This window comes from Mesorhizobium sp. B2-3-5 (genome assembly GCF_006442395.1).
Classification (GTDB): domain Bacteria; phylum Pseudomonadota; class Alphaproteobacteria; order Rhizobiales; family Rhizobiaceae; genus Mesorhizobium.
Genome location: NZ_VFVX01000018.1, coordinates 1 through 110,950, shown reverse-complemented (window position 1 = coordinate 110,950; position 110,950 = coordinate 1). Strand labels below are relative to the sequence as shown.

At 63.3% G+C, this 110,950-nt stretch carries 116 protein-coding genes (1 of these 116 cut by a window edge); 56 read left to right on the top strand and 60 right to left on the bottom strand.

The window, feature by feature from the left end:
* Both FJ958_RS20370 and FJ958_RS20365 read right to left on the bottom strand, forming a co-directional pair.
* Positions 1–84, bottom strand: partial view of a phosphoenolpyruvate hydrolase family protein gene (locus FJ958_RS20370; protein ID WP_140744972.1) — the start only. Its footprint begins 780 nt before the window's first position; 84 of the gene's 864 nt are visible here — the first part of the coding sequence; it begins with the start codon at positions 82–84; its stop codon lies beyond the left edge, outside the window.
* A 6-nt stretch (positions 85–90) separates the two neighbouring features.
* Positions 91–1,287: a Tm-1-like ATP-binding domain-containing protein gene (locus FJ958_RS20365; RefSeq protein ID WP_140744971.1), complete on the bottom strand. Its 1,197-nt coding sequence runs from the start codon at positions 1,285–1,287 to the stop codon at positions 91–93.
* A gap of 126 nt (positions 1,288–1,413) precedes the next feature.
* Here FJ958_RS20365 and FJ958_RS20360 point away from each other — a divergent pair, with 126 nt between their 5' ends.
* The 7 genes from FJ958_RS20360 (at position 1,414) to FJ958_RS20330 (ending at position 8,124) form a co-directional block, all read left to right on the top strand.
* Complete coding sequence (locus FJ958_RS20360; RefSeq protein WP_140744970.1) at positions 1,414–2,097, top strand: TetR/AcrR family transcriptional regulator; 684 nt, start codon at positions 1,414–1,416, stop codon at positions 2,095–2,097.
* Between the two features lie 359 nt (positions 2,098–2,456).
* On the top strand, positions 2,457–3,773 hold the full coding sequence (locus FJ958_RS20355) for an extracellular solute-binding protein (RefSeq protein WP_140744969.1): 1,317 nt from the start codon (positions 2,457–2,459) through the stop codon (positions 3,771–3,773).
* Between the two features lie 64 nt (positions 3,774–3,837).
* Positions 3,838–4,743, top strand: a complete 906-nt coding sequence (locus tag FJ958_RS20350) for a sugar ABC transporter permease (protein WP_140744968.1) — start codon at positions 3,838–3,840, stop codon at positions 4,741–4,743.
* A 3-nt stretch (positions 4,744–4,746) separates the two neighbouring features.
* The gene (locus tag FJ958_RS20345; RefSeq protein WP_140609328.1) at positions 4,747–5,703 is read left to right on the top strand and encodes a carbohydrate ABC transporter permease; all 957 of its coding nucleotides are present in this window, start codon (positions 4,747–4,749) and stop codon (positions 5,701–5,703) included.
* Positions 5,700–5,918, top strand: coding sequence for a hypothetical protein (locus FJ958_RS20340; protein ID WP_140744967.1), 219 nt, complete (start codon positions 5,700–5,702; stop codon positions 5,916–5,918). The genes FJ958_RS20345 and FJ958_RS20340 overlap by 4 nt, the downstream gene beginning before the upstream one ends.
* On the top strand, positions 5,918–7,021 hold the full coding sequence (locus FJ958_RS20335; RefSeq protein ID WP_140744966.1) for an ABC transporter ATP-binding protein: 1,104 nt from the start codon (positions 5,918–5,920) through the stop codon (positions 7,019–7,021). Before FJ958_RS20340 ends, FJ958_RS20335 begins: the two co-directional genes overlap by 1 nt.
* The gene (locus FJ958_RS20330) at positions 7,021–8,124 is read left to right on the top strand and encodes an ABC transporter ATP-binding protein (RefSeq protein ID WP_140744965.1); all 1,104 of its coding nucleotides are present in this window, start codon (positions 7,021–7,023) and stop codon (positions 8,122–8,124) included. Before FJ958_RS20335 ends, FJ958_RS20330 begins: the two co-directional genes overlap by 1 nt.
* 36 nt (positions 8,125–8,160) lie before the next feature.
* Here the strand turns inward: FJ958_RS20330 and FJ958_RS20325 are convergent, their stop codons facing one another.
* On the bottom strand, positions 8,161–9,147 hold the full coding sequence (locus FJ958_RS20325) for an AraC family transcriptional regulator (RefSeq protein ID WP_140744964.1): 987 nt from the start codon (positions 9,145–9,147) through the stop codon (positions 8,161–8,163).
* A 182-nt stretch (positions 9,148–9,329) separates the two neighbouring features.
* On the opposite strand from FJ958_RS20325, the gene FJ958_RS20320 reads away from it, so the two are divergent.
* Complete coding sequence (locus FJ958_RS20320) at positions 9,330–10,544, top strand: MFS transporter (RefSeq protein ID WP_140744963.1); 1,215 nt, start codon at positions 9,330–9,332, stop codon at positions 10,542–10,544.
* A gap of 127 nt (positions 10,545–10,671) precedes the next feature.
* Here the strand turns inward: FJ958_RS20320 and FJ958_RS20315 are convergent, their stop codons facing one another.
* Complete coding sequence (locus tag FJ958_RS20315) at positions 10,672–11,019, bottom strand: GFA family protein (protein WP_140744962.1); 348 nt, start codon at positions 11,017–11,019, stop codon at positions 10,672–10,674.
* 120 nt (positions 11,020–11,139) lie between these two features.
* Here FJ958_RS20315 and FJ958_RS20310 point away from each other — a divergent pair, with 120 nt between their 5' ends.
* Positions 11,140–12,435 carry an amidase gene (locus FJ958_RS20310; RefSeq protein WP_140744961.1) on the top strand — a complete coding sequence of 432 codons (1,296 nt, stop codon included), beginning with the start codon at positions 11,140–11,142 and terminating at the stop codon, positions 12,433–12,435.
* A 24-nt stretch (positions 12,436–12,459) separates the two neighbouring features.
* Here FJ958_RS20310 and FJ958_RS20305 read toward each other — a convergent pair whose 3' ends face one another.
* From FJ958_RS20305 to FJ958_RS20290, 4 genes are read right to left on the bottom strand one after another with little or no spacing between them, the layout of a single operon-like run.
* Positions 12,460–13,452 (bottom strand): hydroxyacid dehydrogenase, encoded by a 993-nt coding sequence (locus FJ958_RS20305; protein ID WP_246679671.1) that lies wholly within the window; start codon positions 13,450–13,452, stop codon positions 12,460–12,462.
* Between the two features lie 2 nt (positions 13,453–13,454).
* Positions 13,455–14,174 (bottom strand): FadR/GntR family transcriptional regulator, encoded by a 720-nt coding sequence (locus FJ958_RS20300; RefSeq protein WP_140744960.1) that lies wholly within the window; start codon positions 14,172–14,174, stop codon positions 13,455–13,457.
* A 2-nt stretch (positions 14,175–14,176) separates the two neighbouring features.
* A complete protein-coding gene (locus tag FJ958_RS20295) occupies positions 14,177–15,346 on the bottom strand; it encodes a mandelate racemase/muconate lactonizing enzyme family protein (protein WP_140744959.1) in 1,170 nt (389 codons plus the stop codon).
* A 60-nt stretch (positions 15,347–15,406) separates the two neighbouring features.
* Positions 15,407–16,294, bottom strand: a complete 888-nt coding sequence (locus FJ958_RS20290; protein WP_027054376.1) for a sugar phosphate isomerase/epimerase — start codon at positions 16,292–16,294, stop codon at positions 15,407–15,409.
* A 399-nt stretch (positions 16,295–16,693) separates the two neighbouring features.
* Between FJ958_RS20290 and FJ958_RS20285 the strand changes: the two genes are divergently transcribed.
* The 3 genes from FJ958_RS20285 (at position 16,694) to FJ958_RS20275 (ending at position 20,116) form a co-directional block, all read left to right on the top strand.
* Positions 16,694–17,749 (top strand): sugar phosphate isomerase/epimerase, encoded by a 1,056-nt coding sequence (locus FJ958_RS20285; protein ID WP_140744958.1) that lies wholly within the window; start codon positions 16,694–16,696, stop codon positions 17,747–17,749.
* A gap of 111 nt (positions 17,750–17,860) precedes the next feature.
* Positions 17,861–19,048, top strand: a complete 1,188-nt coding sequence (locus tag FJ958_RS20280) for a Gfo/Idh/MocA family oxidoreductase (RefSeq protein WP_140744957.1) — start codon at positions 17,861–17,863, stop codon at positions 19,046–19,048.
* A 216-nt stretch (positions 19,049–19,264) separates the two neighbouring features.
* A complete protein-coding gene (locus FJ958_RS20275; protein WP_140744956.1) occupies positions 19,265–20,116 on the top strand; it encodes a sugar phosphate isomerase/epimerase in 852 nt (283 codons plus the stop codon).
* Positions 20,117–20,355: 239 nt separating this feature from the next.
* On the opposite strand, the gene phnE (FJ958_RS20270) is transcribed toward FJ958_RS20275, so the two are convergent.
* The 13 genes from phnE (FJ958_RS20270) to phnG form a co-directional block, all read right to left on the bottom strand.
* Positions 20,356–21,720 (bottom strand): phosphonate ABC transporter, permease protein PhnE, encoded by a 1,365-nt coding sequence (gene phnE, locus FJ958_RS20270; RefSeq protein ID WP_140744955.1) that lies wholly within the window; start codon positions 21,718–21,720, stop codon positions 20,356–20,358.
* A gap of 42 nt (positions 21,721–21,762) precedes the next feature.
* On the bottom strand, positions 21,763–22,719 hold the full coding sequence (gene phnE / locus FJ958_RS20265; protein ID WP_140744954.1) for a phosphonate ABC transporter, permease protein PhnE: 957 nt from the start codon (positions 22,717–22,719) through the stop codon (positions 21,763–21,765).
* A 55-nt stretch (positions 22,720–22,774) separates the two neighbouring features.
* A complete protein-coding gene (gene phnD / locus FJ958_RS20260; protein ID WP_140744953.1) occupies positions 22,775–23,683 on the bottom strand; it encodes a phosphonate ABC transporter substrate-binding protein in 909 nt (302 codons plus the stop codon).
* A 146-nt stretch (positions 23,684–23,829) separates the two neighbouring features.
* The gene (phnC, locus tag FJ958_RS20255; RefSeq protein WP_140744952.1) at positions 23,830–24,687 is read right to left on the bottom strand and encodes a phosphonate ABC transporter ATP-binding protein; all 858 of its coding nucleotides are present in this window, start codon (positions 24,685–24,687) and stop codon (positions 23,830–23,832) included.
* 137 nt (positions 24,688–24,824) lie between these two features.
* Positions 24,825–25,535, bottom strand: a complete 711-nt coding sequence (locus FJ958_RS20250; protein WP_140744951.1) for a DUF1868 domain-containing protein — start codon at positions 25,533–25,535, stop codon at positions 24,825–24,827.
* A gap of 87 nt (positions 25,536–25,622) precedes the next feature.
* Positions 25,623–26,240, bottom strand: coding sequence for a DapH/DapD/GlmU-related protein (locus FJ958_RS20245; protein WP_140744950.1), 618 nt, complete (start codon positions 26,238–26,240; stop codon positions 25,623–25,625).
* On the bottom strand, positions 26,237–26,944 hold the full coding sequence (phnL, locus tag FJ958_RS20240) for a phosphonate C-P lyase system protein PhnL (protein ID WP_140744949.1): 708 nt from the start codon (positions 26,942–26,944) through the stop codon (positions 26,237–26,239). Before phnL ends, FJ958_RS20245 begins: the two co-directional genes overlap by 4 nt.
* 2 nt (positions 26,945–26,946) lie before the next feature.
* Positions 26,947–27,723, bottom strand: a complete 777-nt coding sequence (phnK, locus tag FJ958_RS20235) for a phosphonate C-P lyase system protein PhnK (protein ID WP_015315654.1) — start codon at positions 27,721–27,723, stop codon at positions 26,947–26,949.
* The gene (locus tag FJ958_RS20230; RefSeq protein ID WP_140744948.1) at positions 27,720–28,619 is read right to left on the bottom strand and encodes an alpha-D-ribose 1-methylphosphonate 5-phosphate C-P-lyase PhnJ; all 900 of its coding nucleotides are present in this window, start codon (positions 28,617–28,619) and stop codon (positions 27,720–27,722) included. Before FJ958_RS20230 ends, phnK begins: the two co-directional genes overlap by 4 nt.
* The gene (gene fosX / locus FJ958_RS20225; RefSeq protein ID WP_140744947.1) at positions 28,616–29,035 is read right to left on the bottom strand and encodes a FosX/FosE/FosI family fosfomycin resistance hydrolase; all 420 of its coding nucleotides are present in this window, start codon (positions 29,033–29,035) and stop codon (positions 28,616–28,618) included. Before fosX ends, FJ958_RS20230 begins: the two co-directional genes overlap by 4 nt.
* On the bottom strand, positions 29,032–30,144 hold the full coding sequence (locus FJ958_RS20220; RefSeq protein ID WP_140744946.1) for a carbon-phosphorus lyase complex subunit PhnI: 1,113 nt from the start codon (positions 30,142–30,144) through the stop codon (positions 29,032–29,034). Before FJ958_RS20220 ends, fosX begins: the two co-directional genes overlap by 4 nt.
* 1 nt (position 30,145) lies before the next feature.
* A complete protein-coding gene (phnH, locus tag FJ958_RS20215) occupies positions 30,146–30,757 on the bottom strand; it encodes a phosphonate C-P lyase system protein PhnH (protein ID WP_140744945.1) in 612 nt (203 codons plus the stop codon).
* Positions 30,757–31,218 (bottom strand): phosphonate C-P lyase system protein PhnG, encoded by a 462-nt coding sequence (phnG, locus tag FJ958_RS20210; protein ID WP_140744944.1) that lies wholly within the window; start codon positions 31,216–31,218, stop codon positions 30,757–30,759. The genes phnH and phnG overlap by 1 nt, the downstream gene beginning before the upstream one ends.
* Before the next feature lie 118 nt (positions 31,219–31,336).
* Between phnG and phnF the strand changes: the two genes are divergently transcribed.
* Positions 31,337–32,086 carry a phosphonate metabolism transcriptional regulator PhnF gene (phnF, locus tag FJ958_RS20205; RefSeq protein WP_140744943.1) on the top strand — a complete coding sequence of 250 codons (750 nt, stop codon included), beginning with the start codon at positions 31,337–31,339 and terminating at the stop codon, positions 32,084–32,086.
* A 15-nt stretch (positions 32,087–32,101) separates the two neighbouring features.
* Here phnF and FJ958_RS20200 read toward each other — a convergent pair whose 3' ends face one another.
* The 6 genes from FJ958_RS20200 to FJ958_RS20175 form a co-directional block, all read right to left on the bottom strand.
* Complete coding sequence (locus FJ958_RS20200) at positions 32,102–33,118, bottom strand: zinc-binding alcohol dehydrogenase family protein (RefSeq protein WP_140744942.1); 1,017 nt, start codon at positions 33,116–33,118, stop codon at positions 32,102–32,104.
* A 76-nt stretch (positions 33,119–33,194) separates the two neighbouring features.
* Complete coding sequence (locus tag FJ958_RS20195) at positions 33,195–34,163, bottom strand: ABC transporter permease (protein WP_140744941.1); 969 nt, start codon at positions 34,161–34,163, stop codon at positions 33,195–33,197.
* Positions 34,160–35,713 carry a sugar ABC transporter ATP-binding protein gene (locus FJ958_RS20190; RefSeq protein WP_140744940.1) on the bottom strand — a complete coding sequence of 518 codons (1,554 nt, stop codon included), beginning with the start codon at positions 35,711–35,713 and terminating at the stop codon, positions 34,160–34,162. The genes FJ958_RS20195 and FJ958_RS20190 overlap by 4 nt, the downstream gene beginning before the upstream one ends.
* Positions 35,714–35,878: 165 nt before the next feature.
* Positions 35,879–36,874, bottom strand: a complete 996-nt coding sequence (locus FJ958_RS20185) for an ABC transporter substrate-binding protein (RefSeq protein WP_140744939.1) — start codon at positions 36,872–36,874, stop codon at positions 35,879–35,881.
* A 336-nt stretch (positions 36,875–37,210) separates the two neighbouring features.
* Positions 37,211–38,209, bottom strand: coding sequence for an aldo/keto reductase (locus tag FJ958_RS20180; protein WP_140744938.1), 999 nt, complete (start codon positions 38,207–38,209; stop codon positions 37,211–37,213).
* Between the two features lie 111 nt (positions 38,210–38,320).
* Positions 38,321–39,826 carry an altronate dehydratase family protein gene (locus FJ958_RS20175; RefSeq protein ID WP_140744937.1) on the bottom strand — a complete coding sequence of 502 codons (1,506 nt, stop codon included), beginning with the start codon at positions 39,824–39,826 and terminating at the stop codon, positions 38,321–38,323.
* Positions 39,827–40,078: 252 nt separating this feature from the next.
* On the opposite strand from FJ958_RS20175, the gene FJ958_RS20170 reads away from it, so the two are divergent.
* From FJ958_RS20170 to gndA, 6 genes are all read left to right on the top strand, one after another.
* Positions 40,079–40,978, top strand: coding sequence for a GntR family transcriptional regulator (locus tag FJ958_RS20170; RefSeq protein WP_140744936.1), 900 nt, complete (start codon positions 40,079–40,081; stop codon positions 40,976–40,978).
* Positions 40,979–41,096: 118 nt separating this feature from the next.
* Complete coding sequence (locus FJ958_RS20165) at positions 41,097–41,453, top strand: DUF2946 family protein (protein WP_140744935.1); 357 nt, start codon at positions 41,097–41,099, stop codon at positions 41,451–41,453.
* Positions 41,454–41,554: 101 nt separating this feature from the next.
* Positions 41,555–42,091: a copper chaperone PCu(A)C gene (locus FJ958_RS20160; RefSeq protein ID WP_140744934.1), complete on the top strand. Its 537-nt coding sequence runs from the start codon at positions 41,555–41,557 to the stop codon at positions 42,089–42,091.
* 38 nt (positions 42,092–42,129) lie between these two features.
* Positions 42,130–42,648 carry a YcnI family protein gene (locus FJ958_RS20155; protein WP_140744933.1) on the top strand — a complete coding sequence of 173 codons (519 nt, stop codon included), beginning with the start codon at positions 42,130–42,132 and terminating at the stop codon, positions 42,646–42,648.
* A 77-nt stretch (positions 42,649–42,725) separates the two neighbouring features.
* Positions 42,726–44,333 (top strand): copper resistance CopC/CopD family protein, encoded by a 1,608-nt coding sequence (locus FJ958_RS20150; protein WP_246679670.1) that lies wholly within the window; start codon positions 42,726–42,728, stop codon positions 44,331–44,333.
* Between the two features lie 265 nt (positions 44,334–44,598).
* Entirely contained in the window at positions 44,599–46,026 is a 1,428-nt protein-coding gene (gene gndA / locus FJ958_RS20145; protein ID WP_140744931.1) for an NADP-dependent phosphogluconate dehydrogenase, read from the top strand.
* A gap of 10 nt (positions 46,027–46,036) precedes the next feature.
* Here the strand turns inward: gndA and FJ958_RS20140 are convergent, their stop codons facing one another.
* Entirely contained in the window at positions 46,037–47,080 is a 1,044-nt protein-coding gene (locus FJ958_RS20140; RefSeq protein ID WP_140744930.1) for a LacI family transcriptional regulator, read from the bottom strand.
* A gap of 408 nt (positions 47,081–47,488) precedes the next feature.
* Here FJ958_RS20140 and FJ958_RS20135 point away from each other — a divergent pair, with 408 nt between their 5' ends.
* The 7 genes from FJ958_RS20135 (at position 47,489) to mgrA (ending at position 54,895) form a co-directional block, all read left to right on the top strand.
* The gene (locus tag FJ958_RS20135) at positions 47,489–48,745 is read left to right on the top strand and encodes an ABC transporter substrate-binding protein (protein ID WP_140744929.1); all 1,257 of its coding nucleotides are present in this window, start codon (positions 47,489–47,491) and stop codon (positions 48,743–48,745) included.
* Positions 48,746–48,840: 95 nt separating this feature from the next.
* Positions 48,841–49,737, top strand: a complete 897-nt coding sequence (locus tag FJ958_RS20130; RefSeq protein WP_140744928.1) for a sugar ABC transporter permease — start codon at positions 48,841–48,843, stop codon at positions 49,735–49,737.
* A gap of 29 nt (positions 49,738–49,766) precedes the next feature.
* Positions 49,767–50,663 (top strand): carbohydrate ABC transporter permease, encoded by an 897-nt coding sequence (locus FJ958_RS20125; protein WP_181165578.1) that lies wholly within the window; start codon positions 49,767–49,769, stop codon positions 50,661–50,663.
* The gene (locus FJ958_RS20120) at positions 50,663–51,763 is read left to right on the top strand and encodes an ABC transporter ATP-binding protein (RefSeq protein ID WP_181176449.1); all 1,101 of its coding nucleotides are present in this window, start codon (positions 50,663–50,665) and stop codon (positions 51,761–51,763) included. Before FJ958_RS20125 ends, FJ958_RS20120 begins: the two co-directional genes overlap by 1 nt.
* A 52-nt stretch (positions 51,764–51,815) precedes the next feature.
* Positions 51,816–52,562 carry a sugar phosphate isomerase/epimerase gene (locus tag FJ958_RS20115; protein WP_140744926.1) on the top strand — a complete coding sequence of 249 codons (747 nt, stop codon included), beginning with the start codon at positions 51,816–51,818 and terminating at the stop codon, positions 52,560–52,562.
* A gap of 10 nt (positions 52,563–52,572) precedes the next feature.
* Positions 52,573–53,718: a Gfo/Idh/MocA family oxidoreductase gene (locus FJ958_RS20110; RefSeq protein ID WP_140744925.1), complete on the top strand. Its 1,146-nt coding sequence runs from the start codon at positions 52,573–52,575 to the stop codon at positions 53,716–53,718.
* A 130-nt stretch (positions 53,719–53,848) separates the two neighbouring features.
* Complete coding sequence (mgrA, locus tag FJ958_RS20105; protein ID WP_140744924.1) at positions 53,849–54,895, top strand: L-glyceraldehyde 3-phosphate reductase; 1,047 nt, start codon at positions 53,849–53,851, stop codon at positions 54,893–54,895.
* Positions 54,896–54,905: 10 nt separating this feature from the next.
* Here the strand turns inward: mgrA and FJ958_RS20100 are convergent, their stop codons facing one another.
* A complete protein-coding gene (locus tag FJ958_RS20100; RefSeq protein WP_181176452.1) occupies positions 54,906–55,103 on the bottom strand; it encodes a hypothetical protein in 198 nt (65 codons plus the stop codon).
* 240 nt (positions 55,104–55,343) lie between these two features.
* Here FJ958_RS20100 and FJ958_RS20095 point away from each other — a divergent pair, with 240 nt between their 5' ends.
* Positions 55,344–55,748, top strand: coding sequence for a Fur family transcriptional regulator (locus FJ958_RS20095; protein WP_140744922.1), 405 nt, complete (start codon positions 55,344–55,346; stop codon positions 55,746–55,748).
* A gap of 198 nt (positions 55,749–55,946) precedes the next feature.
* Here the strand turns inward: FJ958_RS20095 and polA are convergent, their stop codons facing one another.
* Entirely contained in the window at positions 55,947–58,901 is a 2,955-nt protein-coding gene (gene polA, locus FJ958_RS20090; RefSeq protein WP_181176451.1) for a DNA polymerase I, read from the bottom strand.
* A 421-nt stretch (positions 58,902–59,322) separates the two neighbouring features.
* Between polA and FJ958_RS20085 the strand changes: the two genes are divergently transcribed.
* The 10 genes from FJ958_RS20085 to FJ958_RS20040 all read left to right on the top strand — a co-directional run bounded on the left by FJ958_RS20085 (position 59,323) and on the right by FJ958_RS20040 (position 67,069).
* Positions 59,323–60,708 (top strand): M20/M25/M40 family metallo-hydrolase, encoded by a 1,386-nt coding sequence (locus FJ958_RS20085; protein WP_140744921.1) that lies wholly within the window; start codon positions 59,323–59,325, stop codon positions 60,706–60,708.
* A gap of 79 nt (positions 60,709–60,787) precedes the next feature.
* Positions 60,788–61,408, top strand: a complete 621-nt coding sequence (locus FJ958_RS20080; protein ID WP_140744920.1) for a ribonuclease D — start codon at positions 60,788–60,790, stop codon at positions 61,406–61,408.
* Between the two features lie 84 nt (positions 61,409–61,492).
* Positions 61,493–61,696 carry a hypothetical protein gene (locus tag FJ958_RS20075; RefSeq protein ID WP_140744919.1) on the top strand — a complete coding sequence of 68 codons (204 nt, stop codon included), beginning with the start codon at positions 61,493–61,495 and terminating at the stop codon, positions 61,694–61,696.
* Between the two features lie 110 nt (positions 61,697–61,806).
* On the top strand, positions 61,807–62,061 hold the full coding sequence (locus FJ958_RS20070) for a GlsB/YeaQ/YmgE family stress response membrane protein (protein WP_140744918.1): 255 nt from the start codon (positions 61,807–61,809) through the stop codon (positions 62,059–62,061).
* A 126-nt stretch (positions 62,062–62,187) separates the two neighbouring features.
* Positions 62,188–62,334, top strand: a complete 147-nt coding sequence (locus FJ958_RS20065) for a hypothetical protein (protein WP_135914977.1) — start codon at positions 62,188–62,190, stop codon at positions 62,332–62,334.
* A 129-nt stretch (positions 62,335–62,463) separates the two neighbouring features.
* Positions 62,464–62,685, top strand: coding sequence for an SGNH hydrolase domain-containing protein (locus FJ958_RS20060; protein WP_140744917.1), 222 nt, complete (start codon positions 62,464–62,466; stop codon positions 62,683–62,685).
* Between the two features lie 158 nt (positions 62,686–62,843).
* Entirely contained in the window at positions 62,844–63,134 is a 291-nt protein-coding gene (locus FJ958_RS20055) for a hypothetical protein (protein ID WP_140744916.1), read from the top strand.
* A 114-nt stretch (positions 63,135–63,248) separates the two neighbouring features.
* On the top strand, positions 63,249–63,632 hold the full coding sequence (locus FJ958_RS20050; protein WP_140744915.1) for a hypothetical protein: 384 nt from the start codon (positions 63,249–63,251) through the stop codon (positions 63,630–63,632).
* Positions 63,633–63,971: 339 nt separating this feature from the next.
* Entirely contained in the window at positions 63,972–66,236 is a 2,265-nt protein-coding gene (locus tag FJ958_RS20045; protein WP_140744914.1) for a transglycosylase domain-containing protein, read from the top strand.
* Between the two features lie 80 nt (positions 66,237–66,316).
* Positions 66,317–67,069 carry an SDR family oxidoreductase gene (locus FJ958_RS20040; protein WP_140744913.1) on the top strand — a complete coding sequence of 251 codons (753 nt, stop codon included), beginning with the start codon at positions 66,317–66,319 and terminating at the stop codon, positions 67,067–67,069.
* 164 nt (positions 67,070–67,233) lie between these two features.
* Here FJ958_RS20040 and FJ958_RS20035 read toward each other — a convergent pair whose 3' ends face one another.
* Both FJ958_RS20035 and FJ958_RS20030 read right to left on the bottom strand, forming a co-directional pair.
* A complete protein-coding gene (locus tag FJ958_RS20035; RefSeq protein ID WP_140744912.1) occupies positions 67,234–69,060 on the bottom strand; it encodes a cation:proton antiporter in 1,827 nt (608 codons plus the stop codon).
* Between the two features lie 217 nt (positions 69,061–69,277).
* Positions 69,278–69,727 (bottom strand): host attachment protein, encoded by a 450-nt coding sequence (locus FJ958_RS20030; RefSeq protein WP_140744911.1) that lies wholly within the window; start codon positions 69,725–69,727, stop codon positions 69,278–69,280.
* 378 nt (positions 69,728–70,105) lie between these two features.
* Between FJ958_RS20030 and cysG the strand changes: the two genes are divergently transcribed.
* The 6 genes from cysG to FJ958_RS20000 all read left to right on the top strand — a co-directional run bounded on the left by cysG (position 70,106) and on the right by FJ958_RS20000 (position 75,839).
* Positions 70,106–71,551 carry a siroheme synthase CysG gene (gene cysG, locus FJ958_RS20025; RefSeq protein ID WP_140744910.1) on the top strand — a complete coding sequence of 482 codons (1,446 nt, stop codon included), beginning with the start codon at positions 70,106–70,108 and terminating at the stop codon, positions 71,549–71,551.
* Positions 71,548–71,841: a DUF2849 domain-containing protein gene (locus FJ958_RS20020; protein ID WP_140744909.1), complete on the top strand. Its 294-nt coding sequence runs from the start codon at positions 71,548–71,550 to the stop codon at positions 71,839–71,841. Before cysG ends, FJ958_RS20020 begins: the two co-directional genes overlap by 4 nt.
* Before the next feature lie 46 nt (positions 71,842–71,887).
* Complete coding sequence (locus FJ958_RS20015) at positions 71,888–73,558, top strand: nitrite/sulfite reductase (RefSeq protein ID WP_140744908.1); 1,671 nt, start codon at positions 71,888–71,890, stop codon at positions 73,556–73,558.
* The gene (locus tag FJ958_RS20010) at positions 73,533–74,297 is read left to right on the top strand and encodes a phosphoadenylyl-sulfate reductase (RefSeq protein WP_140744907.1); all 765 of its coding nucleotides are present in this window, start codon (positions 73,533–73,535) and stop codon (positions 74,295–74,297) included. The genes FJ958_RS20015 and FJ958_RS20010 overlap by 26 nt, the downstream gene beginning before the upstream one ends.
* A 168-nt stretch (positions 74,298–74,465) precedes the next feature.
* Positions 74,466–74,999, top strand: a complete 534-nt coding sequence (locus FJ958_RS20005; RefSeq protein WP_140744906.1) for a DUF934 domain-containing protein — start codon at positions 74,466–74,468, stop codon at positions 74,997–74,999.
* A 219-nt stretch (positions 75,000–75,218) separates the two neighbouring features.
* Positions 75,219–75,839 (top strand): DJ-1/PfpI family protein, encoded by a 621-nt coding sequence (locus FJ958_RS20000; RefSeq protein ID WP_140744905.1) that lies wholly within the window; start codon positions 75,219–75,221, stop codon positions 75,837–75,839.
* Between the two features lie 116 nt (positions 75,840–75,955).
* On the opposite strand, the gene FJ958_RS19995 is transcribed toward FJ958_RS20000, so the two are convergent.
* Together FJ958_RS19995 and FJ958_RS19990 are read right to left on the bottom strand one after the other, a co-directional pair.
* Entirely contained in the window at positions 75,956–76,978 is a 1,023-nt protein-coding gene (locus tag FJ958_RS19995; RefSeq protein ID WP_140744904.1) for a fatty acid desaturase, read from the bottom strand.
* A 93-nt stretch (positions 76,979–77,071) separates the two neighbouring features.
* A complete protein-coding gene (locus FJ958_RS19990; protein ID WP_140744903.1) occupies positions 77,072–77,272 on the bottom strand; it encodes a hypothetical protein in 201 nt (66 codons plus the stop codon).
* A 237-nt stretch (positions 77,273–77,509) separates the two neighbouring features.
* On the opposite strand from FJ958_RS19990, the gene grpE reads away from it, so the two are divergent.
* Both grpE and FJ958_RS19980 read left to right on the top strand, forming a co-directional pair.
* On the top strand, positions 77,510–78,148 hold the full coding sequence (grpE, locus tag FJ958_RS19985; RefSeq protein WP_140744902.1) for a nucleotide exchange factor GrpE: 639 nt from the start codon (positions 77,510–77,512) through the stop codon (positions 78,146–78,148).
* A 108-nt stretch (positions 78,149–78,256) separates the two neighbouring features.
* A complete protein-coding gene (locus FJ958_RS19980) occupies positions 78,257–78,889 on the top strand; it encodes a trimeric intracellular cation channel family protein (RefSeq protein ID WP_140744980.1) in 633 nt (210 codons plus the stop codon).
* Position 78,890: 1 nt separating this feature from the next.
* Here FJ958_RS19980 and FJ958_RS19975 read toward each other — a convergent pair whose 3' ends face one another.
* The 11 genes from FJ958_RS19975 to sppA all read right to left on the bottom strand — a co-directional run bounded on the left by FJ958_RS19975 (position 78,891) and on the right by sppA (position 89,151).
* Positions 78,891–79,247: an MmcQ/YjbR family DNA-binding protein gene (locus FJ958_RS19975; protein ID WP_140744901.1), complete on the bottom strand. Its 357-nt coding sequence runs from the start codon at positions 79,245–79,247 to the stop codon at positions 78,891–78,893.
* 3 nt (positions 79,248–79,250) lie between these two features.
* The gene (locus FJ958_RS19970) at positions 79,251–80,126 is read right to left on the bottom strand and encodes a GNAT family N-acetyltransferase (RefSeq protein ID WP_181165576.1); all 876 of its coding nucleotides are present in this window, start codon (positions 80,124–80,126) and stop codon (positions 79,251–79,253) included.
* Positions 80,127–80,413: 287 nt separating this feature from the next.
* A complete protein-coding gene (locus FJ958_RS19965; RefSeq protein WP_140744900.1) occupies positions 80,414–82,693 on the bottom strand; it encodes a PAS domain-containing hybrid sensor histidine kinase/response regulator in 2,280 nt (759 codons plus the stop codon).
* Positions 82,694–82,836: 143 nt separating this feature from the next.
* The gene (locus tag FJ958_RS19960) at positions 82,837–83,826 is read right to left on the bottom strand and encodes an MDR family oxidoreductase (protein ID WP_140744899.1); all 990 of its coding nucleotides are present in this window, start codon (positions 83,824–83,826) and stop codon (positions 82,837–82,839) included.
* A gap of 56 nt (positions 83,827–83,882) precedes the next feature.
* The gene (gene lspA / locus FJ958_RS19955) at positions 83,883–84,365 is read right to left on the bottom strand and encodes a signal peptidase II (RefSeq protein ID WP_140744898.1); all 483 of its coding nucleotides are present in this window, start codon (positions 84,363–84,365) and stop codon (positions 83,883–83,885) included.
* A 13-nt stretch (positions 84,366–84,378) separates the two neighbouring features.
* A complete protein-coding gene (locus tag FJ958_RS19950) occupies positions 84,379–85,236 on the bottom strand; it encodes an RNA methyltransferase (RefSeq protein ID WP_140744897.1) in 858 nt (285 codons plus the stop codon).
* Positions 85,237–86,328, bottom strand: a complete 1,092-nt coding sequence (locus FJ958_RS19945; RefSeq protein ID WP_140744896.1) for a class I SAM-dependent rRNA methyltransferase — start codon at positions 86,326–86,328, stop codon at positions 85,237–85,239. It abuts the gene before it with no gap.
* 112 nt (positions 86,329–86,440) lie between these two features.
* On the bottom strand, positions 86,441–87,406 hold the full coding sequence (locus FJ958_RS19940) for an ornithine cyclodeaminase family protein (protein WP_140744895.1): 966 nt from the start codon (positions 87,404–87,406) through the stop codon (positions 86,441–86,443).
* A 37-nt stretch (positions 87,407–87,443) separates the two neighbouring features.
* Positions 87,444–87,776: a lipopolysaccharide assembly protein LapA domain-containing protein gene (locus FJ958_RS19935; RefSeq protein ID WP_140744894.1), complete on the bottom strand. Its 333-nt coding sequence runs from the start codon at positions 87,774–87,776 to the stop codon at positions 87,444–87,446.
* A 55-nt stretch (positions 87,777–87,831) separates the two neighbouring features.
* Positions 87,832–88,116 (bottom strand): integration host factor subunit beta, encoded by a 285-nt coding sequence (locus FJ958_RS19930; RefSeq protein WP_006200394.1) that lies wholly within the window; start codon positions 88,114–88,116, stop codon positions 87,832–87,834.
* Between the two features lie 78 nt (positions 88,117–88,194).
* On the bottom strand, positions 88,195–89,151 hold the full coding sequence (gene sppA, locus FJ958_RS19925; RefSeq protein ID WP_140744893.1) for a signal peptide peptidase SppA: 957 nt from the start codon (positions 89,149–89,151) through the stop codon (positions 88,195–88,197).
* 359 nt (positions 89,152–89,510) lie between these two features.
* On the opposite strand from sppA, the gene lptC reads away from it, so the two are divergent.
* The 6 genes from lptC (at position 89,511) to ptsN (ending at position 94,845) form a co-directional block, all read left to right on the top strand.
* Complete coding sequence (gene lptC / locus FJ958_RS19920) at positions 89,511–90,206, top strand: LPS export ABC transporter periplasmic protein LptC (RefSeq protein WP_140744892.1); 696 nt, start codon at positions 89,511–89,513, stop codon at positions 90,204–90,206.
* 4 nt (positions 90,207–90,210) lie between these two features.
* Positions 90,211–90,801 (top strand): LptA/OstA family protein, encoded by a 591-nt coding sequence (locus tag FJ958_RS19915; protein ID WP_140744891.1) that lies wholly within the window; start codon positions 90,211–90,213, stop codon positions 90,799–90,801.
* Positions 90,801–91,619, top strand: a complete 819-nt coding sequence (gene lptB / locus FJ958_RS19910; protein ID WP_140744890.1) for an LPS export ABC transporter ATP-binding protein — start codon at positions 90,801–90,803, stop codon at positions 91,617–91,619. Before FJ958_RS19915 ends, lptB begins: the two co-directional genes overlap by 1 nt.
* A 298-nt stretch (positions 91,620–91,917) precedes the next feature.
* Positions 91,918–93,447, top strand: coding sequence for an RNA polymerase factor sigma-54 (rpoN, locus tag FJ958_RS19905; protein ID WP_140744889.1), 1,530 nt, complete (start codon positions 91,918–91,920; stop codon positions 93,445–93,447).
* Between the two features lie 266 nt (positions 93,448–93,713).
* On the top strand, positions 93,714–94,298 hold the full coding sequence (gene raiA / locus FJ958_RS19900) for a ribosome-associated translation inhibitor RaiA (protein WP_140744888.1): 585 nt from the start codon (positions 93,714–93,716) through the stop codon (positions 94,296–94,298).
* A gap of 82 nt (positions 94,299–94,380) precedes the next feature.
* Positions 94,381–94,845: a PTS IIA-like nitrogen regulatory protein PtsN gene (gene ptsN, locus FJ958_RS19895; protein ID WP_140744887.1), complete on the top strand. Its 465-nt coding sequence runs from the start codon at positions 94,381–94,383 to the stop codon at positions 94,843–94,845.
* A 72-nt stretch (positions 94,846–94,917) separates the two neighbouring features.
* Here ptsN and FJ958_RS19890 read toward each other — a convergent pair whose 3' ends face one another.
* Together FJ958_RS19890 and FJ958_RS19885 are read right to left on the bottom strand one after the other, a co-directional pair.
* Positions 94,918–95,175 carry a DUF1150 family protein gene (locus FJ958_RS19890; protein ID WP_140609171.1) on the bottom strand — a complete coding sequence of 86 codons (258 nt, stop codon included), beginning with the start codon at positions 95,173–95,175 and terminating at the stop codon, positions 94,918–94,920.
* A gap of 120 nt (positions 95,176–95,295) precedes the next feature.
* The gene (locus tag FJ958_RS19885) at positions 95,296–95,721 is read right to left on the bottom strand and encodes an Hsp20 family protein (RefSeq protein WP_096450220.1); all 426 of its coding nucleotides are present in this window, start codon (positions 95,719–95,721) and stop codon (positions 95,296–95,298) included.
* Positions 95,722–96,093: 372 nt separating this feature from the next.
* On the opposite strand from FJ958_RS19885, the gene FJ958_RS19880 reads away from it, so the two are divergent.
* Entirely contained in the window at positions 96,094–97,035 is a 942-nt protein-coding gene (locus FJ958_RS19880) for a nucleoside hydrolase (RefSeq protein ID WP_140744886.1), read from the top strand.
* 139 nt (positions 97,036–97,174) lie between these two features.
* Here FJ958_RS19880 and FJ958_RS19875 read toward each other — a convergent pair whose 3' ends face one another.
* The 8 genes from FJ958_RS19875 to FJ958_RS19840 form a co-directional block, all read right to left on the bottom strand.
* Positions 97,175–97,789 carry a LysE family translocator gene (locus tag FJ958_RS19875; RefSeq protein ID WP_140744885.1) on the bottom strand — a complete coding sequence of 205 codons (615 nt, stop codon included), beginning with the start codon at positions 97,787–97,789 and terminating at the stop codon, positions 97,175–97,177.
* Between the two features lie 112 nt (positions 97,790–97,901).
* Positions 97,902–99,344: an amidase gene (locus FJ958_RS19870; protein ID WP_140744884.1), complete on the bottom strand. Its 1,443-nt coding sequence runs from the start codon at positions 99,342–99,344 to the stop codon at positions 97,902–97,904.
* A 9-nt stretch (positions 99,345–99,353) separates the two neighbouring features.
* A complete protein-coding gene (locus FJ958_RS19865) occupies positions 99,354–100,256 on the bottom strand; it encodes a ribokinase (protein ID WP_140744883.1) in 903 nt (300 codons plus the stop codon).
* 87 nt (positions 100,257–100,343) lie between these two features.
* Positions 100,344–100,823 carry a hypothetical protein gene (locus tag FJ958_RS19860; protein WP_181176448.1) on the bottom strand — a complete coding sequence of 160 codons (480 nt, stop codon included), beginning with the start codon at positions 100,821–100,823 and terminating at the stop codon, positions 100,344–100,346.
* Entirely contained in the window at positions 100,798–101,310 is a 513-nt protein-coding gene (locus FJ958_RS19855; protein WP_140744881.1) for a hypothetical protein, read from the bottom strand. Before FJ958_RS19855 ends, FJ958_RS19860 begins: the two co-directional genes overlap by 26 nt.
* Positions 101,277–101,597 carry a hypothetical protein gene (locus FJ958_RS19850; RefSeq protein ID WP_246679672.1) on the bottom strand — a complete coding sequence of 107 codons (321 nt, stop codon included), beginning with the start codon at positions 101,595–101,597 and terminating at the stop codon, positions 101,277–101,279. The genes FJ958_RS19855 and FJ958_RS19850 overlap by 34 nt, the downstream gene beginning before the upstream one ends.
* A gap of 91 nt (positions 101,598–101,688) precedes the next feature.
* The gene (locus FJ958_RS19845) at positions 101,689–102,159 is read right to left on the bottom strand and encodes a hypothetical protein (protein WP_140744879.1); all 471 of its coding nucleotides are present in this window, start codon (positions 102,157–102,159) and stop codon (positions 101,689–101,691) included.
* 219 nt (positions 102,160–102,378) lie between these two features.
* Complete coding sequence (locus FJ958_RS19840) at positions 102,379–103,257, bottom strand: bifunctional helix-turn-helix domain-containing protein/methylated-DNA--[protein]-cysteine S-methyltransferase (RefSeq protein WP_140744878.1); 879 nt, start codon at positions 103,255–103,257, stop codon at positions 102,379–102,381.
* 113 nt (positions 103,258–103,370) lie between these two features.
* Here FJ958_RS19840 and FJ958_RS19835 point away from each other — a divergent pair, with 113 nt between their 5' ends.
* Positions 103,371–104,186 carry a class I SAM-dependent methyltransferase gene (locus FJ958_RS19835; RefSeq protein ID WP_140744877.1) on the top strand — a complete coding sequence of 272 codons (816 nt, stop codon included), beginning with the start codon at positions 103,371–103,373 and terminating at the stop codon, positions 104,184–104,186.
* Between the two features lie 46 nt (positions 104,187–104,232).
* On the opposite strand, the gene FJ958_RS19830 is transcribed toward FJ958_RS19835, so the two are convergent.
* A complete protein-coding gene (locus FJ958_RS19830; RefSeq protein ID WP_140744876.1) occupies positions 104,233–104,727 on the bottom strand; it encodes a DUF2244 domain-containing protein in 495 nt (164 codons plus the stop codon).
* A 22-nt stretch (positions 104,728–104,749) separates the two neighbouring features.
* On the opposite strand from FJ958_RS19830, the gene nth reads away from it, so the two are divergent.
* Entirely contained in the window at positions 104,750–105,556 is an 807-nt protein-coding gene (gene nth / locus FJ958_RS19825; protein WP_140744875.1) for an endonuclease III, read from the top strand.
* Here the strand turns inward: nth and FJ958_RS19820 are convergent.
* Positions 105,550–106,005 (bottom strand): DUF2214 family protein, encoded by a 456-nt coding sequence (locus FJ958_RS19820; RefSeq protein WP_140744874.1) that lies wholly within the window; start codon positions 106,003–106,005, stop codon positions 105,550–105,552. The genes nth and FJ958_RS19820 overlap by 7 nt on opposite strands.
* Positions 106,006–106,295: 290 nt before the next feature.
* Between FJ958_RS19820 and FJ958_RS19815 the strand changes: the two genes are divergently transcribed.
* The gene (locus tag FJ958_RS19815) at positions 106,296–106,835 is read left to right on the top strand and encodes a GNAT family N-acetyltransferase (protein ID WP_140744873.1); all 540 of its coding nucleotides are present in this window, start codon (positions 106,296–106,298) and stop codon (positions 106,833–106,835) included.
* A gap of 7 nt (positions 106,836–106,842) precedes the next feature.
* Here the strand turns inward: FJ958_RS19815 and FJ958_RS19810 are convergent, their stop codons facing one another.
* The 3 genes from FJ958_RS19810 to FJ958_RS19800 form a co-directional block, all read right to left on the bottom strand.
* Positions 106,843–109,335: an EAL domain-containing protein gene (locus tag FJ958_RS19810; RefSeq protein WP_140744872.1), complete on the bottom strand. Its 2,493-nt coding sequence runs from the start codon at positions 109,333–109,335 to the stop codon at positions 106,843–106,845.
* A 364-nt stretch (positions 109,336–109,699) separates the two neighbouring features.
* Complete coding sequence (locus FJ958_RS19805; protein ID WP_140744871.1) at positions 109,700–110,176, bottom strand: NUDIX hydrolase; 477 nt, start codon at positions 110,174–110,176, stop codon at positions 109,700–109,702.
* Between the two features lie 128 nt (positions 110,177–110,304).
* Positions 110,305–110,592 (bottom strand): hypothetical protein, encoded by a 288-nt coding sequence (locus tag FJ958_RS19800; protein WP_246679669.1) that lies wholly within the window; start codon positions 110,590–110,592, stop codon positions 110,305–110,307.
* Between the two features lie 84 nt (positions 110,593–110,676).
* On the opposite strand from FJ958_RS19800, the gene FJ958_RS19795 reads away from it, so the two are divergent.
* The gene (locus FJ958_RS19795; RefSeq protein ID WP_246679668.1) at positions 110,677–110,922 is read left to right on the top strand and encodes a hypothetical protein; all 246 of its coding nucleotides are present in this window, start codon (positions 110,677–110,679) and stop codon (positions 110,920–110,922) included.
* Positions 110,923–110,950: the final 28 nt, after the last annotated feature.

Genomic DNA, 110,950 nt, shown 5'->3' with positions numbered 1-110,950 from the left:
GGCGCCGCCGCCGACGATCGGCACGCTCTCGGCGATCATCTTGCGGAATTTCTCCAGGATATTCTTGCGCGGGATGGCGGCCATCGGGTCTCACTTCTTGGCGATGTCGAGAAAAGCCGCGACCGCGGCTTTGGCGAATTTGGGGTCGTTGATGTGCAGCGGCAGGCGCGTCACCGTGCGCGTTCCGTTCGGCATGATGGTGCGCTCTATGGCCTCGAAAAGCGCCGCATCGGCCTTCGGGTCGAAGAAGGCGCCGCCTTCGATGTCGAGCGCCGAGACGCCTTTTTCCGGAATCAGGAAGCGGATCGGACCTTCGCAACGCGCCAAGCGGCCGCCGATCCATTCGCCAATCTGGCGGCATTCCTCGACGGTAGTTCGCATCAGCGTGACGTTAGGATTGTGCTCGTAGAACAGCCGCGCGCGATAGCGCTCAGGAATTGTCGCCGGCGCCCAGAAATTGACCATGTCGAGCGCGCCGACCGAGCCGACATAGGGCAGCTTCGTGCGGACAATGGCGCCGAAGCGGTCCTCCGTTGCTGGCAATACGCCGCCGAACAGCAAATCGCAGACCTCGGTCGTGGTGATGTCGATGACGCCTTCCAGCAGGCCGCTGTCGGCCAGCTTCTCCATCGAGCGGCCGCCGGTGCCTGTAGCGTGGAAGACCATGCAGTCGTAAGTGGCGCGCAACTGCTCGGCGATGGCAGTCACGCAGGGCGTGGTGACACCGAACATGGTCAGCCCGATCGACGGCTTGCCGTCGGGTGGAGGCGCCGGCCTGGCCGCCATGCCTGCGATCGCCTGGGCCGCATTGTACAGCACGGTGCGGGACAGCCGGTTCAGCCCGGCCATGTCTGTCACCGATGGCATCATGATGATGTCGGAAACATCGACGTAAGGGGCTGTGTCGCCGGAGGCGAGCGTCGAGACCATGATCTTGGGCAGGCCGAGCGGCAGCGCGCGCATGCCCGAGGTGATGATCGAGGTGCCACCGCCACCGCCAATGCCGATCACGGCTGATATGTCGCTTCGTGACTGGATGAAGCGGGCGAAGGCAACGCCCATGGCTGCCACCGCGGTACCTCGATCATTGCCGCCGAGCACGGCTTCGGTGCCGGCGGGATGATGGCCGGCAATTTCCTTGGCGGTGATGTCTACCGATATGGTCGCGTCGCGCGTTCCGACATCGACCCGGGAAACGGCAACGCCGCTGGCCGCGATCGTGTCGGCCAGGAAGGCGAGCTCCTCGCCCTTGGTGTCAGCGGTGCCCACGACATAGATGCGTTTCATGGGCGACCCTCTGTGTTGGTTGGCCCGGCGGCGGCACCGTTCAGTGGATGAAGACCCTTGGCGTTTTACGGCGCCGTGACAAAGCGAGGTCGTTGCAAATTTTTGAGACGCGCGTATCATAATGATATGGGTATCTCACGTCAACAAGCAACGACGGACGATGACGCAGGCGAGAGGGCCGAGCGTGGACCCCGGGCGCGCACCAAACGGCTGATGCTGGAGACGGCGACGAGGCTTATGCAGGCGGGTGTCACGCCGTCGGTCAGCGAAGTTGCCGAGGCGGCTGAGGTATCCCGCGCCACCGCCTATCGCTATTTCCCGAGCCAGGCGGCACTCGTGCAGGCCGTCGTCGACGAGGGGTTGGGCCCAATCCTGACCTGGCAATCGACCTCCGACGATGCCGAGCGCCGGGTCGCCGACCTGTTCGACAACGCCATGCCACGCATCGAGGCCTTCGAAGCAACGTTCAAGGCGGCGCTGAAACTGTCGCTCGATCAGTGGGCGAGGCGCCAGGCAGGGACACTTGGCGGCGAACCGGCCTTCACGCGCGGCCATCGCGTCGACCTGCTGAAGGAAGCGATCGCCCCGCTCAAGGGCCGGTTGCCGCCGCGCGACTTCAACCGGCTGGCGCAGGCGCTGTCGCTGATCTTCGGCGTCGAGGTGCTGATCGTGCTCAAGGATATCTGGGGGCTGGACAGCCGCGGGACGAGGTTCGTGGCGCAATGGGCGGCGGGTGCGCTGGTGCGCGCGGCGGTGGCGGAATCGATAGACGGCGGGGATGGCGCCAACGCGGCGGTAGTGGTGAAATAGACTATATCTGGTTCGACCAGATTTGCATGCCAACTATTGATCTTAATTGCAGTGCCGGGCTTCAAACAAGGCCCCTGCGTATCATTGAGTAGGAAAATCATGAGAAAACAGGCAGATAAAGCTGTAATTCGACAGCGATGATCCGATCTGGCTCCCAAGAAAGGGCTTGACGACGGTGCAAAATTGGTAATACCAGATCAGAAAAGAAAAGTGGATCAAAAGTGAGAGCTTCGATCCATTTTCCGGCAGGGCGAGGAGGCCCGGAACCGGAAAGGTGCGATCAAGGGAGGAACTACCAGGGCCGGCTCCGTCGTCGGTTCGCATGACAGGGTAGAATGCGCACAAGGGAGGAAATCATTATGCGCAAGTTAGTGACCAGCGTTCTTGCTGGTATCGGCCTGACGCTTGCCTACGGAACGTCCGTCCACGCGCAGGACAAGGAACTCACCATTTTCTGGGCGGAATGGGATCCTGCGAACTATCTGCAGGAACTCGTCAACGACTATACGGCCGAGACCGGTGTGAAGGTCACGGTGCAGACCACGCCGTGGCCCGATTTCCAAACCAAGGCTTTCACCGAGTTCAACGCGCATGGCGACGCTTACGATCTGGTCGTCGGTGACTCGCAATGGCTGGGCGCCGGTTCGACGCAGGGCCACTATGTCGACCTGACCGACTTCTTCAACCAGCACAAGCTCACCGACGTGATGGCGCCCGCGACCATCAAGTATTACGCCGAATACCCTGGCGGTTCCGGCAAATACTGGGCGATCCCGCTGGAAGGGGATGCGATCGGCTGGTCCTATCGCAAGGACTGGTTCGAGGACCCAAAGGAGAAGGCAGCCTTCAAGGCGAAGTACGGTTACGACCTCGATGTGCCGAAAACCTATGCGCAGTTGCGCGACATCGCCGAGTTCTTCCACCGTCCGGACCAGAAGCGGTACGGTGTCGCCATCTACACCGACAATTCCTATGACGCGATGGCGATGGGCGTTGAAAGCGCCATCTTCAGCTACGGCGGCGATCTCGGCGACTATGCAAGTTACAAGGTCGACGGCATCACCAATTCGAAACAGGCCGCCGCCGGCCTCGAAATGTACAAGGACCTCTACAAGTTCACGCCTCCCGGCTGGGGAAAAACCTTCTTCGTGGAGGACAACCAGGCAATCACCGGCGGTCTCGCCGCGATGAGCATGAACTTCTTCGCCTTCTTCCCGCCACTGGTGAACAAGGCCACCAACCCCTACGCCGACGTTACGGGCTTCTTCGCCAACCCGGGCGGCCCGGACGGAAAGCGCTTTGCCGCTCTGGGCGGTCAGGGAGTTTCGGTCGTCTCGTATTCGAAGAACAAGGACGAGGCGATGAAGTTCCTGGAGTGGTTCATTAAGGACGACACCCAGAAGAAGTGGGCCGAGCTCGGCGGCTACACCTGCAGCCAGGCCGTGCTGAAGTCGGAAGCCTTTCAGAAGGCCACGCCCTACAACAAGGCGTTCTACGACACGATGTTCATGGTCAAGGACTTCTGGGCGACGCCTGAGTACGCCGAAGTGCTCGATCAGTTGAACCAGAACATCTATCCGTTCGTGGTCGGTGGGAAGGGCACCGCTCAGGAGGCGCTCGACAAGACCGCCGCCGACTGGAAGGCGACGTTCACCAAGTACAACCGCTACAAGTAAGCATCAAAGTCGGAATGCCGGAGGAGGGTTCCCCTCCGGCATTGCTGTTTCAGGGAGACGATCATTGGCTTCGGTAGCCCTCACCCATCTTGATCCTGCTTCCAGGGCCGCCGCGCGGGGCTGGTCGGATCTGACCATCCGCAATACGTTCATCATCCCGACGCTGGCTTTCCTAATCGTTTTCAACATCTTCCCGCTGATCTATTCGCTGGGCTACTCCTTCACGAACTTCGCGGCGAATCGGAGCGAGCCGTGGCAGTTCGTCGGCCTGCAGAACTACCGCGAGTTGCTCAGCGACGACCACATCTGGTCGAACTTCGTCACTACGGCGAAGTACGTCATCGTTTCCGTGACCGGCCAGATGATCGTGGGCTTCGGCCTGGCCCTGCTGCTTAATCGCAGCTTTCCGATGAAAGGCTTGATCACCACACTGCTGCTTTTGCCGATGATGATGTCGGCGGCGGTCGTCGGCCTGTTCTGGCAGTTGCTGTACAGCCCATCCTGGGGGCCTATCAACTACGTCTTCGGCCTGGGCGACTTCGCCTGGCTTTCCAATCCCGACAGCGCTCTTTACGCCGTCGCGATCACCGACATCTGGATGTGGTCGCCCTTCGTCATGCTGCTCTCGCTTGCTGGCCTCTCGGCCGTGCCGCAGCATCTCTACGAGGCCGCCGCGATCGACCGCGCAGGTTGGTGGTACACCTTCACCCGCATCACCTTGCCGCTGGTCTCGCCGATCCTGCTGATCGCGCTGATCTTCCGCACGATGGAAGCCTTCAAGACCTTCGACATCGCCTACACGATGACAACCCAACCGACCGCCGAGCTCATCGCAATTCGGCTCTACAAGCAAGCCTTCCAGCAGTGGGACACCGGCAAGTCCTGCGCGCTGGCCTATATCGTGCTGATCATGGTGCTGGCCATCACCAATCTCTACGTGAAGTACCTCAACAAGGTGAAGGAACGCTAGCCGATGGCCGCCGTGCGTACCACCAGCGAGATCGCGCTCAACCGCATCGCCGTCGTCTCGGTGCTGATCGCGACGCTGATCTTCCTCGCGCCGATCTACTGGATCGCCTCCACGGCCTTCAAGCCGAAGGAACTGGCGATCACGGTGCCGCCCACCGTTCTTTTCCAGCCGGAGGTCACGCCATTCATCCGTCTGTTCACCAAGCGGGTACAGATGCAGAAGGCCGTCGACCCCCAAGTCTACGAGGCCGCGCCTTGGTGGGAAAAGCGCATCTACGACGGCGGCGAGCGGGTGCTGAAGGTCGGCAAGGATGTGCAGCTTTCGCAGTACCCCGACCGGTTCATGAACAGCCTTATCGTGGCGGTCATCAGCACGGTGCTTGCCGTCGGCATGGGAACCTTCACCGCCTACGGCTTCTCGCGCTTCAAGATCGCGGGCGAGGCGGATCTGCTCTTCTTCATCCTGTCGACACGCATGCTGCCGCCGGTGGTCGTGGCGATCCCGATGTTCCTGATGTACCGGGTCGTTGGCCTCAACGACTCGCATATCGGCCTGATCATCCTCTACGTCGCTTTCAACCTGTCCTTCTCGGTCTGGCTGATGAAGGGCTTCATGGACGAGATCCCGAAGGAGTATGAGGAGGCGGCGCTCGTCGACGGCTACACGCGCATGCAGGCCTTCTTCAAGATCGTGCTGCCGGAAGCCGCGACCGGTATCGCCGCCACCGCCGTGTTCTGCTTCATCACCGCTTGGAACGAGTATGCCTTCGCGCTGATCATGACCAACCGGCGCGCGCAAACGGCGCCGCCTTTCATCCCCAGCCAGATCGGTTCCGGCTTGCCGGACTGGACCACGATCGCGGCGGGAACCTTCCTGTTCCTGCTGCCTGTCGCGATCTTCACCTTCCTGCTGCGCAACCACCTGCTTCGCGGCGTGACCTTCGGAGCGATCCGCAAATGAGTTTTCGCGCCGTCAACGAGAAGTACCTGCTGCCGGCCTCGCAGATACTCATGGTGCTGGGCATCGTCGCGCTCTGCCAGCCATGGAGTCTCGGCCTGCATTCCTACGGTGTGACGATCATCCTGATCGGGCTGATCGGCTTCAACATCACGTCGAAGATTGCACCGGCCCGCAGCGAGAAAACCGGCGCCACGGCGCATGAGGGAGCCCGGTAGTGACGCAGATCGAACTTCGCGGCATCGAGAAATTCTTCGGCGCCGTTCAGGTCATCCACAATTTGAACCTCGCCATCGCCGACAACGAGTTCATCGTGCTGCTCGGCCAGTCGGGCTGCGGCAAGACAACGACGCTGCGCGCCATAGCGGGGCTCGAGACGATCGACCAGGGCGACATCCTGATCGACGGCAAGGCAGTGCAGCACCTCAGGGCAGCCGACCGCGACATCGCCATGGTGTTCCAATCGTTTTCGCTCTACCCGCATATGACGGTCTTCGAAAACATCGCCTTTCCGCTACGTGCAACGCGCATGGGCAGCGGCGAGGTGGACAAGTCGGTTCGCGAGGTCGCCCGGGTCCTGCGCATCACCGACCTGCTCGGCAAGAAGCCATCGGCGCTCTCCGGAGGCGACATGCAGCGCGTGGCCATCGGCCGGGCCCTGGTGCGGCGGCCGAAGGCGATGCTGATGGATGAGCCGATCGGCGCGCTCGACGCCAAGCTGCGCGAGGAGATGCGGGCCGAGATCAAGCGGCTGCACGTCAAGCAGGGTTCGACCACGATCTACGTCACCCATGACCAGATCGAAGCGATGAGCCTGGCCGATCGCATCGTCATCATGCATGAGGGTTTCATCCAGCAGGTCGGCACTCCAGACGAGGTCTATTCACATCCCGCCAATCTGTTCGTGGCGCAATTCGTCGGCAGCCCGGTGATGAATGTCGCCGACGCGGCGGTGGCCGAGAAAGCCTCTTTCGCATCGGTGATCGTCGGCGACGCGACCACCGGTTTCGAATTTCCCAGCGCGTTGCTGTCGAAGCTCAACGGCCATGCCGGTGGGCAGTTGGCACTTGGCATCCGGCCGGAAGGCGTGCTCATCCGCCGTGACGCGGCCGACGGCTTCATGGCCGTCGAGACGCAGATCGTCGAACCGCTCGGCTCCTTCGACATCGTCGATCTCAAAGTCGGTTCAAAGATGCTGCGAGCCCGCACCAAGAGCGGCTTCGTGACCGGGCCAGGCGAGAAGGTGTTCGCCCGGATCGATCCGACGCAGGCGCATTTCTTCGACAAGGCAAGCGGCAAGTCGCTTGAGGTGAGGCTCTGATGGCCCATATCCAGCTCAAGAACATCTCCAAGAGTTTCGGCAACCACACGGCGCTCACCGGGCTCGATCTCGACATCGCCGATGGCGAGTTCTTCGTCCTGCTCGGCGAGACGGGCGCCGGCAAGACGACGACGCTGCGGCTGATCGCCGGCCTGGAAAAACCCAGCGAGGGGCAGGTGTTCATCGACGGCGTCGACGTCGCGGGCTGGGGCGCGGCCGAGCGCGACGTGGCGCTGGTGCTGCAGCAATATTCGCTTTATCCGCGCTACACGGTACGGGAGAACCTCGAATTTCCGCTGAAGCCGAAGATCCGCCGGCTGCCCGACGCCGAGATCAAGGATCGTGTCGAACGTGCGGCGCGCACGCTGCGGATTGAGCACCTGCTCGACCGCAAGACCGACCGTCTGTCCGGCGGCGAGATGCAGCGCGTCTCGATCGGCCGCGCCATCGTGCGCAAGCCGCGCGTGTTCCTGATGGACGAGCCGCTGTCGGCGCTCGACGCCAAGCTGCGCGAGGCGCTGCGCACCGAGCTGAAAAACCTGCAGATGCAGCTCGGCGCCACATTCCTGTTCGTCACCCACGATCAGATCGAAGCGATGTCGATGGGCGACAAGGTCGGCGTCCTGAACCATGGCCGGATCGTGCAGACCGGCACGCCGCACGAGATCTACAACAATCCGCGCGACACCTATGTGGCGAGCTTCGTCGGCTCGCCGCCGATGAACCTCATCGACGGCAGGCTGGTGAATGGCCGCGCGGTGATGGCACCGTTGAATTTCGAACTGCCCTTTTCGGGGGGAGCCAAGGCTTTTCCGGGAAACAAGGCGAGTGCGGCGACAGATGGTCGCCCGCTCGTCTTCGGCATCCGTCCCGAGGACGTCTATCTGGAGGGCGGTGCGCCGGTCGAGGCGCGTGTCCACGACGTCGAGAACCACGGCGTGGAGAAGATCCTGACGCTGCGCGTCGGAGAGGCGATGCTGCGCGCCACCGTTCCGGCCAGGACCGATGTCGCCATCGAGCAGCCGGTGCGTTTTGCCTGGAACCCGGACAAGGTGGTGCTGTTCGACAAGGGCAGCGGCGTCAGCCTGCGGCATGCCTCATAGATGTTGCTTCGTTCGAGGGGCGCGGGACAGGAAAGGTCAATTGGCCTGACGGATCTCTGCCTGTTCCTCGGCACGGAAATGGCTGGGCGCCGAGCCGATGACGCGCTTGAAGGCACGGCTGAAGGCGGCGTCCGATTCATAGCCGAGACGGGCGGCAACGACCGATATTTTCATGCGGTCGCGGACCAGCCACTGCCTCGCCTGATGCATTCGGACCTGGGTGACGTATTTTGCCGGCGTCTCGCCGACGATGGTGGCGAAACGCTCGGCAAAGCCCGAGCGCGAGGCGCCCATCATCCTGGCCAGCGCCTCGACTGTCCAGTCATGGTCCGGCTCGAGATGAATGGCGGCCAGCACGCGGCCGATATCGCGGTCCCGGACCGCCGCGATCCAGCCAGAGGAGTCGCCGCAGCCACGCTCGACCCATGAGCGGATGACTGTCGCGGCAAGCACGTCGGCCAGCCGCGCCAGAATGCCGCCGGAGCCCACGCGTTCCATCGTGACTTCGCGCGCCATCGATTCGAGGAGATGCGGAATGCCCGGCTCATAGGCTTCCAGTTCGTGCGTTCGCATCACGTCCGGCATCATGCCGAGCAGGGGATGCAAGCCGTCGAGGTTGAAATACATGCTGGCGCAGAACAACAGTGTTCCCGGCTGGCAATTCTTGTCGCACATCTCCGCGTTCGACGTGCAGTAGACGTCCTTGCAGACTTCCTCGAGCTCGTAGCCGTGGATCGGCCAGGTCTGCGCACCGGGTTCGCTGGCGAGCACATGGGCCTCACCGCGCGGCAAAAGCACTGCATCGCCGGCATTGAGCCGCACCCACTCGCCGGAGGGCTGCTTCAGCCAGCAGCCCTTGCGGCCGATGAAATGAAACCGCGCCCCGGGCCGAGCCGGGAACTGGATACCCCACGGCTCCTTCATTTCGCAGCGGCCATACTCGACACCATCGAGGCGAAGGCCGCGCAATATGTCTGTCAGCGGGTCGCCGGTGACCGGAATTTTGGACGAACGGTCAAACATAATGGTGTTTCTAGCATGGAAACTCCAACCGGTCACTCCTTATGTTGCAGTGCAGCTTGATATTGCGCCGCAAACAAATGGAAGACCGGCCCCTAGCCAAGCCCTGACGGCAAGGCATGTAACGGGTGGAGCCCCAGCCGGCCGTTTCCTATGTGGCGCTGCTAACAGATCGGAGACCGAGCATGGCCGAACCCGCGACAGGCGTCATCGACGCCGCACTTCTCAATCCCGCAGAATCCGATGAACGAACCGAGCCGGCGTGGGGTGCCGTGGTTTCGCTCGCGCTTGGCGTTTTCGGCCTCGTCACCGCCGAATTCCTGCCCGCCAGCCTGCTGACGCCGATGGCACGCGATCTCGGGGTGAGCGAAGGTATCGCCGGCCAGGCCGTGACGGCAACCGCCATCGTCGGCGCCATCGCCGCGCCCACCATGGCCATCGTCACAAGGCGCATGGATCGCAGGCTGGTGATGTGGATGCTGACGGCGTTCTTGATCCTGTCCAACCTTCTGGCCACCTTCGCTTCGTCGCTGCCCATGCTTCTGCTCGCCCGCGTGGTGCTCGGCGTTGCGCTCGGCGGCTTCTGGGCGATGTCGGCGGCAATGGCGTTGCGGCTGGTGCCGATGCGGCTGATGCCACGCGCCATGTCGATCATCCTGACCGGCGTTTCGCTTGCCACCGTCACCGCCGCCCCGGTCGGCGCCTATGTCGGCGACATCTGGGGATGGCGCACGGCGTTCATGATCGCGACCGTCGTCGGTGCGCTGGCGCTGCTGGTGCAACTGGCCACCATTCCGAAGCTGCCGCCGGTGGGCGTCGCGAGCTTCCGCACCTTGCTCGAGGTGCTGGAGCGGCCGTCGATCCGGGTGGCCCTGCTGGTCGTGCTGCTGGTCGCGTCTGGGCACTTTGCCGGCTTCACCTATGTCCGCCCTTTCCTTGAAAAGGTGCCGGTGCTCGACATCGAGACGATCTCGCTGGTGCTGCTGGCTTATGGCGTTGGCGGTTTCTTCGGCAATATCGCCGGCGGCATCCTGGCCGAACGCAGCCTCAAGACCGCCGTGGCGCTGGCGCCCTTGCTGATTGCCCTGGCGGCCGCTTCGATGCTGATCTTCGGCGCTTCGCCGACGATCGCCGCCGCCGCCGTCGCTGCTTGGGGCTTTGCCTTCGGCGCTGTCCCGGTCGGGCTGCAGAGCTGGCTGGTGCGGGCCGCGCCCGATCAGGCTGAAAGCGCCGGCGGCCTGATGGTGGCGACCTTCCAGGTGGCGATTGCGATGGGCGCCGTCTTCGGCGGCCTGCTGGTCGACCATGCCGGCGTCGCCAGCGCCTTCGCCTATTGCGGCATCGCAACACTGCTGGCGGCGGTCCTCGTGTTCCTGCGCGGCCCGAAGCAGGCCGAATAGTGCCCGCCAACAGCCATTCCTGGCAGCGGCCCGAGAACCGTCACTGTTTTCGGGCCGTTGCCGTTCTGGTGGCGGCAACAAAGCGGGTTGCGGCGCCGGATCGTTCCCGCCGGAACGAGCGAGAGGCTCAGGCCGACCGACCGTCGAAGTCGAAGATCGACAGAACGGAAATGTCGATACCCTCGACACAGTTGAGGTTGACGTAGGCGCTGCGTTGATCGCCTTCGCGGACATCCTCGGCGAAAGGGTGGATGCCGCAGGTGCGGCAGAAACGGTGCGCGATGGCATGATTGCCGAATGTATAGGTGCCCAGGTCATCACCCCAGGCGAGGACTGTCAGGCTTTCATGCGGGACGGCACACAGGAGCGCGCCCTTGCGCGAGCAGATCGAACAATTGCACCGCACGACACCGGTCAGCTTCGCCCTGAATTCGAAGGCGACGTTGCCGCAGTGACAGCTGCCTCTGTAGAGCATCGTTTCTTCCTCGTATCCGGCAGGGGTGCAAAATCGCCTTCGCCGGGTTAAGTCTCGGCAAGCCATGCAACTGGCTTCTCATCTTAAGACGTTCAGGCAGTCCGGAGTCCGACACCGACAATGCAATCCGTCCGGGATCATCTCGAGATTATTCTTGCGCGCCTTGCCGCCCGCGCCGGCGACGAACGCGTTTTCACGAGGATTTACGCGGAGCCGGCGCGCGCGGCAGCCGACGCCAGCGACGCCCGCAGCCGAGCCGGCGTGACGCTTGGACCGCTCGACGGCACGATTGTCTCGATCAAGGATCTGTTCGATGTCGCCGGCGAGGCGACCACGGCCGGTTCGCTGATGCTCAGGACTGCCACGCCCGCTGTGCGCGATGCCGCCATCGTCAGCCGCCTGCGGCAGGCCGGCGCGGTGATCATCGGCAAGACCAACATGACCGAATTCGCCTTCACCGCGATCGGCGACAACATGCATTACGGCACGCCAGGCAATGCCGTCGACGCCAGCCGCATTCCGGGCGGTTCGTCGTCCGGCGCTGGCGTTTCCGTCGGCGAGGGAATGAGCGACATCTCCATCGGTTCCGACACTGGCGGCTCGATCCGCATTCCGGCGGCGCTCAACGGCGTCGTCGGCTTCAAGCCGACGGCACGGCGCGTGCCGCTTGCCGGTGCCTTTCCGCTGTCGAGCACTCTGGACTCGATCGGGCCGCTTGCCCGAACGGTCGCGCAATGTGCCGCTGCCGATGCGGTGATGGCCGGCGAGATGCCGAGCGAGCTGGCGGGCATTGCACTCGCCGGGCTCCGCGTTGGCATACCGCGCGGCGTTCTTTTCGGGGACACGCAAGGCGAAGTTGCCGCGGCCTTCGAGCGTTGTCTTGGCAAGATCGAACGGGCTGGGGCGCGCATTGCGGACCTGTCGATCGACGACATGATCGCGGATTTGCGTGCGGCCACCAAGCGTGGCTCGATCGCCGCGATGGAAGGGGCTGAAGTGCATTCCGACTGGCTGGCGACGGGCGCATCGATGGCGGTCGACCCGCATGTCAGCGGGCCTTTGTCGCGGGCGGCAATGCTGCCGACTCCGGTCTACATCAGGGCACTGCGCCGCCGCGGTGCGCTCGCCGCCGCCATGGACGAGCGCCTGACGCTGGTCGATGTACTGGCCCTGCCAACCACGCCGGTGACGGCGCCGACGATCGTTTCCATGGCCGAGGATGCCGAACTGCGTGATCGTATCGAGGGCCTGCTGCTGCGCAACACACAGGTCGCCAACCAGTTCGACCTCTGCGCGATTTCGCTGCCGATGCCTGACATGGCGCTGCCGGGCGGCCTGATGCTGGTTGCGCGCAACGGCCATGACCGGCATCTGCTGCGGATAGCTGCTGAAGTGGAGAGGCTGCTGGGCGGCTGATCGGCAGGGCGAAACCGCGATGCGCTATATGTCGAGCGGAAACCGTCGCCGGTAGTGATCGACCACTTCCGGATTGCGCAGATTGACCGGCAGTTTGCCCGCCAGCACCAGCAAGGCCTCGCCCGCCGCGCCGACCCCCATGCGCATCATCGATTCCTCGGTGATCCCTGCCATATGCGGGGTGATGATGACGTTGTCGAAGCCAAAATAGGGATGATTTGGCGGCAGTGGCTGCGTTGAAAACACGTCGAGTGCGGCGCCGCCGATGCGGCGCTCCCGCAAGGCCTCGATCAGCGCGTCGTCGTCGACGACCGGTCCGCGCGAGACGTTGATCAGCAGCGCGTTGGGTTTCATGCGCGCGATGCGCTCGCGGCTGATCAGGCCGCGCGTCTCCGGCGTCAGCGGACAGCAGAGCACGATGATGTCGCTCTGCTCGACCAGCGCGTCGATCGACAGGAAGCCGACCTTCTCCGGCGCCGGCTGCATGCTGCGTGTCGTTGCCACCACCTTCAGGTCGAAGCCGTGCGCGGCGATATGGCCGACGGCCTGCCCGACCGCGCCAAGGCCGACGATGCCGATGGTCTTGCCGGCAAGCTCGATATTGGCGTTGGCATGCTCGCGTCCGGCAAGCCAGCCTTTGGCGCGCAGGTCGCGGTCGACCCTGCGGAATTGCCGCAGCAGCGCAAGAGCCGCGAATATGACATGTTCGGCCACCGAGCGCGCGTTGACCGCCGGCACGTTGGCCACCAGCACGCCGGCGCCGGTCGCCGCCTCCATCGGGATCATGTCGAGCCCGGCGCCATGGCGGATCGCCGCTCGCAGCTTCCAGGCGTCCTCGAACAGCGCCGGCGGCAGCGGTGCGCGCACGATGACGATGTCGGCGTCCTTGGCCTCCCTGGTGAGAGTGCCGGGATCGAGCGCCGAAGCGATGACGAGTTGACCGGCGCCGGCGAGCCTGGCCGAAGCGCGCGGATGCAGCGGATGGGTCGACAGGATCTTCGGCACGGCCTGGCCCACGGTCAGGCCTTTTCGAGCGCCGGGCTCGCTGGCGCAACCGCCTTGCCGCCTTCGATCAGCCCCTTCCAGTAGCTTTCCGCGCCCTGCAGATGAGCGCTCATCAGCGCCTGGGCGAGATTGCCGTCGCGGCGCAGCAGCGCCTCATAGATCTGTACGTGCTCTGCATGCGAACGCACGCTGCGTTCGGGATCGTTGAAGTAGATCGGCAAGCGCTGTTCGCCCATCAGATAGTAGACGCTGCAGATGTTATGGAAGACGCCGTTCTTGGTGGCGCGCACGATCTCGAGGTGAAACTCCCGGTCCTCCTTGGCGAGGCCCTCGCCGGCGGCGATGCGCTCCTCGGAGGCCTTGAGGATCTCGCGCAGCCGTTCGAAATTGTCCTCGGTGGCGCGCGAGCAGGCAAGCTCGGCCGCCTTGATCTCGTGGATCTTGCGCAATTCGACGGTCTCATAGATCTGCAACGGATCAAGCGGCAGGCCGGCGCGCGCAAACAGCGCCAGCGCTTCGACGCTCGCCTGCTTGGTATCGATATAGATACCGGATTTCGCCCGGCGCTCGACGATGCGCATGGCTTCGAGGATGGCCAGCGCCTCGCGGATCTGGCCGCGGCTGACGCCGAAATGCTCAGCCAGCTCACGTTCCGACGGTGTACGGCCCGTCTCGTTGTCGGAGTGGGAGAACAGATAGGCGGCGAGTTCCGCGAGAAGGTTCTTTTCTTTCATCGTCAATTGCGTTGCGCGTGCGCCTCCAGGAATCGCTCCGAAATGGTGAATCCCAATCCGGGCTTTTCGGGGATCGCTATCATACCGTCCCTTGCTTCGACAGTCTCTTCGATCAGATCGTGGATCATCGGGTTGGCGCCGAGCGAATACTCGACCGTGAAACTCGACGGCGATGCGGCGCAGACATGCAGCCCGGCGAAGAAGCAGGGCGCGCCGGCCCATAGATGCGGTGCAAAGCGCAGGTTGAAGGCGCTGGCGATGGTGCCGATCTTCATCGCCTCGCTGATGCCGCCGCAGAAGGCGGGATCAGGCTGGAAGATGTCGGCGGCCTTGAGCATTGCGAGGTCGCGGAAGGCATAGCGCGTCGCCTCGCTCTCGCCGGTGGCGATCGGAACGGCGCCGGACGCACGCACTTCCGCCAAGCCCGGCTTGTCGTCGGCGATGACAGGCTCCTCGAACCAGGCGAGATCGAGGTCGTTGACGAGATGGATGAAGCGCTTGGCCTCGGCCACCGTATAGGTGCCGTGAGCATCGACCATCAACTCGACATCGGGGCCGAGCGCCTCGCGGGCGGCGCGCACGCGGGCCGCGGAAATATGTGCGGCGCCATCCATGGCGCCGACCCGCATCTTCAGCGCCTTGAAGCCGCCCTGGGCGATGTAGGATTTCAACTGCTCGCCGATGGCATTGGCGGACGCCCAGCCGCCGGAAGCATAGGCCTGCATGCGATCGACCTTGCGTCCTCCGAGCAACCGCCAGACCGGTTGGCCGAGCGACTTGCCCAGAATATCCCAGAGCGCGATGTCGACGGCGCTGATGGCGGCAATGCTCATGCCGCGCCGCGCCAACTGCGGCATGGCGTGGCCGGCGCGGGCCGCACTGTCGTGGCGCACGCCGTTGTAGAGCATCTCCCAGATGACGCCGATATCGGCTGGATCTCGGCCGATCAATTGTGGGCCGACTTCGTGGTTCAGCATATGGACGAGCGCGCCGTAGCTGCCGGCGCTGCCGGCGGCGTTCTTGCCTTCGCCCCAGCCCACCAGCCCGTCATCGGTCCCTATGCGCAGAACGGCGGCATCAAAGGTCGTCACCTGACCGAAGTCGCTGCGGTGCTGCCGCGCGGCTTCGATCGGGATGCGGACCCACCAGGCCTGGACGGTGTTGATGCGCATATTTTTCCCCAGCCCTGCCGCCGGTCGGGGCGGAAGGGCAAATTTCCCAGAGGCAGTCGACTACTTGATCAGCGGCAGCAGCGTTTCGGCGGTGATGCGCATCTGGTCGGTGTAGAATTTCTCGGTGAGCACGCTGGAGCCATGGTCCTGGATGAATTTCAGCTGCTCGGGCGAGATATCGACCGGGTGGCGCTCGACCATGTCGGGATAGGGGGCCGCCGGCGTGCGGTCGACCGGGGCCACGAACTCGTTGGTCAGCGCGCCGTCGTAGCCGACTTCCTTCAAGGTGGCGACGATCCTTGGCCAGTCGATCTGGCCGAGGCCGGCGGCGAAGCGGTTGTTGTCGGCGACATGGAAGTCGAACAGCCGCTTTCCGACCTGCCGGATGGCGTCATGGACGTTAAATTCCTCCATGTGGATATGGTAGGCGTCGAGGCAGACGCCGCATTCGGGACTGACCGCGTCAGCCAGTGCCAGCGCCTGGGCGCCGCGATTGAACAGATAGGTCTCGAAGCGGTTGAGCGGCTCGACCGCAATCTTGACACCGACCTTCTTGGCGTGGGTGAAGCATTCGCGGGTCGCGTCGACCACCCACTTCCATTCCTCTTCCTCGGTGCCGTCAGGCACCACCTTGCCGACCGTGGCCGGAACCAGGGTGATGATCTCGCCATCGAGTTCGCTGACCATGGTCAGCACGTCCTTGACATACTGCACGGAGCGCTCGCGCTGGCCCTGGTTCCTGGCGGCAAGGTTGCGCTCGCCCAACATCAAGGTCACCGCACCCCAGCAGCGGATGCCATGCTCCTTCAAGAGCGCCCGCGTCTCCTTGGTTTTGTATTGCTCGGGCTCGCCGGAAATCTCGATCGACTCATAGCCGAATTTCTTGATGCGCTTGAGCGTGGTCTCCAGGGGTTCCGCGCGCATCCAGTTGTGCGTCGAAAGATGCATGGTCTGTCCTTCCCAAATTCGTCCGTATGGTTTGCCTGCGACATGCATCGCCGAAAGACGACGCAAGCGTTCCTCCCCAAGGCATCCCCAGCCCTTTCCCGCAAACTGGTTCGACCAATTGGGCCTGAGGCGAGGTCTACAGCAAATTCTCCTGAACGGCAAGAAGCGTGGCGGCGTAACTCGATATGCGAATTATTCCATTGATTGTATTGCGATATATGTCGATATCCCGGATGCAGGGAGGGCTTGGCCGAACCATTGTGAGGCTTGACCAAATTCCCCTATTTGGTAATACCAGAATGGCAGTGCCTGCAAAGCGCACGATGCGAAAGACCAGAGTGGCTGGCCCTGTTTCCAATCAGCGCTATGCTTGGTCGTACAAAGAAGGGGAGGATGCCGATGCCGACGACAATGAAGGGTCCCGGGCTGTTTCTGGCGCAGTTCGCGGGCGATGCCGCGCCATTCAATTCGCTGGCCTCGATCACCAAATGGGCGGCCGGTCTCGGCTATAAGGGCGTGCAAATCCCGACCTGGGACCGACGCCTGTTCGATCTTGAGAAGGCGGCGTCCTCCAAGGCTTATTGCGACGAGGTGAAGGGCATCTGTGCCGATGCCGGCGTGGAGATCACCGAATTGTCGACGCATCTGCAGGGTCAATTGGTGGCGGTGCATCCGGCCTACGACACGCAGTTCGACGGCTTTGCGCCGGCTTCGGTGCACAATAATCCCCAGGCGCGGCAGAAATGGGCAGTCGAGCAGATGACATTCGGCGCCAAGGCATCACGCAACCTTGGGCTCGATGCCTCGGTGACTTTCTCCGGCGCGCTGGCCTTTCCTTACCTCTATCCCTGGCCGCAACGGCCCGCCGGGCTGATCGAGGAGGCATTCGCCGAACTCGGCAAGCGCTGGAAGCCGATCCTCGATGTCTATGAGGACAATGGGGTCGATGTCGGCTATGAAATCCATCCCGGCGAAGACGTGTTCGACGGCGCTACCTTCGAGATGTTCCTCGACGCGGTCGGCGGCCACAAGCGCTGCAACATCAATTACGATCCGTCGCATTTCCTTTTGCAGCAGCTCGACTATCTCGAATTCATCGACATCTATCACGAGCGCATCAAGGCCTTCCACGTCAAGGACGCCGAGTTTAACCCGACCGGGCGGCAAGGCGTCTATTCCGGCTATCAGGGTTGGGTCAACCGCGCCGGCCGCTTCCGTTCGCTGGGTGATGGCCAGGTGGATTTCGGCGGCATCTTCTCCAAGCTGACGCAGTACGATTACGATTCCTGGGCAGTGCTGGAATGGGAGTGCTGCCTGAAACATCCCGAGGATGGCGCAGCCGAAGGCGCGCCCTTCATCCAGCATCACATCATCCGTGTGACGGAGAAGGCGTTCGACGATTTCGCCGGCGGCACCACCGACAAGAAGCTGCTGCGCGCAATGATGGGAATTTAGCGCCGGGAGGGATAGGTTCAGGCCGAGATATTCGGCCTGCGACCCCACCCGATCCGCTGCGCGGATCGACCTCCCCTCGAGGGGGAGGTAAGCACAACGAGGGAGACAAAAATGGTCGGTGCATCGAAGTCGGAAACGGGAGGCGGCCCGATCCGCTACGGCATGGTCGGCGGCGGGCAGGGCGCGTTCATCGGCGCGGTGCACCGCATCGCGGCGCGCATGGACAATGATTTCGTGCTGGTTGCCGGTGCGTTGTCGTCCGATCCGGCGCGCGCCAAGGCATCGGCCGCCGAACTCGGACTCGATCCGGACCGCAGCTATGCATCCTATGCCGAGATGGCCAAGGCCGAGGCGAAGCGCCCCGACGGTATCGAGGCGGTGGCCATCGTCACGCCCAACAATGTGCACGTGCCGGCGGCCAAGGCCTTCCTCGAGGCCGGGATTCACGTCATCTGCGACAAGCCGCTGGCGACGACGCTTGCCGAGGCGAAAAAGCTTGCCGCGATCGTCGAGAAGACCGGCAAGGTGTTCGTGCTTACCCATAACTACACCGCCTACCCGATGGTGCGGCAGGCGCGCGAGATGGTGGCCAAGGGCATGCTCGGCGACATCCGCATCGTGCAGTCCGAATATCCGCAGGACTGGCTGACCGAGGATCTCGCCGCCACCGGCCAGAAGCAGGCGTCGTGGCGCGGCGACCCGAAACAAGCGGGCGCCGGCGGGGCTCTGGGCGACATCGGCACGCATGCCTACAACCTTGCTCGCTTCGTTTCCGGGCTGGAGCTGGACTCCCTGTCGGCCGATCTCGATGCCTTCGTGCCGGGACGGCAACTCGACGACAATGTCAACGTCATGCTGCGCTTCAAGCCAAATGGAAAAACGCATCCGGCCAAGGGCATGATCTGGGCAAGCCAGGTGGCGCCGGGTCATGAGAACGGGCTGAAGCTGCGCATCTATGGCTCGAAAGGCGGGCTGGAGTGGGTGCAGGCCGATCCGAACTATCTCTGGTACACACCCTTCGGCCAGCCGAAGCAATTGATCACCCGCAATGGCGCCGGCGCATTGCCGGTGGCTGGCCGCGTCAGCCGCGTGCCGTCGGGCCATCCCGAGGGCTATCTCGAAGGTTTCGCCAACATCTATCAGGAAGCGGCGCGGGCCATCCGTGCGGCGCGCCGCAAGGGTGGCAAGCCGGCAAAGGATGTCGTCTTTCCGACCATCGAGGACGGCGTCGAAGGCATGGCCTTCATCGAAGCCTGCGTGAAGTCGTCGAAGAAGAATGGAGCGTGGACAAAGCTATAGTTTCGACTTCGCTGGGGGAGACCCCCTCACCCGGATTGCCAACCGAATTGCGAAGGGCAATTCGGGGCAATTCGACCTCTCCCCGAGGGGGAGAGGAGGCGTCGGCGCATCTCTCTTCTCCCCTCGGGGAGAAGGTGGCCGCGAAGCGGCCGGATGAGGGGGAGTGGCGAAAACCGGCGGTGCAACCAGCTGGCCGCCAAAAGGGGAGGAGCGTCGATGAAAATCGGCATGTGCATGTTCTTGTGGACGACGGCGGTATCGAAGAAGCACGAGCCGCTGCTTCGCGACATCAAGGCGACCGGCTTCGACGGGGTCGAGATACCGATCTTCGCCGGCACGCCGGACAACTACAGGAAACTGGGCGAGTCGCTTGACCGCATCGGGCTGGAGCGGACCGCTGTATCGGCGATGGGCGATCCGGCGATGAACCTGATCTCGGCCGATGCGGCAACGCGCAGGGCCGGGATCAATTACATGAAATGGGCCGTCGATTGCGCGGATGCACTTGGCGCGCGCACGCTGAGCGGACCGCTGCATTCGACGCTCGGCGCCTTCTCCGGCAGCGGACCGACGGCCGCCGAGAAGAAGCGCTCGGTTGCTTCGCAACGTGCCATCGGCGACCATGCCGGCAAGCGGAAGGTCACCATCGGGCTCGAGGCGCTGAACCGCTTCGAATGCTATCTCCTCAACACGATGGCCGACCTGTCTGAGCATATCGACGCCATCGACCGGCCGCACATCAGGGCGATGTACGACACTTTCCACGCCAACATCGAGGAGGCCGACCCGGTCGGCGCCTATACGAAGCATCGGGGCAACATCGTGCATATCCACATATCGGAGAACGATCGCGGCGTGCCGGGGCGTGGCAACCTCCCGTGGAAGGAGACGTTTTCGGCGATCCGCAAAAGCGGCTATGACGACTGGCTGACGATAGAGGCCTTCGGCCGCTCGCTCAAGGACCTGGCTGCGGCGACCAAGGTGTGGCGCGATTTTTCCGAGACGCCGGAGGCGGTTTATCGGGAGGGGTATAAGCATATCAGGGCTGGATGGAGGAAGGCAGCTTAAGCCGCTCACTCGTCATCCACGGGCGGAGCGGGAGCGAAGCGGACGCGGAGACCCGAGGATCCACGCCGAGACTTTTCAGCACCGCGACGGTGGCGGTCCTACGGACATTTTTTGACCGTTGTATTTTACCGCGAATGTTCCGGCATGGATCCTCGGGTCTGCGCCGCGTCGCTTCGCTCCTTGCTCCGCCCGTGGATGACGAAGGCGGCGCGGGCCGCTACCAAGCAGGGCGTCGTTGATCACCCCTGCCGGGCCTGGATCCTGTTGTAGTCGTGGATCGTGCGGCTCAGCCGGCGGCGCAGGAAGTTCGAGATGTTGTCGAAGATGAAGACGACCATCAGGATCAGCAGCACCATGTAGAAGACGTTGGCCCAGTTGGAGTTGGTGCGCATCGCTTCCCACAATTTCAGGCCGATCCCGCCGGCGCCGACGGCGCCGATAATGGTCGCGCCTCTTGTGTTGGATTCCCATTGGTAGAGTGTCTGGCTGATGAAGATGGGTATGACTTCCGGCATTACGCCATAACGCTGTACCAGCAGGCCGTTGGCGCCGGTCGACTTGATGCCTTCGCGCGGTTTGTCGTCGATGTTCTCAAGACCTTCGGAATAGACTTTGCCAAGCGTGCCGATCTCGGTGAAGAAAATCGCCGCGCTGCCGGCCAGCGGCCCGGGGCCGAAGGCGCGGGTGAAGAACAGAGCCCAGATCAGCATGTCGACCGAGCGCATGAAGTCGAAGAAGCGCTTGAGCACCTGGCCGAGCGCGCCGCTCGGCGTGATGTTGCGGGCGGCGAAGAAGGCGAGCGGGAAGGCGACGATGCCGCCGAGCAGTGTGCCCAGGAACGCCATGACGATGGTCTGCAGCAGCTTCGTCCAGACATCGCCGTGCTGCCACTGGGCGTTGTTCCAGATATTGTCGGCGGCAAGCGCGAGGTTCGAGGTACCTGGCTTCAGCTCGGGTCCGGACGCGATCAGCGAAATCACTTCGCCGGCCGGCTTGCCGAAGAAGGGCGAGCGTGTGTCGAAGACGAAATTCGCCCAGCCGAGGAAGCGCTTGCGCACCTTGACGCGGTCGACCGTGACGCGAACCTCGCCGACGAAACCCATCCTGGCCACCACCTCGTCGTCATGCGCGGTGATCCAGTCCGGTACCTGGCCTTCGACCAGGGGCTTGCCGCTGGTCAGCGAGACGTGAACCGTCTGCCCGTGGGCATCAATCGTCGCTTGTGCTTTATTGAAGGTGATGGATTTTGCCGGGCCGTCGATCAGCACGGTGAAACTACCGTCCGGATTCTTGATCACCCAGTCTGGGTTCGGGTTATCGCCAAGAGCCGAGAAGCGCGGATATTTCGGTGTGATCTCGGGTTGGTCGAGGCGGAATTCCGGCTGCAGATCGTAGCTGATCCACTGCGTCAGGAAGAGCGGCAGGCGCTCCCAGTGCGATTCCCTCAGCACTTGCGGCAGGTTGAAGAACCACATGGCATAGGCAAGGTAGAGCATCGTGCCCACGATCAGGAACAACGGGCCGTAGCGCTTGTAAGCCGGGCGACGGAACACCTGCGGATAGCGCTCCTCGATCGACTGGATTTCGTCAGCGGTCATCGCCATGACTTGTCTTTCTGGTTGGCCATGATTTTTCCGAAAGCCGATCTAAGCGTTCATCAGGAAGGCCTGCTCGCCGACGAGCTTGCGGCGTAGCCAGGCGGAAAACTGGTCGACGAGGAAGATCGTCGTGAACAGGAGCAGCACCAGCGCCAGCGTCTTGGCGCCGAAGCCGCGCGAAATGGACAGCTTCAGTTCCTCGCCGATACCGCCACCGCCGACGGCGCCGATGATGGTCGAGGCACGGACGTTGATCTCGACGCGCAGCAGCGTGTACGACATGAAGTTGGGCAGCACCTGCGGCAGATCGGCGAAGCGCACCCGTTCGAACCAGTTGGCGCCGACGGCGCGAAGGCCTTCCTCGGCGCGCATGTCGATGTTCTCGTTGATCTCGTAGAACAGCTTGCCGAGCGCGCCGATCGAATGCAGGCCGATGGCGATGATGGCGGCGATCGGGCCGATGGAAACGATTGCCGCGAAGAGACCGGCGATGACGATCTCGGGGAAGGCGCGCAGCAGTTCCATGAAGCGCTTGACCACCAGCCTCAGCGCCGGATGCGGTGTCAGGTTGCGCGCGGCGATGAAGGAGAACGGCACCGCGAAGAGGAAGCCGATGAAGGTCGAGACCAGGGCCACATTGACCGTGGTCAGCATCAGCTCGAAATATTCGGGGACATAAAAGGCGCCCCAGACATAGACTCGGCCGAGCGGGAAGTTGAATTCCTGGGTGCCGGTGTCATGCGGCGAGGCGATGTCGAATAGTGCCCGCCAGACGTCGTTCCAGTCCTTGGGGACGAGCCAGCTCAGGAAATCCAGAAGGTGGGGAAGCCGGTCGAAGAAATGCCCGGCATTGGCTTCGTCGGCAAACCACATGCTGCCGAACATGGCGGCCAGCAGCAATCCAACGCCTAGCACCGTATAGAGGCGGCGAAGCGATGTCTGGCGCCGCCAGGCGTCGGCCATCGCGTTGGGCGTGCCGGAAGGGGCGGGAACGGAAAGGGTCATGATCGGAGATGCAAAAAGGGCGACACCTTGCGCGCCGCCCTTTTCGATTTCGCCGTTAGCCGCCGATGGCAGCCTTACGGGCTTCGACGATAACGCTGTAGAAGTCCGGCTTCACCGGAACGTAGCCGGTGAAATCGCCGCCTTCGACGCCTTCGAAGCAAGCCTTGTCCTTCTTGGGCAGATCGGTGAAGAACGCGGAGAGCTTTGCGGTCATCTCGTCGCCGAGCGCGGTGCGTACGACCAGCGGGCCGTTCGGGATCAGGCCCGAGCGCCAGACTTCGACGAAGTCGTTAGGGTCGACGGCGCCCTTGGCAACTTCCTTGTGGAAGGTGCCGGAGCTGTAGCCGTTCTTGAAGTCGCCGATGCCCGAGGAATCGTCGACCGCGACATCGACCTTGCCGTCGCGCACGGCGAGCACGTTATTCTCGTGGCCACCGTTGAACTGGGTCGAAGCGAAGAACTTGTCGTTCGGCATGCCGGTGGTCTTCGGAATCTGCGTCAGCGGGATCAGATAGCCCGAGGTCGAATCCGGGTCGGCGTAGCCGAGCTTCTTGCCCTTGGCCGACATGATGTCCTTGATGCCCGAGGACTTCAGCGCCATGCCGATCGAGTAATAGCCGGTGGAACCGTCGGTCTGTTTGGTGGTGAGGATCGGGGTAACCGCCTTCGGGTCCTTGAGATAGACGCTGGCATAGCCGGAAGCGCCGAGCTCGGCGAAGTCGAGCGTGCCGCCGAGCAGGCCCTGGATGACGCCGTCGTAGTCGGCGGCGGGGAACAGCGAGACCTTCTCGAAGCCGAACTCGGTCTTCAGGTGGTCGGCCAGGCACTGGTAGTTGCGCAGGCGGTCGGTCTCGTTTTCACCGCCGAGAATGCCGACGCGGAATTCTTTCATGTCGGCGGCATGGGCCATGCTGGTGGCCATTGCGAGCACCGAAACGGCGCCAAAAATCATTTTCCTGAACATATGACATCTCTCCTGTAGGTTCCGGCCCCGCGCCGGCAGCGTTCTTGATTTTGACGGTGCCCTTGACGCGGGCGGACGATCCAGTACGGCTTTTCTTGGCCCATGATCTTTCCCGAAAAGCGAATTCCACTTTCGGGATTATGGGCTCAGTATCCCGGGAAAGCGGGTTCGAGCGGTCCGGCGGATGCGGCAATCTTTTGTTTGTAGGCAACGCTGGTCGAGGTGATGGCCTCGGAGATTTCGCTGCCATTGGCATCGGCGCCGTAGACAAGACGCACGGCGTCGCGGTCGAGCTCTTCCGGTGGGCCGTCGAAGACGACCTTGCCGGCGGCCATGCCAATGATGCGGCTGCAATAGGCGCGGGCGGTATCGAGCGTATGCAGATTGGTGACGACGGTTATGCCTTCGCGCAGGTTGATGTCCTGCAACGAATCCATCACCACCTTGGCGTTGAGCGGGTCGAGCGAGGCGATCGGCTCGTCGGCGAGGATCACCTTGGGCTGCTGCATCATGGCGCGGGCTATCGCGACGCGCTGCTGCTGTCCGCCCGACAGGGTGCCGGCGGGCTGAAGGGCCGTCCGTGCGATATCGAGACGCTCCAGCGCCGCGACCGCTTCAGCGCATTCGGCGCGCGAGAACATGCCCAGAAGATTGGACAGGGTCGAACGATGGTTCAGCTTGCCGAGCAGCACGTTGGTCAGCACGTCGAGGCGCGGCACCAGGTTGAACTGCTGGAAGATCATGGCGCAGTCGCGCTGCCAGCGCCGCAAGGGCGAACCGCGCAACCGGGAGACCTCGGCGCCGTCAAAAAAAATCGACCCCTGGCTGGGATCGACAAGACGGTTGATCATGCGAAGAAGGGTTGATTTGCCAGCGCCGGAACGGCCAATGACGCCAACCATCTGACCCTGCGGAATCGAAATGCTGACGTCGCTGACGGCGGTGTTCTTGCCAAATCGTCGGCTGACGCCGCGGATTTCGAGCGTGGCGGAAGTTGCTGACATGGGGCCGGGCTCCAGTCCAGTCGCGGTTGAAGGTCTGTTGGGTCTTCGCTAGCGCAGCGCCATGAACCTGCGGTGTCGGATTGATGTCAGTTTTGTTACGACCCACAGGCCTCGTGTCGGGCGCCCGAGGAGCGCGATCAGCCGAGCACCTGCAGTTCCTCGAAATGCTTCATGTCGCGGAATGCGCAGAAAGCGGGAGCCTTGATCTCGATCACCGGTGCCTGCCGCGCGAAAAGCGCGAGGCAATCGTCGAAGAGCGCCTGCCAAGCCGCCGCCCTGTCATCCGCAAGCCGTTGGATCTGATAGGCAAAGGTTATGTGGAAGACGTAGGTGTCGTGGTCTGGATGCCGGTATCCAAACGGCACCGCCAGCGCATCGCGCCATTGGCGCATGATGCGCATGTCGTGGTCAGTCGCACCGGCAACGGTGAGGCCGGTCGGCACCACCTCGACGACCTTGATGTTGAAAGGACCGAAACCCTCGAAATCTTTCAGCCGTTCCAGATAGAGGCGGGTCATGGCGTCGATGCTGGTATCGAGCGGCACGTCCTGCGGCCAGTAGGGCAAGCGGCGGCGATATTCGATGATACCCTGGAACAGCGTCATGTGCAGGCTGGACACTGGCGTGAAGGCCAGCCTGTCGGCATCGGGCATGGCCAGCATCCGCTCGCGCACCGCAAGCACCACGGCTTCGGACGGCGAACCGCTGACGAGATGGCTGACGACCGTGTTGCCGGGCTCGATCAGGAAATTGCCTGACGCATCGTAGCGTGTGCCGAGATGCGCTGGCGGGGTTGGATTGGAGCCGGCAAAGAATCCGGCGAGCGACGATCTGACGGTGTCGAGCATGGCGATCTCCTTGGGGAGATGGCCTCCTGTCCGAGTCCTGTGTCAAGGGTATGAAACGGACCTCCTCCTCAACAACGATGCACTGGGTTATCCGCCGTACTTCTCCAGAAACGCCTCGGCCTCGAGTTCGCGAAAATCGTCGAGCGAAGCGCGCAGTCTGGCATGGTCCCAGTCCCACCAGGCAAGTGCCTGGTAGCGTTCCGCGGTGCGGCGGTCGAAGCGCTCCCGGATCGGCTTTGCCGGAACGCCAGCGACGATGGTGTAGGGGGCAACATCTTTCGAGACCACCGCGCCCGCGCCGACCGCCGCGCCGTCGCCGACGGTGACGCCGGGCAAAATGGTCGAGCCGTGACCGAGCCAGGTGTCGTGGCCAATGGTGACCCGTTTGGCGCGGCGCTGGGCGAAGAATTCGCTCTCGTGCTCGGCGTCGTCCCAATAGTCCGAAGCGCGGTAGGTGAAATGGTGCAGTGTCGGCCGCCATGTCGGGTGGTTGGTGGCGTTGAGGCGCACGCTTGCCGCGATGTTGGCAAACTTGCCGATCGTCGCGCACCACACGGCGCAGTCCTGCATCATGTAGGAATAGTCGCCGAGTTCGCTCTCCGAAACCCGGCTGCGGTCGGCGATCTCGGTCCAGCGGCCGAGTGTCGAATTGTGTACCTCCGCCGTCGGGTGGACCAACGGTGTCTCGGATAACTTCCTGGTCATGCCGCGAGTTTTCCCGGAGCGAAAGCTGTCACGTCGATGACGCGGTCGGCGACCGCCTCGCGCACGTCGTGGTCGTGGAAGATGCCGAGCAGGGCGACGCCCGCCGACTTCTTGGCGGCGATGAGCTCGATCACCACGTCGCGGTTCCTGGCGTCGAGCGAAGCGGTCGGCTCGTCGAGCAAAAGGATCGGATGCTCGGTGATGAAGCCGCGCGCTATATTGACGCGCTGCTGCTCGCCGCCGGAGAAGGTCGCCGGCGGCAGCGCCCACAGTTTCTCCGGCAAATTGAGCTGCGCCAGCAAAGCGCGCGCCTTGCCTCTGGCCACTTCGCGTTCTTCGCCGCGCTCGACCAGCGGTTCGGCAACGACATCGAGCGCCGAGACGCGCGGCACGGTGCGCAGGAACTGGCTGACATAGCCGATGGTTTGCCGGCGCACGGCAAGCACGGTGCGTGGGCTGGCATTGGCGAGATCGATCAGGCCGCCTTCATGGCTGACGATGATCTGGCCTTCATCGACGGCATAGTTGCCGTAAAGCATCTTCAGGATCGAGCTCTTGCCGGCACCGGAGGGACCGCCCAGCACCGTGCATTCGCCAGCCTTGATCGAGAACGAAACAGCGGCGACGACTGGCAATTTGATACCGTCGCGCAGATGCATGGTGAAGCTTTTCGCGACATCGGAGACAACGAGCGGGGTTGGCATGATCAGACCTGCAGGATCGAGGAGACGAGAAGCTGGGTGTAGGGCGCGCGCGGGTCGTCGAGCACGCGGTCGGTGAGGCCGCTTTCGACGACACGACCGTCCTTCATCACCATCATGCGCTGCGACAGAAGCCGAGCCACGGCAAGGTCGTGGGTAACGACGATTGCCGCCAGGCCAAGATCGGTGACGAGCCCGCGCAAGAGATCAAGCAGGCGCGCCTGCACGGAAACATCGAGGCCGCCGGTCGGCTCATCCATGAACACCAGCCGTGGACCGGTGACGAGATTGCGGGCGATCTGCAGACGCTGGCGCATGCCGCCGGAAAAGGCGCGCGGTTCGTCATCGATGCGGTCTTCCTCGATCTCGACGCGCGACAGCCAGTCGACGGCGGTGGCGCGGATCTTGCCGTAATGGCGGTCGCCGACCGCCATCAGCCGTTCGCCGACATTGGCGCCGGCCGACACGGTCATGCGCAGGCCGTCGGCTGGGTTCTGATGGACAAAACCCCAGTCGGTGCGCATCAGGAAGCGGCGCTCGGCCTCGCTCATGCGGTAGAGCTCGCGGAACTGGCCGTCGCGCATACGATAGCTGGCGGTGCCGGAGGAAGGCAAAAGCCGGGTTGACAGGCAGTTGAGCAGCGTCGTCTTGCCGGAACCGGACTCGCCGACGACAGCCAGAACCTCGCCCGGCCACAGGTCGAACGAAACGTTGTCGCAGCCGACTCGCGACCCGTAGAATTTGGAAAGCGCCGAAACGCGTAGCAGCGGTTCGTCGGTCATTGTGCCGGCTCCATTTTTTCCGAGGCAAGAAGGCTTTCAGGGGCAAGATGACCGCGATGGCCGTCTTCGCGCCGCTTCTCGCAATGGTCGGTGTCGGAGCAGACGAACATGTGGCCGCCATGGTCGTCGAGGATGACCTCATCGAGATAGACATTCTCGGCTCCGCACAGCGCGCAGGGCTGGTCGAAGGTCTGTATCTCGAATGGATGGTCCTCGAAGTCGAGGCTGACGACGTCGGTGAAGGGCGGCACCGCGTAGATGCGCTTTTCGCGGCCGGCGCCGAACAGCTGCAGGGCCGGCGAGCGATGCATTTTCGGGTTGTCGAATTTCGGCGTCGGCGAGGGGTCCATCACATAGCGCCCCTCGACCTTGACCGGATAGGCATAGGTGGTGGCGATGCGGCCGTGCTTGGCGATGTCCTCGTAGAGTTTCACATGCATGAGGCCGTATTCCTCCAGCGCGTGCATTTTGCGCGTTTCGGTTTCGCGCGGTTCGAGGAAGCGCAGGGGTTCCGGGATCGGCACCTGGTAGACCAGCACCTGGCCCGCGGTCAGCGGATGCTCGGGGATGCGGTGGCGGGTTTGGATGATGGTTGCCTTGGCGGTCTCCGTGGTGACGGCGACATCGGCGACCTTCTTGAAGAAGGCGCGGATCGAGACCGCATTGGTGGTGTCGTCGGCGCCCTGGTCGATGACCTTCAGCACATCGTCGGGGCCGATGATCGAAGCGGTGACCTGGACGCCGCCGGTGCCCCAGCCGTAAGGCATCGGCATTTCGCGCGAGGCGAACGGCACCTGGTAGCCAGGGATGGCGATGCCCTTGAGGATCGCGCGGCGGATCATCCGCTTGGTCTGTTCGTCGAGATAGGCGAAGTTGTAGGTGGCGATGTCGGTCATGCTGAGACTTTCAGTCCTTTGGCATAGCGCGCCAGCCGCTGGTTGAGCGTCCCGGTGTGCAGTTCGAACATGTGATTGTCGTCGTCGTAGAAATAGATCGAGCGGCCTTCGCCCTCGACGCGTGGGCGCGGCGGGCGCATCTCCAGCCCGAGCTTGCCGACGCGCTCGGCATAGCGGTCGAAATCGGCATCATCGATCTTGAAGGCGACGTGATTGTAGCTGCGCTCCGGCAGCGGCTTGCCTTCCATGATGGCGATCCAGATGTCGCCGATCAGGAAGAATTTTTCGCGCGACAGCGAGAACTGTTCGGCGTCGCTGGCATAGACCTCGCGCGCATCGAACACGCCCTCGAGAATCCTGGTCATCCGGTCGAGATCGCGCACGATGAAGGTCATGTGGGACAGGCCGTCGATCATTCCGCGGCCCCCCTTTTCTCTTCCGCCTTCATGGGGTTTTCGCGGGCCTCATACTCGGCGCGCATGCGGCGCACCAGGTCGAGCTCGGCCTGGAAGTCGACATAGTGCGGGAGCTTCAGATGCTCGACGAAGCCGGTCGCCTGGACATTGTCGGAGTGCGAGATGACGAACTCCTCATCCTGGGCGGCGGCGACGATGTCCTCGCCGAGTTCGGAGGCGCGCAGCGCCCGGTCGCACAGCGCCATGGCCATCGCCTTGCGCTCGCTCTGGCCGAAGACGAGACCGTAGCCGCGGGTGAATTGCGGCGGCGCCTTGGCCGAGCCCTTGAACTGGTTGACCATCTGGCATTCCGTGACCCGCACCGTGCCGAGCTGCACGGCGAAAGGCAGTTCCGGCACGTCAAGCTCCAGCTCGACCTCGCCGATGCGGATCTCGCCGACGAAGGGGTGGTTGCGGGCATAGCCGCGCTGGGTGGAATAGCCGAGCGCCAGGAGAAAACCCTCGTCGCCGCGCGACAGCGCCTGCAGGCGGATGTCGCGTGCCATCGGGAATTCCAGCGGCTCGCGGGTGATGTCGCCCGGAACATGGTCCTGCGGCATCTCGCCATCCGGTTCGATCAGCCCTTCCCGGGCGAGGATCGCAGAGACGCGCGGCATGGCCCGCGCTTCCGTCTCGCGCCGCAAGGGCTCGGCCACATCGGCGCCTGCGGCCAGTTCGGGATCGAGCAGGCGGTGCGTATAGTCGAAGGTCGGGCCGAGCAACTGGCCGCCGGGCAGGTCCTTGTAGGTCGCCGAGACCCGCCGCTCGACCAGCATCGTGCCGGTGTCGATCGGGTTGCTGTAGCCGAAGCGCGGCAGCGTGGTGCGATAGGCGCGCACCAGGAAGATCGCCTCGATCATGTCGCCGCGCGCCTGGACGATGGCGAGCGCGGCGAGTTCACGGTCATAAAGCGAGCCTTCGCTCATCACCCGGTCGACTCCCAGCGCCAGCTGCTCGACGATCTGGTCGAGGCGCAGCGCCGGCACTGAACGGTCGCCGCGCCTGCGGTCGGCAAGGAGGCTGTGGGCGTTGGCAATTGCGGCCTCGCCGCCTTTTACCGCGACATACATCTTATGCCTCCATCGTCTTGATGCGCGTCGTGCGCGGCAGGCAGGCTATGCCTTCCGACGTGGCGAGGATGATGTCGACGCCGCGCGGAAAGCGCTTGATATTCTGCTTCCACTGCTCGATGAAATGACGCGGCATCTGCGCCGGCGCGATCGTGGCGCTGGTTTCGATGCCGGGGCCTTCGAGTAGCAGCGGGGTGCCGGAAGCGAGATCGCCGACCTGCAGGATCAGCGTGGTTGAGCGGTCGGGATAGTCCTGCGTGCCCTGCGAAAAGCCGTCGAGCGCCATCAACTCGGCGGGTGTGGCGACAAAGGCGAAATGCGCGTCGGCAGGCGTGTTGGCCTGCGGCGCGCCGGTGTGGAAACCCAGCCAGGAGGTGACCGCGGTGGAGGCGTGCAGGGCCGGGTCGAGCCAGAGCGGCGTGTCGTTGTCGCAGAGCGCCAGCGCCACGGCGCCGGCGGTCGCCGAGAGCGGCGCCGGCGGGCGGGCAAGGACCGGCAGGGGCTGCACGCTGCCCGGCCGCGCCATCGCGTCCATGATCGCGCGAAAAACGGTCTGGGCGTTGAAGACCGGATCGGCGAAACCGCCCTCGATCGATTGCGCTGCGATGTCCATCAGTCTTCTCCGCGAACCATGGTGAAGAAATCCACCTTCGTTGCCGCGGTCTCGGCGCGGCGTTTTTCATGGGTAGTGGCGAGCGCCGCCCGTAGAGGCGCGATCAGCCTGGTCTCGACCTCGGTGCGGCGGGCAGGGTCCTGCCACAGCGCGTCGGCGATGGCCGCCAGCTTCGCCTTTTGCTTGTCGCGGCCAAGCGCGTAGCAATGGCCGACCTGTCCGGACGGCAGACGGACAGTGGCGCGGGTGACGGTCGCCTCGCCGACATTGAATGGCGCGCCGCCGCCGCCGATGCGGCCGCGCAACGTGACCAGGCCCGTCTCGGGACCGCGCAGCAGCTCGGCTTGCGAAGGCAGGCCAGCCTCGTTCCAAAGCCGGACGATGTCGTCGCCGCTCGATTGCGCCAGCGTCGCCATGGCGGCCTTCCGCTCGGCCTGGTCGCGGGCTTCCTGTCCTCGCATGCGTTGCATTCCTCTTGGCTAAATTTGTCTATTGATATAGACAACTATACAAATTATACATATTACCTAACGCGAGTCCATGACGGGTGGATGACAAGCGACAGAGTAGGGGCGATTCATGACCGGGCGACAGGAGGCCGACAGTATCGAGCGGCGCAGCGGTGTTTCGTTGTGGCGGCAGATCGTGGACAGGATCCTGCAGGCGATCGCGGCCGGCGATTTCGCCGAGAATGCCGCGCTGCCGCCCGAAATGGCGCTGGCCGAACGCTACGGCGTCAACCGCCACACGGTGCGCAGCGCCATATCGGCCCTTGTCCAGGAAGGGGTGCTCAGGGCCGAGCAGGGACGCGGCACCTTCGTCTTGTCGCGCAAGCGGCTCTCCTATCCGATCGGCGCGCGCACACGCTTTTCGACAGGCCTGCAGGGGCAGACGTCGGAACGGCACATCGTGCTGCTTGCCTCCTCGGTCGAGCCTGCCAGCCAGCGAGTCGCCGAGGGGCTCGGGCTGGCCAGGGGGACCGAGGTGATAAGGCTGGAGACACGCGGCGAAGCCGATGGTCGGCCGGTATCGCGCGCCGCCGGCTGGTTCGATGCCAGGCGCTTTGCCGGTATCGACAAAGCCATGGCTGAGACAGGATCGGTCACGGCGTCGCTGGCGCGTTTCGGCATAGACGATTATCTCCGGCAATCGACCGTGCTGTCGGCTCGCCATGCCGATGCGGCCGACCTTGCCGACCTCGACCTGCAGCCCGGCGCCATCGTGCTGGTAACGGTGGCCGTCAACGTCACGCCAGACGGCCAGCCGATCCAGTTTTCCGAGTCGCGCTTTCCGGCCGAACGGGTCGAGCTGAAGTTGTCGGCTCTCTAAGCCGGCTTCAGCCGACTATCCGACCTCGATCACGGCCTTGATCAGGCCGGATTTCTCGTGCGCCCAGCGGGCGAGATCGGACGGCGTATCGGCCAATCTCGTCCGGTGGGTAACCAGCTTGGCCAACGGCACGGCGCCGCTGCGGATCGAAGCGGCGACATGATCGAAATCGGCGCGCAAGGCGTTGCGGCTGCCGATCAGCGTCATCTCCCGTTTGTGGAACTCCGGGTCGGAGAAGGCGATGTCATCCTTGACGACACTGACCAGCACCAGGGTCCCGCCATGCGCGACATGGGCAAAGGCCGACTGCACCGACTGGGTGTTGCCGGTGGCGTCGAAGACCACGTCGAACCCTTCGCCTGACGTCGCCTCCCTGACCAGATCGGATGCCGCGCCGTGTGATCCATCGAGGGCCGGGAAGCCGAGTTCGTTCGCGGCAAAATTCAATCTTTCGCTGCTCATGTCGAGCAGCGTCACGTCGGACCCGGCGATGCGGGCGAAGATGGCGGTGCCAAGCCCGATCGGGCCGGCGCCGATCACCAGCGTGCGGGCGCCGGGGTCGGCGCGCGAGCGACGCACGGCATGCGCGCCGATGGCCAGGAATTCTATCGCCGCGGCGTCGGCAAGCGACAGGCCGTCGGCGGGATAGAGGTTCCGTGCCGGCACCAGGATCTGCTCGCACATGGCACCATCGCGATGGACGCCGAGCACTTCGATCCGCACACAGCAATTCGGCTTGCCATGCCGGCAGGCGATGCACCTGCCGCAGGACAGATAGGGGTTGACGACCACCGGTTCGCCAATGGCCAGATCGACGCCTTCACCGGTCTCGACAATCGTCCCCGACACCTCGTGGCCCATGATGCGGGGGTAGGCGAGGAACGGGTGCTTGCCTTCGAAGATATGATAGTCGGTGCCGCAGATGCCGACATGGCTGACCGCCACCAGCGCCCAGCCGGGAGGTGGCGAGTCGGGCGCGGGGTGGTCTTCCAGGACAAGGTCGCCGGGTGAGCGGCAAACGACGGCTTTCATATTTCAGTCCAGTCGGTTTTACGAAAACGCCGGCCCGTCTCGATATCGGACCGGCGATCGAATTTCGGTTCGTTGACTACTTGCCGCCGCGGCGGCGCAGGCCGTCGAAATAGACGATGACGATGATCAGCACGCCGGTGATGACACGCTGCCAGAAGGCGTTGACGTTGAGCAGGTTGGCACCGTTGTTGATGGTGGCGAGAATGAAGGCGCCGAGCAGTGGTCCATGCACCGAGCCGACGGCGCCGAACAGCGAGGTGCCGCCGATCACCGACGAGGCGATCGCCTGCAGTTCCCAGCCCTCGGCCTGGGTCGGATTGCCGATGCCGATGCGCGACGCGAGCAGCACGCCGACGAACGCCGCGCAGAGACCCGACAGCGTGTAGGCCATGAAGATGGTGCGCTGGACATTGACGCCCGACAGGCGCGAAGCCTCGGCGTTCGAGCCGACCGAAAAGAGATAACGGCCCCAGCGGCTGTGATGCAGGAAGACGTAAGCGGGTATGCCGACCAGGAGGACCATCCAGAACAGATTGGGGATGCCGAGGAAGGAGTTGCGCGAGAATTCCTGGAAGGCATCGTTGTTGATCGAGATCGAATTGCCGTTGGTCATCAAAAGGCCGATGCCCCGCAGCGACGTCAGCGTCGCCAGGGTGATGATGAAGGGCGGGAGGCCCATCTTGACGATGCCAAAGCCATGGAAGAGGCCGATGGCGACGCCGACCAGCAGGGTGAGCAGGATTGCGAGGAAGACCGGGATGCCGGCATTGATCAGCATCGCCGCAATAACGGTGGCGAAGCCGACCACGGCGCCGACGGACAGATCGATGCCGCCGGTGATGATGACGAAGGTCTGGCCGACAGCCAAAATGGCGATCATCGAGCCTTGACGCAAAAGGTTCGAGATGTTGTTCGCCGAGGCGAAGCTCGATGTCGCCAGCGACAGGATGATCCAGAGCAGCACCAGCAGCGCCAGCAGCGTCAACCCGAACAGGGCGTTATAGTTGCGCTTCGGTTTTTCGGCAGGAATCGCCTCGGTGCTCATATCTTTCCTCCCAGCTTTTCTTGTTTCTCGGCGAGCGCCTGTGTGAGAATGTCCTCGTGATCGGCGGTGCGAAACCCATGCGTCGCCACCAGCTTGCCGCGGCGGAACACGTGCAGCGTGTCGGCCAGTTCATAGACTTCCGGCAAATAGGACGAGATCAGGATGATGCCGGCACCTTTCGACAGGAGCGCGCTGAACAGCCGGTAGATCTCGGCCTTGGTGCCCACGTCGACGCCGACCGTCGGCTCGTCGAAGATGAACAACTTGGCGCCGTGGGCCAGCCACTTGCCGATGACGATCTTCTGCTGGTTACCGCCCGACAGGCTGGAGGCCAATGCATTGCGTGTCGGCGTCTTGATCCTGAGATCGGCGATCTGGCGGTCGGCCTGGGTCTTTTCCTGGGCGCCGGAGATCAAGAGATTGTTGGAGATGCGCTTGTAGATCGGCAGGTTGAGGTTGAGGCCAACCGGCAGGTTGAGGCAGAGGCCCTGGTCGCGGCGGCTTTCCGGCGCCAGCGCCATGCCGAGCCTGATTGCGTCATGCTCGGAATTGATCTGGACGTCCTTGCCCTTCCACAGGATCTGGCCGGCCGATTTGCGGTGGCGGCCGTAGAGCGTGGTGACGAATTCGCTGCGTCCGGCGCCGATCAGGCCGTAGAGCCCGACGATCTCGCCGGCGCGCACCGTCATCGACACGTTCTCGAAGCCCTTGCCCGAGAGGTTCCTGGCCTCGATGATCGCGGCACCCGGCGTGAAATGCTCCTTGTGGTAGATCTGTTCGATCGAGCGGTTGATCATCAGCTTGACCAGTTCGGCGTCGTTGGTCTCGCTGATGTTCCTGGTGCCTACCAGCGTGCCGTCGCGCAGCACGGACACGCGATCGGCCAGTTCGAAGACTTCCTCCATGCGGTGGCTGATGTAGATGATCGTCACGCCCTCGGACTTCAGCCGGCGGATCAGGGTGAAGAGCTGGTCGGCCTCCTTGCGGGTCAGGTAGGCGGTCGGCTCGTCGAAGATCAGGAATTTGGTGCCGCGCACGGTGGCGCGGGCGGCGGCGATCAGCTGCTGCTGGCCGATGGTGAGGTCGCCGAGCACGACATGCGCCGGCAGGTCGAAGCCGAGACCGTCGATGATCTTCTGCGCATCCTTGACCATGGCGCGCTGCTGCAGGATGCCGAAGCGCGAATTCTCCTCGCCGAGGAACATGTTGGCGGCGACGGTCAGATGACGGCAGAGCACGACCTCCTGGTGGACGGCGTTGATGCCCAGCGCCATCGCCTCGTATGGGGTCGCGAGCGCCGCCGGCTTGCCTTCCCAGATCACCTCGCCGGAGGTGCGTGGCATGACGCCGGTCAGCAGCTTGATCAAGGTGGATTTGCCGGCACCATTCTCGCCGACGATGGCGTGGATCTCGCCCGACTTGAAGGCGAGGTTGACCGGCTTCAGCGCGTGGGTGCCCGGATATTTCTTCTCGAGGCCGCGCAGTTCCAGGATCGTCCTGCCGGGCTCCAGCACGGGGGCAGGGTGCAGGTCTTGCGCGGTCGATGTCATGACAATCCTCCCAGACTGGCCTCCCAGATTGGCCTCACGATTTGGCGCGCTGCGAGGCTTTGGAACTCTCGCCGGAGCAGCCTAGCTCAAGGCGGCGGATTTCCAAGCGATATACGTTTGGTTTCCGGGGCACGGGCCCCGGAAACCATGTTTCCGTGCTGATGCTCAGTTGAGCTTCGGGTTGAGCAGCGCGTCGATCTTCGGTTCCTTCATGTTGGCCTTGGTGACGAGATTGGCGCCGGTGTCGACATTGGCCTCGACCTTCTCGCCCTTGGACGCGGCGAGCGCGGTCTTGATGCCGTCATAGCCCATCCGGTAGGGATCCTGGACGACAAGGCCGGAAATGACGCCGTCATTCAGGAACTTGATCAGCTTCTCGTCGCTGTCGAAACCGATCAGCGCGACCTTGCCGGCAAGCTTGTTCTCGGCGACCGCCTGGCCGACGCCCTGCGCCATGATCAGGTTGGACGCGAAGATGCCCTTCAGGTCAGGATTGGCGGTGATCAGGTCGGTCGCGATGTTGAGGCCGGTGGTGGCCTGGCCGTCGGCATATTTGTCAGCAATGAGTTCAAGGCCGGGGTACTTGGCTTTGAGCTCTTCCTTGAAGCCCTGGGCGCGCTGCTCGAGCGAGCCGGCGCCGGGAAGCGCGGTGATCAGGGCAACCTTGCCCTCGACCTTGCCGCCATTGGCCGCGCCGATGGCCGCTGCAAGACCGTCCGCCGCGACGCGGCCGCCCTGCACATTGTCGGTGGTGAGGAACGACGTGAAGGCCTTGGAGTCGGCGCTGGAGTCGATGCCGATGATCTTGACCTTGGCGGCAGCTTCGTCGATCGGCTTGCCGAGCGCCTTGGCTTCCGTCGGCGCGATGACGACGGCGGCAGGGTTGCCGGCGACGGCGTTCTCGAGGATGGAGATCTGGCCGTTGACGTCGGTTTCAGCCTGGGCGCCGAGTTCCGGCACGTTGACGCCGAGATCCTTGCCGGCCTTGCGCGCGCCGGCCAGAACGATCTGCCAATAGAAGGACGTGGTGTCCTTGACGATGATCGGAATGGTGGCGTCCGCCGCCGAAACCGGCGACGAATGCATGACGCCGGCGAGCATCGACGCTGCTGCCAGGGCCATGACGGCGCGGCGGTTGAGAATGCTGGTCACGAATTTCATAGGTTCCTCCCTAAGTCGCCCGGTGAACGTTACGGAAGCTCCGTTCGGATAGGCGCGGCCCCAAACAGAACTTTATCAATAAAAAACAGTTACGCTGTTTTGATAGTGCATCGATCTGGCCGATGCAAGCGGTGTTTCGCGCACCCTCCCATGGCAGGCGGAGACACATTCACACGCCGCTCCTTCCCCGACGCCGGCAAACGCTCCCGTTCGTTCTGTAAAATCATGGAATATTAATTCCATGATTTAGTCAATATGGAACATTCATTCTTTTTATTGGAGATCGCGGATTTGTAAAGTGGAGCCCCATCAAGGCGCATCAGCGTGGAGCCGGTTTCAGGCCAGCTTCTGTACCACCGTATGGGGACGATATTGGGCGTATTCCGTCTCCGGCACGTCGATATCGAGCAGTTCGAGGTTGCGTGTCAGGTTCGCCAGCTTGGCGGTGCCGGTCAGGACGGTGGCGACCGTTGGCTCGTGCAGGGGAAACTGGAACGCGGCAGCGGCCAGCGGATAACCGCCCTCGTCGGCGATCCTCTCCATGGCGTCCACACGGTCGAGCACATCGCGGCTGGCGGGCTGGTAGTCGAAATGCGCGCCTTGCACCGGTCCGGTCGCCAATATGCCGGAATTGAAGACACCGCCTATGACCAGCGACGTCTGTTGCGCCCGGCACAGCGGCAGCAGTTCGGCTTCCGCGCTGCGGTCGAGCAAGGAGTAACGGCTGGCGAGCAGGATGCAGTCGAGCGGCGCCCGGCGCATCACGTCGAGGCAGATCTGGACCTCGTTGACGCCGAGCCCATAGGCGGAAATGGTGCCGGCCCCCTTAAGCTCCTCGAGTGCCTTGAGCCCGCCATCCATCAACTGGCGAAAATGCAGCTTTGTCTTCTCGACACCATGCGTGTAGACGCCGATGTCATGTACGTAGAGGATGTCTATTCTGTTCAGGCCGAGCCGCGCGTAGCTGAAGTCGACCGACCGCATGATGCCGTCATAGGAATAGTCATAGTCCAGCGCGAAGGGCAGGGGATCGACATAGGAGTGGTCGGGAACCTGGTCTTCAGGGACCGGGCGGAACAGGCGGCCGACCTTGGTGGACAAGATATAGGAATCGCGCGGCTTGTAGCGCAGGAAATCGCCGAAGCGCCGTTCCGACAGGCCGAAACCGTAGAAGGGCGCGGTGTCGAAATAGCGCAGGCCCGCCTCCCAGGCGCCTTGCAGCGTCTCCATCGCCGCCTCGCGCGAACAGGCGCGGTAGAGGCCGCCGATCGCGGCGCCACCGAAGCTGATCTCGGTGACCTCGAGCGGCGTCCGGCCAATGCGGCGTTTTTCCATGCACAATCTCCCCGTTGCCCGCCGCTGTCGGCTGCGCGGAATCAAAGATATCAATCGAGGGCATTCCGGGAAAAGTTCGTCGCCGTTCCGGAATTGCGCGAATGCAAAGAGCTAGAGCGTCGCGCCGAGGTGCCAGGGCACGAACTCGTTGTCGCCGTAGCCAAAATCCTCACTCTTGGTCTTTCGGCCGGAAGCCGTCTCGACGATCAGTTCGAAGATCTCGCGGCCCATGCCGGCGATGGTCTTTTCGCCCGAGGCGATAACGCCGCAATTGACGTCCATGTCCTCTTCCATCTGGTGATACATGGTCGAGTTGGTGGCGACCTTGATCGACGGTGTCGGCCGGCAGCCGAAGCAGGAACCGCGGCCGGTGGTGAAGACGATTACATTGGCGCCGCCCGCGACCTGGCCGGTGGCCGAGACCGGGTCGTAGCCTGGCGTGTCCATGAACACCAGTCCGTTGCCGGTGACCTTCTCGGCATAGCCGAACACGCCGTTGAGCGGCGTCTGGCCGCCCTTGGCTACCGCGCCCAGCGATTTTTCCAGGATCGTGGTGAGGCCGCCGCGCTTGTTGCCGGGCGAGGGGTTGTTGTCGATCGAGGCGCCGTGCTTGGCGACGTGGTCTTCCCACCATTTCACGTAGCCATCGAGCTTCTTGGCGATTTCGGGCGTCGCCGCGCGATAGGCCAGCAGATGCTCGGCGCCGTAGATTTCCGTCGTCTCGGAGAGGATGCCGATGCCGCCGACGCCGGCGAGGATGTCGACAGCCGCGCCCAGCGCCGGATTGGCCGTGATGCCCGACATGCCGTCGGAGCCGCCGCACTGCAGGCCGACGACGATCTCGCTGACCGGGATCGGTTCGCGCTTCAACTGGCCGACTTCCTCTGCGATCTCGGCCAGCACGCCCATCGCCTTTTCCACCGATTTGCGCGACCCGCCGGCATCCTGGATGTTGAAGTGGCGCTTGCCGGCGGCGGCGCCTTTCTGGCCGTAGAGGGTCAGCTGATTGACCTCGCAGCCGAGACCGACCATCAGCACGCCACCGAAATTCGGGTGGCGGGCATAACCCGCAAGCGTGCGGTGCAGCACCATCATGCCGTCGCCCGTGCCGCTCATGCCGCAGCCCTGGCCGTGGACGATGGGCACGAAGCCGTCGATGCCGGGATATTTCGGCAGCAGGGTCCGGTTGGCCGTATCGGCGATGGAATGGCAGACGGTGGCCGAGCAATTGACGCTGGCGATGATGCCGATGAAGTTGCGCGTGCCGGCGCGGCCGTCGGCGCGGCGGTAACCCATGAAGGTGCGGGCGCGGTCGGCCTCGGTCGCGTGCTCGGCCTCGCTCGGCGGCACCACCGGCAGACGGCCGGCCTCGAAAACCAGATTGTGCGAGTGGACATGTTCGCCGGGCGCGATGTCTATCGTGGCGCGCCCGATCGCCTGGGCGTATTTGACCACCGCCGAGCCGGCGGGAATGGGCTTGATCGCCACCTTGTGGCCAGGCTCGATGACGGCGGCGGCAAGCGCGCCGCCCGGCAGCGCGGTGCCGATCTCGATGCGGCCATTGGCAACGGCGACATTGTCGGCGGGGGACAGAAGAATGGTGTTCGAGACGTTCACGGGCGGCTTCCTGGGTGATCCTGGGATGCGCGGATTGACACGCGCCTGTTAAGAGCTAATGTCTTTTATCGTGAAAAAACAGTTTTGCGTCAATTGTTTTTTCGCCAGCAGTTCCGCGTGCCCCGCGTAAGTGGTGGCGCTGCAAACAATGAACCGACCCCAGCGAAAGCAATTCCGCTTTTCAGGGTCATGGGAACGTCATATTGCGCTTCAAGCCGGCCGCCGCAAGCGCCGGCATCGATGGGTCAGGGGATGTCGAAGAGCAACAACGTCTACAAGGACGCCTACAACCGCTGCCTCAGGCTGCTTGACGAAACACGCAGCCTGCCGTCGGAACCGGAACTTGGCGCACTGCTCGGTGTCAGCCGCACGACCGTGCGCAGCATCCTTTCGCGCATGGAGGAAACCGGGCTGATCGCCTGGAACAAGCGCGCCAAGACGGTGCTGCGCGACCCGCGTCCCGATGATTTCTTCCCCGAGGAAGAGACCGACACGCTCGCCGAGATCATCGAGCGGTCCTTCATGCGGCGGCTGCTCGCCGACGGCGCCGAGGCCGGCATGCAGATCAACGAGCTCGAACTGGCGCGCGAGATCGGCGTCGGTACCACCAGCGTGCGCGAGTTCCTGATCCGCTTCTCCCGCTTCGGCCTGATCGAGAAGCGCCGCAACAGCCATTGGGTGCTGAAAGGTTTTACACGAGCCTTCGCGCTCGAACTGACCGAGATCCGCGAGATGTTCGAGCTGCGCTCGGCGGCGGCCTTCGCCGCCCTGCCGCAGGATAGCCCTGTCTGGGCCGATCTCGACCGCCTGGAGGACGAACATCGCCAACTGGCAGGTGAGATCGCCACGCGCTTCAACGCGTTTTCGGAGCTGGACGAGCGCTTCCATCGGCTCATCCATCGTGCCTCGCACAACCGCTTCATCGTCGATTTCTACGATGTCATCGCCATGATCTTCCATTACCACTACCAGTGGAACAAGGCGCAGGAGCGCGAGCGCAACGAAGTCGCGGTCGGCGAGCATCTTGCCTATATCGAGGCGCTCAAATCGCGCGACCTCGGCAAGGTCGACGCCGCCTGCCGCAAGCACCTGAAGTCGGCACGTCAGACATTGCTGACGTCGATCCCGGAAAGCCGGCCGCAAAAATCCTGATCGCGCCGCGTTGCCGCAGCATCGAATTGGCGATTTTCCACTCGGCGGCCCCGTGATAGGTATCTTCCAGTCGCTTGAAGAGGCAAATCTTTTGAACAGCCGGGGGAAACGGTGGAGCATGCCGGTCGCGCTTGTCGCGGCCTATCTGCTGCTGCTCCAGTCGACGCTCGGTGCGTTTGCCTTCGCCGCCGGCCCGAATGCCGCGCAGCTCGACGCTTTCGGCAACGTCATCTGCACCCACAATGGCGCCGCCCAGCTTCCTGGTGGTGACGAGCACCCGTCCCATCTGCCGGCCTGCTGCACGCTCGGCTGCGGCATGTTTTCATCGGCCTTCGCGCCGCCGCCCGATGCCGGGCTGGCCCTGGCCAGCCTTTCCTTTGAAACGGTTGCCTTCGTCTTCCCGGCGAGCATTCATCTCGACTTCGCGCGCGAGCGCTCGCCGTCCAATCCGCGCGCGCCGCCGCTGGCAGCCTGAGCCTGCTTGCCCCGGCGGAATTTTTCGCGGGCGTACCCATCCAAAGATCCAAAACGGTTCGCGACCGGCAACGGCGCGATCATCACTTCATGGAGCAAACCATGTCCTATTCTTCCCCCGTAGCGGCGGGCTTTATGTTCGGCCGCGTTCTGTCCCGCTTCCGGGAGCGTCTCGGCCTAGCCGCGCTGGCCTTTGCCCTGCTGTTCGTCGGCGCCCAGTCGGTGCTCGCGCATGAGTTCAAGGCCGGCGATCTCGAGATCGAGCACCCGTGGTCGCGCGCCACGCCGGCCGGCGCGAAGGTGGCCGGCGGCTATTTCACCGTCGTCAACAAGGGCGGTACACCGGACCGGCTGCTGTCGATTTCCTCCGATATTTCGGAAAAAGCCGAGCTGCATGAGATGGGCGTCAAGGACGGCGTCATGACCATGCGGCCGGTTTCCGGCGGCCTGGAGATCCCCGCGGGCGGCAAGGTAGCTCTCGCGCCTGGCGGTTATCACCTGATGTTCATCGGCCTGAAGCGGCAACCCAAGCAAGGCGAAAAATTTGCCGCCACGCTGACCTTCGAGAAGGCCGGCACGGTCAACGTCGAGTTCGCTGTCGAAGGCATGGGCGAGATGGGCGGCATGGATCACGACTAACGCCGTATTCGCAAAATTTGAAAATCCGAGGGACCATCATGAACAAATATCTTTTGGCAGCCGGCACGCTTCTCGTGCTGGGGACGAATGCCGCTTCCGCGCACATCACGCTCGAAACCCAGGAAGCGGCGGTCGGCTCGACCTACAAGGCAGTGCTGCGCGTGCCGCATGGTTGCGACGGCAAGGCCACGACCGCCGTGCGGGTGCAGATCCCGGAAGGGGTGATCGCCGTGAAGCCGATGCCGAAGCCGGGCTGGACGCTGCAGACCAAGAAGGGCAAGTATGAAAACTCCTACCAGCTGTATGGTCAGGCGGTGACCGACGGGGTCAAGGAAGTCGACTGGAGCGGCGGCAGCCTGCCGGATGAATTCTACGACGAGTTCGTCTTCCGCGCGACGCTGACGGCGGATCTGCCTGTCGGCCAGAAACTCTATTTCCCGGTGGTGCAGGAATGCGGCGATGCCGCCGAGCGTTGGATCGAGATTCCGGCGGCAGGGCAAGATGAAGACGCGCTGGAGAATCCGGCGCCCGGCATCAAGCTGACACCGAAGAAATAGGTTTTCTCCCTGGCGCGCTCTGCTTGCCAGAACGCGCCGCATTTACATGGCATGGCATGACCGCGATATCTTCTCGGATGGCCGGTACCACAACCAAGCTCGTCGGCTGGATTGCCGGCGGGCTGCTGGCCGTTGCGTTCATCGTCATGGCTTCGACAAGCCAGGCCTTTGCCCATGCCGCATTGATCAAGACCGACCCGGCCGACGGTGCCGTGCTGGCGCAGGCTCCGGCGCGGTTCTCGCTGACTTTCAGCGAACCGGTTTCGCCGCTGGTGCTGACGCTGGTGAAACCTGACGGCACGCCGGTGCCGCTGACATCCTTCCGCCTCAGCGACCAGACGGTCGAGATCGACAATTCGCGGGCGCTGAAGTCCGGCACACATGTGCTGAGCTGGCGCGTCATATCCGCCGACGGGCATCCAGTCGGCGGCTCGCTCTTGTTTTCCATCGGCGCGCCAAGCGAACCACCTGTCGTGTCCGAGGCTGTCGACTGGCCGCAGCGATCGGCGATCTGGATCGGCAAGGTGTTTCTCTACATCGGCCTTTTTCTCGGCGTCGGCGGCGCCTTCGCCCTTGCCTGGCTGGCCGGCCATGATCGCGCCGGTCAGCGCTTTGTCACGGCCGCGATTCTTTGCGGGCTGGTGGCGGCACCCCTGTCGCTGGGGTTCCAAGGGCTGGATGCGCTGGGGGCGCCGCTCTCCCATCTGGCGCAGCCGGTGATCTGGCGTACCGGGCTCGGCACCAGCTTCGGCTGGACGGTGCTGATCGCCCTGATCGCGCTGGGGCTCGGCCTGCTGTCGCTGGCCGGACCGCGAGCGGCAGCCAGACCATTGGCGCTTGCCGGTCTGGCTGGCCTCGGCATCGCGCTCGCCGCCAGCGGCCATGCCAGTGCGGCCGAGCCGCAATGGCTGACGCGACCATTGGTGTTCGTCCATGGCGCCGGCATTGCCTTCTGGGCCGGCGCCCTGGTGCCGCTCGGCCTTGCGCTGAAGCGCCAAACGGTCGGCGCCGTTGCGTTCCTGTGCCGCTTCTCATGGACGATCCTGCCTGTCGTGGCCGTGCTTGCCACGGCCGGCGTCGTCCTCGCCATTATTCAGGTACAGACGCCCCCGGCGCTGATCGGCACCGCCTATGGCCGGCTGCTGCTGGTCAAGCTCGCACTGCTGGTCTTCCTGTTCACGCTTGCCGCCGTCAATCGCTGGAAACTCACCGCTTCGGCCGAGGCAGGCTCAACGGAGGTGCAACGCAGGCTCACCCGTTCGATCGGGGTCGAATTGCTGATCGTGCTGGCGATCTTCGGCGTTGCCGCGGGCTGGCGTTTCACCCCGCCGCCACGGGCCCTGGCGATCGCGGCGGCACAGCCGGTTTCAATCCACATCCATGCGCTGCAGGCAATGGCCGATCTCTCCATCACGCCGAGTCATGCGGGGCCGGTCGCCGCCTCGATGATCATCATGACCGGCGATTTTGGGCCGCTCGATGCCAGGGAAGTGACGCTGGTGCTGTCGAAACCCGATTCCGGTATCGAACCGCTGAAGCGCGCGGCGACCAAACCCGGCGACGGCAGCTGGCGTGTCGACAAGCTCGTCATTCCGGTGCCCGGCCGCTGGACGGTTCGCCTCGACATCCTGGTCTCGGATTTCGAGATGGTGAAGATCGAAGCGCCGGTGGACATCAGGCCGTGATGGTCTTTTGTTTTGCGCAATTGCGGACGGAACCCGTAAACACTTCTCCTGGAATTGCTCCATATGGCCGTCTGCGAGGCGGTTCCCAATCCTTCGGCAACGCATCTTGCTGGCAAACACAAATCGGCGAGGCGGTTGACGGCGGCCTGAAGGCCCGTCAATCATCCCGAGAAGAACGGGCATCCTGAGAAGAACGGGCATCCCGGCAAGAATGGGTATCGCCCGCAAATCGCTCAACAGACGATCCGGAAGCAGGGAAGAAACGATGGAAAAAGCCGAAATCGGCCTGATCGGCCTTGGCACGATGGGTTCCAACCTGGCGCTCAACATTGCCGAGCATGGGCACCGCATCGCCGTCTTCAACCGTACCAAGGCACGCACGGATGCCTTCGTCGAGAGTGCCGGTGCGCTCAGGGATATGGTCGTTCCCTGCTACAGCCTGGAGGAACTCGCCGCGGCGATCCGGCCGCCGCGCCCGATCATCATCATGGTGCTGGCCGGCAAGCCGGTCGACGAACAAATCGAAGCCTTGCGCGGTGTGCTGTCCAACAATGACATCATCATCGATGCCGGCAATGCCAATTTCCGCGACACGATGCGGCGCTTTTCCGAGCTGTCCGGCTCTGGCCTCACCTTCATCGGCATGGGAGTGTCCGGCGGTGAGGAGGGTGCGCGCCACGGACCGTCGATCATGGTCGGCGGGACGGAGGACTCCTGGAAGCGTGTCGAGAAAGTGCTGACCGCCATCTCCGCCAAGTTCAAGGACGAGCCCTGCGCCGCCTGGCTCGGCACCGACGGCGCCGGACATTTCGTCAAGACCATCCATAACGGCATCGAATATGCCGACATGCAGATGATCGCCGAAATCTACGGCGTCCTGCGAGACGGCCTGGGCATGGGGCCGAAGGACATCGGCACGGTGTTCGCCAACTGGAACAAGGGCCGGCTCAACTCCTACCTGATCGAGATCACCGCCAAGGTGCTGGCCGCCGACGATCCGAAGACCGGCAAGCCGGTGGTCGACATCATCCTCGACCGCGCTGGCCAGAAGGGCACCGGCAAATGGTCTGTCATCGAGGCGCAGCAACTTGGCATTCCAGCGACCGCGATCGAGGCGGCGGTGGCGGCGCGCGTTCTGTCGTCGCTCAAGGACGAGCGGCTGGCGGCCGAAAAGGCCTATGGCGATATCGGCGTGACGAAGATTTCCGGCGACAAGGACGCGCTGCTGAAAGACCTCGAACTGGCGCTGTTCGCCGGCAAGATCGCCGCCTATGCGCAAGGCTTCGCGGTGATGAGCGGCGCCTCGAAGGAATTCAACTGGAACCTGCCGATGCCGACCATCGCCAAGATCTGGCGCGCCGGCTGCATCATCCGCTCGCAGATGCTGGACACGATGGCCGAAGCCTTCGGCAGCGGCGGCGCTTCGACCAACCTTTTGATGGCGCCGGCCTTCATCACCATGATGCGGGAGGCGCATCCGTCGCTGCGGCGCGTGGTGGCGCGGGCCTCGGAGGCCGGTTCGCCAGTGCCGGCGCTGTCTTCCGCACTTGCCTATTTCGACAGCTACCGCCAGGGCCGCGGCACTTCCAACCTGATCCAGGCGCAGCGCGACTTCTTCGGCGCGCATGGCTTCGAGCGCATCGGCGAGCAGGGCGCCTTCCATGGACCGTGGGGCAGCGGCGCTGCCGGCTAGCTAGGCTTGGCTAACCGCTATAGGCCACAACCCCCTTCGGCTCGCTCAGGCTCTGCAGCGAGCCGGGTGCCGCGCCGCCGATCCAGCCGAGCACCGAGCGGGCAAGCTCCGAACCGGCCAGCCGGAAGTCTTCGTTGACGACCAGCAATTCATGCCGGAACAGGTGCAGCAGCTCCGACGACTGCTTCGATACCACATCGACGTCGCGGCCGAGCTTCAGCCCGGCATCCTCTATGCCGGCCACGATGGCGAGCGTCGCGGCGGCGGCACTGCTGACGATGCCGTCCGGCCTGATATCGCGCCGCATCAACTGCGCGGTCCTGGTCCTGATCTCCTCGATCGAGTGGTCGATCGAGACGGTGCTGAACGGCACTTCCGAGGCGCCGACCTCGCTCAGCGCGTCGGCAAAACCGTTCACCGTGTGGCGGTGATAGGTCAGACCGACCGGAGGCGCCACCAGAGCGAGCCGACGCCGGCCCATGCCGGCGAGATGGCGCACCGCCTCGGTCGCGAAGGCGTAATTGTCGAAATCATGATAGGGGTGCACCAGCCCCATATCGGTGCGGCCGTGCGTTGCGAAGGGGATGCCGTGCTCCAGCAAGTAGCGGGCCCTTGGATCGTTTGGCTGCGTGCGTGAAATGATGACGCCGTCGGCGGAGCCCGTCTCCACGAGATAGCGCACCGGGTCAAGCGGATCCTGCAAGCGTGAGTAGGGCGTGACGATCAGATGGTATGGCGTATCGGCGATGACTTCCGTGACGCCATAGATGATGTCAGAGACGAAGCTCATCAGCTCATGTTCGGTGTTGAGCACAAGGCTGATGACGTTGGTCTTGCCGGTGCGCAGGCGCACTCCGGCGCGGTTTGGGCGATAGCCGATCTGCTTGGCCACGAGCTGCACGCGACGCCTCGTCTCGGCGCCAATCTCGGGAGCGTCCTTCAACGCCCGCGAGACGGTGGTGACGCCAAGCCCGGTCATGAAGGCAAGCGTCTTCAGCGTCGGCCGCCCCTGCGCCGACGTATCATCGTTCTTGTTCGTGCGCCGTCTGTTCATTCATCCCGCCCGTGAGCCGCATAGCAGCCGCACACCGGGTCGGCAATCGCCGCGATTAGCAGCGCGGCATGGCTTCAGGCCCGGTGAGGGTGCCAATATACTGAAACGTTACAGATTGCCAATCTCGTTCGCCGATAGGCGTATTTGGAGGTGAACGCTCGAACCTGAATTCCCTTGGGAATCCAAGGCAAAGCGTCACCCCTTGTAAGCCTGTGCAGACCCTCGTGGGTAATTTGGCTGTTTTGCACTGCAATAGCTCATATTGCGACGCACAGTAGCTCGATGGCTGGTCCCATTTTATTCGTGGCCCGAAAAAATGTCCGACGGGCTTCATGCCTGGGGTTGCGTCACTAGCGCAATTGCCTTATCGAAAATCTGTAACGTTTCAGATTCTGGGAGGAAACCGAAATGCGATACAAAGTCCTGACCGCTGCGTTCGCGGCGACGATGGCGTTCGATTTTGCCGGGGCCGCGGCCGCGGCCAACCTGGAAGTAATTCACTGGTGGACGTCGAAGGGCGAGTCGGCGGCGGTCTCGCAGTTCGCAAAGGCCTTCGACAATGACGGCCACGGCGACAAGTGGGTGGACAGCGCCATTGCTCTGGGCGAAACGGCCCGCTCGACCGTCATGCAGCGCGTGCTCGGCGGCGACCCGCCCGGTGCGGCTCAGTTCAATCCCGGCCGGCAGTATGAGGAACTGATTTCAGGCGGCAAGCTGCTCGACCTCACCGATGTCGCGACCGCCGACAAATGGGACGAGGTCATTCGCCCGAAAGCGATCGGCAGCGCCTGTCTCGTTAACGGCCACTGGTGGTGCGTCCCGGTCAACATCCACTCGAATTATTGGGCCTGGTACTCCAAGCCGGTATTCGCGAAAACGGGCGTGCCGGAGCCGAAGAACATGGCTGATTTCATCGCGGCCGCGCCGAAGATCAAGGAGGCAGGCTTCATTCCGTTCGCGATCGGCGGCGACGGCAATGGCTGGCAAATCCAGCTGCTGTTCCAGGACATGGTTACCGAGGCTCTCGGTGTCGCCAAGCGCGACGAGATGTATACCAAGAAAAGTGCCGAAATTGCCGGCGGTCCCGAGATGAAAGGCGTGTTCACGCAGCTGAGGGCGCTGAAGCAGTTCACCGACAACGGCTACGCCAACCGCAACTGGAACGACACCACCAACTTGCTGATCACCGGCAAGGCCGGACTTCAAGTGATGGGCGACTGGGCGCGCGGCGAATTCGCGGCCGCCGGCATGACCGGTGTCAAGGATTTCGGCTGCATGATCGGCCTGAACGAGGACAAGCCGGTTGTCAGCACCGACGGCGACATCATCGTGTTCTTCAAGCAGGGCAATGCGGATGTCGAGGCGGCGCAGAAGCGACTTGCGGCCCTGCTCATCAGCCCGGAGGTCCAGGTCGCGTTCAACAATGCCAAGGGTTCCATGCCCGTGCGCGGCGACGTCGACATGTCGACGGCCGATCCGTGCATGCAGAAGGCGCTGAAAGCAGTGGAAGATCCGGCCAAGATCGTCACCGCGACCAACCGGTTCATCACCGAGAACACCAACCAGCAGCTCAATGAGCTCGTCGCGCAGTTCTTCGCCGACGACTCCATGACGGCGGATGACGCAACGGCGAAGTTCGCCACCATCATCGGCAATTCCGACTAGGAACCGACCGGCACCTGGAGGCGCCGCCCCGTGGTGACGCCTCCATTCTTGCCCTGGCCTGCCCAGGGTCCTGGTGAGGTGGAGAAGAACGGACGATGCAGAAGAGCTGGAGGCAGAGATTTCACCTGCCCGCCGTGATCGGAACGATACCGATGATTCTCGTTGCTGTCGGCGTGTTCGTGATCGGCATCGGCTTCTCGGTGCTGTGGTCCTTCACCAGTTCCAAGCTCTTCCCCACCTATGATTTTGTCGGCCTGGCGCAGTACAGGCGCCTTTGGGCCGATAGCCGCTGGCTCGTCTCAGTCAACAACATCTGGTTCTTCGGCCTGATGTCGATCACCTGCAACATGGTGTTCGGCTATTTGCTCGCCGTTTTCATGGACCAGCGCATCCGCCAGGAAGACCTGTTTCGCTCGATCTTCCTGTATCCCTTTGCCATGTCGCTGATCGTCACCGGACTTGTGTGGCAATGGGTGCTCGATCCCAATCTCGGCCTGCAAGAGGCGATGCGCAATCTGGGCTGGTCGAGCTTCAGCTTCGCCCCCCTGGTCGATGCCAATACCGCGATCTATGCGCTGGTCGTGGCGGGCATCTGGCAGGGCTCGGGCGTGACGATGGCGATCCTGCTCGCAGGCCTGCGCGGCGTCGACGAGGAGATCTGGAAGGCGGCGAGAGTGGACGGTATTCCGACGTGGCGCACGCATGTGTCCATCGTGGCACCAATGATGAAGGGTGCGTTCGCGACCGCCTTCGTTCTCCAGTCCGTCGGCGTGGTGCGCGTCTACGACCTGGTCATCGCGATGACCGGTGGCGGTCCCGGCATCGCGACATCCATGCCGGCCGTCTACGTCATCCAGCTCATCACCGTGCGCCAGAATGTCGGCCAGGGCATGGCCGCGGCAACGATGATGCTGCTGCCGGTGCTGATCGTGCTGGCTTTAGCCGGACTTGTGCTGTGGCGGCGCAACCGAGTGCAGGAAGCGGGCGTATGAGCGCCGTGCAAATCACGGCAAGCCGGCCGATGCAAGAAGCGCCGGATCAGGCCACGCCCTTCGGGCCGAAGCCGCGACGGATATCGGCCGGCCGCATCGGCATCTACGCTTTCCTGATCGTCGCGGCGCTCTTCTTCCTCATTCCGGTCTACATCATGGTCGTCACTTCACTGAAGGGGATGCCCGAGATCAGGCTGGGGCATCTTTTCAACCTTCCAGGCGACCCGACCTTTCAGCCCTGGGCCGATGCCTGGCTTCACGCCTGCACCGGCCGTGACTGCAACGGCCTCAGTCCAGGTTTCTACAATTCGCTGAAGATCACTGTCCCGAGCGTCGTCATCTCGATCATCTGCGCCTCGATCAACGGCTACGCGCTGACCTTCTGGCCATACAAGGGCGCCAACCTGCTGTTCGGCTTGCTCGTGTTCGGCGCCTTCGTGCCGTATCAGGTCGTGATCTACCCGCTGATCATCGGACTGAGCTCGGTCGGGCTGTTCGCGACCCTGCCCGGCATCATCATCGTGCACACGATCTTCGGAATGCCCATCCTGACGCTGCTGTTCCGCAATTTCTATGCGGCAATGCCGGTCGAGCTGTTCAAGGCGGCGCGCGTCGACGGCGCCGGCTTCTGGCGCATCTTCATCTACATCATGCTGCCAATGTCGGTGCCGATCACGGTCGTCGCCGTCATCCTGCAGGTGACCGGTATCTGGAACGACTTCCTGTTCGGCATCGTGTTTGCCGGGCGCTCCAACTGGCCGATGACGGTGCAGCTCAACAACATCGTCAACACCACGACCGGTGTGCGGGAGTACAATGTCAATATGGCGGCCACCATTCTGACAGCGGCGGTGCCGCTCGTCATCTACTTCGTCTCCGGCAGATGGTTCGTGCGCGGCATTGCCGCCGGCGCGGTGAAAGGGTGATGGCGATGGCGGCAAACGGCACCAGCGTTTCGATCCAGGACCTGTCGCTGAACTTCGGCGCGGTTTCCGTGCTGAAGACGCTCAACCTCGATGTCGCCGAAGGCGAGTTCATCGTGCTGCTCGGCCCCTCCGGCTGCGGCAAGTCGACCCTGCTCAATTGCATCGCCGGCCTGCTCGACATCTCGGAAGGCAGCATCTTCATCAAGGGCAAGAACGTCACCTGGGAAGAACCCAAGGACCGAGGCATCGGCATGGTGTTCCAGTCCTATGCGCTCTATCCGCAGATGACGGTGGAGAAGAACCTGTCCTTCGGCCTGCGTGTCGCCGGCGTCCCCAAGGACGAGATCGCCAAGCGCATCGCGCGCGCGGCCGAGATCCTGCAGATCGAGCCGTTGCTGCAGCGCAAGCCGGCGGCGCTCTCCGGCGGGCAGCGCCAGCGCGTGGCGATCGGGCGGGCGCTGGTGCGCGACGTCGATGTCTTCCTGTTCGATGAGCCGTTGTCCAATCTCGACGCCAAGCTGCGCTCGGAACTGCGCGTAGAGATCAAGCTGCTGCACCGCAAGCTGCAGAACACCATGATCTACGTCACCCACGACCAGATCGAGGCGATGACGCTGGCCGACCGCATCGCTGTTATGAAGGGCGGCGTCATCCAGCAGCTCGATGCGCCACAGACCATATACAACCGCCCGGTCAACCGTTTTGTCGCCGGGTTCCTCGGCTCGCCGGCGATGAATTTTATCGAGGGCAGGCTGGAGAAGGACGATAGCGGCTGGCAGTTCGCCGCCGAGGATGTTCGTATCCCGCTTTCGACCTATGCCTTTGAGACGGAACCGGTGCCAGGTCCGACGGTATTCGGCATCCGGCCGGAGCATGTCGCCTTGAACAGCGGCTCCGGCTGGCCATTCACCGCCACAGCGACTGTCGAGGTGGTCGAGCCTATGGGCTCCGACACACTGGTTTGGCTGAAGCTCGGCAAGCAGAATTTCACGGTGCGGGTCACGGCCGAGCGCACGCCGCACAATGGCGAGGCTGTCAGCATTGGCTTTGATCCGATGCGCGCTTCGCTTTTCGACGCCGCTGCCGGCAGCCGCATCTAGCTCCCGAGAATCACCACCTGAAACGATCCCCCAAGCAGAACGGACAGAGACGATGAACTGGTCATTCCAACTTTACAGCGCCCGCAATTTCCAGCCCTGGGAAGGCGTGCTCGCCACACTCGGCAAGCTCGGCTACACCGAGGTCGAAGGTTTCGGCGGCGTCTATGAAAATCCCAAGGCCTTCCGCGCCGAGCTCGACAAGAACGGCCTTTCCATGCCGACCGGCCATTTTTCCATCGACGCGCTGGAGAAGGATTTCGATGGCGTGCGCAGGATCGCCGAAGCGCTCGGCATCAAGCTTTTGATCTGTCCCTATCTGATGGCCGAGGACAGGCCGTCCGACGCCGCCGGCTGGTGCGGTTTCGGCGAGCGCCTGGCAAAGGTCGGCGAGGTGGCTTCGAAGGCCGGTTACGGCTTTGCCTGGCACAACCATGATTTCGAATTCAAGGCGCTCGCCGACGGCTCGGTGCCGCAGGACCATATTCTATCCTCCGCGCCCGACATCGGATGGGAGATGGACGTTGCCTGGATTATACGCGGCGGAGCCGACCCGCTGCCCTGGATCGAAAAGCATGGCAAGCGCATCGTCGCCGTCCACGTCAAGGACATGGCGAAACCGGGTGAAGGGCTGGATGAGGATGGCTGGTCGGATGTCGGCCACGGCACGATCGACTGGGCCGGCCTGATCAAGGTGCTGCGGGCCAAGAGCGCGGCAAGATACTTTATCATGGAACAGGACAACCCCAACGACATCGAGCGCTTCGCCCGCCGCTCGATCGCATCCGTCAAGACCTATTAGGACAATCACCATGGCAAAGAAACTGGGTATCGGCGTCATCGGCTGCGGCAACATCTCGAAGGCGTATTTTTCGCTGGCGCCGCTGTTTCGCGGCATCGAGATGCGCGCTTGCGCCGACATCAACATGGACGCGGCCAAGGCGCGGGCGAAGGAGTTCAAGCTGCGCGCCGAGACCGTCGAGGACCTGCTCAAGGCCGATGACATAGACATCATCGTCAACCTGACGATACCTGCGGTGCACTATGAGGTGTCGAAGCAGGTGCTCGATGCCGGCAAGCACGTCTATTCCGAAAAGCCCTTCGTGCTGTCGCTCAAGGAGGGCCAGGACCTCAAGGCACGGGCCGGTAAAAAGGGGCTGCGCATCGGCTCGGCGCCGGACACGTTCCTCGGCGGCGCGCATCAGCTGGTGCGCGAGCTGATCGACGAGGGGAAGCTCGGCAACATCACCAGCGGCACCTGCCATGTCATGGGCCACGGCATGGAGCACTGGCACCCGAATCCCGACTTCTTCTTCCAGCCAGGCGCGGGGCCGGTGCTCGATATCGGGCCGTACTATATCACCAATCTGATCCAGCTGATCGGCCCGGTGAAGCAGGTGGCGGCCTTTGCGACGACCCCTGCCAAGGAACGGACGATTTCATCGAAACCGCGCGCGGGTGAAAAAATCCCGGTCAACACGCCGACCACAATCCATGGATTGCTGGAATTCGAGAATGGCGCCGTGGTGACGCTGAACACCAGCTGGGACGTCTGGGCTCACGGCCACGCGCCGATGGAACTCTATGGCGAGGCGGGCACGGTATTCGTGCCGGATCCGAACTTCTTCGGCGGCGACGTGCGCTTCACCGAAGAGGGCAAGCCGGTCAAGAAATTGCCGAAGTGGAAGCATCCGCTTGGCGTGCCGAATGAAATGCACGGCCACGGGATGATGGCCAATTACCGCACCGTGGGTCTCGCCGACATGGCGCTGGCGATCGTCGAAGGACGGCCGCACCGCTGTTCGATGGAACTGGCGCTGCATGCCGTCGATGTCATGACCGGCATCCTGCGCTCGGGCGAAAGCGGGAAATTCGTCGCCATGCAGACGAGTTGCGAACGTCCGGCCGCACTCGGCGTGAAGGAGGCGAAGGAACTGCTGGCCAAGAAGAAAAAATAGGCGGCGGAGATTATCGATAATTTGGCTGCCCCTCTCCCCGTTTGCGCGGGGAGAGGTTAAAGGGTGGGCGTAGGGCTGGTCGTTGCATTCGCAATTGCCGCGCCCGTCCGTTTCAGATCGAGGATTCCCCATGCCTTACGTACCCGCCGAAAACCGCTACGAAAAAATGATCTACAACCGCTGCGGACGGTCCGGCCTCAAGCTGCCGGCGATCTCGCTGGGGCTGTGGCACAATTTCGGCGACGACACGCCGCACCGGACCAAGCAGGCGATCGCCCGCAAGGCTTTCGACCTCGGCATCACCCATTTCGACCTCGCCAACAATTACGGGCCGCCGCCCGGGTCGGCCGAGACCGCTTTCGGCGAGATCCTGCGCACCGATTTCGCCTGTCATCGCGACGAGTTGATCATCTCGACCAAGGCCGGCTACGAAATGTGGGCCGGCCCCTATGGCGAATGGGGCGGGCGCAAATACATGCTGGCCAGCCTCGACCAGAGCTTGAGGCGGATGGGGCTGGATTATGTCGACATCTTCTATTCGCATCGTTTCGATCCCGATACGCCGCTGGAAGAAACCATGGGCGCGCTCGACCATGCGGTGCGTTCGGGCAAGGCGCTCTATGCCGGCATCTCTTCCTACAATTCGCAGCGCACCCGCGAAGCCGCCGACATATTGAGGCAACTCGGCACGCCATGCGTCATCCACCAGCCGAGCTATTCGATGCTGAACCGCTGGGTCGAGGAAGACGGCCTGCTCGATACGCTCGAGGGGCTCGGCGTCGGCTCCATCGTGTTCTCGCCGCTGGCCCAGGGCATGTTGACCGACAAATATCTCGGCGGCATCCCTGAAGGCAGCCGTGCTTCCCAGGGCAAGTCGCTGAAGACAGCCTTCATCAACGACCGCACTATTGCCAACATCGAGGCACTCAACGCCATCGCCGGCAGGCGCGGCCAGACGCTGGCGCAGATGGCGCTGGCCTGGGTGCTGCGCAGAGGCAAGGTGACGTCGGCATTGATTGGCGCAAGCCGGCCGGAACAGGTCGAGGATTGCGTCGGGGCGCTGAGGGTGCTCGATTTCAGCGATGCCGAACTGGCGGAGATCGATGGCTACGCACGCGAGTCCGACATCAATCTGTGGGCGGCTTCCGCGGAACGCAACGGCCCGCCAAGGAAATAGCCGGAGCCGGCTAACAAAAGCCGGCGGATCGCTCCCGCCGGCCTTGTTCATGATAGAGGCCGGGCCAGGGCGTCTTCGGCCTGGTCATGTTGCTGGTCAACGGGTCAGTCATGGTGCGCGGTGCTGCCAGCGCCCGGAACGAAACCGTGCCCGCAGCCATCAGCGCGGACGTGCCGACAAGCAGCGTGCGACGTGTCAATTTGAACATAGCGCTTCCCGAAGCCCGATCGAATTTCCCAAGCGAGGCCACCTCGTCGAGGACCCTGTCAGTATTTTGAATGTCGCTTCGCCATCAATCCTGCCATCACCTTGTGCCGTCGCGTCATCGATCGACCGGGACAACAACAGAAGAGTAGCAAAGACGACGGTTCGTCGCTATCTGAATGGGATCAGGCCGTTTGCACCGGCAAACAGCCTGCGGATGGCGCGGGAAAGTTGGAACGGGACCATGGCGGCAAGGGATGTGCTGACGAAGAACCAGTTGTGCGTGCTCGAAAAGCTCGAGACCGCCAGCGGGCCGCTCAGCGCCTACACCTTGCTCGATCAACTGCGTGAACGCGGTTTCCGCGCGCCGCTTCAAGTCTATCGCGCGCTCGACACGCTGGTGAAATCAGGTTTCGTGCACAGGCTGGAAAGCATCAACTCCTTCGTCGCCTGCGCCGACCCGCACGACCACAGCCATTCGATGACCGCTTTCGCTATCTGCGACAGCTGCGGGCAGGTAACCGAAATGTCCGACCATGATGTCGGACACCGACTGGACGAATGGGTGCGTTCCACCGGCTTCGCCGCCAAGAAGGCGGTGATCGAATTCCGCGGGACGTGCGCCAAATGTCGGGCCGAGGCGGCGTAAGCCTTCGCTTCGTCATACTAGGGCGAAGCAAGGAGCGAAGCGACGCGCGCAAACCCTAGAGCCGGATGATTTCAGGTCGAGTCGACCTGAAATCTGAATCCGCTACGATGCAGAACTCGAGTTCTGCTCCGCCGTGTTTTTCAACTGAGGTCACGGAATGGATCCTCGGGTCAAGCCCGAGGATGACGAAGTTTTCGCTTAATGCGCCTCATCCCAATTATTCGCCGCTCGCGCATCGACGTGCAGCGGCACCGACATCGACACCGCGGGCATCGCCGCGTTTTCCATGACGTGGCGCACGACGGGAATCGTCGCCTCGACCTCCGCCTCCACCGTCTCGAAGATCAGTTCGTCATGCACTTGCAGGAGCATGCGGGCTGACAGCCTTGCCTTCTCCAGCGCTTCCTCCATGCGCACCATGGCGCGGCGGATGATGTCGGCGGCGGTGCCCTGCAGGCGGGCATTGATCGAGGCGCGCTCGTTGAACGCGCGGATCGACGGGTTCGAGGACCTTATATCCGGATAATGGATGCGGCGGCCGAAGATCGTCTCGACGAAGCCGTGCTCGCGGGCATAGGCCTTGGTCTCCTCGATATAGTCGCGGATGCCGGGGAAGCGCTCGAAGTACTTCTTGATATAGTTGCTGGCTTCCTCGCGCGGGATCGACAGCTGGTTGGCGAGGCCAAAGGCCGAGATGCCGTAGATGATGCCGAAATTGATCGCCTTGGCGCGGCGGCGGATTTCCGAGGGCATGCCCTCCACCGGCACGTTGAACATTTCCGAGGCGGTGATGGCGTGGATGTCCGCCCCATCGGCGAAGGCCTGCCGCAGCTGCGGGATTTCGGCGACATGGGCAAGCACGCGCAGTTCGATCTGGCTGTAGTCGGCCGAGACCAGGCGGTTGCCCTTGTCGGCGATGAAGGCGGTCCTGATCTTGCGGCCTTCGGCGGTACGCACCGGGATGTTCTGCAGGTTGGGCTCGGAGGATGACAGCCGGCCCGTCGTGGTCGCGGCCAGCGCGTAGGAGGTGTGGACACGTTTGGTGTCCTGATGGATGAAGCCCGGCAGGGCGTCGGTGTAGGTCGATTTCAGCTTGGTCAGCTGGCGCCAGTCGACGATCTTGCGCGGCAGTTCGTGGCCTTCGGCGGCAAGGTCTTCCAGAAGCTGTGCCGAAGTCGACCACTGGCCAGTCTTGGTTTTCGAGCCGCCTGGCAGGCCCATGCGGCCGAACAGGATGTCGCCGAGCTGCTTGGGCGAGCCGATGTTGATGCGCTCGCCGATGAGCTGGTAGATTTCCTCTTCGAGCCGGGCAGCGCCTTGTGCGAGTTCGCCCGACAGCCGCGATAGGATCTGCCGGTCGACGGAGATGCCGCGCTGTTCCATGCGGGCCAGCACAGGCACCAGCGGCCGCTCCAGCCGCTCATAGACCGAGACCAGGCCCTTGGCCGCAAGCCGGGGCTTCAGCACCAGCCAGAGCCGCAGCGTCACATCGGCGTCCTCGGCGGCATGGGCGGTCGCCTTGTCGATGCCGACCTGGTCGAAACCGACCGAGCTCTTGCCGGAGCCGGTCACATCCTTGATCTGGAGGGGTGAGTGATCAAGCCATTTCTCGGCAAGCGCGTCGATGCCGTGACCATGCGGGGTGCCGGCGTCAAGCACGTAGGAGATCAGCATGGTGTCGTCGAACGGCGCGACATCGATGCCATAGCGGCTCATGATGACCAGATCGTATTTCAGGTTCTGCGCGATCTTGAGGACCGACCTGTCTTCGAGCAGCGGCTTCAGCAGCGCCAGCGCTTCGCGAAGAGCAATCTGGTTCTCAAGCATGCCGCCGCCCAGCAGATCGCCGTTGCCGCTCTTGTGGGCGAAGGGGATGTAGGCGGCGCGGCCGGGCGCCGTGGCTATTGCCATGCCAATCAGTTCGGCCTGCATCGGGTCGGGCGAGGTCGCCCTGGCGTCGAAGGCGACGATGCCGGTCTCCCGCGCCTCGGCGATCCAGGCCTTCAGCGTCGCGATATCGCGGACGCAATGATAGGCCGACGTGTCGATCTTGCGCGTCGCCGCGCCCTCCAGCCGCAACGCGGAGAGCAGGGAAGGGGTGTCCCCCTGCTTAGGCGTCTCTGTCGTCGGTGTAGCAGTTGCGTCTGCCTCTGGCCCGGCCCCGTTTCGGGCAACGATCGGTGCCCCCGCGCCCACATCGGGCCCGTGCGCGGCATCGGCGCGCTCGACGGTCACCGCGACGGCCTGGACGTCGCCGGCCTCGGTGCCGGTCGCTTCCGCCACGCGGCGGGTCAGCGAGGAGAATTCCATGGTCTTGAGGAAGCCGATCAGCTTCGGCCCGTCAGGGGCATGAAGCACGAAATCGTCCAGGCCCTCGGCCACTGGCACGTCGTTCTTCAGCGTCACCAGCTGGCGCGAAATGCGCGCTTTGTCGGCGTTGGCGATGATCGTTTCGCGCCTCTTGTCCTGCTTGATCTCGCCGGCGCGGGCTAGCAGCCCATCGAGGTCGCCGAACTGCTCCAGCAACTGCGCTGCCGTCTTCGGCCCGATGCCAGGCACACCCGGAACATTGTCGACGGAGTCGCCGGTGAGTGCTTGCAGGTCGACCATCTTTTCCGGCGGCACGCCCCATTTCTCGATCACCTCGGGGATGCCGATCTGGCGGTCCTTCATCGGGTCGTACATGCCGACCGTGGCGCCGACCAGCTGCATCAGGTCCTTGTCGGAGGAGATGATGGTGGTGTCGCCGCCGACCTCGCAGGCCAGCCGGCAATAGGTGGCGATCAGGTCGTCTGCCTCGAAGCCCTCCATCTCGATGCAAGGCAGGTTGAACGCCTTGGTCGCCTGGCGGATCAGGCCGAATTGCGGGATCAGATCCTCCGGCGGGGCCGAACGGTTGGCCTTGTATTCGGGGTAGAGGTCGTTGCGGAAGGTTTTCGAGGAATAGTCGAAGATGACCGCGAAATGCGTCGGTACAATGCCCACATCGGTGTTGCGGGCATCCTGCATCAGCTTCCACAGCATATTGCAGAAACCGGAAACGGCACCGACCGGAAGGCCGTCGGACTTGCGGGTCAGCGGCGGCAGTGCGTGATACGCGCGGAAGATGTAGCCGGAGCCGTCGACAAGGAAAAGATGATCGCCTTTTTTCATGCCGGCAGGGATAGCGCGGCGCGATGGCTTGGTCCATGCCAAAGACATCGCCAGGGATCGGTTCCGTCAACACCCTGACGGATCGGGGTTATACCGGGCCGCTCACGAGCACGTTACAAAAGTGTAACGTTGGTGCCCTTGAATCGCCACGTTCACAGACCCAAATACACGCCATCGGCAGTTTTCGCCGAAGTCCGGAGCAAGGCCCGTCCCCCGCCTATCCCGGGCAACTGCGGCAGCCTATCCCCCCTCTCCGGGCTGCCGCATCGTTTCGAGTAAAAGGCCGCCGTGGTTCCCCCTCCACCACGGCGGCATTTTTTTGCCTTGCGGCGACCGTATCGGGTCGTGGTCCAATCGTCCCGGCTTTTCGTTTCGCCGCTCTGCCTTTACGGTTCCGGCACTGAATCGAAAGGCTTCGCAAATGTCCGCAGTTTCCCCCGTCCTCGACCATCTCGACCAAAATCTCGACCAGAGCCTGGAACGGCTGTTCGGCCTGCTCAGAATCAAGTCGATCTCCACCGATCCGGCCTATGCCGCCGACTGCCGCAAGGCGGCGGAATGGCTGGTGGCGGAGCTCAAACTGATCGGCTTCGACGCCAGCGTGCGCGACACGCCCGGCCATCCGATGGTGGTTGCGCATCATGACGGGCCTGCCGGCGCGCCGCATGTGCTGTTCTACGGCCACTACGATGTGCAGCCGGTCGATCCGATCGAACTGTGGGAAAACGATCCGTTCGCGCCTGATATCAAGGAGGTCGGACCCGACCACAAGGTGATCACCGGGCGCGGCTCGGCCGATGACAAGGGCCAATTGATGACCTTTGTCGAGGCGTGCCGCGCCTGGAAGCAGGTGCATGGCAATTTGCCGTGCCGCGTCACCATTCTCTTCGAGGGTGAGGAGGAATCCGGTTCGCCTTCGCTGAAGCCTTTCCTCGAAGCCAATGCCGAGGAACTCAAGGCCGATTTCGCGCTGGTCTGCGATACCAGTATGTGGGACAGCGAAACGCCGTCGATCTGCGTTGGGCTGCGCGGGCTGGTTGGTGAGGAGATCACGGTAAAGGCCGCCGACCGCGACCTGCATTCGGGCCTCTATGGCGGGGCCGCGGCCAACCCGATCCGCATCCTGGCCGAGGTGCTGGCCGATATCCACGACAAGGATGGCCACATCACCATTCCGGGTTTCTACGACGGCGTCGAGGAGACACCGACGCAGGTGCTGAAATCATGGGAGACGCTCGGCGAGACGGCCGAGACCTTCCTTGGGCCTGTCGGCCTGTCTATCCCATCGGGCGAAAAGGGACGTTCGGTGCTGGAACTGACCTGGGCGCGGCCGACTGCCGAGTTCAACGGCATCATCGGTGGCTATACCGGCAAGGGATTCAAGACCGTGATCGCGGCGGTAGCATCGGCGAAAGTGTCCTTCCGCCTCGTCCACAAGCAGGATCCCAAGAAGATCCGCGCCGCCTTCCAGCAATTCGTCAAGGAGCGCATTCCGGCCGACTGTTCGGTCGAATTCCACGCCCATGGCGGTTCGCCGGCAATCCAGCTTTCCTACGACTCGCCGTTCCTGGCGAAGGCCAAGACCGCGCTGTCGGATGAATGGCCGAAGCCGGCGGTGACGACCGGCAGCGGCGGCTCGATCCCCGTGGTGGGCGACTTCCAGACCTATCTCGGCATGGAATCGCTGCTGGTCGGCTTCGGCCTCGACGACGACCGCATCCATTCGCCCAACGAGAAATACGAACTCAGTTCCTTCCACAAGGGCCAGCGTTCCTGGGCGCGCATTCTCGACGCGCTGACGCGCTGAGCCGCGGAAAAGCAAGTTTTCTTGTTGATTTTTCACCGGATCGCGGCAAGGACGGGTAACGCCGCGACCGGAGAAGACAATGGCCGATATCCGTTTCCACAAAAATGACCTGCCCGACCTTTCGCATTACAATGTCGGGGCGGTGGCCATCGATACCGAGACGCTGGGGCTGAACCCGCATCGCGATCGGCTCTGCGTGGTGCAGATATCGCCGGGCGACGGCACCGCCGACGTCATCCAGATCGCACCGGGCCAGAAGAAGGCGCCGAACCTCGTCAGCCTGCTGAGGAGCCGCAACATCACCAAGCTGTTCCACTACGGGCGCTTCGACCTGGCCGTGCTCTACAATGCGTTCGGGGTGATGCCCGAGCCTGTGTTCTGCACCAAGATCGCCTCGCGGCTGACCCGCACCTATACCGACCGGCACGGGCTGAAGGACATCTGCTTCGAGCTTCTCGGCGTCGGCCTGTCCAAGGCGCAGCAATCGTCCGACTGGGCGGCCGAAACGCTGTCGCCCGAACAGCTCGAATATGCCGCTTCCGACGTGCTCTACCTGCATCGGTTGCGTGAGGTGCTGGCCGGAAGGCTGGCGCGCGAGGGGCGCACAAAGGAGGCCGATGCCTGCTTCCGCTTCCTGCCGACACGCGCCAAGCTTGACCTGATGGGCTGGGGCGAGGAGGATATCTTCGCCCATAGCTGAGGGCCCCGGCGACGATCCGCGCCCGACGGCGGTTTGGAACCAGATGCCGGCCGTGGCGTTCTGCCGGCTGGAAAAGGGGATGACATGACCGACCGTAAGCCGATATCGACCGCGCCGACCGACGGTTCCAAGGTCACCGTCACCTGGAAGGACAGCGACGGCGTAATCAACGAATCCATCGCGCAGTACCGCGACGACGGCTGGTGGGTCTATACCGACAGCCACACGCAAAAGAAGGTCGAACCGACCAGCTGGCGGCCTAAAGCCAGCGACGATGACGACCAGTGAGCGTACCGCTGGCGAGGCCAGCTGCTTTCGAATAGCCTGAAGTCGTTGATATCGGGGCTGATTCGGAGCCTTCCGCTCCGCGCTCGCTCTCTTGCTCGGAGGAAATCGCTATGGGGGTCGAAAGCCTTCTCGTCTTCATCATCATTGGTGCCATCGCCGGCTGGCTCGCTGGCCTCATCGTGTCGGGTTTCGGCTTCGGCCTGATCGGCAACATCATCGTCGGCATCGTCGGCGCATTCATCGCCGGCTGGCTGTTCCCGCGGATCGGCTTCTCCATAGGCGGCGGCATCATCGCCTCGATCATCCATGCCATGATCGGCGCCATCATCCTTTTGGTGCTGGTCAGGGTCCTCAAGCGAGCCTGAGGCTCGAGACGACTGGAGCGGTTCAGCGTCTGATAGAATCGTTGAACCGCTCTAATCTTTGTTTTTATGCAATCCCGGACGGAAAACCGCTACGCACTTTTCCTGGAATTGCTCTGGGGGCACGCCATGAAACAGAATACGCTCTACCTCATCATTGGCGCGCTCATCGTCGTGGTCATCGCGCTCGGCGTTTATGTCTACCGCGAGCAGACCAGGCCCAAAGGCGTCGAACTCAAGATCGACGACAAGGGCATTTCGATCCAGCAGAACTGAGCCTGCGATCGGTTTCGGGGGACCCTCTTGTCGTTTGATTTCCAGATGGCGGGCAGCCTTGACCGATAGCCGCAACACGCCCTTCGTCAGGTTCGATCCCGGCGATTGCCTGGCCGCCGACCCCGACAAATGCGTGACGGTGCGAAGCGAAGTGGAGGCCAGCAACGTTTTGCGCTCGCCGCCGGGCCATTGCCGGATGTCCTGGTCGTCGACATGAACGATGCTTTGTGCGGCAAGCAAACCTGCGCTGCGGTCGTCGGCAACATCATTGTCTGGCGCGACTACCACCACATGACGGCGACCTACGCGCTGGCACTGGCGCCCTATCTGGCGAAGGCAGCGGGTCTCTAGCCGTTGAAACCTAGGAATGCCTGCATCGCGCTTGACCGTCGATGGTGCCATCGGCTTAGTCAGCACCATCAATGCGGGGGCAAGCAGTCGCCCATGGGCCGGGGCAGCAGCACAGTTCTGGACCCTTTCCATCGTTCGATCTCTTGGGCGGGTCGCGAATGATCGCCGGGATCGACTTCAAAGCCAGCCAAGGAGCGCGGGCGGCGCTTTCGGCGATCGGCCGCACCGAGGACCTGCGCTTCTCCTCGGGTCGCCGTGCTCGACGAGGAGACCTTCCTGCGTGGCAGGCCAATCCCGAGGAGGGCGGCCCGAAAGGCCTCGACATCGACCGGTCGAACAGCGTGATGGCGATCACACGCGAAGAGCGGACGCTGGCTTTCTTCTCGATGCTCTCGATATTCGATGGCGCTGAAAATCGCCGGCAAGGCAGCGCCATCGCACCGGCGTAATGCCGAAAGAGAGACCGACCCGAGATGGAATTAGAATGACGGATCGAAGCTTCGGCGCTATGATGCCGGCATAGGGCGTTTGGGGCCAGCCAACCTAACGAACAGGAGGTTGCCATGAAGCACCAAACACTGGACCAACTGCATGCAGTGGCCGAAATTAGTATCACACAGCCGGTAATGAGCCGAACCCAGCGTCTCGTACGTTGGGCCGAACTTCTCGAACGTGCGCCCAGCCGGCTGCTCACGGCGCTTGCCGGAACCGAATACCGTGCACCGCCCGAGCGCAATGTCATGCGAGGCGATGGCTCGCCGATATCGGTTGCCTTTACGGACCCCATTTTGAAAGACGAGGGTCTGAAGGACGACAGTTATGGCGAAGCCAAGCGCTTCTTCGAGCTGACCGATCACCAACTGCATGAGATCGTCTGCTACTGCCATGTCGGCGAGGTGATGCAGTCGTCCAGGGCCGCGCTTTCTGTCCGTGCGGCGATTGGTTGACGCATATCCACCAGGTGATCATCTGGGGAGGAATGAATTGGGGCGCGGTCGAATGCGACGCCGGATCTGCGATCGCGCCCTGACGGAGACCATGGCGTGACTGCGTATCAAAGGCTTGTCCGCTGCCGGATACTGGCGTTCCGACCAATGGTTCTGATCGGTCTCTCTCGTCGGACGCGACCGCCTGCCGGCGCCTGATCCGCAATCCCGGAAATGGACAGGCTGCCAAGCATTTGATTATCAATCGCTTTGAATTTTTCCGACTTAACCCGCCCTTAAATCGCCGCATCTACTCTTCAACCGAAGCGCCATAGGCACCGGGAACAGACAGCGCAGCGCATGGCGAACCGCAGAGACAGCCGCATCGAACCCAGCTTCGAGGGACCGCCACAGACGCGGTCCTCGGCCGGTCTTTCGGTGAGCGAGGAGGACCGCGTCGTGCCGAGCAACCGCAAAGCCTCCGCAAAACGCAAATCGTCGAAAGCGAAATCGTCGCGCGGCGGACGCGGCAGAAGCCGGCGTGGCCTGTTCGGCGTGCTTGGCCGGCTGTTCTACTGGTGCTTCGTCCTCGCCATCTGGGGCGGCATCGCGGTGGCGGGCGTCGTCATCTACTACGGCGCCAAGATGCCGGCGGCCACGACATGGTCGATCCCCGACCGCGCTCCCAACATCAAGATCGTCTCGGCCGATGGCCAGTTGCTCGCCAATCGCGGCATGAGCGGCGGCGAAGCCGTCGGCCTGCACGAAATGTCGCCCTATATCCCCGAGGCGGTGATCGCCATCGAGGACCGCCGCTTCTATTCGCATTTCGGTGTCGATCCGATTGGCCTGTCGCGCGCCATGGTGACCAACCTGCTCGGCAGGCATTTCTCGCAAGGCGGATCGACGCTGACGCAGCAATTGGCGAAAAACCTGTTCCTGAAGCCCGACCGTACGTTGGAACGCAAGGTGCAGGAAGTGTTGCTGGCGCTGTGGCTGGAGCACAAGCACACCAAGGACCAGATCCTCGAAATGTACCTCAACCGGGTCTATTTCGGCTCCGGCGCCTTTGGCGTCGAGGCGGCTTCGCGGCGCTATTTCGGCAAGAGCGCGCGCGACGTCACCCTGTCGGAAGCAGCCCTGCTTGCAGGTCTCTTGAAGGCGCCGTCGCGGCTGTCGCCGGCGCGCGATCCGAAGGCCGCCGAGGAACGCTCGCAGCTCGTGCTCGCCGCCATGCGCGAGGAGGGCAAGATCAGTGAGAAGGAACTGAAGACGGCGCTCAGTGCTCCGGCGACACGCTCGCCATCCTACTGGACCGGCTCGGAAAACTATGTTGCCGACACCATCATGGAGGAGCTGCCCGACCTGATCGGCGACGTGCGCGGCGACATCGTCATCGACAGCACCGTCGACCTGAACCTGCAGAAGCTCGCCGAGAAGTCGATCCGCCGGCTGATCGACGACAGCGGCAAGAAGCTCAACGTCACCCAGGGCGCGCTCGTGTCGATCGACGATTCCGGTGCGGTGCGCGCCATGGTCGGCGGCTACGACTATTCGACCAGCCAGTTCGACCGCGCCTCGGAGGCACGTCGCCAACCAGGCTCGGCGTTCAAGCCGTTCGTCTATATGGCGGCCCTTGAGGCTGGCCGGACGCCCGACAGCGTGCGCAACGACGCGCCGATCAAGATCGGCAACTGGACGCCCGACAATTACGGCGGCAAGTACTTCGGCAAGGTCACTTTGGCGACCGCGCTGGCCAAGTCGCTGAACTCGGTTGCCGCGCAGCTGACCATGGAAGTCGGGCCGAACGCGGTGGTGGAAGCCGCGCATCGCATGGGCATCCAGTCCGACCTGCAGGCCAACACATCGATCGCGCTCGGCACCTCGGAAGTGACGCCGCTGGAGTTGACCTCGGCCTATGTGCCTTTCGCCAATGGCGGCTACAAGCCGGACATTCATTTCATCCGCCGCATCACGACTGCGGACGGCAAGCTGATCTATGACAGCGGTGGCGGCAGTGCTCCACGTGTGGTGAAACCCGAGATCGTCGGCATGATGAATTCGATGATGACCGGCACCGTCGAGATCGGCACCGCGAAGAAAGCGGCTTTCGCCTGGCCGTCGGCCGGCAAGACCGGCACTAGCCAGAATTCGCGCGATGCCTGGTTCGTCGGCTACACCGCCAATCTCACCACCGGTGTGTGGTTCGGCAATGATGACGGCACGGCGATGAAGAAGGTCACCGGCGGCGCGCTGCCGGCGCAGGCCTGGCACGAATTCATGGTCGCCGCGCATGAGGGTGTGCCGGTGCGGCCGCTGCCCGGCACCTGGAAATCGACACCGGCCGACACGATCGTGCCCGACGACATACCCTCGGCTGATAACAACCAGGTGGCACCGGTTCCATCGGCATCCGTTGGCCAGCAGGCGCCGTCCGCGCCGGCGCAACCGCCATCGCCGTCCCGTGTCGCGCGGCCGGCCCAGACCGTCGATGCCGATGGCTTCAACATGCCGTCGGATGACGGCGCCACCGCCTCTGTCGGGCATCCGGTGCCGCCAGGCAGCGTCGGCGGGCCGCTCAAGAAGCGGAAGACCTCGATTCTCGACATTCTGGGCGGCGGCTGACGCTCTCATTCAAGCGGCGTCAATCCGCCTCTCGCCAGCGCCGCGGCGTTCGGCTACATCTCCGGCCCGGAGACCGCGACATGGCTGAACTCGACACCAGAAAAACCATCGTGCTGACCGGCGCCAGCCGCGGCATCGGCCATGCCACGGTCAAGCGTTTTTCGCGCGAGGGCTGGCGCGTGATCACCTGCTCGCGCCAGGCCTTTGCCGAGGATTGCCCGTGGCCGGCCGGCCCCGAGGATCACATCAAGGTTGACCTCGCCGACCAGGAAGATGTCGGCATCGCGGTCTCGGAAATCCGCCATCGGCTGGAATCGCATGGCGGCCAGCTGCACGCCTTGGTCAACAACGCCGGCATTTCGCCGAAGCTCAAGGACGGCAACGGCCGCATGGACTCGATCGACACGCCGATGCATGTCTGGCGCGACGTTTTCCAGGTGAATTTCTTCGCGCCGATCATGCTGGCGCGCGGCCTGTTCAAGGAGTTGGCGGCGGCGAAAGGATCAATCGTCAACGTCACCTCGATCGCCGGCACCCGCGTCCATCCGTTTGCCGGCACCGCCTACGCCACGTCGAAGGCGGCCCTCGGCTCACTGACGCGCGAAATGGCGCATGATTTCGGCCCGCACGGCATCCGCGTCAACGCCATCGCGCCGGGCGAGATCGACACCGCGATCCTGTCGCCGGGCACGGACAAGATCGTCGAGACCATTCCGCTCAGGCGCCTCGGCACCACGGCCGAGGTCGCCGACATCATCTTCTTCCTGTGCTCGGGGCAGGCGTCCTACGTGACCGGCTCGGAAATCCACATCAATGGCGGCCAGCACGTGTGAGCGAGCCGGCTCGTGGATATGAGCGTTTCGCGGAGACAAATATAGTTGGGTCGCTGCTGATTTATGAATGGGACGCAAGTCTGAACATTCGCCAGGCAGGCGAGATCCTGGATCGCATCGCTGAGATTATCGGCTCTTTCGAACATAGCTGATCGACGCCGGCCTCACGATTGTAAAGCAATAGGCGCGGCTCCTGCGCCTTCCGCCATGGCATCGCGAACTGGCTTTTGCCCGGCATGGTTGCCCAATACCTCTTCGACAATGCCACGCGCGATCTCGCGCTCGCCCATGATCACCGTGTCGGCGCCGAGCCCCTTGAGATGATCGACCTCGGCATCGGAATGGGCGCGGGCGACGACGTTGATGTTGGGATTGGCGGCACGCGCCCGCAGGACGATCTGGCCGGCCTCGAACGCGTTGGGGATGGCGAGGATCAGCCGCCTGGCGCCTTCGGGATTGGCGGCCGCGAACACTTCGGCGTTGGCGGCATTGCCGGCCACGGTCTCGATATTGTCGGCTTTCAGCTTGGCCAGTGTCTTGTCGGCGTCCTCGATGACGAGGAAGGGCAGGGCCGCTTCCTTCAGCGCGGTGCCGACGAGACCGCCGACGCGGCCGTAGCCGATCAGGATGGCATGGCCGGTGAGTGTAGTCTTCGGTGGTGGGCCGTCTTCCTTTTGAAAAGTCGAGGCAACCGAGGCCACCTGGCCTGGTTCGGTCGCCGGACCGACCGGCTTTGTTTCCGCCGGCGCTGCCGTCCTGGCGGCACGAGCCTCCAGCCACGGCTTCATCCAGTCGATGACCAGGAACATCAGTGGATTGAGCACGATCGACAGGATCGCACCGGCCAGGATCAGGTCGCGCCCTTGTTCGGGCAACAGTTTCAGCCCGACGCCGAGTTCCGCCAGGATGAAGGAGAATTCGCCGATCTGGGCAAGGCTGGCCGAAATCATCAAGGCCGTGGCCAGGGGATAGCCGAAGGCGACGACGATGACGAACGCCGCCAGCGACTTGCCGATAACGATGATGGCGAGCGTGGCCAGGATCGGCAGTCCGTTGCTGATCAGGCTGAGCGGATCGAACAGCATGCCGACGGAGACGAAGAACAGCACCGAAAAGGCATCGCGCAGCGGCAGCGATTCTTCCGCCGCACGGTGGCTGAGCTCGGATTCGCTCATGATCATGCCAGCGAAGAAGGCGCCCAGCGCCAGCGACACGCCGAACAGTTTTGCCGCTCCGAAGGCGACGCCGAGCGCGATTGCGAGCACCGAGAGACGGAACAGTTCGCGCGACCCGGTATGGGCGACATAGTGCAGGATCCAGGGGATGACCCTGCGGCCGACCACCAGCATGACGACAACGAAGGCGGCGACCTTGGCCAGCGTGACGCCGACGACGCCCCAGATGCCGTAGCTGGCCGGCAGCGAGAGCAGGCCGCTCGAATGCACATCCGCCTGCTCCTGGCCACCCAGCACACCGGCAAGCGCCGGCAGCAGCACCAGCGCCAGCACCATGGCCAGATCCTCGACGATCAGCCAGCCGACGGCGATGCGGCCGCGCTCGGTCTCGATCAGGCGGCGCTCCTGCAAGGCACGCAGCAGCACCACGGTCGAGGCCACCGACAGCGCCAGGCCGAACACCACACCCGCGCCCATCGACCAGCCGAGCATCCAGGCAAGACCGATGCCGAGCAGCGTGGCAAAGCCGATCTGAACGATGGCGCCCGGCACGGCGATGGCGCGGACCGACAAAAGGTCCTTCAGCGAGAAATGCAAGCCGACGCCGAACATCAGCAGGATGACGCCGATTTCGGCCAGTTCATTGGCAAGGCTGGCATCGGCGACGAAGCCGGGCGTGTTCGGCCCGACCAGCACACCGGCTACGAGATAGCCGACCAGCGGCGGAATGCGGAAACGGTTGGCGAGAGCGCCGAAGACGAAAGCCAGCCCCAGACCGGCGACGATGGTGGCGATAAGGGGCGTGTCATGCGGCATTGTCTATGGAGCGCCTTTCAAGCTAGCGATGTCGGATATGCGCCGCCCGGAGCCGTCGCCTGTTTCGCAATATGGTGGAAGGGGTGACGGTGGTGCAACCCGCAAGGGCGCGAAAATCGATGGCGGGGCGACAATTACCTGACCGGCAGCCGAAAAGCCGCCGGTCAGGTAAGGTCCGCGAGATGCTCGCCTAGATGGCCGGGTGTGTCGCCTTCCATCAGGCGACCTGCAACAGGGCCTCGATCTCAGGGATGGCGTGGTTGGTCATGGTCTTTGGAATTTCAGCCATAACCTTGTCTCCGACCTCCTTGTGCAGCTTCTTGCGCATGGTGCCGAGCACCACCGGCGGGGCGACGAGCACGATGCTGTCGAACTCACCGTCATGGGCGAGCTTGTAGAGCCGGGCCGCGATTTCTTCCGCGAAGCGCTCCTTGCCGATCCGGTGCCAGTCGGTATCCTCGACCGCACTGCGGTGCACGGACGGGCCGTCATTGTATCGGCCGGGACTGTCGCTTCCCTGTTCACGGGTGGGCGGGTTCTCCTGTTCCATCACCTGCACGACCTCAAGGTTCGGAAATTTGTTGTCGCCGGCATTCTTGAGCAAGAGCGCTTTTTCGCCGTCGGCCACCAGAACCCAGATGCCGTGCTTCAGTCTGATCGTATTCATGGGAAGCGCTCCTTGTTGAATAATTGACATATCGGGAACGCGTTTCGGCCCGGCAACGTTCCAACGCCAAGGCGTACCAAAAATCTGTGCCGTGAACGCCGAACGCCAGGTTCGTCAACGGATTACTTTAATCTACCGAATTGGTAGAAATTAGAAAAACTGTTTTGCCAGGCGAGGCGCCGGCGGCTAAAAGCAGCTGAAATCAAGGTTCACGCCTGCGACTTGGCCCGCCCAGAACCCGCATGGGAATATTTTTCTCCTGCCTTTCGCAGTTGCGAAAAAGCGATTGCCTGCCATCACAGGATGCGCGAGTGGTTTGCTTCTGGTTTTTCGCGCCCGGGCGTAAAACCGCGATACTGTTCCCGGATTGCGTTTCACATGCCGCAGGTCGATGCCAAGCTCAACGCCTTTCCCGTCTTCGTGCGGGTCGAAGGCGAAGCCGTGGCCATTGTTGGCGGCGGCGAGCAAGCCCTGGCCAAGGCGCGGCTGATCGAACAGTCGAGCGCGGTCCTGCGCATCATCGCCCAAAATGTCGAACCGGATCTGCTTGCCTTCATCGCCCAGTCCGGTGCCAGCCATATCGCGGCAGTTTACGATGCCTCGCAGCTCGACGGCGCGGTCATGGTGTTTGCCGCCAGCGGCGATGACACGCTTGACCGCCGCGTCGCCGCGGATGCGCGCCGGCTGGGTATTCCGGTCAATGCCGTCGACCGGCCGGAGCTCTGCGATTTCTTCACCCCTGCGCTGGTCAATCGCGCGCCGGTCGCCATCGCCATCGGTACCGAGGGGGCAGGCCCGGTGCTTGCCCAGATGCTGCGCAGCCGCATCGACCGCATGCTGTCGCCGTCGTTCGGTCGGCTGGCGGCGCTCGCTGCGTCGTTCCGTACCGCCGCCGAGAGACTGCCCAAAGGCAATATTCGTCGCCGGTTCTGGAGCGACTTCTTCGGCGGTGCGCCGGCGCGTGCCATCGAGGCTGGCGAGCTTTCGCGGGCGTATGAGGCGGCGACTGATCTGCTCCTGTCGAACGCGCCGGCTTCGGGGCACATCGCGCTGGTTGGCGCCGGTCCGGGCGCCGAGGATCTGCTGACGCTGCGGGCGCATCGCCTGCTGATGGAGGCCGATGTCATCGTCCATGACGCGCTGGTGCCGGAGGCGGTTATCGCCATGGGCCGACGCGATGCCGAGCGCCTGGCAGTCGGAAAACGCAAGGGCTGCCATACCAAGAGCCAGGCCGAAATCAATGCGCTGCTGGTGGAACTTGGCCGTCAGGGCAAGCGGGTGGTGCGGCTGAAGTCGGGCGATCCGCTGGTGTTCGGCCGCGCCGGCGAGGAGATGGCGGCACTGCGTGATGCCGGTATCGCCTATGAGGTGGTTCCGGGTGTCACCGCGGCCTTTGCCGCCGCCGCCGATTTCGAGCTGCCGCTGACCTTGCGCGGTGTCTCTTCGTCGATGGTTTTCACCACCGGCCACGATCTCAAGGGCAATTCGCTGCCGGACTGGGCCAAGCTCGCGATTTCCGGCGCCACGGTTGCCGTCTATATGGGCCGCTCGGTCGCGGCCGAGGTTGCCGGCCGGCTGATCGAGGCCGGCCTTTCGCCGGATACGGCGGTCGCCGTGGTCGAGAATGCCAGTCTTGCCAACCGCCGCCGTTTCCACGGCACGCTGGCCGATCTGCCGTCGCTGGAAGCACGGGCCGATCTTTCCGGCCCGGTCATGACCATTATCGGCGACGCTGTCGCCGGTGCCAATTTCGAGCGATCAGAGCCGCTCGCGGCACACAGGGTTGCAGGTGCGTCCGTCGCTGCCGAAGGAGTTCAGCCATGAAGATCTTGACTGCCAATCGTCTCGGCGATGGCATTGCCGTGTGGTACGCCGATGGCGGCTGGGCCGAGACGGTGGATCAGGCGGACCCTGCCCACGATAAGGCGGCCGAGGATCGCCTGGAGGCGATCGGCGCCAGGGCGTTTGCCGCCAACGAGGTGGTCGACGTCAACCTGATCGACGCGGAAGTCGTTGACGGCGTGGTCGAGCCCGTGCGGCTGCGTGAGAAGATCCGCGCCGCGGGCCCGACCATCCGTGGCGACCTCGGCAAGCAGGCCGAGCGGGCAGCCTAGCCGGAATACCAAGTGAAACGGGCGGACGCGCCCTGAAAGACGAAGCATGTACCGTTACGATGAGTTCGACCACGATTTTGTCCAGGCCCGCGTCGCCGAGTTCAGCGACCAGGTCCAGCGCCGGCTGTCCGGCGAGATCACCGAGGACCAGTTCCGGCCGCTCAGGCTGATGAACGGCGTCTATCTGCAACTGCACGCCTATATGCTGCGCATCGCGGTGCCCTATGGCACGCTGAACAGCAAGCAGTTGCGCATGCTCGGCCACATCGCCCGCAAATACGACAAGGGCTACGGGCATTTCACCACACGCCAGAACATCCAGTTCAACTGGCCGGCGCTGTCGGACATTCCGGCGATCCTGGCCGACCTGGCAAGTGTGGAGATGCACGCCATCCAGACCAGCGGCAATTGCATTCGCAACGTTACCGCCGACCATTTTGCCGGGGCCGCCGCCGATGAGGCCGCCGATCCGCGCCCCTACGCGGAAATCCTGCGGCAATGGTCGTCGGTGCATCCGGAATTCTCGTTCCTGCCCAGAAAATTCAAGATCGCGGTGACGGGTGCCGAGCGCGACCGTGCCGCCATCCAGACGCATGATATCGGGCTGCATCTGAAGAAGAACGCCGCCGGTGAGCTCGGCTTCGCCGTCTATATCGGTGGTGGCCAGGGCCGCACGCCGATGGTGGCGAGGAAGATCCGCGACTTCCTGCCGGAAGCCGACCTTCTGTCCTACTGCACGGCGATCCTGCGTGTTTACAATCTCTATGGCCGCCGCGACAACAAGTACAAGGCGCGCATCAAGATCCTCGTCCATGAGACCGGCGTTGAGGAAATCACCCGGCAAGTCGAGGCCGAATGGCAGGAGTTGAAGGACGCCGAGCTTAAACTGCCTGACGCCGACATCCGCGCCATCGAAGCGTATTTCGCGCCGCCGGCGCTGGTTGATCGGCCCGATGGCGACGAGGCCGTGAAGCTGGCCCGCCTCGATTCCAAGGGTTTCTCGGAGTGGCTCGACCAGAATGTGGTGACGCATCGCCATCCCGACTACGCGGCGGTGACGATTTCGCTCAAGGGCATTGGCGACGTGCCGGGCGACGCCTCGGACAGCCAGATGGAAGCGGTGGCCGACATCGCCGAAAAATACGCCTTCGACGAACTTCGCGTCAGCCATGAGCAGAACCTGATCCTGCCGCATGTGGCGCGCGCCGACCTCAAGGCGATCTATGACGCCCTTGTCGACATCGGCCTGGCGACGGCCAATTCCAACCTGATATCGGACATCATCTCGTGCCCGGGCCTCGACTATTGCGCGCTGGCGACGGCGCGCTCGATCCCGATCGCCCAGGAAATCTCGCGCCGCTTCGCCTCGCTGGAGCGGCAGCGCGAGATCGGTGAACTGAAGCTGAAGATTTCCGGCTGCATCAATGCCTGCGGCCATCACCATGTCGGCCATATCGGCATCCTCGGCGTCGAGAAGAAGGGCTCCGAGCTCTATCAGGTCACGCTCGGCGGCTCCGCCGACGAGAACACGTCGGTCGGCGAGATCATCGGGCGCGGCTTCTCGTCCGAAGAGATCACCGATGCCATCGAGACGATCGTCGACACCTATCTCGGCCTTCGGACCGACCCTCAGGAAAAATTCATCGACGCCTACCGCCGTGTCGGTCCCGCGCCGTTCAAGGAGGCGCTCTATGCTGGCGAAGCCAAGGCCGCTTGACCGTATAGCCGATGTCGATGACGGCGTCGCCGCCAAGGCGGCGGGGCTCGACGCGCTCTACGGCCATCTGAAGCCGCTCGAGATCATCGAACGCACGGCCGGCGAACTGTTCCGCGACGAAATCGCGGCCGTGTCGTCTTTCGGTGCCGATTCCGCCGTGCTGCTGCACATGATCGCCGAGATCGACCGGTCGCTACCGGTCATCTTCCTCGACACCGGCAAGCATTTCGAGGAGACACTCGGCTACCGCGACGCGCTCGTCGCCGATTTCGGGCTGACCAACATCCAGGTCATCAAGCCGGAGGAGGCCGCACTTGAGCGGATCGACCCGACGGGCAATCTCCACCAGAGCGACACCGATGCCTGCTGCAATGTGCGCAAGGTCGAGCCGCTGGCGCGTGGGGTCGCACCCTTCCGCGCATGGTTGACCGGACGCAAGCGCTTCCAGGCCTCGACACGGGCAGCACTTCCGGTGTTTGAGGCGGTCGGCCCGCGCATCCGCATCAATCCGCTGGCGCATTGGACGACATCGGATCAGGCGGACTACATGCGCGCGCATGTGCTGCGCGAAAATCCGCTCGTCGCCTACGGCTATCTGTCGATCGGCTGCTTCCCGTGCACGCAGCCGGTGCAGCCGGGCGAAGACGCGCGCAGCGGCCGCTGGGCCGGTCATGCCAAGACCGAATGCGGCATTCACCTGTCGGGGCTGGAAGTGTCGCTGACCGACGCATCACTATAGGGTATGTTGCAATTCAGGTGAGGCCGGTCTGCAAACGGCGGCTTCCTGCGCTTCCGGTACTCACGTACTTCAAGTACGCTCCGCTCCGGCCTCGGAAGCAGCCGTTTTCGACGTGGCCTGACCTGAATTTCAACACACCCTTGAGCTCTTCGAATTTTGGGAATTTTGATGACTGAATCGACGACACCGGAGACCCGGCTCTGGACCCCGGAGGGTTTTCGCGAGGATGAGTGGGCCCATGCCGAAAACGCAGACGCGCTTTCCGGCAATGGCCGCTTCATCCTGCCGCTGCAGCCGTTCCTCGATCTTGATCCGGAGGTGCGCCTTTCCGCCAGGGAGCGGCTTGGCGTCCTGCTGCAGCCCGGCGACCAGCTCGAGAAGATCGCCGATCTGCTCGACCAGCTGTCGCTGGTGGCGCTCGCCTTTCCGGCCTTCAACGACGGTCGCTCCTTCTCCAAGGGCGAATTGCTGCGCAGCCGCTACCATTTCGAAGGTGCGGTGCGCGCCACCGGGCAGGTTCTTGTCGACCAGCTGCCGCATATGCTCCGCCTCGGCTTCGACGAGTTCGAGATATCGAACCCGGTGCTGCTCAAGCGCCTGGAAGAGGGCCGCACAGGCGGATTGGGACTCTATTACCAGCCAGCCGCCGTGCCGGAGCCCAAAGGCCCGAAATATTCCTGGCGGCGCGTGCGCTCCAGCTGACGCCAGCTTGTCGTCCATGCCACCTCTTCCGGCATTCTGGTCGAACCAGGTGAACCATTTTCAGTCGAGGCGATAGACTCGCACCTCAGAGAAGCGGAATTTCGCCAAAACTGGTCTGACCAATTTTACGTTTCTCTCTTTCCCGAAGGACGTCTTGGCCGTAGGATGGCATTATTATTTTGTGATCCGAAATAAATGGCCACAAGGGAGGAACCGGGAATGGCTGCCAAGAAGATATTGATGCTCGTTGGCGAGTTCAGCGAGGAATATGAGATTTTCGTTTTCGAACAGGCCATGCATGCCGTCGGACACACCGTCCATGTCGTGTGCCCGGACAAGAAGGCAGGCGATGTGCTGAAGACCTCGCTGCACGACTTCGAAGGCCACCAGACCTATACGGAAAAGCTCGGCCACGACTACATCCTCAACAAGACGTTTGCCGAGGTGGACCCGACCAACTATGACGCCGTCTACGCGGCCGGCGGGCGCGGACCGGAATACATCCGCATCGACAAGCGGGTTCAGGCGCTGGTGCGGCATTTCCACGAGGCTGGCAAGCCGATCTTCACCATCTGCCATGGCGTGCAGATCCTGATCGCGGTCGATGGCGTGGTGCGGGGCAGGGAAGTGGCGGCGCTCCACTACTGCGAACCGGAAGTGACGTTGGCCGGCGGCATCTACATCGACGTCGCGCCGACAGGCGCCCATGTCGACGGCAATATGGTGTCGGCCAAGGGATGGCCCGGCCTGTCCAACTTCATCCGCGAATGCCTGAAGGTGCTGGGCACGGAAATCCGCCACGGCGAGATGCTGATGCGCGAGGAGCGCCAGGCGGCCTGAGGTTAAGATCCAGGTGTCGTTCGCTGTTGCTTTCAAATCACTTTGAAAGCCCGGCGCTGCCCCTCATCCGCCTGCCGGCACCTTCTTCCCGTGTAGTGACGGGGGGAAGGCAGACGCTATACCGCCGCCCGTGCCTCACGGAACGACACCAGCTTGCGGCGGTTTTCGTCCCACAATGCCAGTTTGACGCAGCGCAAGCTCTCGAGCAGCGTGACGCGACCGATGCCGCGCAGCTCCGGATAATCGCGCAGCACTTCCTGCAGACGGTAGCCCGGCACCTTGGCGGAGAGGTGGTGGACGTGGTGGACGCCGATATTGCCGGTGAACCAGTTCAGCACCGGCGGCAGGTCGTAATAGGACGAGCCGTGCAAGGCGGCGCGCTGGAATTCCCATTCGTCATCCTTTGCCCATTCCGTCTCCTCGAACTGGTGCTGGACGTAGAACAGCCAGACGCCGGCCGAACCGGCGAGAATGACGATCGGCAGATGGACAACCAGGAACGCACCCGGGCCAACGGTCCAGATAAGCAAGGCCGCCGCAAGCGCGATGGCGAGATTGGTGGTCATTGACGACACCCAGGGCGTCAGCCCGCCACGCATCATGCCGACAGGCAGCCTTTGCGAGAAGATGAACAGCCAGATCGGCCCGAGACCGAACATCACCAGCGGATGCCGGTAGAGCCGATAGGCAAGGCGGCCACGCCAGGACATCCGCCGGTATTCGGCAACGGTCAGGGTCCGGATGTCGCCCGTGCCGCGCTCGTCGAGATTGCCGGCGCCGGCATGATGTGTCGCGTGGGCGCGCCGCCAGCAGTCGTAGGGTGTCAAGGTCAGGACGCCGAGCGCGCGGCCGATCCAGTCGTCGGCGACACGATTGGCGAAGAAGGATCCATGGCCGCAATCATGCTGGATCATGAAGATGCGCACCAGGAACCCAGCCGCCGGAAGGATCAGGACCAGCCCCCACCAATGGCCATAGGCATAGGCGGCCGAAGAGAGCGCCCAGAGCGTGGCAAACGGGATAAGGGTGATGGCGAGCTCGATGGCGCTGCGCCGCCGGTCCGGCTTCTTGTAGCGCGCCAGAATCTTCAGCCAGGCGCGCTTGCTGTTAGCGGCCGCGTCGGGGGAAATAATGTTCATCACGAAGCATAGGCGGGGCGTGCCGCCGCCGCAAGGCGACGATCACGCGAAATTACCGCGCGTAATTGTCGCGTAAGAATCCTGGCGAGAGCCTTACTGGCGTCGCCAGCTTACGTCCCCATCCTCCAATCGGTCGAGGCGGTCGAGCAATTGCCTGAAGCGGTCGGGAATGTCGGCCTCGGTGCGGAAAGCCGGCAAGGTGCGCAAAAAACGGGTCATCGCCTCGGCACCGAGCTGGCGCCGGACCTCCGTGGCGAGCCGTTCTCCCTTTTCAGCCTTGTTGCGGGTCATCATTTCAAAATCCTATGTCGGTTCCGAAACTCCTCCAGCAAGGGAATGGTTCCCGCATCACGCCCTTGGCGCAAGCAAAGCCAGCAAGTACGGTAAAATTTGAATTAAAATCGAAGTATCACCGCCGGTCACGGCTTAGTGCCGGCCAAAGGCCCAGGGGCGCTTACCCCTTGATTTTTGGCCGCCGAACCTCGATATCGGGCACAAAATCCAGACCATTCGAGATAACGGGAAACGGCGATGAGCGACCAGGCAAAAGACGAACGCGTGCCCAGTGAAGTGGAGGCGGCCGAGGCCAATGCCAATGCCGAGCGCACGGAAGGCAGCATCGATGGCGACTATGAAGCGCTTGTGCGGCTGCTGAAGGAAAATGAAGAGCTGAAGGACCGCGCTCTGCGTGTCGCGGCCGAGATGGAAAACCTGCGCCGCCGCACCGCGCGCGACGTGCACGACGCGCGCACCTATGCGGTTGCGAATTTCGCGCGCGACATGCTGTCGGTGTCGGACAATCTGCGCCGCGCGCTGGACGCCATTCCCGCCGAGGCCAAGGCGTCTGGTGACGCCGGCTTCAAGGCACTGATCGAAGGCGTCGACCTGACCGAACGCGCCATGCTGTCGGCGCTGGAACGGCATGGGGTCAAGAAACTCGCTCCGGAGGGCGAGAAGTTCGATCCCAATTTCCACCAGGCGATGTTCGAAGTGCCCAATCCGGATGTGCCGGCCAACACGGTGGTCCAGGTCGTGCAGCCGGGCTATTCGATCGGCGAGCGCGTGCTGCGCCCGGCCATGGTCGGCGTCGCCAAGGGCGGCCCCAAGATCGCCGCCGAGGCACCCGTCGAGCCGGGGCCGGTCAATGAGCAGGCCGAGAAGGACGCGTAGTAAGGGAATAGGCAGTAGGCAGTAGGGAACTAAGGAGTCGTATCAATCGCACGGCTTCGTGCTATTGATACCCTATTCCTAATCCCCACCGCCTACTGCCTCATGTCTTTGAATCCCATCGCCCTTCTCGACTATGCCGGCGTCGCCGTGTTTGCGGCGACCGGAGCGTTGGCTGCGTCGCGCAAACAACTCGACATCATCGGTTATCTGTTCCTGGCCAGCGTAACCGGCATTGGCGGCGGCACGCTTCGCGACGTCATTCTCAATCTGCCGGTTTTCTGGGTCGCCAATTCCAGCTATGTCCTGATCTGCACGGTGGTGGCGGTGCTCGTGTTCTTCAGCGCGCATCGCGCCGAATCGCGCTGGAAATGGCTGCTCTGGCTCGACGCCATCGGGCTGGCTGCCTTTTCGGTGATGGGCGCGGCCAAGGGACTGGCCATCACCGGTTCGCCTGTCGTTTCCGTCATCACCGGCGTACTCACCGCTACATTCGGCGGCATTCTGCGCGATCTCCTGGCCGGCGAGCCGTCTGTGCTGCTCAGGCCGGAGATCTACGTCAGTGCAGCCCTAGCCGGTGCCGGCCTCTATACAGTCGGCGACCTTGCCGGCCTGCCGCCGCTCGCCTCCAACCTGATCGGTTTTGCGGCAGCCTTCCTGGTGCGCGGCGGCGCGCTGAAATATGGATGGTCGTTTCCGTCCTATAAGAGCCGGCCCGGCCGGCGGCCGGAAGACATTCCTTGAATCAGCCTTTTCCTGCCCGCCAGGCCCCGACCAATTTCTTCGGCGCCTGCCTCAGCCAGGTTTGTTCGAGCCGATGGCGCAATTCTTCGGAAGGGATTTTGTCCAGCCTGACCAGGATTGCCGGCCAGCCTTTATAGTGATCGGTTTCGAAATAGATTTCGGGAGCCGCCTCCAACAGCATCTCCTTCTCGTCGAGCGGACACATCAGCACGATGGTGTTCGCGTCCTTGACCCTGGCGAGCAACTTCTTGCCGACCTTAAGGGCCGGCGTTCCATAGGACGTGGTTTCGACGACATCCAGAAGGCCTGCCGCCGCAAAGCGCAACGAGTCGAACGCTTTGGAGGGATCGTCACTCACCGTTCACGCGGCGAAGCGCTGCGCTTCCCCGCCATAGTAGTTGACGTAGCGGGCGCCGATTTCCTTGACCGGCATCACCACGAAGACGTCGACCGTCGAGAATTCGCGATCGATAACGCAGCCGTCGCCGATGCGGGCGCCGACCCGCAGATACCCCTTGACCAAGGGCGGCATCGCCGCGATTGCCGCCTTGGCGTTGACCGCCTCGATCGGCATCAGGTCCATGGAGCAATAGCGCCCGGATACGGCGCGCACATCCCAGGCCGAGTTGGTCCGGCAGTGATGGGCAAGGTAGGTGAGCGCCTCGGCATGCGCGGCCGGCACGGTGCCGTGGAAGGAAGCGCAGCCGGTCATCACGCCGATCTCGTAGTGATTGATGTAGGCCCAGATGCCCTGCCACAGCGCCTCGATGGTGCGCTTCGAGCGGTATTCGGGCAAAACACAGGAGCGGCCAAGTTCGAGAAAACGCTGGCCGGGGTGGCGGGCGATGAGCTTGGTCAGCTCGAATTCGCCTTCGGAATAGAAGCCTCCGGCAGCGGCCGCGATCTCCTGCCGCAGCAGGCGGTAGGTGCCGACGATGCGGCGGTGCTCGGGACCGGAAATCGAATTGTCGAAGACAAGCAAATGGTCGCAGAGCGGGTCGAACCGATCGGCGTCACGCCGATCCTGCGCCTGGAACAGGTCCTTCCTGGCCCCAAGCTCGTCGTAGAAGACACGGTAGCGCACTTCCTGCGCGGCCGCGATCTCGGCCTCGTTGCGGGCAAGCCGCACTTCGAGGTTGCCGATACGGCCGAGCGCTGCCCCCTTCATGACGGAATCGACGTTACGTCCGGCGAGCAAGGCGCTGCTGGCGTTCGGCCGAGTGTCACATTCCGGCATAACTGTATGCACGAGTGATTCTCCTTCGAGCCATCCCTCTTGGCACGGGGATACGGTGTAGGTGCAACAGGATTGTGACAGTACCGTGATACGGCGTCGCGGGCAATACTTCGTCGGCTGGCGAAAACGGTCAACCGGCTATGTTCGGTGAGCTTAGTCGAGGCGCCCCGCGTCTGCACGGATCGAGGCGACGCGCCTCAAGTCCTTGTTTTCATGGATGTCGTCCTGACGGAACCAGAGCTGCTTTGGGGCGACATGCATTCGCCGCGCGGCCGGAAAAAAACAGCTCAGGCGGCGACCTGGCTCTCGACGGCGGTGACCAGGGCGTCGGGGTCCAGCGGCTTGGTCACGAAGCCGCTGGCGCCATGGGCGAGCACGGCATGGCGGGTCTTTTCCTGGCTGTCGGCCGACAGCACCATGATCGGCACGGGCGCCACCGCCGTTTCCTCCTCATGGCGGCGTATGGCCGCAATTGCGTCCAATCCGTCCATGACCGGCATATGCAGGTCCATCAGCACCACGTCGAAGCGGTGCTTGTGCCCGGCGCTGATGACGGCCTCGACGGCGGCCTTGCCGTTGCCGACCACCTTGACGCGATGCCCGGCCTTCAACAGCGTGGCGCGGGCCAGCATGGCATTGATGTCATTGTCTTCGGCGATCAGCACGGACAGGCCCTGCTGGCGCTCGCCGGCGGCGCGAAGCGCCGGGATGCGGCGCTCTTCCGGCTGGGGCTGGGCCAGGGCCGATGCATGGCTGCTCAAAAGCACACGCAAAAGCGTTCCCCCGCGCACCGGCCGGGCCAGGAAGGTCGCGTAGCCGCTGGCGCGGAATTCGCCAAGCATGCCGCGGTCGGTCGGCGCGATCAGCGTGACGGCTTCGCAATCGGAAAAGCCGCTTTGGCGCAATCGCTTGAGCAGCCGTCCGTCGCTCTCTTCCATGGCCGCGTCGACCAGAAGCACGTCGCAGCCGTCGGCAAAGGATGCGGCCTGCGCCACGGTGGTGGCGATACCGGCGGTGCCGCCATTGGCGCGGATGGTGCGGGCGATGGCGTCGGCTTCGACGGTGTTCCTGGACAGGATCACCGCGCGCCTGCCGGCAAGCGCGTTCAGCCGGCCCTGTGGCGCCTCGGTGGCCGCTATGGCCGGGATTTCGAAGACGAATTCCGATCCTTGCCCAAGCCGGCTGGAGACCGAGATCGTGCCGCCCATGGCAGCCACCAGGCGCTTGGAGATGGCAAGTCCAAGACCGGCCCCTCCATGCGCGCGCGTCGACGTGCCGTCGGCCTGCTCGAATTCCTCGAAGATGCGCTCCATGTCTTCGTCGCGCAGGCCGGGACCGGTGTCGGCGATGGTGAAGCAGATGCGGTCGCTGGTCTCGGTGCGGGCACGCGCCACGCTGACCAGCACGCCGCCGCTGTCGGTGAACTTGATGGCGTTGCCGATGAGGTTGAGCAGCACCTGCCTGACCCGGCCCGGATCGGCGGTGATCATTTGCGGTACGTCCGGCTCGACGTGACAACCGAGACCGATATCCTTGGCGAAGGCGCGCGCCGCCAGCAGCTCGATGATGTTGTCGGCGATCTCGCGCACCGACATGGGCTGCGGTTCCGGATCGAAGCGTCCGGCCTCGATCTTGGAATAGTCGAGCAGGTCCTCGATCAGGGCGAGCAGGGCGCTGGCGGAGGTCGAGATGGCGCCGACATAGGTCTGCTGCTCCGCCGACAGGCTGGTGTCGGCCAAGAGCCTCGCCATGCCCATGATGCCGTTCATCGGCGTGCGGATTTCATGGCTGACGGTGGCGAGGAAGCGCGATTTGGCCTGGCTGGCATATTCGGCTCGCTCGCGCGCTGTGATCAGTGAGGATTCGGCGCGCTTGCGGGCGGTGATGTCGCGGGCGATCGCGCGATGGGAAACCGCGCCGCTGTCCTTCTCGCGCACCGACAGCTCGATCCACGAGAACCAGCGCGGGCCGCTCGGCGTGCGGATGGCGACGTCGGTGGAACTCAGGCACTCGTGATCGGAAAAGGCGGCATCGGGAACGATGCCGACTTCGATGCCAAGTTCGGCCAGCGTCTTTCCGGCAAGGTCGCGCTGATCGGTACCGACCAGATCGGCGAACACCTTGTTGGCATAGACGATGTAACCGTCGCGATCGCGGTGGATGACGAGGTCGCCAAGCGCGTCGATGAGACCGCGAAAGCGCTCCTCGCTTTCCTGCATCTCCCACATGCGGTCGGCCAGCGTCTCGATCTCGGCGCGGCTGCGGGCGGTGGTCTCGTCAAGCAGCACCGCGGTACGATGGACGCGACGTCTGGCGTGTAGATGCATGGCGAGGCCGGCGAGGCCGGTCGCCAGCAGTGCGAGGCTGACAAAGATCGGCGCACCGGTCAGATAGGACAGGCCCGCCAGCGCCAGGATGACAACGAAAGTCAGGAGCGGCCCTTGCTGCCTGGCCGATTGCTGTTCGGGCACCAGCGGTGGCGAGGCGATAAAGCGGCGCGCCGGCGCGGATACCGCATCGACGTCGTCGCCAGTGTCCGCCTGTTGCCTGTCGGATTGCGCGATCATGCGAAATCCTTGCCAGACAGAGATTATGGAAAATTGCGGCGGATCGTTCGAATTTTAGCAGATCGGGCATTTTTGTCCCGGCAGCGGCGGGTTCGCCGCCGGATTCGGCAATTCCGTCCGCCGCCGGCGATCGGCGAGGCCGGTCACATGTCGACGACGACGCGTCCGCGGATCTTGCCGTCGACGATATCGCGTGCCGCATCGATGATGCCGTCGAAGCCGATGGTCGTGGACAGGCTGGCGAGCTTCCCCAGGTCGAGGTCGGTGCCAATGCGCCGCCAGGCCTCGAGGCGCACGGCCTTCGGCGCCATCACCGAATCGATGCCAAGCAGCGAGACGCCGCGCAGGATGAAGGGGGCCACGCTTGCCGGCAGGTCCATGCCGCCGGCCAGGCCGCAGGCGGCGACCGCGCCGCCATAGGAGGTCATCGAGAGAACGTTGGCCAGCGTGTGGCTGCCGACCGAATCGACGCCGCCGGCCCAGCGCTCCTTGGCCAGCGGTTTGGCAGGCTGGTTGAGTTCGTCGCGCGATATCACCTCGGCGGCGCCGAGGTTGATCAGATAGGGGCTTTCGGCATTGCGGCCCGTGGACGCAACGACATGGTAGCCGAGGCTGGACAGGATCGAGATCGCGACCGAACCGACGCCGCCGGCCGCCCCCGTCACCACCACGGGGCCGCGATCGGGCAGGATACCATGCCGTTCCAGCGCCATGACAGAAAGCATGGCGGTGTAGCCAGCGGTGCCGACCGCCATCGCATCATGCGGGCTCATGCCTTTCGGCAGCGGCACCAGCCAGTCACCGTTGACGCGAGCGCGCCCGGCATAGGCGCCGAAATGGGTCTCGCCGACGCCCCAGCCGTTCAGGATGACCTTGTCTCCCTTGCGCCAGTCGGGATTGGAAGAGGAGATGACGGTGCCGGCGAAGTCGATGCCCGGCACCAGCGGCCAGCGGCGGACCACCGGCGCCTTGCCGGTAATGGCCAGTCCATCCTTGTAGTTCACCGTCGTCGCCTCGACCGCGACGGTGACGTCGCCCTCCATCAGGTCGGCGTCGGCGAGGTCCGTCACGGCTACCGACTGCCTTTTGTCGGCGTCGCGCGAAATGAGGATGGCTTTGAAGGTTTCTGACATCTTTTTCTCCGCGAGCTTGCTTGTCGGGCTGACTGTGCGGCGATGACCGCGTCGGGTCAATCGTTCGAAGGCGTGGGCTCGCGCCGCCAGCCGATGAGTTCGTCGAAGACGACCAGTGCCGCGCCCACCGAAATGAGGGCGTCGGCGAGGTTGAAGACGGCAAAGGACCAAACCGGCGTGTGAAACAGGATGTAATCGATGACGTGGCCGTAAACGGCGCGGTCGATCAAATTGCCCAGCGCACCGCCGATGATCAGGGCAAAGCCGGTGCGGGCGACGACATGACCGGACGGCGTGCGGGTGGCGAGATAAAGTACGAAGGCGACGACCAGCACGGCGACGACCACCAGGCCAGTGTCGCCGAAGGAGGAAAACATCGAGAAGGCGATGCCGGTATTGTAGGTGCGAAACAGCGCCAGGAACGGCAACAGATCGAGCTTTTCCTGGAAGGGCAGCCCGGCTTCGACCAGATGTTTTATCCATTGGTCGAGCGCGATGGCCACGACGACGAGCAGGGCGTAGGGGAACCACGATTTCAAGGTTGGATAGCCCTCACTTGGAGTCCGCGATGGGGTCGAGCTTCAGCGCACCGCGCCGGATCTCGAACAGCATGATGCCGGTGGCGACGGCGAGATTGAGCGAATCGGCGCGGCCGGCTTGCGGAATCCTGAGCAATCTGTCGCAACTGGCCGCCAGGCTTTCGGGCAGGCCCTGCTGCTCGTTGCCCATCATCAGCAGCACCGGCCCGCGGGAAAAATCGACCGAGCGGTAGTCGACCGCGCCTTTCAGATGCGTGCCGACGACGAGACCTGAGAACCCGCCGCGCCAGGCAAGGAAGGCCTCGGTCGTTGCCTTCGCCACCGGCACGGCGAAGATGGAGCCCATGGTGGCGCGCACCGTCTCCACCGAAAAAGGATCGGTGGTGTCGCCGACCAGGATGACACCCTTGGCGCCGACGGCATCGACGGTGCGGATGACGGTGCCGAGATTGCCGGGGTCGCGCACCCGGTCGAGCGCCACCCAGACATCGCCATTGCCGGCGCGGATGTCCTTCAGTGTCTGGAATTTCTGCGAGAAGACGCCGACCACCATTTGCGGATTGTCGCGGCGAGTGATGGCGACAAGCACCTTTTCCGACACTTCGAGCACGGTGCCGCCGGCGGCAACGGTGCGCGCGGCGACCTTCTCCACCGCCGGGTTGCCGCGTCCGGCCTTGGCGAAGACCAGGGTTCTGATCTGCCAGCCCAAGTCGAGCGCATCGATGACCAGCTTCAGTCCCTCGGCCATGAAGGCGTTCTGCTGGTCGCGGAATTTCTTCAAGGCGAGTGCCTTGATGTCCTTGACGAGCGGATTGGCGAGGCTTGTGACTTCCTTCACCTGGCCGGGTGCGCCCACGTGCCGCTCGTTCATTCAAGCCACCCAACGCGAAAAAAGTGATGTCGAAAGCGCCCGGCCGGCGGACTTTTCACGGATGATCAGCTCACCCGATTCGACCCTGCCGCCCATGCCGGCAAAGGTGTCGCGCATCAAGGCATGGATTGCGAAGAAGGAGGCGCGGATCGAATAGGCGGTCAGCACCACGGCAAGCGGCTTCGGCGTCAGGATCGCGCGGCAGAGATCGGTCAGTGCCGGCAGATCCTCGAACAACTGCCAGACCTCGCCCTTGGGACCCCGGCCATAGGCCGGCGGGTCGAACAGCACGATGTCGTAGCGGCTGCCGCGGCGCTCCTCGCGTTCGGCGAATTTCATCGCGTCGTCGACGATCCAGCGGATCGGCTTGTTGCCCAGCCCCGCCATCTCCTGGTTTTCGCGTGCCCAGCCGATCGCCTTCCTCGATGCGTCGACATGGGTGACCTCGGCGCCCGCACGGGCTGCTACGAGAGACGCCAGCCCCGTATAACCGAACAGGTTCAGCACCTTGACCGGCCGCTTCGCCGCCGCGATCAGCCCGGCCATGTGGTCCCAGTGCGAGGCTTGCTCCGGAAAGACGCCGACATGGCGAAACGAGGTGAAACGGCCGAGATAATCGATGCCGTCATGCTTCATCGGCCAGGTTTCGCCGAGTTGCGTCTTGGGAAAGCGCCAGCGGCCAATACCTTCCTCGTCGGTGTCGCCGGTGAAGATGGCGTCGGCACGCTCCCAGTCCTTTGCCGGCAAGGCCTTCTGCCAGATCGCCTGGCCCTCGGGCCGCACGATGCGGTAGGGGCCGTATTGTTCAAGCTTCTGGCCGGAGCCGCTGTCGAGCAGGGCGTAATCGGCGTTGGGCGCCACTTCGAGGATCAGCGGAAGCTGCTCGGCCGGCAGGGCGCCGTCGCGACGGGCGAGGATGCGCGGCGAAGATTTCGGCGCGGACTGACTCTCCGGTTTCAAATCACGCGGTTCGCGCGGCCGGACGTCTGTCTTGACCGCCGGCCGATTCTCCTGCGGGCGCGGCTGTGCGGTCCCACCCTTCGCCGGCTGGTGCGGGCGGCCGTCGCGGCGTTTGTCGCGAAAAGACTTCAAGAAGCAGCATCTCCGGCGGTTCGGCCCGCTTCTGCCACAGCTATGCCCTTGTGCGCAACAAACGGCGATTGTGGACGGCTGACGACCGGGGCCGCGAAGAAGCTCGCAGGTGCTACGGCTTGAGCGCCTTGTAAACGGCAATGCCGGCGGCAAGGTCCTCAAGCGCGGCGCCGACCGACTTGAACAGCGTGATCTCGTCGGTGCTCTCGCGGCCCTTCTTCTGATTGCGTGCGAGTTCGTGCAGGTCGGCGATGATGGCTTCCGGTTTCAGGACGCCCGAGGCCAGTGGCTGGACGATGTCGCCGGCCTCCTTGGTGGCGCCGGCGCGGGTGTCGACATAGACGCGGGCGCGTGCGATCGCGTCATCGTCGCTTTCGCGCATCGCCGGGGTGAAGCCGCCGACCAGGTCGACATGGGTTCCCGGCCGCAACAGCGCGCCCTTGATAAGCGGCGTGGTGGTGATCGTCGCTGAGGAGACGATATCAGCCTGGCCAAGCTCGGCATCGAGATCGGTCGCGGCGCTCGCCGCGAAGCCTTCGGCGCGCAGATCCGCCGCGACTTTCTCGGCATTGGCCGGAGTGCGGTTCCAAATGCGGATGGTCTCGATCGGCCGCACCGCCGAATGCGCCTTGGCGAGGAACGGCGACAGGGCGCCGGCGCCGACCACAAGCAGGCGTGAGGCATCGTCGCGGGCGAGATAGGACGCCGCGAGCGCCGAGGCGCAGGCCGTCCGCCACTGCGTCAGCCGCTGGCCGTCGATCAGGGCTTCCGGTTCGCCAGTGCTGCCGTTGAGCAGAAGATAGAGCCCCATCACGGCGGGCCTGCCGATGGCGTTGTTATCGGGTGAAACGGTGACGATCTTGACACCGACGTGCCCCCCGGCTGAGGTGCCGGCGGCATTGAAATCGGTCCATGCCGGCATCAGCAGCAAGGTCGAGGCCGCACCATCAGGCCGTTCGACGGCGTGATGATGCCTGACGGGCTGCACCGCACCCTCGCGAAACCCGGTGCGCAACGTTTCGACCAATCCCGGAAAGGTCAGCGCACGGTCGACCTCGGCGGCCGAAATGGTCAGCATGAAAAGCTCCGTGAAACGAAAGGCGCCGGCCGGCGGTTCAATTGCTCGGCTTCGGCAGCACCGGCCCCTGCGGCGCCGCCGGGGCCCGGCTGACCGCCTGGCGCAGGTTTTCCGCCTCGACGCCGCGCTGACGCGCCAGCTTGCGGTAGCGGCCCTGCTTGACCCAGGTTGCCAGGCTGCCGACGATCATGCCGATGCCGAGCGCCAGGAACAGGAAGATGAACAGCGGCAAGGTGAGCGTCAGCTTCGGATTGCCGGGGTTGAACGGGTCCAGCGTGAAGGCGACGAGTTCGCGGTTGGCGACGGCCAGAGCGATCAGGATGATCGCCAGGGGCACGAAGATCACGATGAGCATGAAGCGATTGAGCATGATATCTTCCGTCGCAAGCGGGCCGGACAAGGCCCGTCTGGCGCTGATGTTGCGCCTACTTGCCGCCGTTCAGCCTTTCGCGCAGTTCCTTGCCGGTCTTGAAGAACGGCACCCATTTCTCCTCGACCTCGACCGATTCACCGGTGCGCGGATTGCGGCCGGTGCGCGCGGGGCGATTTTTCACCGAAAAGGCGCCGAAGCCGCGCAGTTCGACCCGGTTGCCTTCGGCAAGGGCGTCGGTGATTTCATCGAAGATCGCGCCGACGATGTTTTCGACGTCGCGCAGGAAAAGATGCGGATTGCGCGTGGCAATAATCTGCACAAGTTCGGACTTGATCATCAGACGGGTCCCCGTGAAAGCCGTGCGGTCAAAATTATGAGGATGATTTTGTTTGTTTTTTCAGTCCCAGGCGGCGTCTCAAGGGTGCCAGACGGAAACGAGACCGTCAAGAAACAAGCGGTCGGCGCCGAGTTCATGGATGACATCGCCGCTGTAGTCAGGCAGGCCGAGCGCGCCGCCGATCGTTTTCACCATGGCCTTTGACCAGAAAAAGCCTCCGCGGCGTTCGGTGTTCTTCCACTCAACCACCTTGAGTTTGGCATCAACACCCTTGGTCGCCAGCCAGTCGATGGCCTCGGTCTCGCCGCCGACGGAGTCGATCAGGCCGTTGGCGACACCCTGGCGGCCGGTGAAGATCGAACCGTCGGCAAGCGCCAACGCTTGTTCGTGGGTCATCTTGCGGCGCTCGGCGACGATGCCGACGAACCAGTCATAGCTGTCGAGGATGAGCTTGCGGACCATGGCGCGCTCGTCGTCATTGGTCGGCTTGAAGGGAGACGGCGAGGCCTTGAGCGGCGAGGATTTCACCTCCTCCAGCTTGACGCCGAGCTTGTCCATCAGGCCGCTGACGTCGGGATACTGGATCAGCACGCCGATCGAACCGACGATCGAGGTCTTGCGGGCGACAATGTGGTCGGCGGCACTGGCGATCATATAGCCCGCCGAGGCGGCGAGGGTGCCGACTTCGGCCACTACAGGCTTGTCGGCGGCTACCTTGCGCACCTCCTCAAAGATCGATTCGCCGCCGACAGTGGTGCCGCCAGGCGAATCGATCGCAAGGATCACGCCTTTTACCTTCGACGACTGGCGGATGGTCTCCAGCCGCTTTATCAACTCGTCATCCTCGGTGATGGTCCCTTCGATCCTGACCTTGGCGATATGGTCGACGGTCGATCCGCCGAAATCGTCGCGGTAGAGCCAGGCCGACAGCATAATCACCCCAAGCGCCACGATGCCGAAGGCCGTGACACGCCAGAAAGTCAGCTTGCGCCGCAAACGGCGGCGGTCGATCAGGTCGTCGGCTCTCAGTGCCATGGTCAGCCTCACAATCGGCGGGAAGAGACGCTTTTAGACCATGATGCCCGCATCGGGAAGCTGTTCCGTCTTCCCGACGGCGCAGCAATCCGCGCGCCCCAATCCCATGCTGTCCATTTTGTGACTGGCCCGGGCAAAGGACCCGAGTTAAAGGGGAAGAACAGCAGCGATGAAAAAACGACGCAACGGCGTCCATTTCTGCTATGAAGTACCGGTTGTTGTGCTGACCTGGGTTTCGTTTGTACAACGGCAGCTGTCACATTTTTGCGGTTTTCGTCGGCTTGTGCTTGCTTGAGGGCGCTGGCATCCCACCTATAGGCGGTGCTCCGGGCGGGCAGGGGTTTTAGAAGAAAGCAGTCATGTTAGCGCGACCGAATGAACCGACCAGCCCCGAGACGGAGTTGGCTCCCCCGGCGGATGGCCGGACACGGAGCGATGCGTTCGACCGCGCCCAGCGTCATTCGCGCCGCGTGCGGGTGCTCAAATTCGCCGTGCCCTTGGCTGCGGCGTTGATCGCCGTCGCCTTCCCCGTCTATTCCTATCTTGCGGCGCCCGTCTCCGTCGCGGTGCAGGCCGAAGGCACCGCTTTTTCCAACGGCAAGCTGGTGATGGCCAATCCCAGGCTCAACGGTTTCACCAAGCAGAAGCAGCCCTATTCGATGACAGCCCTGCGGGCGATACAGGATGTCAGCACGCAAGGCGTCATCGAACTCGAAGGCATAGACGCCAAGGTGCCGATCGCGCCCGACAACGTAGCGGCGGTCAAAGCCTCGCGCGGTACCTACGATCGCGACGGCAATACCATGAAACTGAACAGCGACGTCACGATCACCACGACCGATGGTATGCAAGCCAAGTTCAAATCGGTCTTCCTCGATATGGGCAAAGGCACTATGAAGACGGATGATCCCGTCGACGTCAGTCGTGGCGGGTCGCAGATCACCGCGGATTCCTTGTCGGTCCAGGACAATGGCAAGATCCTGGTGTTCGAGAACAGGGTGCGCGTCAACATCGATCCCGCCAGTCTGAAGGCGGCTGAGGCAAAGGGCGAATAGGCGAATGTGGCTCAACAGTTCGACATGGCTTGCGGCCGCAACTTCGGCGCTGCTCCTGCTCAGCCTGACGCCGTCGCTGGCGCAGTCCAGTGCCACCAGTCAGGTGTCAGGCCTCAAACTGGCCGGCGACAAGCCGATCCAGATCGAGAGCGACAAGCTTGAAGTGCGGCAGGCCGAGAATGTCGCCATCTTCACGGGCAATGTCACGGTCGCCCAGGGGCCGACGCTGATGAAGGCCGGCAAGATGATGGTCTATTACATCAAGGATCCCAACGCGGCGGCCAAGGGCACGGAAGCCGCGGGAGCGGCGATGACCGGCTCCGCCAACATCGACCACCTGGAAATCTCCGACAAGGTCTACATCAAGTCGGATCAGCAGGTCGCGACCGGCGATCAGGGTAGCTTCGACATGAAGAGCCAGGTGCTGGTGCTTTCGGGCAAAAAGGTCGTTCTGTCGCAAAACGACAATGTCCTGGTCGGCTGCAAGCTGACCGTGCAGATGAAAAGCGGGCTGGCCCAGGTCGATCCATGCGCTGGGCAGCGTGTCCAGATGTCGATCACGCCGCCGCCGAAATCGGGAGCGACGAACCCCTGATGGCCAGCCTGTCGTCGCTGACGGCGCGTCTTCCGGGACGGGCCGCAGGCAAGATTTCGGCTCCGGCCACGATCACTCTCGACAAGGCCAAGTTCAAGGGAACCTTGATCGCCAAAGGCCTGACCAAGAGCTATAAGGGCCGCAAGGTCGTCAGCGGCGTCACGCTGGGCGTGCGTGCCGGCGAGGCCGTCGGGCTGCTTGGCCCCAACGGCGCCGGCAAGACAACCTGTTTCTACATGGTCACCGGCCTGGTGCCGGTGGATGAAGGCACGATCGAGATCGACGGCTTCGACGTCACCTCGATGCCGATGTACCGCCGCGCGCGCCTCGGCATCGGCTATCTGCCGCAGGAGGCCTCGATTTTCCGTGGCCTCAACGTCGAGCAAAATATCCGCGCCGTGCTGGAAGTGGTCGAAAAGGACCGCAAGGTGCGCGAACGCAACCTCGACGAACTGCTCGAGGAATTCCACATCAGCCATCTGCGCAAGGCGCCATCCATGTCGCTCTCCGGCGGCGAGCGGCGGCGCCTGGAAATCGCGCGCGCTCTGGCGACGCGCCCGGCCTACATGCTGCTCGACGAGCCTTTTGCCGGCATCGATCCGATCGCTGTCGCGGATATCCAGCAACTGGTGCGCCATCTGACGGCGCGCGGCATCGGCGTCCTCATCACCGACCACAATGTGCGCGAGACGCTCGGTCTGATCGACCGCGCCTATATCATCCATGCCGGCCAGGTGCTGACCCATGGCCGCGCCGACGAGGTGGTGGCGAACCCCGATGTGCGGCGGCTTTATCTGGGCGAGGGTTTTACGCTTTAGGGCTGTTCGGCATCGGTAGAATCGATGAACCGCTCCATCTTCTTTTTCACGCAATTCCGGACGGAAAACCGTTGCACGCTTTTCCTGGAATTGCCTTAGGCGTGAAGTTTGTTTGCTGGCCACGATTTTTGCGTGTGACCGCGTGTTTTTCCGCGATTTTGCGCCGGGCTAACGGTCCGGTAAGCGGGTTTTGCTAGCCTTCGCCTTGACAAGCAAAAGCCGGGCCAGTTTCTATGGCCGACCGCGAAATTCATTTCCAGCAGTCCGGACGCGTATAGGAGGCGTTTGAAACCGAACCATGGCGTTGGCGGCGAAACTACAGCTCCGACAGTCGCAGTCGCTGGTGATGACGCCGCAACTGATGCAGTCGATTCGGCTGCTGCAGTTCACTCATGTCGAGCTCGAGCATTTCATCGACGAGGAGATCGAACGCAACCCGCTGCTGGAGCGCGCGGAGCCGCAGGACGACGCCGTCGGCGACCAGGCGCAGAAGAACGAGACGGAGCCGCAAGCGGCCGCCGACGGCGACTGGTTCGAGAACGAAGCGGGATGGAGCGCCGAGGCGATCTCGGAAAAACTCGATACGTCGCTGGAGAACCTCTTTCCCGACGATCCCGGCACCAGCGAGCGGCTCGGACCCGACCTGACGGCACAATGGAAATCGGCCTCGGGCAATGGCGGCTCCGGCTCTTCGTCCGAGGGGCTCGACGCCGGCGACATGGCGGCAAGCGCCATCACGCTGCGCAACCATGTCGGCGAACAGATCGCACTCGCCTTTACCGATCCCGCGGCCCGACTGATCGCCGGGGAACTCGCCGACGGCCTGGACGAAACCGGCTATGTCAGGGTCGATCTCGCCGAGATCGCCACGCGTCTGGGCATTGACGTCGCGGCCGTGGGAAAGGTGCTGGCAGTGTGCCAGGCCTTCGAGCCGGCCGGCGTGTTCGCCCGCGATCTTGCCGAGTGCCTGTCGCTGCAGCTTGCCGTGCGCGACCGTCTCGATCCGGCGATGAAGGCCCTGGTCGCCAACCTCGAACTCCTGGCGCGCCGCGATTTCCATACGCTGAAGCGGATCTGCGGCGTCGACGAGGAAGACCTGCTCGACATGCTCGCCGAGATCCGGGCACTCGATCCGCGCCCGGGCATGGCTTTTTCAGGCGGCGCCAGCGACGCCATCGTCGCCGATGTCGAGGTGCGCGCGGCCAATGACGGCAGCTGGACGGTCGAGCTCAACGCCGAAACGCTGCCGCGCGTGCTGGTCGACCATATCTATTTCGCCCAGGTCTCGCCGCACGCCAAGAACCAGGCGGAAAAGGACTTCCTGGCCGAGTGCCTGCAAAACGCCAACTGGCTGACGCGCAGCCTCGACCAGCGGGCAAAGACGATCCTCAAGGTGGCCTCGGAGATCGTGCGCCAGCAGGATGCCTTCCTGGTCCACGGCGTGCGCCACCTGAAGCCACTCAACCTGCGCACGGTGGCTGATGCCATCGGCATGCACGAATCGACGGTCAGCCGGGTCACCGCGAACAAATACATGCTGACCCCGCGTGGCGTATTCGAACTGCGCTATTTCTTCACCGCCTCGATCGCCGCATCGGGCGGCGGCGACGCTCATTCCTCGGAAGCGGTACGTGACCGCATCAGGCAACTGATCGACGAGGAGAAATCTGTCGACGTGCTGTCCGACGACGCGATCGTCGACATGCTCAGGGAAAGCGGCGTCGATATCGCCCGGCGCACAGTCGCCAAGTACCGGGAAGGCATGAATATTCCGTCTTCCGTGCAGCGCCGGCGCGAGAAGCGGGCGCTCGCCAGCGCCGGCCGTTAAGCCCCTGCGATTTTCCACAGCTTGCGAGCTTTATTGACAAGCCGCGGTGAAGTGGCTAGAAGCCCGCCCGCATGAGACGGGCCCGATGCCCGCTAGCGGATGGTCCGTCACGACAATGGCCTCGGGATGGTCAAGAAGGCGGCTTGTGATCAACCGGAAAGTTCGGATTTAAATCGGCGCGAGCGACGCCGCAAAGCTTGTGCGCACGGACCACGAGTATAAACTCGGGACAGTTTGAAGCCTGAGCAAGGAAGGTCAGTTTTCAGATGAATCTGCGCATATCGGGAAAACACATGGATATCGGCGATGCGTTCCGCACACGCATCAACGATCGTGTCGGCGAAGCGATCGGCAAATATTTCGATCGCGGCTTTGCGGGACACGTCACGGTCATCAAATCGGGTTCGCGCTATTCGGCGGATTGCATGATCCGGCTGGATTCCGGCGCCTCGCTGCAGGCCACCGGCGATGCCCAGGATCCGACGCTCGCCTTCGAGGCGGCGGCCGATCGGCTGGAGACCCGGCTTCGGCGTTACAAGCGCCGTCTCAAATCGCACAATTCGGGCAATGGCAATGGCGAGTTGACCGACATCGCCTATACGGTGATGGCGCCGCTTGCCGACGACGACGAGGAGATCCCGGAGGATTTCGCGCCGGCCATCGTGGCCGAATCAACCATGACGCTGAAGACCATGTCGGTGGCCTCGGCGGTCATCGAGCTCGATACCAAGGACAGTCCGGTGTTCGTTTTCCGCAACGCCGGAACCGATCATCTCAATATCGTCTATCGCCGGCCCGACGGAAACATCGGCTGGATCGACCCGTCAACGACCAAGGTCGCACAAGCGTGACGACCGAGGTCGCACAGGGATAAAAGCCGGCCGCACGAGGGGTGGGGACTGGTGACGGCAGGCGAACAAGGGATTTTCAAGCATGGATCTGAGCGATCTTATCAGCGTTCCGGCGATTTTGCCGGCGTTGAAGGCGAACTCCAAGAAGCAGCTTCTGCAATTGCTATCCGAACGGGCAGCGGCGATCTCGGGCATTCCGGAGAGGGAAGTGTTCGACACCATCCTGCAGCGTGAGCGGCTGGGCTCGACTGGCGTCGGCAACGGCATTGCCATCCCGCACGGCAAGCTCGCCGGCGTGAAGCGCATCGCCGGGGTTTTCGCCCGGCTGGAGACCCCCGTCGATTTCGAATCGCTGGACGACCAGCCTGTCGACCTGGTGTTTCTGCTGCTGGCGCCTGAAGGGGCGGGCGCCGATCACCTCAAGGCGCTGTCGCGCATCGCGCGCGTGCTGCGCGATGCCGACACGGTGGCCAAGATCAGGGGGACGCGTGACGCCACGGCGATCCATGCGCTTTTGTCGGACGCGCAGGCCTCGCACGCGGCTTGAGTTTTTCTGTAGGATTGACGTTTGCGAAGGGCCGCCGGGAGCGGCCCTTTCCAATTGGGACGACGGCCAGGCTCAGTGGATAGCGACCGTGGTCAGGTCGTTTTCCATGGCGCCGGCCAGCGCGCGGTCACGCGCGTCGGAAAGCAGGATCGGCTGGCCGTTGGCGGCAAACAGGGCCCACAGCTCCAGGCCGGGCGCGATTTCACCGATGTTGGGGAAGCGGCCGAGCAGTTCGTCGCTCGAGACCTTGCGCAGGTAAGCGACAGAGCCTTCGCCGAGATGGGCGAATTCGCCGCTGGTCATGGTGATGGTTTCGTCAGTTCTGGTCATTTCAAGCCTCCTTGGCGCGAGGACGCCGCTAAAGGCCATCCCGCATGAGAGCCATTCAAGTTGGTGCATCGTGCCTTCGCAAATCGGTGCCGACTCTTTCGGCCGATGCAGTGGTAAGGATCAGTCTTTCACCGATATATTTATTTTCCGTACCAGCCGTTCGGACTCCGGCCGATCGAGGTCGATCGACAAAAGGCCGTTCTTCAGCTCCGCCGCGATCACCCGCATGCCGTCGGCCAGCACGAAACAGCGCTGGAACTGGCGCGCGGCGATGCCGCGGTGAAGGAATTCGCGCTCGGTATCGTCGGTCTGACGACCGCGCACGACCAACTGGTTTTCCTCCGTTGTCACATCGAGATCGCTTTCGGCGAAACCGGCGACGGCGAGCGTGATACGCAGCCTTTCGGCCTTGCCGTCGGTGCCGCTGAGGCGCTCGATGTTGTAGGGAGGGTAGCTGTCACCGGATTTCGCCAGACGCTCCAGGGTCTTTTCCATGGCGTCGAAACCCAGGAGAAGCGGGCTGGAGAAAGGCGTCATTCGGCTCATGTTACACTGTCCTCTCAAGAGCGACATAAACTGGAAAAACCCTGATGGCATTTTTCCCGATGGCCTTGATATGGTCCGCCCCGCGACCAAGTTCAAGCCATCAAAAGACCCGCCCAAAAAGACCAAGTCGTGAGCTCACAGGAACAGCCCAAAAGACCAGGTCGTGGACTCACAGGAGTAGCCCAAAGGATCAGCGTCCTGGACTCACAGGAATAAGCGACATGGCGCTTGAAACGACGCGCGGATGCATGGAGAAGCGCCAAGGTCGGGGCCATTCCCGGTCAAGCGGTTCGGCAGCTTGCAGCCGGTTCGGCGTCTCTCTGGCGTGCGATCGGTGCAATGAGCTCATGGCCAGCCAAACAAGGAATTGAAATGCCCCAACCACGCAAGATCATCATCGACACGGATCCCGGCCAGGACGACGCCGTCGCCATTCTGCTGGCGCTTGGCAGCCCCGAACTGGAGGTCGTCGGCATATCCGCCGTTGCCGGCAACGTGCCGCTGAAGCTTACCGAAAAGAACGCCCGCAAGATCTGCGAACTGGCCGGGCGGCCGGAGATCAAGGTTTATGCCGGTGCCATCCGTCCCCTGGCGCGCGAACTGGTCACCGCCGAGGAAGTGCATGGCAAGACCGGCCTCAACGGGCCGCAACTGCCCGAACCGACGATGAAGCTGCAGGAGCAGTATGGCGTCGACTTCATCGTCGAGACGCTGATGAGGGAAGAGAGCGGCACCATCACGCTCTGCCTGCTCGGGCCGCTGACCAACATCGCGCTGGCTTTGATCCGCGAACCGCGGATCGCATCGCGCATCAAGGAAATCGTGCTGATGGGCGGTGGCTTCTTCGAGGGCGGCAACGTCACCCCGGCGGCCGAGTTCAACATCTATGTCGATCCGCAAGCCGCCGATCTGGTGTTCAAGTCCGGCATCCCGATCGTGATGATGCCGCTCGACGTCACCCACAAGGCGCTGACCACCGCCAAGCGCATCAAGGCCATTCGTGATCTGGGCAGCAAGGTAGGCATTGCCACCGCCGAGATGCTGGAGTTCTTCGAGCGCTACGACGAGGGCAAATACGGCACCGACGGCGGGCCGCTGCACGATCCCTGCGTCATCGCCTATCTGTTGAAGCCGGACCTGTTCAAGGGCCGCAACTGCAACGTCAGCGTGGAGACCGCCTCGGAACTGACCATGGGCATGACCGTCATCGACTGGTGGGGCGTGACCAAGCGGCAAAAGAACGCCATGGTGATGCGCGACATCGACCATGACGGCTTTTTCGCTCTGCTGGTGGAAAGGCTGGGGCGGCTGTAAGTCTACCCCTTCTCCCGTTCACGGAAAGAAGGTCCGGGAGGGGGTGCAAACTTGATGTTTGCCCGCGCCCTCGGCGCTATCCTCACTCGATCGCTTCGAGACCACCCTCTCCCCGTAAAAGGGGCGAGGGCAGGGGCGCCTATTTCGACCGTGAAAACGCCAGCCACAGGCCGCCGCCAATCATGAAGCTGCCGCTGATCCTGGACAGGAGCTTGATGCGGCTGGCCGAGAGCATGCGGCCGGCGCGGCCGGCGGCCAATGCATAGGTCGAGTCCGACATGGCGGCGAAGACCATGGCGGTGAGGCCCATGATGACGATCTGCAGCGGGTAGTTGCCGTCGGGAGAGATGAACTGCGGAAAGAAGGCGCCAAAGAAGATCAGCGTCTTGGGGTTGCTCAGCGCCACCAGCAGGCCCTGCAGGAAAAAGCCGCCACACGGTTTTCTCGCCGTTCCGTCGGCGTTCAGCGTGCCCTTGGAACGGAACATCTGCACGCCCATCCAGATCAGGTAGGCGGCGCCGATCAGCCGCACCCATTCGAACCAGTGGCCCATGCCCGAAATCAGCGTGTTGAGACCGATGCCGACGATGGCGATCATGACGGCAAGGCCGGCCTGCGTGCCGGCGACATTGGCGAGTCCGGCGCGGAAGCCATGGCGGACGCTGTTGGCGATGATCAGCGTGACCGTCGGGCCGGGCACCAGGATGATGACGATGCAAGCGAGGACATAGGCTGCGTAGAGTTCCAGTGACATGATTGTTCCTCAGAATGCCGCTGATGCGGCGCAATGGACGACGATCAATGCATGGCCGCGAAAACGACGCAAGCCGGCTCGCGGGGTGGTCCGCTACGCCGACGCAGCCGGTTCAGGCGCCGGCTGGCCAGGGCAGCACCGCCTCATAGGCAGTCGCGGCCTTGAGCACGGCGAGATCGCCGCGCGGCCTGCCGATCAACTGCATGCCCATCGGCCTCCCCCTGTCGTCGAAGCCGACCGGAACGTTGACCGCCGGGCAGCCGCCCAGCGTGGCGAAGGCTGAGACCTGCATCCAGCGGTGGTAGCTGTCCATCGCGCGTCCCGCGACCTCGCGCGGCCAGTGCATGCCGACTTCGAAGGGGAAGACCTGTGCGGTCGGCAGCGCGATCAGGTCGAAGCGGTCGAAGATCGACAGCAGCATGCGATGCCAGGAGGTGCGGATGACCGAGGCGGCGCGAATCTGGGGCGCTGTCAGCCGCATCGCGTTTTCCACTTCCCAAATCGCTTCCGGCTTCAGCAGGAGGCGCTTCAAAGGGTCGTCGTAATGGACTTTGAGGGCGCAGCCGCTGCTGGCCTGGCGCAGCGTCACGAAAGCCTGCCACAGCGCCTCGAAATCGAAATCCGGCCGCAAGGGTTCAGCCGGGAAGGATGCTTCGACGAACCGGCCGAGCGCGGCCTCGCAGAGATCGAGAATGCCGGGCTCGATCGGCAGATGGCCGCCGAGATCGCCGAGCCAGGCGATGCGGCCGCCGGTTGCTGGTCCTGCGAGCCCTTCGAGGAACGAGCCAGGTTTTTCATAGGATAGCGGTGCCTGCGGATGATACCCCGCCTGCACGTCCAGCAGCAGCGCCATGTCGGCGACGTTGCGGCCCATCGGCCCCTCGACACCCATCTGCGCGTGGAAAACCTCGAAGTCCGGCCCGCCGGGGACAAGCCCCTGGGACGGGCGGAAGCCGTAGACATTGTTCCAGGCCGCCGGATTGCGCAGCGAGCCGCCGAAGTCGCTGCCGTCGGCGACGGGCACCATGTCGAGCGCCAGCGCCACCGCCGCGCCGCCGCTCGACCCGCCGGCGGAGCGCGCCGGATCGAAGGCGTTCAGCGTCGGCCCGAATACGTTGTTGTAAGTGTTTGAGCCGAGCCCGAATTCGGGGACATTGGTCTTGCCGATGATGATGGCGCCGGAGTTGCGGATACGCTCGACGAAGAAATCGTCTTCCTGCGGCACGAAATCAGCGAAGATCGGCGAGCCGAAGGAGGTGCGCAGCCCCGTGGTCGAGGCGAGATCCTTGATGGCGATCGGCAGGCCGAAGAGCGTTTCGGTTTCGGCCGCTTGCCGGCTATCGGCTGCATCGGCCTCGCGCAGGAGATCCGCGCGCTCACGCAACGAGACGATGGCGTTGACCAGCGGGTTGACCGCTTCGATGCGGTCGAGGAAGGCCGTCACCACCTCGCGCACGGAAAGTTTCCTCCGGCGGATCGCGTCGGCGAGGTCGACGGCGGACAGGCGGCAGATGTCGCCGGCCGGCGGCACGGCATGTTTGGTCCGGGGGCGCATTCTTCTATCTCAATGGGATTTCAAGGCTTGGTCGACATCGGCGGCCAGCGGGATCGCCGGTTGGGCGCCGGGCTTCAGGCAGGCCAGCGAGCCGGCCGCGCTGGCGCGCGCCAGCGCCTTGTCGAGCGCGAGGCCGGACGAGAGACAGGCAGCGAAGTACCCGCAGAAGGTGTCGCCGGCGCCGACCGTGTCGACAGGTATGATCTTCATTGCCGGGACGGTCAGGAAGTCGGTCGGCGTTGCTGCCATCACGCCATCGCCACCGAGTGTGACCACGACGGTGCGCCCTGTCTTGCCGGCAAAATCGCGCATGCGCGCCGCACGGTCGCGCCCGCCGAGCGCCAGTGCCTCGCCATAGAGATCGAACTCGGTCTCGTTGGCAACAACATAGTCCGCCTTGCCGAGCAAGGCCGCCGCCTCGGCGTGGAACGGGGCGGTGTTGAGCACCGTGACGGCGTCGGCCGCGCTTGCCTGGTCGAGCGCGGCTTCGACGGTCGCCAGCGGAATCTCGTGCTGCAGGAGCACGACGTCCCCCTTTTTCACAAAGGTCTTGGAAAGGTCGCCGGGCACGACGGAGGCGTTGGCGCCGGGCACCACGGCGATGATGTTCTCGCCGTCGTCACCGACCATGATCAGGGCCGTGCCGGTGGACGCAAAGGTTTCACCCACGCCCGACAGGTCGACCTTGGCGTCGCGCAGCAGCGCCAGCGCCTCGGCGGCGAAATTGTCCTTGCCGACGGCGCCGACCATGCGCACCGCGACACCGGCGCGCGCCGCGGCCAGTGCCTGGTTGGCGCCCTTGCCGCCGGGCGCCGTGGTGAAGCCGGAACCGCTTACCGTTTCGCCGGGGCTCGGCAAGCGGTCCACATTGGCGATAAGGTCGAGGTTGATCGAGCCGACAACGATAATCAAGAAATGCCTCCCTGCTGAATGCGGGAAGCTATCCTGCCAAGCCGTTCGACGCCAGACCACGCGAATGGTCCAGCGCTATTTGCCGCGTCACTCGCACAGCACCGTGACCATGCCCTGATAGTTGCCGGCCGGGAAGATGCCGCTCGACTTGGTGGCGGTGAGGTCGACCTGAACGGTGTGGGTGCCGTTGGCGAGCTTCTGCGTAGTGCTTCCTGGCGTGCTGACGCCGGAGTCGAGACGATAGGCCGTTGCGAAGGTGACATTGGTGCCGCCGCCGCTCGGCGAAGAGGTGAATGCGGCGGGTGCTGGCGCCGATACTGAATAGCAGTCCAGCAAGTTGAGCAAGGAACACAGCCCCGAGTTCGCGGTGATGGTGGCTCCGGCGCTTTGACCGCCGGCCTGCGTGGACCCCAATATGCCAATGGTGGGGTTAGCGGTCATCGTTCCCGATGTCCCGATCGTGATGGTGCAGGTGCCGATGATTGCAGCTGGCGCAGACTGGCAGAGGCCGGCAAATGCCGCCATCGTCAGCAGCGCGCGGTTATTTCTTCTTCTTTTTCCTGCCATCGCCATTTCCGGTCCTAATGCTCCAGCCTTCGTTGGCCCATCCGGGTGCGGCGGCTGCGGGAATGCTGGCCACGCTCGCCGTCTGGCCGCTGGCGCCGAGGCCCATTTTGAGGAGTTTCAGCTCCATCTGCAGGCGCTCGACCTCAAGCTCATAGAGGCGGCTGCAATCGAGGCGCTTCGGCGTACGCCCGATCGGGATCACCACGCGACCATAGGTGGCGACGCCATTGTCCGTCTGGTTATTGCCCCTGATAACGCCGAGGTCGAGATAGGCGCCGCTGCCGGAGACCGCCGAGCGGCAGGTGGTGCCGTCGGAAGCGTGGACCTCGTCCTGCCCTTGGGGCAAGGTCACGCCGGGCAGATTGAAGCCGTTCTCGTTCTGATTGAGATTGTAAATCTGTTCCTGGGCCGCGGTTGGAGCCGTGCTTGCCGCGGCAATCGCAAGCGCGATTGTCAGGGCTTGCGGTGTGCAAAAAACTTTCCGCATATCTGTGCCCTTATCTGCGTCTGTTGATTGGGGAAGGGGATGCTCTCGGTACAGATACGCACTTTACGCTCGACAGCGCCCCCGAAGGGCACGACCACAAGGACAGGACGGGAAGCTTGGGAAGCGAGTTGGAAGACGCTTGGAGAGATTCTGGCGTCCACCGGCTGAAAATCCTGATCGTAGACGCGGATTTCGACCTTGATCTTCTGGTCGTATGGATTGGCCGGGAAGATACGGATCGCGAAGGCGTCGGTGAAGCTGTTGACCTCACCCCTCATCGGTGACATCGACTGAGCCGCCGCGGCAACAGATATCAGGCCGGCGGCCAGTGCCGTCGCCAAGGTTCCATAAAGTCTCAAGATGCCTCCTTCCCGAGGGCTACTCGCAGCGCAGCGTCACCGTTGCCTGATAGTTTCCAGAGGCGAAGCGGTTGCTGCCGCCCTTGGCGCCGGCGAGGTTGACCGCGACGAGGTCGGCGCCGGGGACGGTGAGGGCGGTGGCGGACCCCGTTTCCGCGATCGTGTGGGCGCCGCTGGCCGAATAGGTCGGCGTCCAGGTGGTGGCCGTGCTATCGGCGGCCGGCACGGTGGTGGTGGTCACCGGATCGACGCTGAGCGAGACACCTCCGGTGGTGGTGAGCGTGACCGTTCCCGCCGAACCGCCGCTGTTGTGTGAGCTCAGCGACTGAAGATCTGGGCTCACCGTCATCGTGCCATTGGTGGCGACAACAAGCGTGCAGGTCGCGGTGACCGTGCCATTGAAAATGACATTCTGCGGTGTGGCCAGTGCGCCCTGGTCCAGGCACGCGACCAGCAAGACTGCACCAGAAGTGGTGCGGAACAACTTCATCGAGACCCTCCTATTAAGTCGGATCACCCGAATTAACTGGAGTCATCATCGCTTTACCATAGTTAATTTAGAGTTAACTTAAATAATCGCGCAGAAATAATACCGTTGAAGACCGAAGGTTGTCCTCGGTTGTATCCAAGAATACGGCAAGCCTGAACGGAATACTTACTGCCCCCGGGATTTATATATTTCCGCGCCAAAAATTAAAAAATCGATATTTCAGGACGACACTTGCCCGGCTTCCCAGCCCAGGATGGCGCGCTTGCGGGTCAGGCCCCAATGATAGCCGGTAAGGTCGCCGGACTTGCCGATCGCGCGATGGCAAGGCACCACGAAGGAGAGCGGGTTGGCGCCATTGGCTGCGCCGACCGCCCGGCTGGCGCTTGGCGAGCCGATGCTGGCGGCGATCGAGGAATAGGTGCGAGCCTTGCCCATCGGAATCTGGAGCAGTGCCTCCCAGACACGAACCTGGAAGTCGGTGCCGATCATGACGACATGCAGCGGCTGGTCAGGGCGCCATAGCGTCGGATCGAAAATGCGGGCGGCGTAGGGACCGGTCGCGGCCATGTCCTCGACATAGAGGGCGTTCGGCCAGCGGCTGGACATGTCGGCGAAAGCGGCGCGCTCCTCGCCGGGGTCGCTGAAGGCGAGGCCGGCCAGCCCACGATCGGTGGCCATGATCAGGGCGGTGCCGAAAGGCGAGGAGTGATAGCCGTAGCGGATGGTCAGGCCCGCGCCGCGCGTCTTGTAGTCGCCGGGCGACATCGCTTCATGGGTGACGAACAGGTCATGCAGCCGACCGGGACCGGACATGCCCAGTTCGAACGAGGTTTCGAGCAGCGGCATGCCGGAATCGAGCAGTCGGCGCGCGTGGTCCAGCGTCACCGCCTGCAGGAAGGCCTTTGGCGAAAGGCCTGCCCAGCGGGTGAAGAGTTTTTGCAGGCCGGTCGGCGTCTCGCCGACCTCTTCGGCCAGTTCTTCCAGCGATGGCTGATCACGGTAGTCGAGGCTGATCTTCTCGATGGCACGGCGAACGATCTCATAATCGCTGCCTTCGGGCGTGATGTCCTTTTTGAGGACTGCTGTCTGTGTGCTCATGGAACTGTCTCCTTGGCTTGGAATATCGCCCCTTGGGGCGCCGACCGCCACCCGAAACTTGCTTTCTCGCCACGCGTCCCAGATAGACTCGCATGTCCTGCCTGGAGGCGCCGATGGCTGGTGAAAAAGTAAATCTGACGGGGGCAAGAGAGACCCTGCTGATGACGCTCTACGGCAAGGCGCTGGAGAGCCGGCTGCCCAATTCGCTGCTGGAAGATCATTTCGCTGACGAGGCGGTGCGCAAGATCGATTATGATTTCTCCAGGCTCAAGGTCGATGACAATCTCGGCATCGGCCTGGCGATCCGGGCCAAGACATTAGACGTCCGTGTCGAGGATTTTCTGGCCAGAAATCCTGGTGCCATCGTGCTGCATCTGGGCTGCGGACTTGATACGCGCATCTTCCGTGTCGACCCGCCAGCCGGCGTGGACTGGTTCGATATCGACTATCCAGAGGTCATCGAACTCAGGCGGAAACTCTACCCGTCCCGAGACCATTATCATCTCATCGCTTCGTCGGTGATCGAGCCCGGCTGGCTGGCCGAAGTGCCCCGCAACTGTCCGGCCATGGTGGTGGCGGAGGGGCTGACGCCCTATCTCCCCGCCGACGAAGGGCTCCGCCTGCTTTCGCGGCTTGTTTCGCATCTTGCCAGTGGCGAACTGATGTTGGATGCCTACAGCAGTTTCGGGCTGAAGCTGCTTCGTCTCCATCCATCCCTGAGGGCGACTGGCGCCGAGGTTCACTGGTCCATAGAGGATCCGCACGAGTTGGAACGGGCGGTCCCGAAGCTGCGGTTCGTCGAGGATATTTCCGCCTACAAGCCCGAACACGCCGCCCGCATGGGCTGGTCAGCCAAACTGTTCGTCCGCCTTTGGAAACACATTCCGGCGTTGCGCAAGATCGGCAGGCTCCTGCGGTATCGCTTTTAAGGCATGGTCCCAAAAAACGGGAACCGGTTTCGCAAAAAAGGTCGGTTCAGCGCGTCTTGGCGGTCGCCAGCGCCCGCGAAAAGGCGGTGGCAAAACTTTCGCGGGAATCGGGATCGAGAAAGCCCCCGATCGCCACGTTCTGGCCTTGTGCTTCCACCGTCATCCTGGTGATGCCGATCTCCGCGTGACGGGCGACCGAAAACCGCGCCCAGAACGGGTTGAAGCGATGCGCTTCCGATTTTCCCGAAGGGGCGGTCTTGCGGATATCGAGGCTGGTGCGGGAGACCGAAACCTCTTCGCGGGCGCGGGCGGCCCGGTAGTTGACACGGAAGGCGATGTAGACGGCGACCACGTCAAGGCCGAAGAAGCCGAACACCGGCCAGGCGCCGCGTGACAGGAAAAACGCGCCTGTCACCAGCCAGCCGAACAGTAGGGCGCCCATCAGAACGAAGAAGCCTGTCCTGCCCAGCGACCGGTGTGGTGTCAGCAGCGCATGAAAGAATGGCTCGTCGGCCTGGAATGAGGCGTTTGTTTCGCTCATGACTGGATATTATAGGAAGGGAATGGCGAGCCCCAAGTCCAAAGAGTCTCCAATGGCGAAAAAAGAGCAGCCGGTCGGACGGCGTGACGGCTCGAACACCAAGCCGCGCCCCAGGCCCGTGCGGTCCAGGCCGCTCTATAGTCCGGCCGAGGTGCATGAGATTTTCCGGCGCTTTTCGGTGCAGCGGCCGGAGCCGAAGGGCGAGCTCGAACATATCAACGCCTTCACGCTTCTGGTGGCGGTGGTGCTTTCGGCGCAAGCGACCGATGCCGGCGTGAACAAGGCGACGCGGGCGCTGTTCAAGGTTGCCGACACGCCGCACAAGATGCTGGCGCTCGGTGAAGCCAAGGTCGGCGACCATATCAGGACCATCGGGCTCTGGCGCAACAAGGCCAAGAACGTCATCGCATTGTCAGAGGCGCTGATCCGCGACCATGGCGGCGAGGTGCCTGATAACCGCGATGAGCTGGTCAAGCTGCCTGGTGTGGGGCGCAAGACCGCCAATGTCGTGCTCAACATGGCGTTCGGCCATCATACGATGGCGGTCGACACGCATATTTTCCGCATCGGCAACCGGCTGGGCCTGGCGCCCGGCAAAACGCCGGAACAGGTCGAGCAGGGACTGCTGAAGATCATCCCGGACGAGTATATGCGCCACGCGCATCACTGGCTGATCCTGCATGGCCGCTACGTCTGCAAGGCGCGCAAGCCGGATTGCCCGGCCTGCGTCATCGCCGATATCTGCAAGGCGCGGGAGAAGACCACCAGCATTCCGGCACCCCTGGTGCCGATCGCTCCGCTAGGGACAGTGGCCGCCGAGGATCAGTAGCCGTAGCCGCGCGCCATCGCCGCCGCGAAGACGGGGATCAGCAGGAAGACCAACGCCTCGGCGCGGACATAGGTCTTCACCGAGGCCAGTTCGCTCGTCGGCACGGCAAAGGAGGGGTTGGCGCTGGCCTGCCTGTTCCAGGAAATGAAGCGCACGGTCGGGATGATCGACAGCAGCCCGACAATGCCAAACGCTGCCATCTTGGCCCAGAACACCCAGTTGTGGACGTAGAACTCCCAGCCCTTGAGGCCCCAGACGACGCGGCCGATGCCGACGATGATGATGAGTGCGGCGATGGCGCCATAGTGGCGGTCGATGCCGGCGAGCCGCTTGAGCGTGCCGGCGGGCAAGTCGCCACGGATCAGCACGAATTCCGCGCCGATGATCCCCGCCAGGGAAAACACCAGCAGATGATGGCCGATTGCCAGCACCAGGTCGGTCGTGTCCATGCTCTTTCCCTTTGCTCGAGCGGCGCCGCTTGCGAGAAAGATCCGCTGGCCGCATAGCTAAACCGGTACGCCGCAACGGTAGCATGCTTGACGGGAAATCCCATGCCAAGGCAGGCTGGACGAATTGCAGCGCGCCGGCGTCGCCACGAATATGGCCCGGCACGGCTGGAGTTCGGCTCAGGTCACCGTGGAACATTGCACGACGCCCCAGGATGATGGCGCGTGTCGCGCTGGCCCTTGCAAACCGGGGGCGATTTGCTAAGCGCGGACAACATCAGCGAGGCAAATCCATGGACAACCCGCAAGCGATCGTTGCCCCCGTGATCGAGACGCAGCGAACCATTCTGAGGGCACACCGACTGGCGGATTTCGACGCCTATGCGGCGATGTGGGCCGACCCGGTCGTCATCCGCTTCATCGGCGGCAAGCCGCGCACGCGCGAGGAAAGCTGGATGCGCTTCCTGCGTCACGCCGGCCTGTGGTCGCTGCTCGGCTACGGCTTCCGGGCCATCGAGGAGAAGGCGACCGGCCGTTTCATAGGCGAGGCCGGGTTCCACGACCTGAAGCGCGATATCGAACCGTCGATCGAAGGCATTCCCGAAGCGGGGTGGGCGTTGGCTCCGGCCGCCCACGGCGCCGGCCTTGCCACCGAAATCGTCAGCCGCGTCCACGGCTGGGGTGATGAGACGTTCGGACGGGCCAAGACCGTCTGCATCATCGATCCAGAAAACACCGCCTCGTTGAACGTCGCGACAAAGTGCGGCTACCGCGAAGTGACGCGTACCACCTATCACGACGCGGCGACAATTTTGCTGGAGCGGCTGCCCTGAGGCGTTTTCAGCCGGCTCTGCGGTGCAGTTGCTGCGCTAGATCGGCCCACGGATCTGTCGCAGCCGCCGCGGCTGAAGCGATGCCCGGGCCACGCAGCACTGTCGAGCTGTCGAAAGGCTGCGGCCTGGCGATCCCATAGCCCTGGGCATAGTCGACGCCGATCGTCTTCAGGGCCGCGACGATGCCGTCGCTTTCGACGAACTCGGCGATGGTGCGCTTGCCCATGACCTTGCCGATGTGATGGATCATCTCGACCATGGCGCGGTCGATGCGGTCGTCCAGCATGTCCTTGACGAAGCTGCCGTCGATCTTGAGGTAGTCGACTGGCAGGTGCTTCAGATAGGCGAAGGACGACATGCCGGAGCCGAAATCGTCGAGCGCGAAACGGCAGCCCAGACCGCGTAGATCGGCAATGAAGCGCATGGCATTGGTGAGATTGGCGATGGCGCTGGTTTCGGTGATCTCCAGGCAGATCATCGCAGGCGAGATGCGATGGACGAGGAACTGCTCGCGTAGGAAATCGAGGAACGTTTCGTCGCCGAACGTCTGTCCGGAAAGATTGATGGCGCATGTAGCGATCGGCGCCATGCGCGCATCGGCTTGCCGTGCGGCTAGAATGCGGAACGTGTTGCGCACCACCCAGCGGTCGATCGACGGCATCAGGCCGTAGCGCTCGGCCGCGGGAATGAAGCTTTGCGGGGTGACGAAGCCGCCGTCTTCGTCGGTCAGCCGCAACAGGATCTCGATATGCGCGCCAGCCTCGGCGACGTCGTCGTTGAGCGGCCAGATCTCCTGGGCATGAAGCCTGAAGCGATTTTGCTCCAGGGCGGCATGCAGGCGCTGCACCCAGGCCATCTCGCCAAAACGCTCGCGCAAGGCCATGTCGCCGTCGCTGTGGATCTGGACGCGGTTGCGGCCTTTCTCCTTGGCCATGTAGCAGGCGACATCGGCGGCCCGCAGAACCTCCTCGATCGTCACTTGCGCATTGGCGATCTGCACCATGCCGACGCTGACGCTGGTGTTGAAGGGCCTGTTATCCCAGGCGAAATGCAGATCCTGCACGGCAGCACGCAGCCTTTCGGCGATGTCGGCCGCACTGTCGGCCTCGCAATCGATCAGCAGCACGCCGAATTCGTCGCCGCCCAGCCGGGCCAGCACATCGCCGGACCGCAATTCGTTGGTCAACAGCGCGGAAATCTGGCGCAGCAACTGGTCGCCGGCGGCATGACCACAGGTATCGTTGACCAGCTTGAACTGGTCGAGATCGAGATACATCAAGGCGTGCTGCCGGGCCTGCCCTTGCAAGTCGACGATCGTCCTTTCCAGCCGGCTTTCGAAAGCGCGCCGGTTGGCGAGCCCGGTCAGTGCGTCATGCGAGGCCTGCCATGAAAGCCGCTCGATATAATCCTCTTCCCGCGTCATGTCGTGGAAGGCGAGCACCGCGCCGACCACTTCGCCGGAAACGAGCAGGGGCGCGCCGGTCAACGCGACGGGAACGACGGAGCCGTCGGGCCGCCGCAGCAATTGCGGACGGGCGCTGGAACGACGCGGATCGCCGGCCAGAAGGTGCTCGACCAGTTGCGATTCTTCAGTGCTGGTGTCCTTGTCCACGAGACGAAACAAGGATGCGATCGGTTTGCCCTTGGCTGTGCCCAACGGGCAAGCCAGCAGCTTCTCGGCAACCGCGTTCATGTAATCCAGCCGCCCGTCAGGGCCGGTGCTGATGACGGCCTGGCCAATCGAAGCCAGGGTGATCTGGGCGCGCTCGCGTTCGGTATTGAGCGCCAACTGGAAGGCCTGACGCTGCGCGAGCAGTTTGCGCGTGCGCCACACGGCAAGCAGTATCAACAAGGCGGCGGTGACGAGATTGGCAAAGGTGAGCAGCATCTTGATGAAGCGCGAACCTTCGCCGAGGCTGTCCGAGAAGGCCTTGGAAAGCGGGCCGATCTCACGGTCGAGCTGGTGGATCTGCGTTTTCCAGGCGCTGATCTCGGCCAAAGATGCCGGCCCCTTGCTCAGCGTCTCATGCATCGTGTCGCCGAGCCGCTGGATGGCGAGGATCATGGTGTCGGCGGCCGTCCAATGGCGGATGGCGGCATCGAGATAGCTGAAGCCACGGAAATCCCGGAACAGCCAGATCAGCCCGGGGACATCGTCGACGTGATTTCCACCCTGCAGGAAGCCGGCGCGCGCCGCCTCGATATCGGGCTGAGGTTGCTCGAGTGCCAGGCGGGCCGACCGATCAGCCAGCGGAACGGCGACCGCCGCGCGATACTCGCTGAAGAAGTCTTCGTTGCCGGTGTCGGCATAAAGGCTGAGAAAATAGATGGCATGCTTTTGGCCCTTCGACCACTGGCTCTCGCCGCCGACATAAGCACGAACCGCCGAAAGGGTGTAGAGGCTGAGGCTGGCCACCAGCGCCTGGATGAGCACGACGGCGACGAAGGGCCATACGAGTCCGAGAAGACGGGAACTCGCATCAATGGATGACAGCTTCATCGAATCTTCATGGGCTTGCCATGATCCTGTCAGCGCCTGTCCGACTTTTTCATCCACCGGTTGAGACGACGTTGTTTCCCGCATATCGCTCGGCTGGCGACAACGATCCGGTTATCATGGCGGGCTTAACAGCAAATAAATACTTTCGCTGTTTGTGGCCGCGATTCTTGCGACGGCGGCCGAATATTACGCAACGTCAGGCAACTGCTTCGAATTGAATCAGTTTGTATTTGAGGCTTATCGGGCTTCTTGCCTGGGTCGCACCGTACGACCTAGGCAGAGCCTCCGCCGCGAGGCTGGCTTGGCTTATGCCGGCACACCGGCGCGGCCGTTTCCGGAGGAGGACGCGACTGGCGCGTGAAGCCTATACCTGGTCGAGTGGCGCGGGCTCGGGAAGCTTCAAGGCCTTCACCAGCGTCGACAGATCCGGTTCATCGATAAGCATCGCCGCGTCGGCCGGCGCCAGCCATGCCCGTTGCCGCCGCTTGGCTTCCTGCCAGTGAGCAAGCTCTTCCGTCACTTCAAGCAGGTAGACGATGACGTCGACCCGGACAAAGTGGCTGGCCAGCCGCTTCCAGTAGGAATAGGTGCCTGCCGGCTCTCTCAGCGTCTTGCCGAGCACGCCGGCTTCCTCCTGCGCTTCGATGGTGGCTGTCTTGCGTCCGCTCTTGCCTTTCATCGGCCAACCCTTGGGCACGATGAAGCGTCTCGTCGTTCTCGACGTGACCAGCATCACCTCGATATCGCCGTGCGCGTTCCGCCGAAAGGGGACCGCGGCGACCTGGCGGATTCTCTCGCCTTTCTTGGCCTTGCGCACGGCCTTTTTCTTGATGGCTGCCATTCGTAAAAATCCAGTCGATGCAGTGCCCCATAGCGTGATGCGGCGCCTTTGCAAAACCCAAACTGCCGCAGGGGCACTAGAACGCCCCTATCATGTAAGTCGGCTAAGTAAAAGGAGATGCCGGCCTGTCAGCGGCAAGTGCTCACGGCTGTGTTGCCGATTATCTGCGTCTGGCAGGTCGGTCCGACCTTCGGCACGACCGGCGGCGGCTGCTGGACGATCACGCGGTCCTGGGCCCGATACTGCTGTTGCTGCTGCTGAAATTGCTCCCGCTGAACCCGGTTCTGCAAGATCTGCAGATCGTTCTGCTGGATCAGCGCGTTGCCGTTGGCAGCGGGGTTGAGTGCTTGCGCGGAAGCAGGCACGGCAACGCCGGCCAACACCGCTGCGGCCAGCACCGCCGATGCAAAAACCATCGATGGTCGACGTACTGACATCCGCTCATTCCTGCCAAAGATGCTATTCATCCCTTGTATATAGGACGTTTGTCCGGCGATGCCATGGCCGGGGTGGAGTTCTCGAACAAGGAATGGGAGATCGAAGGCCGCTTTGCCGCGGCGGAGAATCTGCCCGGCAACCCCGCATTGCACTTGACGGAAGCGGTCGATTCGCCGCTCTATCGGGCCGGCGCCGGCCTCGAACTGAATGGCGTCAATGGCGTCGGCCTGTCCGTGAGATACAACGGCGCCTTCGGCGAAACGGTGAAACAGAACGCAGTCAGCGCGTCTCTCAAGGTCAGTTTCTAGGCTGGCTCGAGACGGGGCCGGGCGGGAG

Bases quoted from the DNA above. Each gene is read 5' to 3' on its own strand.
- FJ958_RS20115 (WP_140744926.1), top strand. From the start codon at position 51,816: ATGAACTGGTCATTCCAACTTTACAGCGCCCGCAATTTCCAGCCCTGG.
- FJ958_RS19990 (WP_140744903.1), bottom strand. From the start codon at position 77,272: ATGATGACCCGCAACAAGGCTGAAAAGGGAGAACGGCTCGCCACGGAG.
- phnD (WP_140744953.1), bottom strand. From the start codon at position 23,683: ATGTTCAGGAAAATGATTTTTGGCGCCGTTTCGGTGCTCGCAATGGCC.
- mgrA (WP_140744924.1), top strand. From the start codon at position 53,849: ATGCCTTACGTACCCGCCGAAAACCGCTACGAAAAAATGATCTACAAC.
- phnC (WP_140744952.1), bottom strand. From the start codon at position 24,687: ATGTCAGCAACTTCCGCCACGCTCGAAATCCGCGGCGTCAGCCGACGA.
- FJ958_RS20360 (WP_140744970.1), top strand. From the start codon at position 1,414: ATGGGTATCTCACGTCAACAAGCAACGACGGACGATGACGCAGGCGAG.
- FJ958_RS20245 (WP_140744950.1), bottom strand. From the start codon at position 26,240: ATGACCAGGAAGTTATCCGAGACACCGTTGGTCCACCCGACGGCGGAG.
- cysG (WP_140744910.1), top strand. From the start codon at position 70,106: ATGCCGCAGGTCGATGCCAAGCTCAACGCCTTTCCCGTCTTCGTGCGG.
- FJ958_RS20050 (WP_140744915.1), top strand. From the start codon at position 63,249: ATGAAGCACCAAACACTGGACCAACTGCATGCAGTGGCCGAAATTAGT.
- FJ958_RS20060 (WP_140744917.1), top strand. From the start codon at position 62,464: ATGCGTGACGGTGCGAAGCGAAGTGGAGGCCAGCAACGTTTTGCGCTC.
- sppA (WP_140744893.1), bottom strand. From the start codon at position 89,151: ATGGCACTGAGAGCCGACGACCTGATCGACCGCCGCCGTTTGCGGCGC.
- FJ958_RS20190 (WP_140744940.1), bottom strand. From the start codon at position 35,713: ATGACATCGACCGCGCAAGACCTGCACCCTGCCCCCGTGCTGGAGCCC.
- phnE (WP_140744954.1), bottom strand. From the start codon at position 22,719: ATGACCCTTTCCGTTCCCGCCCCTTCCGGCACGCCCAACGCGATGGCC.
- FJ958_RS20130 (WP_140744928.1), top strand. From the start codon at position 48,841: ATGCAGAAGAGCTGGAGGCAGAGATTTCACCTGCCCGCCGTGATCGGA.
- FJ958_RS20005 (WP_140744906.1), top strand. From the start codon at position 74,466: ATGACTGAATCGACGACACCGGAGACCCGGCTCTGGACCCCGGAGGGT.
- FJ958_RS19835 (WP_140744877.1), top strand. From the start codon at position 103,371: ATGGCTGGTGAAAAAGTAAATCTGACGGGGGCAAGAGAGACCCTGCTG.
- FJ958_RS20135 (WP_140744929.1), top strand. From the start codon at position 47,489: ATGCGATACAAAGTCCTGACCGCTGCGTTCGCGGCGACGATGGCGTTC.
- FJ958_RS19800 (WP_246679669.1), bottom strand. From the start codon at position 110,592: ATGGTTTTTGCATCGGCGGTGCTGGCCGCAGCGGTGTTGGCCGGCGTT.
- FJ958_RS20075 (WP_140744919.1), top strand. From the start codon at position 61,493: ATGACCGACCGTAAGCCGATATCGACCGCGCCGACCGACGGTTCCAAG.
- FJ958_RS20290 (WP_027054376.1), bottom strand. From the start codon at position 16,294: ATGCATCTTTCGACGCACAACTGGATGCGCGCGGAACCCCTGGAGACC.
- FJ958_RS20295 (WP_140744959.1), bottom strand. From the start codon at position 15,346: ATGCGCATCAACACCGTCCAGGCCTGGTGGGTCCGCATCCCGATCGAA.
- FJ958_RS20000 (WP_140744905.1), top strand. From the start codon at position 75,219: ATGGCTGCCAAGAAGATATTGATGCTCGTTGGCGAGTTCAGCGAGGAA.
- lptB (WP_140744890.1), top strand. From the start codon at position 90,801: ATGGCCAGCCTGTCGTCGCTGACGGCGCGTCTTCCGGGACGGGCCGCA.
- raiA (WP_140744888.1), top strand. From the start codon at position 93,714: ATGAATCTGCGCATATCGGGAAAACACATGGATATCGGCGATGCGTTC.
- FJ958_RS19840 (WP_140744878.1), bottom strand. From the start codon at position 103,257: ATGAGCACACAGACAGCAGTCCTCAAAAAGGACATCACGCCCGAAGGC.
- FJ958_RS20200 (WP_140744942.1), bottom strand. From the start codon at position 33,118: ATGAAAGCCGTCGTTTGCCGCTCACCCGGCGACCTTGTCCTGGAAGAC.
- FJ958_RS19875 (WP_140744885.1), bottom strand. From the start codon at position 97,789: ATGTCACTGGAACTCTACGCAGCCTATGTCCTCGCTTGCATCGTCATC.
- FJ958_RS20010 (WP_140744907.1), top strand. From the start codon at position 73,533: ATGCTGGCGAAGCCAAGGCCGCTTGACCGTATAGCCGATGTCGATGAC.
- FJ958_RS19870 (WP_140744884.1), bottom strand. From the start codon at position 99,344: ATGCGCCCCCGGACCAAACATGCCGTGCCGCCGGCCGGCGACATCTGC.
- FJ958_RS20365 (WP_140744971.1), bottom strand. From the start codon at position 1,287: ATGAAACGCATCTATGTCGTGGGCACCGCTGACACCAAGGGCGAGGAG.
- FJ958_RS20020 (WP_140744909.1), top strand. From the start codon at position 71,548: ATGAAGATCTTGACTGCCAATCGTCTCGGCGATGGCATTGCCGTGTGG.
- grpE (WP_140744902.1), top strand. From the start codon at position 77,510: ATGAGCGACCAGGCAAAAGACGAACGCGTGCCCAGTGAAGTGGAGGCG.
- FJ958_RS19845 (WP_140744879.1), bottom strand. From the start codon at position 102,159: ATGAAGTTGTTCCGCACCACTTCTGGTGCAGTCTTGCTGGTCGCGTGC.
- FJ958_RS19820 (WP_140744874.1), bottom strand. From the start codon at position 106,005: ATGGACACGACCGACCTGGTGCTGGCAATCGGCCATCATCTGCTGGTG.
- FJ958_RS20015 (WP_140744908.1), top strand. From the start codon at position 71,888: ATGTACCGTTACGATGAGTTCGACCACGATTTTGTCCAGGCCCGCGTC.
- FJ958_RS20140 (WP_140744930.1), bottom strand. From the start codon at position 47,080: ATGAACAGACGGCGCACGAACAAGAACGATGATACGTCGGCGCAGGGG.
- FJ958_RS20310 (WP_140744961.1), top strand. From the start codon at position 11,140: ATGCAATCCGTCCGGGATCATCTCGAGATTATTCTTGCGCGCCTTGCC.
- FJ958_RS20220 (WP_140744946.1), bottom strand. From the start codon at position 30,144: ATGTATGTCGCGGTAAAAGGCGGCGAGGCCGCAATTGCCAACGCCCAC.
- FJ958_RS19805 (WP_140744871.1), bottom strand. From the start codon at position 110,176: ATGGCAGCCATCAAGAAAAAGGCCGTGCGCAAGGCCAAGAAAGGCGAG.
- FJ958_RS19815 (WP_140744873.1), top strand. From the start codon at position 106,296: ATGGACAACCCGCAAGCGATCGTTGCCCCCGTGATCGAGACGCAGCGA.
- FJ958_RS20080 (WP_140744920.1), top strand. From the start codon at position 60,788: ATGGCCGATATCCGTTTCCACAAAAATGACCTGCCCGACCTTTCGCAT.
- FJ958_RS19935 (WP_140744894.1), bottom strand. From the start codon at position 87,776: ATGCTCAATCGCTTCATGCTCATCGTGATCTTCGTGCCCCTGGCGATC.
- FJ958_RS20040 (WP_140744913.1), top strand. From the start codon at position 66,317: ATGGCTGAACTCGACACCAGAAAAACCATCGTGCTGACCGGCGCCAGC.
- FJ958_RS20185 (WP_140744939.1), bottom strand. From the start codon at position 36,874: ATGAAATTCGTGACCAGCATTCTCAACCGCCGCGCCGTCATGGCCCTG.
- FJ958_RS19810 (WP_140744872.1), bottom strand. From the start codon at position 109,335: ATGAAGCTGTCATCCATTGATGCGAGTTCCCGTCTTCTCGGACTCGTA.
- FJ958_RS19995 (WP_140744904.1), bottom strand. From the start codon at position 76,978: ATGAACATTATTTCCCCCGACGCGGCCGCTAACAGCAAGCGCGCCTGG.
- FJ958_RS20165 (WP_140744935.1), top strand. From the start codon at position 41,097: ATGCCGGTCGCGCTTGTCGCGGCCTATCTGCTGCTGCTCCAGTCGACG.
- FJ958_RS20085 (WP_140744921.1), top strand. From the start codon at position 59,323: ATGTCCGCAGTTTCCCCCGTCCTCGACCATCTCGACCAAAATCTCGAC.
- FJ958_RS19965 (WP_140744900.1), bottom strand. From the start codon at position 82,693: ATGATCGCGCAATCCGACAGGCAACAGGCGGACACTGGCGACGACGTC.
- FJ958_RS20045 (WP_140744914.1), top strand. From the start codon at position 63,972: ATGGCGAACCGCAGAGACAGCCGCATCGAACCCAGCTTCGAGGGACCG.
- FJ958_RS20280 (WP_140744957.1), top strand. From the start codon at position 17,861: ATGGTCGGTGCATCGAAGTCGGAAACGGGAGGCGGCCCGATCCGCTAC.
- FJ958_RS19830 (WP_140744876.1), bottom strand. From the start codon at position 104,727: ATGAGCGAAACAAACGCCTCATTCCAGGCCGACGAGCCATTCTTTCAT.
- phnG (WP_140744944.1), bottom strand. From the start codon at position 31,218: ATGCGAGGACAGGAAGCCCGCGACCAGGCCGAGCGGAAGGCCGCCATG.
- FJ958_RS20100 (WP_181176452.1), bottom strand. From the start codon at position 55,103: ATGTTCAAATTGACACGTCGCACGCTGCTTGTCGGCACGTCCGCGCTG.
- FJ958_RS19890 (WP_140609171.1), bottom strand. From the start codon at position 95,175: ATGACCAGAACTGACGAAACCATCACCATGACCAGCGGCGAATTCGCC.
- FJ958_RS20160 (WP_140744934.1), top strand. From the start codon at position 41,555: ATGTCCTATTCTTCCCCCGTAGCGGCGGGCTTTATGTTCGGCCGCGTT.
- FJ958_RS19915 (WP_140744891.1), top strand. From the start codon at position 90,211: ATGTGGCTCAACAGTTCGACATGGCTTGCGGCCGCAACTTCGGCGCTG.
- FJ958_RS20070 (WP_140744918.1), top strand. From the start codon at position 61,807: ATGGGGGTCGAAAGCCTTCTCGTCTTCATCATCATTGGTGCCATCGCC.
- FJ958_RS20275 (WP_140744956.1), top strand. From the start codon at position 19,265: ATGAAAATCGGCATGTGCATGTTCTTGTGGACGACGGCGGTATCGAAG.
- FJ958_RS20325 (WP_140744964.1), bottom strand. From the start codon at position 9,147: ATGTTTGACCGTTCGTCCAAAATTCCGGTCACCGGCGACCCGCTGACA.
- FJ958_RS20170 (WP_140744936.1), top strand. From the start codon at position 40,079: ATGTCGAAGAGCAACAACGTCTACAAGGACGCCTACAACCGCTGCCTC.
- FJ958_RS19880 (WP_140744886.1), top strand. From the start codon at position 96,094: ATGCCCCAACCACGCAAGATCATCATCGACACGGATCCCGGCCAGGAC.
- ptsN (WP_140744887.1), top strand. From the start codon at position 94,381: ATGGATCTGAGCGATCTTATCAGCGTTCCGGCGATTTTGCCGGCGTTG.
- phnF (WP_140744943.1), top strand. From the start codon at position 31,337: ATGACCGGGCGACAGGAGGCCGACAGTATCGAGCGGCGCAGCGGTGTT.
- FJ958_RS20250 (WP_140744951.1), bottom strand. From the start codon at position 25,535: ATGCTCGACACCGTCAGATCGTCGCTCGCCGGATTCTTTGCCGGCTCC.
- nth (WP_140744875.1), top strand. From the start codon at position 104,750: ATGGCGAGCCCCAAGTCCAAAGAGTCTCCAATGGCGAAAAAAGAGCAG.
- FJ958_RS20340 (WP_140744967.1), top strand. From the start codon at position 5,700: ATGAGTTTTCGCGCCGTCAACGAGAAGTACCTGCTGCCGGCCTCGCAG.
- gndA (WP_140744931.1), top strand. From the start codon at position 44,599: ATGGAAAAAGCCGAAATCGGCCTGATCGGCCTTGGCACGATGGGTTCC.
- FJ958_RS19970 (WP_181165576.1), bottom strand. From the start codon at position 80,126: ATGCCGGAATGTGACACTCGGCCGAACGCCAGCAGCGCCTTGCTCGCC.
- phnH (WP_140744945.1), bottom strand. From the start codon at position 30,757: ATGGACATCGCAGCGCAATCGATCGAGGGCGGTTTCGCCGATCCGGTC.
- rpoN (WP_140744889.1), top strand. From the start codon at position 91,918: ATGGCGTTGGCGGCGAAACTACAGCTCCGACAGTCGCAGTCGCTGGTG.
- FJ958_RS20195 (WP_140744941.1), bottom strand. From the start codon at position 34,163: ATGAGCACCGAGGCGATTCCTGCCGAAAAACCGAAGCGCAACTATAAC.
- FJ958_RS19940 (WP_140744895.1), bottom strand. From the start codon at position 87,406: ATGCTGACCATTTCGGCCGCCGAGGTCGACCGTGCGCTGACCTTTCCG.
- polA (WP_181176451.1), bottom strand. From the start codon at position 58,901: ATGAAAAAAGGCGATCATCTTTTCCTTGTCGACGGCTCCGGCTACATC.
- lptC (WP_140744892.1), top strand. From the start codon at position 89,511: ATGTTAGCGCGACCGAATGAACCGACCAGCCCCGAGACGGAGTTGGCT.
- FJ958_RS19795 (WP_246679668.1), top strand. From the start codon at position 110,677: ATGGCCGGGGTGGAGTTCTCGAACAAGGAATGGGAGATCGAAGGCCGC.
- FJ958_RS19950 (WP_140744897.1), bottom strand. From the start codon at position 85,236: ATGAACGAGCGGCACGTGGGCGCACCCGGCCAGGTGAAGGAAGTCACA.
- FJ958_RS19930 (WP_006200394.1), bottom strand. From the start codon at position 88,116: ATGATCAAGTCCGAACTTGTGCAGATTATTGCCACGCGCAATCCGCAT.
- phnL (WP_140744949.1), bottom strand. From the start codon at position 26,944: ATGCCAACCCCGCTCGTTGTCTCCGATGTCGCGAAAAGCTTCACCATG.
- FJ958_RS20065 (WP_135914977.1), top strand. From the start codon at position 62,188: ATGAAACAGAATACGCTCTACCTCATCATTGGCGCGCTCATCGTCGTG.
- phnK (WP_015315654.1), bottom strand. From the start codon at position 27,723: ATGACCGACGAACCGCTGCTACGCGTTTCGGCGCTTTCCAAATTCTAC.
- FJ958_RS19960 (WP_140744899.1), bottom strand. From the start codon at position 83,826: ATGTCAGAAACCTTCAAAGCCATCCTCATTTCGCGCGACGCCGACAAA.
- FJ958_RS19850 (WP_246679672.1), bottom strand. From the start codon at position 101,597: ATGTCACCGATGAGGGGTGAGGTCAACAGCTTCACCGACGCCTTCGCG.
- FJ958_RS20345 (WP_140609328.1), top strand. From the start codon at position 4,747: ATGGCCGCCGTGCGTACCACCAGCGAGATCGCGCTCAACCGCATCGCC.
- FJ958_RS20330 (WP_140744965.1), top strand. From the start codon at position 7,021: ATGGCCCATATCCAGCTCAAGAACATCTCCAAGAGTTTCGGCAACCAC.
- FJ958_RS19885 (WP_096450220.1), bottom strand. From the start codon at position 95,721: ATGAGCCGAATGACGCCTTTCTCCAGCCCGCTTCTCCTGGGTTTCGAC.
- fosX (WP_140744947.1), bottom strand. From the start codon at position 29,035: ATGATCGACGGCCTGTCCCACATGACCTTCATCGTGCGCGATCTCGAC.
- FJ958_RS20120 (WP_181176449.1), top strand. From the start codon at position 50,663: ATGGCGATGGCGGCAAACGGCACCAGCGTTTCGATCCAGGACCTGTCG.
- FJ958_RS20030 (WP_140744911.1), bottom strand. From the start codon at position 69,727: ATGAATACGATCAGACTGAAGCACGGCATCTGGGTTCTGGTGGCCGAC.
- FJ958_RS20150 (WP_246679670.1), top strand. From the start codon at position 42,726: ATGGCCGGTACCACAACCAAGCTCGTCGGCTGGATTGCCGGCGGGCTG.
- FJ958_RS20285 (WP_140744958.1), top strand. From the start codon at position 16,694: ATGCCGACGACAATGAAGGGTCCCGGGCTGTTTCTGGCGCAGTTCGCG.
- FJ958_RS20055 (WP_140744916.1), top strand. From the start codon at position 62,844: ATGATCGCCGGGATCGACTTCAAAGCCAGCCAAGGAGCGCGGGCGGCG.
- FJ958_RS20315 (WP_140744962.1), bottom strand. From the start codon at position 11,019: ATGCTCTACAGAGGCAGCTGTCACTGCGGCAACGTCGCCTTCGAATTC.
- FJ958_RS20300 (WP_140744960.1), bottom strand. From the start codon at position 14,174: ATGAAAGAAAAGAACCTTCTCGCGGAACTCGCCGCCTATCTGTTCTCC.
- FJ958_RS20180 (WP_140744938.1), bottom strand. From the start codon at position 38,209: ATGGAAAAACGCCGCATTGGCCGGACGCCGCTCGAGGTCACCGAGATC.
- FJ958_RS19855 (WP_140744881.1), bottom strand. From the start codon at position 101,310: ATGCGGAAAGTTTTTTGCACACCGCAAGCCCTGACAATCGCGCTTGCG.
- FJ958_RS20035 (WP_140744912.1), bottom strand. From the start codon at position 69,060: ATGCCGCATGACACGCCCCTTATCGCCACCATCGTCGCCGGTCTGGGG.
- FJ958_RS20095 (WP_140744922.1), top strand. From the start codon at position 55,344: ATGGCGGCAAGGGATGTGCTGACGAAGAACCAGTTGTGCGTGCTCGAA.
- FJ958_RS20125 (WP_181165578.1), top strand. From the start codon at position 49,767: ATGCAAGAAGCGCCGGATCAGGCCACGCCCTTCGGGCCGAAGCCGCGA.
- FJ958_RS20320 (WP_140744963.1), top strand. From the start codon at position 9,330: ATGGCCGAACCCGCGACAGGCGTCATCGACGCCGCACTTCTCAATCCC.
- FJ958_RS20355 (WP_140744969.1), top strand. From the start codon at position 2,457: ATGCGCAAGTTAGTGACCAGCGTTCTTGCTGGTATCGGCCTGACGCTT.
- FJ958_RS19860 (WP_181176448.1), bottom strand. From the start codon at position 100,823: ATGGCAGGAAAAAGAAGAAGAAATAACCGCGCGCTGCTGACGATGGCG.
- FJ958_RS20230 (WP_140744948.1), bottom strand. From the start codon at position 28,619: ATGACCGACATCGCCACCTACAACTTCGCCTATCTCGACGAACAGACC.
- FJ958_RS20155 (WP_140744933.1), top strand. From the start codon at position 42,130: ATGAACAAATATCTTTTGGCAGCCGGCACGCTTCTCGTGCTGGGGACG.
- phnE (WP_140744955.1), bottom strand. From the start codon at position 21,720: ATGGCGATGACCGCTGACGAAATCCAGTCGATCGAGGAGCGCTATCCG.
- FJ958_RS20110 (WP_140744925.1), top strand. From the start codon at position 52,573: ATGGCAAAGAAACTGGGTATCGGCGTCATCGGCTGCGGCAACATCTCG.